The following is a 115,343-nucleotide window of genomic DNA, read 5'->3' as shown; positions in this document are numbered from 1 at the left end:
AGTGCCTGGGCTTGATACCCCAGCGATTAACCTCCCCGCGTCCGCCATTGCGGCTTATTCATTCAGGGGAGTTACACCGTGCTCACACTCACGTTCATTTATATCGCCAGCGGCCTCTGCGCCGTGGGGCTGTTCGCTTACTTGGGCTACGCCCTTATTCGCGCAGAAAAATTCTAGGGAGTTCGCCATGTACGACCTGATGTTTATTGGCCTTTCCCTGGTGTTTTTTGTTGCGACTGCCATGGCCATTGTCGCCATGGGCAAGATTTGAACGGAGCCACGACATGTTAAGCACGCTGCTGGAATTTGCGCTGGTCCTGGGGGTAATGACGGGACTCGCGGTACTGATGGGCAAATGGCTGACCCGGGTGTTCACCGGGGCTCACCATGCCTTGCCGGAACGTTATACCTATCGCCTGCTGGGCATTGACCCACGGGAAACCATGGGCTGGGCCCGCTACGGTTCGGCGCTGTTGTTGTCGAACGCGGCGATGATGCTGCTGGGTTATTTGGTCCTGCGCCTGCAGGCGGTGATGCCGATCAACCCGCTGGGGCTGGCCGCACAAACGCCGGACCTGGCGTTCAACACCACCGTTTCCTTTATTACCAACACCAACTGGCAGGCGTACTCGGGCGAGACCAGCCTGTCGAACTTCAGCCAGATGGCGGTCATCACCTTTCTGATGTGCGTCGGCGCCACCTCCGGGGTGGTCGCCGCGGCCGGCTTCATTCGCGGTTTGAGCCGCTCCAGCTCGGGCGATATCGGCAACTTTTGGGTCGACTTCACCCGCACGCTCTACCGCGTGATGCTGCCGCTGTGCGTGGGTATGGCGCTGGTGTATGTCTGGCAGGGCATGCCGCAGACCTTCGCCTCCCAGGCCCTGGTCACCACGCTCGAAGGCGCGCAGCAACAGTTGATTGTCGGCGCAGTGGCCAGCTTTGAATCGATCAAGCACATCGGCACCAACGGCGGCGGCTTCTTCAGCATGAACGCTGCGCACCCGTTCGAAAACCCGACGCCGCTGACCAACGCCCTGCACATCCTCAGCATGTTGCTGATCCCTTCGGCGTTGACCTACACCTTTGGCAGCATGCTGTTGCAACGTCGCCAGGGCTGGGTGTTTTTCGGCACCTTCCTGGTGATGTTCATCGGCTTCCTCACCCTGGTCTACGGCGCCGAGCAAAACGGCAACCCGCTGCTGACCCAGGCCGGCGCCAACCAGAGCCTGTCGCTGGAACAAAGCGGCGGCAACATGGAAGGCAAGGAACTGCGCTTCGGCATCGCCGACAGCAGCCTGTTCATCGCCACCACCACAGCGGCGACCACCGGCTCGGTCAACACCATGCACGACTCGTTGACCCCCATGGGCGGTTTCGTGCCCCTGGCGCAGATGATGCTCAACTGCGTGTTCGGCGGCGACGGCGTGGGCTTTATCAACCTGATCCAATACGCCCTGCTGACGGTGTTCCTGGTGGGCATGATGATCGGCCGCAGCCCCGAGTTCCTCGGCAAGAAAATCGAGGCGCGGGAGATGAAACTGGTGATGCTCTCGGTGCTCGCGCACCCCATCAGCATCCTCGGTTTCACCGCCCTCGCCGCCCTGTGGCCCGACACCATGGCCAGCCTGAACAACCTCGGCCCCCACGGTTTCAGCGAGGTGCTCTACGCCTATACCTCCGGTACCGCCAACAACGGCTCGGCCTTCGCCGGCTTGAACGCGAATACGCCGTTTTTCAACACCACCATCGGCCTGGCGATGTTGATCGGGCGCTTCTTCACCATGCTGCCGATGCTCGCCGTGGCCGGTTCCCTGGCAATGAAGAAAACCGTACCTGCCGGTGCCGGCACCATTCCCACCGCGACCCCGCTGTTCATGCTGCTGGTGGTGTTCGTGGTGCTGGTGGTCGGCGGCCTGACCTTTTTGCCAGCGCTCGCGCTCGGCCCGCTGGTGGAGCAACTGCAGTTGCTGTCCGGCCAGACGTACAACTGAGGACACGTGGATGACGACTCAATCGATATTCAAAGGGCTGTTGCGCCCGGTGCTGGTTTCGGCGGTGTTTTTCATGCTGTTGACGGGGTTCGCCTACCCGGCGCTCACCACCGTGACTGCACAACTGGTGTTCCCGTTCCAGGCCCGTGGCTCGCTGATTGAACGCGACGGCCTGGTCATGGGCTCGGCCCTGATCGGCCAGCACTTCACCCGGCCGGAGTACTTCCATGGCCGCCCGAGCATGACCCTCGGCGCCGACCCGCAAGACCCAAGCAAAAGCGTGTCGCAGCCGTACAACGCCGGTTCCAGCGGCGCCAGCAACCTGGGGCCGACCAGCCAGAAACTGCTGGACCAGGTGGCCGCACGCGTCCAGGCCTATCGCCAGGACAACGGCCTGGCCGCCGACGCCCAGGTGCCGGTGGACGCGGTCACCGCTTCCGCTTCAGGCCTCGACCCGCATATCTCGCTGGCCAATGCGCGACTGCAATTGCCACGGGTGGCGCGCCTGCGGCAAATCCCCGAAGCCGAGCTGCTGCAACTGGTCGACCAACACACCAGCGCGCGCACCTTCGGCCTGCTCGGCGAACCGCGGGTCAATGTGCTGCAACTCAACCTTGCGCTGGACGCCCGCCTGCCATCGCGTCAGCCCCCTATTGCGGCCAGTGAGTAAGAGATTTCCCTCATGAAGAATGCTCGTTTACCTCTGTTTGATCGCGCCATCGTGCTCACCGCGTGTGGGGATGCGCTGAAGAAACTGCTGCCCCAGGCGCAATGGAAAAACCCGGTGATGTTCGTGGTCTACCTGGGCAGCATCCTCACCACCCTGCTGTGGTTCCAGTCCCTGGGTGGCCAGGGTGAAGCGCCCAGCGGCTTTATCCTCAGCATCACCTTGTGGCTGTGGTTCACCGTGCTGTTCGCCAACTTCGCCGAGGCCCTGGCCGAAGGACGCAGCCGCGCCCAGGCCGCGAGCCTGCGCGGCATGAAACGCCAGACCCTGGCCAAGTTGCTGCAACAGCCCAAGCACGGCGCGGCGTGGCTGCCAACGGAAGCGACGCTGCTGCGCAAAGATCAGGTGGTGCTGATCGAAGCCGGCGACCTGGTGCCGCTGGACGGCATCGTGATTGAAGGCGTGGCGTCGGTGGACGAAAGCGCGATCACCGGCGAATCGGCGCCGGTGATTCGCGAGGCCGGTGGCGATTTTTCCTCGGTCACCGGCGGCACCCGCGTGCTGTCGGACTGGCTGGTGGTGCGCATCAGCGTCAACCCCGGCGAGTCGTTTCTGGACCGCATGATCTCGATGGTCGAATCGGCCAAGCGCCAGAAGACCCCGAACGAAGTGGCCCTGAACATCCTGCTGGTGGGCCTGACCCTGTTGTTCCTGCTGGTGATCGCCACCCTCAGTCCTTACTCGATCTTCGCCGTGGCCATGAGCGGCAGCGGCAGCGTGGTCAGCGCCACGGTGCTGGTGGCGTTGCTGGTGTGCCTGATCCCCACCACCATCGGCGGCCTGCTCTCGGCCATCGGCGTGGCGGGCATGAGCCGGATGATGTCGGCCAATGTCATCGCCACCTCCGGGCGGGCGGTCGAAGCGGCGGGCGACGTCGACGTATTGCTGCTGGACAAGACCGGCACCATCACCCTGGGCAACCGTCAGGCCAGCAGCTTTTTGCCGGCGCCAGGGATAAAAGAGGCCGAGTTGGCGGACGCCGCGCAACTGGCATCCCTGGCCGATGAAACCCCGGAAGGCCGCAGCATCGTGGTCCTGGCCAAACAGAAGTTCGACATCCGCGCGCGGGACATCAACCAGCTCGGCGCCAGCTTTGTCCACTTCACCGCGCAAACCCGCATGAGCGGCGTCGACCTGCCCGAAGGCCGGGCGATTCGCAAGGGCGCGGCGGACGCGATTCGCAGCCATATCGAGGCCTTGGGCGGCAGTTTTCCGACAGCCTTGCAAGCCAAGGTCGATGAAGTCGCGCGGCGCGGCAGCACGCCGCTGGTGGTCAGCGATGGCGCCAAGGCGCTGGGTGTGGTGGAACTCAAGGACGTGGTCAAGGGCGGCATCAAGGAGCGCTTCGCCGAACTGCGGCGCATGGGCATCAAGACCGTGATGATCACCGGCGACAACCGCCTGACCGCCGCCGCCATTGCGGTGGAGGCTGGCGTGGATGACTTCCTCGCCGAGGCCCGCCCGGAAGACAAGCTGCAATTGATCCGCGACTACCAGGCCCAGGGCAAGCTCGTGGCCATGACCGGCGACGGCACCAACGACGCACCGGCACTGGCCCAGGCTGACGTGGCGGTGGCGATGAACAGCGGCACCCAGGCCGCCAAAGAGGCCGGCAACATGGTCGACCTCGACAGCAACCCGACCAAGCTGATCGAAGTGGTCGAGGTCGGCAAACAGATGCTGATGACGCGCGGCGCCCTCACCACCTTCAGCGTGGCGAATGACGTGGCGAAGTACTTTGCAATCATCCCGGCGGCGTTTGTCGCGACCTATCCACAGCTCGGCGCATTGAACGTGATGCACCTGACCAGCCCCAACTCGGCGATTCTCAGTGCGGTGATTTTTAACGCACTGATCATTGTTGCGCTGATCCCCCTGGCTCTGCGCGGCGTGACTTACCGCTCGATCGGCGCGGCGGCGTTGCTCAACCGCAACCTGCTGATCTATGGCCTGGGCGGGGTGCTGGTGCCGTTCGCCGGGATCAAGCTCATCGACCTGTTGCTGACGGGGTTGGGCCTCGTATAGCGCCCCATCCACTGTAGGAGCGAGCTTGCTCGCGAAGGGCGTTAACGATAACGCGGGAAACCTGACACCCAACGGCACCCTCAGGTTTTTCGCGAGCAAGCTCGCTCCTACAGACAACTAGAGGAAGAATATGCCCGCCTTAAACGACGAACGCCCCGACCCCGACGCCCTGCTGGCGCGGGTACAACAAGAAGAACAGGCCGCCTTGCGCGGCAAATTGCGTATCTACTTCGGCTCCAACGCCGGGGTGGGCAAGACCTGCGCCATGCTCGCCGCGGCGCAACGCGAAGTCGCCCTGGGCCGCGACCTGCTGGCCGGGGTGGTGGAAAGCCATGGCCGCACAGAAACCGCCGAGCTGCTGCATGGCCTGGAACAACTGCCCCGCGCCGAACTGCAGCATCGCGAGTTCGCGCTCAGTGAATTCGACCTCGACGCCGCCCTGCGCCGCCACCCCGCCGTGGTGCTGGTGGATGAACTGGCCCACAGCAATGTGCCCGGCTCACGCCACCCCAAACGCTGGCAAGACGTGGAAGAACTGCTCAGCGCCGGCATCGATGTCTGGACCACCCTCAACGTCCAACACCTGGAAAGCCTGAATGACCTGGTCAGTGGGATCATCGGCATCCGCGTGCGGGAAACCGTGCCCGACCATGTGTTCGACAACGCCCACGAAGTGGTGGTGATCGACCTGCCGCCGGACGATCTGCTGCAACGCCTCAGGGACGGCAAGGTGTACCTGGGCCCGGCGGCTGCGCGTGCGTCGAAAAATTTTTTCCGCAAAGGCAACCTGCTGGCGCTGCGCGAACTGGCACTGCGGCGCACGGCCGACCGGGTCGACACGCAGATGCGCGTGTACCGCCGCGAACAATCGATCAAGACCCTGTGGCCGGCCCGCGAACGGCTGCTGGTCGGCGTGGCCGGTGACGCCGGCGATGAACGCCTGGTGCGTGAAGCGGCGCGCCTGGCGCAGAAACTGGAAGCGGACTGGATTGTCGTCCACGTCGCTTCGGCCAAAGGGCGCGGCGCCAAGCGCTACCTGAGCGCAATGAAAACCCTGGCCCTGGCCAGCGAGTTCGGCGCCGATACGGCCACACTGCCGGGCATGGACGTCGCCGAAGCCCTGGTTGCCTGCGCCCGCGAGCACAACGCCAATCGCCTGGTACTCGGCCATCATCCGCGCCGCAGGTGGCAGTTCTGGCATCAGTCGGTCAGCGACCGGATCAGCCGCCACCATCCGCAAATCGATCAGATCGTGATCGCCCACGGCCTGCTGCCGGGCAAGCCCGCCGTGCTCGAAAAACCCGCCGCGCGGCCCGGCATTCGACTGGCCTACGTCTGGGCCAGCCTCGCCTGTTTCGCCGCCAGCGCCGTCGCCGCCCTGCTGTTGCAGGTGTTCGACCTGGCCAACGTGGTCATGCTGTTTTTGCTCACGGTCGTGTTGGTGGCGCTGCGCTATGGACGCGGCCCCGGCGTGTGGGCCGCGATGCTCGCGGTGCTGTGTTTCGACTTCTTTTTCGTACAGCCGCGCTATTCATTCACCGTCAACGACACCCAGTATTTTTTCACCTTTGCGTTGATGCTCGGCATCGCCCTGATCACCGGCCAACTCACCGCGCGCCTGCGCCACGAAGCGCGCACCGCCGCCGCGCGCGAACGCCGCGCGACCTCCCTGGCGCGCCTGGCCCGCGACCTGTCGGCCGCGCTGACCGTGGAGCAAATCAGCGAAGTCGCGCTGCGCACCTTCAGCGGCGTGTTCGAAGCACGGGTCGGCCTGGCCCTGCCGGACGCCGCCGATGGCGTACACAGCGTCAGCGCGGGCGGGCTGCCGATCGACGACAGCATCGCCCAATGGACTTACGACCACGGCCACCCCGCCGGCCACGGCACCGACACCCTGTCGGCGGCCAAGGGCTGCTATTTGCCGCTCAAAGCGCCGATGCGCGTGCGCGGTGTGCTGGTGCTGGAACTGGCCCAGAGCGAACGTTTGAGCGATCCGCAGGAACGCCGCCTGCTGGAAGCCTGCATGAGCCAGTTGGCGATTGCCTTGGAGCGCGTGCATTTCGTTGAAGTGGCGCAAAGCACGTTGGTGCAGATGGAAGGCGAAAAAATGCGCAACACCCTGCTCGCAGCAATTTCCCACGACCTGCGCACACCGCTGACCACGCTGATCGGCGCCGCCGACACCGCCCTGCCCCACGCCCCGCCGGGGCCACTGACCGAACTGCTGCACGGCATTCACGAACAAGCCACGTCCATGCAGCGCCTGATCGAAAACCTGCTGGACATGGCACGCATGCAAGAGCGCGGCGTGCGCCTGAACCGCCAATGGCACTCGCTGGAAGAAATCGTCGGCAGCGCCCTGCGCCAATTGCGCGAGCCATTGGCGCAGCACCGCGTAAACACCACGCTCGACGCACACTTGCCGCTGGTGGAAGTCGACGCGCTGTTGATCGAGCGGGTGCTGGTCAACCTGCTGGACAACGCCGCCAAGTACACCCCGCCGGGCACGCTCATCAGCGTGGCCGCCAGCCAGGTCGGCGAGAGCATTGTGCTGGAGGTCAGCGACACCGGCCCCGGTAGCGCCCCGGCCAATCTGTTCGAACCCTTCACGCGCGGCCAGCAGGAATCGTCCGTCGCCGGCATCGGCCTGGGCCTGGCGCTGGCCAAACGCATCGTCGAGGCCCACGGCGGACGCATCGACGCCAACCCCGGCCGCGTGTGCGGCATGCATTTCATCATCACGCTACCGGCGGGCACCCCGCCGTCCATGGAACTCCTATGAGCACTGCACGCATTCTGATTGTTGAAGACGAGGCCAACATCCGCCGCTTTGTCGGCATTGCCCTGCAAGATGAAGGTTTTCAGGTGTTCGAGGCCGACAGCGTCAAACGTGCGCTGATCCACGCCGCCAGCCGTCAGCCGGACTTGGTGATCGTCGACCTCGGCTTGCCGGATGGCGATGGCAAACAGCTGATCAGCGAACTGCGCGGCTGGCTCGCGGTGCCGATCCTGGTGCTGTCGGCGCGTGACCGCGAAGAAGAAAAAGTCGCCGCCCTGGACGCGGGTGCCGATGACTACCTGACCAAGCCGTTCGGCGTGCCCGAGCTACTGGCACGCATCCGTGCCCAACTGCGTCGGCATGGGCAGACCGGCACCGTGGTGGCGACCAGCAAGGTGACGTTTGGCGAGATCGAGGTCGACCTGGCCACCCATGAAGTGTCGCGCTCGGGCCAGCCGGTACACCTGACGCCCATTGAATACCGCTTGCTCTGCGCGATGATTCGCGGTCAGAGCCGGGTACTGACTCACCGGCAACTACTGCTGGAAGTGTGGGGCCTGGATTACGTCGACCGCGCTCACTATCTACGTGTGCATATGGCGCATTTGCGGCAAAAACTGGAGGAGGACCCGGCGCAGCCGCAGTACTTCATTACCGAGTTGCAGGTGGGCTACCGGCTGGTGGGGTTGTGAACAGGCGTGCAGCGGCGAAGTCCAGGAACATCGCCGCCATTGCGTCTTGAGTTGGCAGCGATCCGAGGAAAATGGAAAAATGCCAGCATGAATATTCCAAGAAAGTGGCGTGAGCAATTCCCCTTCGCGCTCATCGAACCCCAAACCATTGGCGAGTCCGGCGCCGATGTCTTTCGCCTGCGCGGTGGTGAGCGCGGGGATTTGTTCCTGAAATCAGAGCCCATCGGGCCTTTGGAGGAACTAGCGGGCGAGATCGAGCGGCTGCGCTGGCTCCAGCAATGCTACGTGCCCGGGCCAACCGTGCTCGATGTGCTGAGCGAAAACCATCGGCGCTGGCTGCTGATGAGCGCCGTCCCGGGACGCGATCTGGCCAGCGCCGGCCACTTGTCTGCGCTTGAAGTCATTGCCATCGTGGCGAATGCACTGCGTACCCTGCACCAGATACCCGTTACACGATGCCCCTTCGACCACTCACTGGAACAACGCATAGCGGTCGCGAGCCAGCGTGTCCGAGCCGGCGAGGTGGATGAGACTGACTTCGACGATGAGCGCCTGGGTCGGACGGCCGCCGATGTGTTCGCCGAGTTGCTGTCGACGCGGCCCAGCACCCATGACTTGGTCGTGACCCACGGCGATGCGTGCCTGCCGAACTTCATGGCTGAAGGGAATCGTTTCAGTGGTTTTATCGATTGTGGTCGCCTGGGTGTCAGTGACCGCTACCAGGACCTTGCGCTGGCCGCGCGAAGCATCGCGCGTAATTGCGGGCCTGAGTGGGTGGCGCCTTTCTTTGACCAGTACGGCGTCAAGCCCGATGAACAGCGCATTGCGTTCTACTGCTTGCTGGACGAACTCTTCTAACCCGTGCAGGCCGTTGATGTACGCCTACTCCTCAACTGAAAATGTGCGCACCGCAGCGTCTTGATGCAATGCCCGAGCGTCTATCAGAACCTCACATCATCAGACTCAACCGTGCGCACGATGACCCGGTGTAATCGAAAAATCCGGACATGCAAGCAGACGTTCGGGGTGTTCAGGGCCTTTATTGAAAACTTGGATCACTTCATCATTCGTTTGGCGCCGGGGTTGGCGGGCCAATCGTGACTGGCTAGGATGTCGCGCTCAATAAAGCACTGTTTAATAAGGTGGTATTGGTGTGCTTATGGGGCATGATGGGCTGTTGTGCTTCGCCTGATATTCAACACCGATGAGTGCCTATCTTTTGTCAGTGATTCCCCTACTAATATGTGACGACTCCATCATGGCCCGTAAGCAGGTATTACGGGCGCTACCGGCGGACTGGCCGGTTTCGGTCACCGAGGCAGGGAACGGTCGCGAGGCTATGGATGCCATACGCCGGGGTTTGGGACAGGTGGTGCTGCTCGACCTGACCATGCCAGAGATGGATGGTTATCAGGTATTGAGCGCCTTACGCGCCGAAGGATTGAAGGCGCTAGTCATCGTGATCTCCGGTGACATTCAGGAAGAAGCGGTGCGCCGCGTGCTTGAGCTGGGCGCGCTGGCGTTCCTGAAAAAGCCTTTCGACGAAAGCGAACTGCGCCAGACACTCAGTCAGGTGGGGCTACTGACAGAACCCGGCCACCCTTCACCGGGGAATCATCGGGCAGCGAACACGGTCATCAGTTTTCACGATGTGTTCCGCGAAACGATCAACGTTGCCATCGGCCGGGCGGCCGCCCTGATAGCCAAGGTGTTGGGCGTCTTTGTGCAGTTGCCAGTACCGAACGTGAACATCCTCGAAGTCGGCGAGTTGCACATGGCGCTGACCGACGCCAGCAGTTGCAAGGAACTCACAGCCATTTGCCAGGGCTTTATCGGCAGTGGCATCGCTGGCGAAGCCCTGCTGATGTTTCACGACTCGGAAATCACCGACATAGCGCAATTGATGCAGCGCCAGAGCAGCGATTATTCAGACCTGGAAATGCTGCTAGACCTCTCCAGCGTTCTGATCGGTGCTTGCCTGAGCAGCATTGCCGAGCAAATCGATGTGGTGTTTTCTCAAGGTCACCCGCAGATCCTCGGCCAGCACGCGAGCATCGATGAGCTGATCCAGGTCAACCGCAAGCGCTGGAAAAAGACCCTGGCCGTGGAAATCAGCTACAGCCTGGAAGGGCATGACATTCGTTTCGACCTGCTGTTGCTGTTCACAGAAGACTCAATCGAACGATTGACCCACAAACTCGCCTACTTGACGAACTGAGCCATGAACGATTCTCTCGATCTGAACGAGTTTCACTGGTTGCTGGCGATCGTCCAGAACATCGACGTCGGTGTTGTGGTGCTCGACCGCAACTATTGCGTGCAGGTCTGGAACACCTTCATGGAGAACCGCTCCGGGTTGCAGCCCAAGGACGCCCAAAATCAGAATTTCTTGAGTCTGTTTCCCGAAATCGACCCGCAATGGTTCAGCCGCAAGGTGGAAAGCGTCGCTACCCTGGGCACACCCGCGTTCACTATCTGGGAGCAGCGCCCGTATCTGGTGCGGTTCAAGAACTACCAGCCGATCACCGGCCAGGAAGAGTTCATGTACCAGAACACCACATTTTTACCGCTGCGCTCCACCGACGGCAAAATCAAGCATATTTGCCTGGTGATCTATGACGTCACCGACGTCGCCACCAACCGGCATCAACTCCAGGCCGCCAATACGCAATTGCAGCAACTCTCGAGGACCGATCGGCTGACGGGCTTGTACAACCGCGGTCACTGGGAAGAAAGCCTGAAAGGTGCCTATGCGCGGCACCAGCGTTACGGCAATGCCACCAGCCTGGTGATGTTGGATATCGACCACTTCAAGCGGATCAACGACACCTATGGTCATCAGGCGGGCGACAAGGTCATCGAGGAAATCGCCAGGCTGATCCACGAGCATGTGCGCGAAACCGATATGGCTGGGCGTTATGGTGGCGAGGAGTTCGGCGTGGTGCTATCGGACACCGACAAGACCAACGGATGGGTGTTCGCCGAGCGTCTGCGTAAGGCAGTCGAAGGGCTGGAAGTGCTGCACAACGGCCAGAGCATCCGTTTCACCATCAGCCTGGGGGTGGCCGACCTGAGCCAGCCCTCGATCAACTACGCCGACCTGATCGCCTGGGCGGACCATGCGCTGTTTGCGTCGAAGAAGGCCGGGCGCAATCGGGTGTCGGTGTATGAGTAGCGTGATCGTAGTGCCTGGTTTTACGCCGGCTGCGCGGCTTTTCTGCATCGACTAGCCGACTTGAGGCTCGCGTCGGCGATAGGTGCCCAGGGAAATACGCAATTGCTTGTCCCGCCAATAGAAGATGGGATCGTCGAGCTGAATCCCAGACATAAAAAAAGCCCGCTCAATGAGCGGGCTTTCTGTGGTGACCTGGCGTTCAGCGTTCCAGGTGACCGAATATGGCGCAGCGGACGGGACTCGAACCCGCGACCCCCGGCGTGACAGGCCGGTATTCTAACCGACTGAACTACCGCTGCGCGTAACACATAAAGCGAATGGTGGGTGATGACGGGATCGAACCGCCGACCCTCTGCTTGTAAGGCAGATGCTCTCCCAGCTGAGCTAATCACCCTTCACTTTCGGTGTGGGCCGCATCATATACGAAAAATCTGCAATGTGTTGATTTAAATGCAATTTATTTTAAATATTTTCCAATGAGCGGCGCGCCCCGGTAAAAACGGGCTTCTGCTGGGCCAAACGCGGCGCTATTGCGTTTACCCGATGGCCCGTTATCAGGCCACCCCGCACCGGGTTTTCCAAAGCCCAGACCGCAAAAAGCCCGCTCAATCAGCGGGCTTCCCGTGGTGCCCCATCAGAAGTCGAAGAACACCGTTTCTTCTTCGCCTTGTATGCGGATATCGAAACGATAAGCCAACTTGCCATCAACCGTGCAACGCTTGGCGACCAGCGTCTCCCGACGTTGCGGCTGCTCGATCAGATTCAGCACCGGATCGACCGCATTGGCCTGGGCTTCGTCGTCGAAGTACACGCGGGTCTGCAAATGAATATTGATGCCCCGCGCGAACAGCGAAACATTGACGTGCGGCGCCATCCGCACACCCGCAGCGTTCTTCACGGTGCCCGGCTTGACGGTATGGACCTGCCACTCGCCAGTGTCCGTGGTCGCCGTGCGGCCAAAACTGTTGAAGGGCTTTTCCAGGTTGTAGTCGCTGTCGTAAACGCCTTCGTGGTCAGCCTGCCAGCATTCCAGGAACGCATCGCGGATCAGGTGACCGTTGCCGTCATAGACATGGCCCAGCAACAGGATGTGCTCCCCCGGCGCGCCGGGTTTGGCCATTTCGTTCCAGATTTCCTGCTCGCGGGGCGGGTTGCCCGCCGCCTCCAGCGCCAGGCCGATATGCACGTAGGGAACGGCGGTTTGCGACGGGGTTTCAGGCAGAAGTTCAACGGGCATGGGCGTGCCTCCTCAACGGTTTTCGAAGTGGGTCTTGCGCTGACCGCGCAGAACGATATCAAAGCGATAAGCCAGGCAATCCATGGGATTGGCCATGCTCATATCAAGCTTTGCGATCAGGCTCTGCACCGCATCCGGATTGGCGATCGACTTGACGATCGGGCACATCGGGATGAGTGGGTCACCTTCGAAATACAGCTGGGTGATCAATCGCGTGGCAATCGACGGGCCACTGATGGAGAAGTGAATATGCGCCGGGCGCCAGTCGTTGGGACCATTGCGCCACGGATACGGGCCGGGCTTGACCGTGCGGAAACTGTAGTTGCCATCGCGGTCGGTCAAGGCCCGGCCGACGCCGCCGAAGTTAGGGTCGATGGGCGCCAGATAGCTGTCTTTCTTGTGCCGATAGCGACCACCGGCATTGGCTTGCCACATTTCCACCAGGGTATGGGGAATCGGCTTGCCGTATTGGTCACAGATCCGACCGGCGACGATGATGCGCTCGCCGATGGGCAAGCCCCCGTGATCGAAGTTCAGCAGCAGATCGTTATCGTGCTGCCCCATCTTCAGGTGGGAAAAGTCCGGGCCGCTGGTTTCCGACTGGGATAGAGGGATGCTCACCAACGCCTGACGCGGGGAACGCAGGATTGAGGTTTTGTAGTCAGGCGTCAGGGCTTTGGGGTGCCAATTACGGTCACGAATGACGAAACGGCTGTTGTCCGCATCAGACATGTCGGTTTCCTTTTTTGTTATGGATAAAAATCAGCGGTTAACGCTGCCTAAACAGCAATCAACGACCTAGTCTCCCTTGATAAGACGCCATCCAAAACTGAAAAAACCGACCCTATCCATATCCGAATGGTTATGGATAACAACCCTCGCGATATTCCTCGCCCACCTCGCGCAACACCTCCACGCACCATTGAGCCGCCATGGACATCGTCAACGCAGGATTGCTGCACAGCCCCACAGAACCACCGGGTTCGCGAATACCCAACTCCAACTCAACCAGATCACCTCGACTCAGGTCCTGCCTGACCGCGTCAAAAGGCGCGACCCAGATCGCCTGACTGCACTGCACATAACGCCGACTCAAGATCAACGACAGGGTTTCCAGACGCTGGCGCGGTGGGCTGATGCTGTGCTGCACAAACAGGCTGTCGGCGAATTTGCGAATCGTCGTCCCCGCCAGCGGCAATACCAGCGGATAATTTTCGATGTGTTCATGCGCCTGTGGGTCAGCCAATAGCGGATGGCCGTTACGCACCACCAGGGTCATGGATTCGCTGTACAGATGTTCGAACATCAGCCCCAGGATCTGCGGGCTATCGGTCATGCGGCCGACCACCAGGTCCAGTTCCCCCACACGCAATTGCGACAACAGGTACGCGCTTGGCCCGGTCACCACGCTCACGACCAACGCCGGATGCCGGGCATGCAAACGACAGACGACCTCGGGCACCAGCAAACTTTCCACGGTGGACAGCACGCCGAGCCGCGCGGTGAAGGGCTCATGCTCGCCGGAACGCAGGCTATTCACCCCTTCGCGCAGCGCTTGTACGCTCGGCCCGGCATAACGCAGGAAAGCCACCCCGGCTTCAGTCAACGCCGCGCCACTTTTGCTGCGCACGAATAACGTGGCGGTCAGCAGGGTTTCGAGTTCTTTGAGGGTCTTGGACAGCGCCGGTTGGCTGATCGCCAATTTTTCCGAGGCGCGCGCCAGGCTGCCCTGGCGCGCCACTTCGAGAAAGCACACCAGATGGCGGAATTTGATTCGGGTGTCGATATTCAACGTATTTAGCCGCCTTCGAGGTGTCCGGTGCCGCGAAAGTGTACGCCCGATGTCCGGGCGACGCTGCCGATCAGCGCCGTTGCAATACGTGATGAGCCTTGTCGAGCGCCCTCTTCGCCCGGTCGAAAGCGCTAACGCCTTGCTCCAACAACTGTCGAGAGGGGGTCTCCAGGCTCAGCGGGATACCGGCGGGCAGCGCGCTCAACAGGCCGTCCAGGTCACAATCGCCGTCACCCGGGAAACGTCGTTCATTGCGCGCCTGACGCAGGATTTCATCCATATCGTCGGGGCGCGGTCCCGCTACGTCGCACAGCTGCGCGTAGCGGAAACGATGCGGCGCCTTGGCCGTGGCGGCGGCCAGTTCCGTGAGCGATGAGCCAGACCGATCGAAGTGGAACGCGTCAATCAGAACCCCACCGTTGGGACGTGCAGCGCTCTCGACAATGCGCCATGCCTGCGAAAGATCGCGTGCGTCTGTCCAAGGCATGAATTCCAGGTGCGGGTGGATGCCGAGCGGTGCCGCCATGTCGCACAGCGCCGCGAAGTTATCGCCCAGGCGGGCTTCGTCCGGGTCGTTGCCGGCGATCAACAATTCAGTCGCGCCAAACTCGGCACCGACTTCCAGAAGGCCAAGGAAATCCTGCACGCGGGTTTCCGGCTTCAATCGCAGGATCTCAATGTCCAGCACCTTGATCCCGGTGTCGCGCAGACGCTGGTGCGTTCGATGCCGCAACTCGGCATCTGCCATCAAGGGGAAGTGATGTTCTTGCGGCGTTGCCGGTTCCAGCCGCAAGCCGACATGGCTATATCCGGCGCGGGCAGCGACCTCGACCATGTCCGGAGGCGACAGCTCCAGCACGGTCAGGGCAGCCAGGGAAAATATCTGTTCGCTCATGGTCGACTCTCGTTCGCGAATTCCAAAAAAAGCGACGTGCTTCGGTCACGAAAAGTGACGACCTGAGCCGCTGTCTTTTTTAGTTAGAACTGAGTTCCAGTTTTAAATCAAGTGGAAAAAACACGCGTGGAGCAAAGCGATTTTCTCGGTTGGTTTGTGTTCGATAACCGCACAAAAGCCTGATTTTCCGATTGATCATTCTTCCTTAAAAACCGAACACTAAATAAGACTCCCCCCCGAAGCCCCCGTAATCCGGGACTTGCGCCCTGTCGGCGCAACCGGGCGAATTGACACTGCCGCTGGAACTGGAATAGTTTTCCAGAATCATCGAAAGCCAATTCCAGCGAAACGACGGGCGTCACAAAACCAATGAGGAGCCAGGTTATGCCAAGCGCAGCGAGTCACACCGAAAGCAGTTACGTAGGGCGCTTTGACCGTGGTCTGGCCATTCTGGAAATGCTGGCCAACAGCGGTGAAGGGATTCCCCTGACCGCGATTGCGGAACAGCTGCGCATCCCTCGAAGCGCAACCCATCGTCTGCTGAACACCTTGTGTGAAACCGGCTATGCACGCCAGGAGCAGGAACGTGGCACGTATGTGCTGACCTCCAAGTTGCAGGTCCTCGCCTTCACCCACCTGAGCGCCGACGGCACGGTTGATGCGGTGCAGCCGGTGCTCAATCGTCTGGCGGCAGACGTCGGTGAGCTGGTGCGGTTGTCCGTGGTGGACGAGGATCGCCTGACATGGGTTGCGCGTGCGCAAGGCGCACGTTCCGGGCTGCGTTATGACCCGGACATGGGCATGGCGGCCAAGCTCTCATGCTCCGCGAGCGGCTATGCGTGGTTGGCAAGCATGGATAACGAGCAGGCGTTGGCGCTGGTCGGTCGACAGGGCTTCGGTCTGGTCCAGGACTATGGTCCCTCTGCCCCGCAAACCGTTGAGGCATTGCTGCCAAGAATCGAATCGGCACGGACCCTCGGCTATGCGATGGCCATTCAGACATTTGCCGACTGGATGTCAGCCATCGCTGTCCCCCTGTTTCACCCAATCAGCCGCAAGGTGATTGGGGTGGTCAGTGTTGCGGGCCCGGTTTTCCGGCTTTCCGAAGCGCGGCTGCATCAAATCGCCCCGTCACTCATCGCTGCCGTAGCAGAAATCCAGCAGTTGATTCCGGGGTCTCCCGCCCTGATGAGTCCAGGGCTCACCGCAATTAATATCAGTCAAGGTGACTCAGTGTGAACACCCAGAACAACCCCAGGTCAAGACGTCTCGATTGTGATCTGTTAGTGATCGGCTCCGGCGCTTCCGGCCTTGCCGCCGCCGTGACCGCCGCGTCCCAGGGCCTTAAGGTCATCGTGGTGGAAAAGCATGCAACATTCGGCGGCGCGACAGCATGGTCGGGTGGATGGCTGTGGGTTCCCGGCAATCCATTGGCCAAGCGCGCGGGTATTGATGAAGATCCACAGCAACCGCGCACCTATTTGAAGAATGAACTGGGTTCACGCTACAACGCCGAACGGGTCGATGCTTTTCTGGACAATGCGCCACGGATGGTGGCGTTCTTTGAAGAAAACACCGCGTTAAAATGGGTCGATGGCAACGGCATCCCCGACATTCATGGGCATGTTCCCGGCGCCGCCGTTCAAGGCCATCAGGTGATCGCGGCGCCCTACGATGCGAGAAACATGGGGCGGTTGATCCGACGCATGCGCAAACCCATGAGAGAGACGTCTTTCCTCGGCATGCCGATCATGGCCGGGCCTGATCTGGCGGCCTTTTTGAGCATGACCCAATCGCTCAAATCCTTTATCCATGTCAGCAAGCGTTTTCTACGCCACCTGCGAGATCTGGCCCTCCACGGTCGGGCCATGCACTTGGTCAACGGCCAGGCGTTGGTCGCACGCCTGGCCAAATCGGCGGTCGATCGCGGTGTGACGCTGATCGAGTCCGCCCCCGCTCGCCAATTGATCCTGGATCAAGGCACGGTCTTGGGAGCTATTGTCGACACGCCAGACGGCACCACGCACATCTATGCCACCCGAGGCGTCGTGTTGGCAGCCGGTGGTTTCCCCAACGACATGCGTCGGCGCAAGGCGCTTTTCCCGCGCACGCCGACAGACAACGACCACCTGGCCTTGCCCCCTGTCGATTGTTCGGGCGATGGCATTTCACTGGGCGAATCTGCCGGTGGCGTGCTGGAGGTAGACGTTGCATCACCCGCCGCATGGGCCCCGGTTTCGTTGGTCCCGCACGCGGACGGCAGCACGGGGCATTTCCCCCACATCATCGACCGCGCCAAACCCGGCCTGATTGGCGTGCTGTCCACCGGCAAGCGCTTCGTCAACGAAGCCGACGGCTACTACGATTACACCGCTGCCATGATGACCGCGGCGCCTGAAGGCGAAGAAGTTGCGTCCTGGCTGATCTGCGATCACCGCTTCCAGCGCCGCTTCGGGCTGGGTCATTCGCGGCCGTTCCCGCTGCCGGTGGGGCCGTCGGTACGCAGTGGGTATTTACACCGCGCCGCATCCATCCACGCGCTGGCCGAAGCCTGCGGTATCGATCCGGCGGGGTTGTCTGAAACGGTACGCAACTTCAACGAGCACGCCCGCAACGGTCAGGACCCTGCGTTCGGTCGGGGCTCCACGCCTTACAACCGCAAACAAGGCGATCCCCTCATTACCGAAGGCAACCCCTGTGTGGCCCCGATCGAACACGGCCCGTTCTATGCCGTGAAGGTCCGCCCTGGCAGCTTCGGCACATTCGCGGGCCTCAAGACCAATGGCCATGCCCAGGTAGTGGACCGCAGTGGAGCCGCCATCACCGGGCTCTACGCAGTCGGCACCGACATGGCGAGCGTCATGGGCGGTTACTACCCTTCCGGTGGGATCAACCTCGGGCCGGCCATGACGTTCGGCTATATCGCCGGGCTTCATGCGGCCGCTGCGCAGCATTCAACCGATGCGAGTTCGAACGCCCAGGACGTCGCGTAACGCCGTTCAACTGAAGCCTGTGCTGACATTCAAAGTGTCATGATCGGCCGCAGCAGCGCCTGCCCTTCGTACAGCGGCGACAGATACCGCTCGCGCATGTCCTCAACCGTCATGCGCGACGCGTGAGTCGTCAGCGTCAGCGTTGCCTGCAATTGTCCTTCCCGATCCAGCAGCGGCACGCTCAGCACCCGCATGCCCACTTCATATTCCTGATCCACCATCACGTAACCACGCTCGCCCGCCAGGGCGATTTCGCGGCGGATCAGGGCTTCGTCGGTGAGCGTATAAGGCGTGATGGCTCGAGGCGGGTTGCGTTGGAAGTAAGCGCACAGCGCCTCTGGCGAAAAACTCGCCAACCACAGCCGTCCGCTGCCGGTGCAATACATCGGCACCCGTGAACCGGGACGAATCGACATCGAGGTGATGTGGCTATAGCGACTGCGCACCACATGCACAATGTCATCACCGTCGCGAACACCCACCGACACATGCTCCTGGGTGGTCCGCGCCACCTGTTCGACGATGGGCCGCAGCATGCGCGGCAGTATCGCGGAATCGACGTAAGCCTGGCCAATACGCAAGGCCTTCGCGGTCAGCCAGTAATGGCGGCCATCGGTCTGCGCAAAGTCGTCATGCACCAAGGTCAGCAAAAAACGCCGCGCGGCGCTTTGGGTCATATCGGCCATGCGCGCCACTTGCGGCACGCTCAGGCGCGGATGCTCCTGGGAAAACAACTGCAGCAGCGCCAGGCCTTTTTGCAGGCCGACGATCAAATCCCGCGGGTGGATGGTGGGTTTCTTCATCACTCGGATTCTTTATCGTGCATAGACTGCGATTATCGCACTGACACTGCGATTATCAACCTAATCCCTCACAAGCTCGATTGTTCGCTGCCTTCACCGCTTGCAGTATCAGCGGCACAACACAGCTAATAAGCGGGTACCTCCCATGATTCAGGGTTCGACTGAACTGGTCGCCATCGTCGGCTCACCTGTAGCCCAGGTGAAATCGCCGGAAAACTTCAATCGCTGGTTCGCCGACCACCAGCAGAACGTCGCCATGCTTGCCATCGACCTTGCACAGAGCGCCCTGGATGATTTCGTCCAGACCCTGCGCGGCTGGCAAAACCTACGCGGATGCGTGGTCACCGTTCCTTACAAGCAACTGCTGGCCAGCCGCCTGGACGGCGTCAGTGAACGCTCGGCGGCGCTGTGCTCGGTCAATGTGATCCGCCGCGAGACCGACGGTCGACTGGTGGGCGATATCGTCGACGGCGAAGGCTTTCTCAACGCTGCGCGCAAACACGGTTTCAACCCCAAGGACCAACAGGTTCTGGTGATCGGTACCGGCGGCGTCGGCAGCGCGATTGCGTATTCGTTGTGCCAGGCCGGGGTCAGCCATTTGGTCATCAGCGACATCAACGACGCGCGCGTCGAGGTGCTCGGCGACCTTCTACGCAGTGCCTTCCCGCAGATTGTGATCAACGCCAGCCCGGCGTCGCTTGAGCACTTCGACCTGGTCGTCAACGCCTCGCCCGTCGGCATGAGTGCAACCAATGACAACGGCCCGATGCCGTTGCCGACTGCGCTGATAGAAACTCTGAACGGCAAAACCCTGGTGGCGGATGTCGTGACATCGCCGGCGGTGACCCCGTTTCTCGCCATGGCCCGACGCCTCGGCTGCCCGATCCAGACCGGGCCGGAAATGGCGTTGGCGCAGTTGGGCAACCTCGGTCACTTCATGGGCGTGACGCCGCTGGAGATCTGACTCTCCGGGGGCGTCCTTAACAGGCGATAACAATAATGAACACGAAGACTTCCCTGCCCTCTGCCCATGCCGAGCTGACCTATGACGTGATTGTCCTGGGCAGCGGCGCGGCCGGATTCGCCGCAGCGGTGACTGCCAGTTGCCGCGGCCTCAAGGTGTTGTTGGTGGAAAAGACCGAGGCCTTCGGCGGTACGTCGGCGATTTCCGGTGGTGCGGTGTGGCTGCACGACACCGACCAGGCCCGGGCCGCCGGGCATTGCCTGCCCGCCGAACAGATGCGCCGTTATCTGAAAGAGGTGATCGGCAGCGGCTACAACCCGCCATTGATCGATGCCTTCATCGAACACGGCCGTGAAGCCCTGCGTTACCTGGAAACCCACAGCGAACTCAAGTACAGCCTGCGACCGTTGTCGCCCGACTATTACCCGGACTTGCCGGGTGGCACGCAAACAGGTCGCGCGCTGGAAATCGACGAGTACGACGGCCGCCACCTCGGTGAGCATTTCAAAGACCTCAAACGCCCACCGGACGGCATGCTGCTTTTCGGCGGCATGATGGTCAATCGTGTCGATATCCAGCACTTCCTCAGCTTCAAGCGTTCGCCCAAATCCCTCTGGCACTGCCTTAAACTGATAGGACGTTACGCCGTCGACCGCCTCAACCATCCACGCGGCACCCGCCTGACCGTGGGCAATGCCTTGATCGCGCGCCTGGCCACCACTGCGCTGGCCAAGGGTGTCGACCTGTGGCTGCAAGCAACCCCCGAGGCCTTGATCGTTGAACAGGGTTCGGTCAAGGGCGTGCAGATTTCCAGGCGCGGAACAACTCATTCCGTGTTCGCGCGTGGCGGTGTGGTGCTGGCCATGGGGGGTTTTGCCGCAAGCGCACACGCCGCCGAACAGCGGCCATCGACTGATTCGGAGCACTGGAGCATGTCGCCGCCGGCCAACGTCGGTGACGGGCAACGCCTGGCGGCCTCGGTCAACGCGGCAATCGGCGACAACCTGGCGGCGAATTTCTTCTGGGCCCCGGTTTCGGTGCTGCACAAGAGCGACGGCAGCGTGGAGCGCTTTCCGCATCTGGTCACCGACCGCGCCAAACCCGGCGTTATTGCGGTCAACCGGGTCGGGCGGCGCTTCGTTAATGAATCCAACTCCTATCACTGTTTCGTCGAAGCCATGTTCGCCAATGGCGGCGCCAATGCGCCCTGCTGGCTGATCTGTGACAGCGAAGCGATGAACAGCTACGGCATGGGCCTGGCGCGTCCGCGCCCCGTCGACAACAGCGCACTGATCGACGCCGGTTATCTGCTGCGTGCCGACAGCCTCGGCGAATTGGCGCTCATCGCCGGCCTGGAGGCGAACACGCTGGAGCAGACCGTGGCGCAGTACAACGCGGATGCCGATCAAGGCGTCGACCGCCAATTCGGCAAGGGCAGTACGGCCTACAACCGCTACATGGGTGACCCGCTGCATCAGCCCAATCCCTGCCTGAAAGCCCTGCGCAAGGCGCCCTTCTACGCCGTGTGTTTATTTACCGGCGACCTCGGTTCGGCACGCGGCCTGGTCACCAACGCCCAGGCCAACGTGCTGGATCGCAGCGGCGCACCGATCCCCGGCCTCTACGCGGCGGGCAACGAAATGAATTCAATCATGGACGGCACTTACCCCGGCCCCGGTATCACCCTCGGCCCAGGCATCACGTTCGGTTACCTCGCCGCCAGCGATATCGCTCAGCGGCTCGACCACAGCCGCGCACACCCATCCCACACTGGAGAACAGCATGTATTACGAACTGCGCACCTACACGATTAAACCCACCAAGCTCGGCGACTGGCTGGCCCTGTACAAAAGCGCCGCCTTAGCCGTGCAGCAAGAGCACTTGGGCAATCTGGTCGGCTTTTTCACCACCGAAATCGGTGAAGTCAATCAAGTGGTGCACATCTGGGGCTACGCCAGCCTTGACGAGCGCATGACCCGCCGCAACGCCATGGCGGCCGATCCCCGCTGGCAGGACTTCGCACGGCAGAACAAGGAACTGGACGCCGTGGTGACGCTGGAATCACGACTGCTGCGTCCGACCGATTTTTCGCCGCTCAAATAACCCCATCGCAGCGTTGCGCCGCTTCTGATCGGGAGCGGCCAACCTCATTTCTTTTCGCGGTAATGCCTATGCCCATCAACGCCCCCCTACTGTGTGATGTTCTGGTCGTCGGCTCCGGCGCCTCCGGCCTGGCAACGGCGGTGACCGCCGCGCACCTGAACCTCGACGTCATCGTGGTGGAGAAGGAGCCGCAGCTAGGCGGCACCAGCGCCTGGTCGGGCGGCTGGCTGTGGATTCCGCGCAACCCATTGGCCGTCGCCGACGGTATCGTTGAAGACCTGGAACAATCGCGGATTTACCTGCGCCATGAACTGCGCAGCGAAGTGCTCGACCCGCGCGTGGAGATGTTCCTCGCACAAGGCCCGCAGATGGTCGATTTTTTTCAACGCCACACCGAGGTGCAGTTTTTCTCCGGCAGTAAAATGCCTGATTTTCACGCCAGCGAAGGTTACGCAAAAGGCGGCCGTTCGGTCTGTGCGCAACCGTTCGACGGTCGTCGCCTCGGCCCTTGGATCAATAAACTCCGACGCCCGCTCGACGTGATCAGCCTGGCAGGAATGGGCATCGCCGGCGGTGCCGACCTCAATCATTTTCTCAACGCGCGCCAGTCGCCGTCCTCATTGCTCTACGCCGGCAAGCGCCTGTTACGCCATGCCCGCGACCTGCTGCTTCATGGCCGTGGTCTGCACCTGGTGAACGGCAACGCGCTGGTTGCCCGGCTGCTCAAAAGCGCGCTGGATCGCAAGGTGCGCCTGCTGACTGACACGCCCGTGCGCGAACTGCTGCGTGACGGCGAGCGCGTGCTCGGGGCTCGCGTCGAATCTGCCGGGCGCCTGATCGAGATCCGCGCTCGACGTGGCGTGGTGCTCGCTTGCGGTGGGTTCCCCCACGACCAGCAGCGCATCGCCCGCCTGTTCAAGCAGGCTCCCAACGGCACCGAACACTTGAGCGCAGCGCCCAAGGGCAATACCGGCGATGGCCTGCGACTGGGCGAGCGCGTCGGGGCCTGCGTGGCGTCCGACTTCGCCCATGCGGCCGCGTGGGCACCCGTGTCCCGGGTGCCGCGCGAAGACGGTGGTTTCAGCGGTTTTCCGCACCTGATGGAACGTGCCAAACCCGGCTTCATTGCCGTGCGCCAGGATGGCCGACGCTTCGTCAACGAAGCTGACTCCTACCACGACTACATGTGCGCACTGTTTAACGCCACGGGGCCAGCAGAAACGCCGATGTCCTGGCTGATCTGCGATCACCGCGCCCAACGTCGCTATGGCCTGGGCTGGTCCAAACCCTTTCCGTTTCCGACCGCAAAGTACGTGCGCGCGGGCTACCTGTTCAAGGCGCCGACGTTGATCGAACTGGCACACAAATGCGGCATCGATGCGCAACAGTTGGAAGTGACCGTCAGCGCCTTCAATCTGGGTGCGGAACAAGGTCACGACCCGCTCTTCCAGCGCGGTGAATCGCTGTACAACAGAGCACAGGGCGACGCTCTGCACGGGCCGAACCCGTCCCTCGGCAGCCTGCACAAAGGCCCCTTCTATGCGGTGAAGCTGGTGCCCGGCAGCCTCGGCACCTTCGCCGGCCTGAACACCGACGCCTATGCCCGCGCATTGGACGAACACGGCACGCCGATTCCGGGGCTGTTCGCTGTGGGCAATGATATGAACAGCATCATGAACGGCCATTACCCCAGCGGCGGCATCACACTCGGTCCCGGCATGACCTTCGGTTATATCGCCGCACGCGTTCTTGCCGGCCAGGCCGTAGACGGAAAGCCAGCCGGTCAACCGGACCCTGTCTAAAGGGGAACAGATCGCCGGGGTAGATGAACGCACGCGAAGTCATCGAGAAAAGTCATCGGGAGTCAGTCATGAGCGCCACGAGAAAAAAGACCATTGCTTCGCGCCTGGCCTCCAGCTACCCCGATGTCCAACACGCTTTGAACGCTGGCACCCCAAGCGAAAAAATGGAGGTGGCAACGCGTATCGTCTTATGGGCGGCCAGTGAAGCCGGCCTGGACAGGGCCGATATCCTCGTCGCGCTGTCAAAAAGAGACCCCACGCTATTCGACGAGCTTTGCGCCGACATGGAGGAGCAACAATTCAAACTGTTTGAGCGTGGAGACGAGACGCACCTAGTGTTTTTCAACAAGGCGCGGGTCTACAACGCAAGCGCTTGGTTAGCGCGTGAAGTTCCACATGAAGCGATATATGAGTCACTTTTCGCCACGGAAAAAATCTTGGTGATTGCTGATTTCTTCTAGATCCAATAAACGGCGATAAGCTGACCTTGAGATCGCCGAGCTGAATCCCAGGCAAAAAAAAGCCCGCTCAATGAGCGGGCTTTCTGTGGTGACCTGGCGTTCAGCGTTCCAGGTGACCGAATATGGCGCAGCGGACGGGACTCGAACCCGCGACCCCCGGCGTGACAGGCCGGTATTCTAACCGACTGAACTACCGCTGCGCGTAACACATGAAGCGAATGGTGGGTGATGACGGGATCGAACCGCCGACCCTCTGCTTGTAAGGCAGATGCTCTCCCAGCTGAGCTAATCACCCTTCGTTTCGGTGTGGCGCGCATTCTACGGAGCGACCCAAGGTCTGGCAAGCACTTTCTTAAATCTTTTTTTTCAGCCCTTCCAATGGCTTAGGCAGGGTTGGCCTCAGCCGCTATCAAGACAATAATGCCCCCCTTTGTATAAAGGAGAGACTCACCCCATGTGGTTCAAGAACCTGCTTATCTATCGCCTGACCCAAGATCTGCCTGTTGATGCCGAGGCGTTGGAAACTGCAATGGCCACCAAACTGGCGCGCCCTTGTGCAAGCCAGGAGTTGACCACTTACGGTTTCGTCGCGCCTTTCGGTAAAGGCGAAGACGCTCCCCTGGTTCACGTCAGCGGTGACTTCCTGCTGATCGCTGCGCGCAAGGAAGAACGCATCCTGCCGGGTAGCGTGGTGCGTGACGCACTGAAAGAGAAAGTCGAAGAGATCGAAGCCGAGCAAATGCGCAAGGTCTATAAAAAGGAGCGGGACCAGATCAAGGATGAAATCATCCAGGCCTTCCTGCCGCGCGCGTTTATCCGTCGCTCGTCGACCTTCGCCGCGATCGCGCCGAAACAGGGTCTGATCCTGGTCAACTCGGCCAGCCCGAAACGCGCCGAAGACCTGCTGTCGACCCTGCGTGAAGTGATCGGCACCCTGCCGGTGCGCCCACTCACCGTGAAAACCGCGCCAACCGCGATCATGACCGACTGGGTCACCACCCAGAAACCGGCCGATGACTTCTTCGTCCTCGACGAATGCGAACTGCGCGACACCCACGAAGACGGCGGCATCGTGCGCTGCAAGCGCCAGGACCTGACCGGCGAAGAAATCCAGTTGCACCTGACCACCGGCAAAGTGGTGACCCAACTGTCGCTGGCCTGGCAGGACAAGCTGTCCTTCATGCTCGACGACAAGATGACCGTCAAGCGCCTGAAGTTCGAAGACCTGCTGCAGGACCAGGCTGAACAGGACGGCGGCGACGAAGCGCTGGGCCAACTGGACGCCAGCTTTACCCTGATGATGCTGACCTTCGGCGAATTCCTGCCGGCGCTGATCGAAGCACTGGGCGGCGAAGAGACCCCACAGGGTATCTAAGCGCACTATCGCCTTACTGTAGGAGCGAGCTTGCTCGCGAAAAACCTGAGCGCGCCGCGTGCATTCAACATGCCCGCGTCATCGTTGACGATTTTCGCGAGCAAGCTCGCTCCTACAATGGTTTTTCCGTACACCTAATAATAAGGACCGCCCCATGCGCGCACTCGCCGCCTTGAGCCGCTTCGTCGGCAATACCTTCGCCTATTGGGTGTTGATCTTTGCCGTGCTGGCCTTCTTCGAACCCGGCTGGTTCATCGGCTTGAAAAGCGCCATCGTCCCGCTGCTGGGCCTGGTGATGTTCGGCATGGGGCTGACCCTCAAACTCGAAGACTTCGCCGAAGTCGCCCGCCATCCGTGGCGTGTGGCCCTGGGCGTGGTCGCGCACTTTGTAATCATGCCGGGCGTGGCCTGGTTGCTGTGCCAGGCCTTCAACCTGCCGCCCGAAATTGCCGTCGGGGTGATCCTGGTCGGCTGCTGCCCAAGCGGCACCTCGTCCAACGTGATGACCTGGCTGGCCCGTGGCGACCTGGCGCTGTCGGTGGCCATCGCCGCCGTCACCACCCTCCTCGCCCCGCTACTGACCCCGGCGCTGATCTGGCTGTTGGCTTCGGCCTGGCTGCCGGTGTCGTTCATGGAGTTGTTCTGGTCGATCCTGCAAGTGGTGCTGTTGCCGATCGTGCTCGGCGTCGTCGCACAACGCGTGCTCGGCGAGCGGGTCCGCCATGCGGTGGAGGTGCTGCCGCTGGTGTCGGTGGTCAGCATCGTGATCATCGTCGCCGCCGTGGTGGCCGCCAGCCAGGCGAAGATCGCCGAGTCGGGCCTGCTGATCATGGCCGTGGTGATGTTGCACAACAGCTTCGGTTACGTGCTGGGCTACTTCACCGGCCGCCTGTTCAAGCTGCCGTTGGCGCAACGCAAGTCGCTGGCGCTGGAAGTGGGCATGCAGAACTCCGGGCTGGGCGCGGCCTTGGCCAGCGCGCATTTTTCACCGCTGGCTGCGGTGCCGAGTGCGCTGTTCAGCGTCTGGCACAATATTTCCGGGGCGCTGCTGTCGACTTACTTCCGCCGCATGAGCGAAAAGCAAGACCGCCGCGCACTGGAGAACACCGCGAAAACTTGATCGACCGATCAATCTTCGGCACTCTACCGAGCGCCGCGGGGACGACCTCGCGACGCTATCGCGTACACATCAGGGGACGACCCCGCTTTTAGAGAGGGAGGTCATCATGTCCTGGATCATTCTGTTTTTCGCCGGGCTGTTTGAAGTCGGCTGGGCCGTCGGTTTGAAGTACACCGACGGTTTCAGCAAGCCACTGCCCACCGCCCTGACGATTGCCGCCATGGCCATCAGCCTCGGCCTGCTGGGGCTGGCCATGAAGGAATTGCCGCTGGGCACCGCCTACGCCATCTGGACCGGCGTGGGTGCAGTGGGCACGGTGATCGCCGGGATTATCCTGTTTGGGGAATCCATGGCGTTGTTCCGGCTGGCCAGTGTGGCGTTGATCATTTGCGGGCTTGTCGGGCTTAAGATCAGCGCTTAGGCCGCTACCGCCATCGGGGGCAAGCCCCCTCCCACATTTGACCGAGTTGTTCTGACGAGCGCGGTCTAGTGTGGGAGGGGGCTTGCCCCCGATGAGGCCGGTACCTCCAGCACAGAACTACCTGACTCCCCCACGCAGAACACCAACCACCGCCTGCAACTGCGCAGGTGTCGCCGCCTCTACCGCAACAGGCTCACCCGCCACCAACACCACCCGCGACCAGATCCGATGAAAGAAGCCCTTGTCAGGATCGCGGCTGAAAAAGCTCCCCCACAACCCCTGCAACGCCATCGGAATCACCGGCACCGGCGTCTCTTCCAGAATGCGCGTCACGCCGCCACGGAACTCGTTCATCTCGCCATCGGCGGTCAACTTGCCTTCCGGGAAGATGCACACCAACTCGCCGTCCTTCAGGTACTGCGCAATCCGTGTGAAGGCTTTTTCGTAGATCTGGATGTCTTCATTGCGCCCGGCAATCGGAATCGTCCCGGCGGTGCGAAAGATAAAGTTGAGTACCGGCAAGCGGTAGATTTTGTAGTACATGACAAAGCGAATCGGCCGACGCACCGCGCCAGCAATCAACAGCGCATCGACGAACGATACGTGGTTGCACACCAGCAAGGCCGCGCCTTCGTCCGGGATCAGCTCCAGGTTGCGATGCTCGACGCGGTACATGGAATGGCTGAGCAGCCAGATCATGAAACGCATGGTGAACTCGGGGACGATCTTGAAGATGTAGGCGTTGACCGCGACGTTGAGCAGCGACACCACCAGAAACAGTTCGGGGATCGACAGTTTGGCCACGCTCAGCAGCAGGATCGACACAATCGCCGAGACCACCATGAACAACGCGTTGAGAATATTGTTGGCGGCGATCACCCGCGCCCGTTCGTTCTCGGCGGTGCGCGACTGGATCAGCGCGTACAACGGCACGATATAGAAGCCGCCGAACACCCCCAGGCCCAGAATATCGAACAACACCCACCAGGCCTGGCCGTACCCGAGCACCGCCAGCCAGTCGTTGGCCTGCACGTTCTGCGGCATGCCGCCGGAATGCCACCACAGCAGCAGGCCAAACACCGTCAGGCCGAAGGAGCCGAACGGCACCAGGCCGATTTCCACCTTACGCCCGGAAAGTTTTTCGCAGAGCATCGAACCCAGCGCGATACCCACTGAGAACACCGTGAGGATCAGGGTCACCACGGTTTCGTCGCCGTACAACCATTCCTTGGCGTAGGCCGGGATCTGCGTCAGGTAGATCGCGCCGACAAACCAGAACCACGAGTTGCCGACGATCGAACGCGACACCGCCGGGGTCTGCCCCAGGCCCAGGCGCAGGGTGGCCCAGGACTGGCTGAAGATGTTCCAGTCCAGCCGCAGTTGCGGCGTAGACGCTGCGGCCCGCGGAATGCTGCGGCTGGCCAGGTAGCCCAACACCGCCACGCCGACAATCGCCACCGCCACCACGGGCGCGTAGTTGGTGGACGACATCATGATCCCCGCGCCGATGGTGCCAGCCAGGATCGCCAGGAACGTGCCCATTTCCACCAGACCGTTGCCGCCCACCAGCTCTTCCTCGTGCAGGGCTTGGGGCATGATCGAGTACTTCACCGGGCCGAACAGCGCCGAGTGGGTGCCCATGGCAAACAGCGCCAGCAGCATCAGTTCCAGATGATTGAACAAAAAGCCCGTGGCGCCGACGGCCATGATCATGATCTCGCCGACCTTGATCGCGCGGATCAACGCGTCCTTGTTGAATTTCTCGCCAAACTGCCCGGCCAGCGCCGAGAACAGGAAGAACGGCAGGATAAACAACAAGGCGCACAGATTGACCCAGATGGCGCGGTCGCCGTCGATGGTCAACTTGTAGAGAATCGCCAGGATCAGCGATTGCTTGAAGATGTTGTCGTTAAAGGCACCCAGCAATTGGGTAATGAAGAACGGCAGAAAGCGCCGCGTGCGCAGCAAGGTGAATTGTGAGGGGTGGCTCATCGTCCGTGTTCCTGCGTGGCCTGGTTTTTTTTCAGGCCACGACTTTACCTAATCCCGCTTACTTATTCGCTAATCCTGCAATACACGGTGAAACAAAAAGCTCACCTTTATAGGCGCCCTGCACCGTGCGTTTGGCGACGATCAGCCACATCAGCGCCAACGCCAGCACCAGCACACCGCCAAATACGCTGAAGAACCCCAGGTGCAACACGCTCGCCAGCTTCAACGTGGCCAGGGCGTAGACCCCCAGCGGAAAAGTGAAGCCCCACCAGCCCAGGTTGAACGGGATACCGGCGCGCAGGTAACGCAGGGTGATCAGCACCGCGATCAGCATCCACCACAAACCGAAGCCCCACAGGGTGATACCGGCTATCAGGCCCAGGCCGTTGGCGATTTCACCGACAGCGGGCAAGCCATTGGCGGTGAAGATCGCCGGCGCATCGCCGCCCAGCAGCAACATACCGAGGGCACCGGTGCCAATCGGGCCAAGCGCCAGCCAGCTCGACGCGGCCATGTTGGCGTGGGGCAGCTTATGCAGGGCCATGCGCAGCATCAGGATGGTCAGAATGCTGAACGCCACCGGCAGCGAAAATGCCCACAGCACGTAGCTGGTCGCCAGCATCACCAATTGCCCGTGAGCATCCGCCAGGTGCGGCGCCAACAGGCCACCGCTGGCGGCGGCGACTTCGGCGGCGACCACCGGCAACAGCCAGACGGCGGTCATCTGGTCGATACTGTGTTCCTGGCGCGTGAACATCATGAACGGGATCAGCACGCCGCAGGCGACTGCCATCGCCACGTCCAGCCACCACAGCGCTTCGGCCAGCGGCACCACGCCAGCGCCCCAGCGCGGCAGGCCGAACAACAGCAAACCGTTGAGCAGCGTGGCCAGGCCCATGGGAATGGTGCCGAAGAACATCGAGACCGTAGAGTGCCCGAAGATCCGCCGCGCCTCGTCGAAAAACATCACCCAGCGCGCCGCATACAAGGCGCTGAACAGGATGAACAGGCCGATGGTGAACAGCCACAATCCTTCGGCGATGGCGTACACACCCGGCAGTTTGACCGGCAGTTGCGCCAGGGCCAACGCCAGCACTCCGGTGCCCATGGTGGCGGCGAACCAGTTCGGGGTGAACTGGCGAATCACTTCCCGCGGTCGGGTCAGGTGGCTGAAGGGTTTGTAGTTCAGGGTGGTCGAGCAGGTCATGATGGCAATCCTCTTCCTCGCATGAGGTTGAGGCCATGGTAGAACCTGAGCGTATATCTATATAACGGGTAATATCTCTAACTGTTATCTATTTTACCAATATAGCATCAGGCGCTGCCCTTGCACCCGACGCGCAGCACGTCCTGGCGCAGCAACCCGGCCAGGGCGCCGAGGGTCAGCACGATCAGCACGGCGCCGTAGCCGTCCGTGGTAGCGATGAGGCCAAAACTGCGGATCAGATTGCCCGCCAGCAAAGACGGCAGGCAGAACGCCAGGTAGCTCAGCACATAAAATGCCGACATCAACCCCGCCCGCTCATGGGGTAAGGCCAGCGGCACCACGCTGCGCAAGGCCCCGAGGAAGCCCGCGCCAAAACCACTGCCGGCGATCAACGTCGCAATGAAAAACAGCGGCAGGCTGGCGCTGTGGACCGCCACGAGGATCAGCGCCACACCAACGGCCAGCAGGCTGGCGCCCAACCGCAGGACCTTATTGGCCGGGCGATTGCGCAGGCTGAAGATCATCAGCGCGCCGCTCAAGGTCAACACCGCGACCAAGCCGCCACCGATCAGGTTGGAAGTCGAGCCAGTCGCCGCCCGCACCAGCGACGGCGCCAGGGACAGATAGAAGCCGCCCATGGCCCACACCGCCACGTCCACCGGCAACGACAGCCATAACGCGCGGCGCGCTTGCGGCGGCACGTGCAGGGTCGGACGCAATGACGCCAGCGCGCCGGGGATGCGGCTGACGGTCTCCGGCAGGCGCCACACATACACGGCCTGCCCGAACATCAGCGCGAGCAGCGTCGAGTAGATCAACTGGGTGGGCAGCGGCGCGAATTCCACCAGCAGGCTGCTGCCCATCGCACCACAAGCCATGCCCAGCAAGGGCGCAACGCTATTGACCAGCGGCCCCTGCTGGCGGTCGGTGTCGAGCAAAGCCGCGCCCAACACCGCGGTGGCCATGCCGGTGGCGAACCCCTGCAGCGTCCGCGCAGCGATCAGCCAGGCCACGCCGCTCTCATTGATAAACAGCAACATCGCCAGCATATTCAGGACCAGCGCGGCAAAAATCACCGGCTTGCGCCCGAGGTGATCCGACAGCGAGCCCACGGTCAGCAGCGCCGCCAACAAGCTCAAGGCGTAAACCCCGAAGATCAATGTGAGCATGCCCGAGGAAAAATGCAGGCCTTCCTGGTAGAGGTGATACAACGGCGTCGGCGCACTGGACGCCGCCAGGAACGTCAGCAAGGTGATCGCCAGGAACACCAGGCTGGAACGATGAGAAGTGAGGCTGGACATGGGCACGCTCCGCTAAAGCTAATATTTTGCTTTTGCTGAGTGTGCTACTGGCCGACGCTTAAAGCAAATTCTTTGTGTTAAGGTCACACGCATGGCGATAAAAGAAGGCCTCCGCCCGGGGGGCCGTAGTGCCCGGGTACAAGAATCCGTCCATTCGGCGGTGCGCGAACTGCTGGAAGCCCACGAGCGTTCCAGCGTGACTGTGCCGATGATTGCGGCGCGTGCGGGTGTCACGCCTTCGACCATCTACCGCCGCTGGGGCGACCTCTCCGTACTGCTCGCCGATGTGGCCCTGGCGCGCATGCGCCCGGACAGCGAGCCGGCCAACACCGGCAGCCTGCGCGGTGACCTGCAGGCGTGGGCCGAGCAATACCTGGATGAGATGAGTTCGGCGCCGGGGCGCAACATGATGCGCGATGTGCAATCCAGCCAGACGCCAGGGTATTGCGTGAGCATCCTGAGCGGGCAGCTTCAAGCGATTGTCGAGCGCTACCCGAACACTACACCGCTGCCGAGCGTGGACCGCCTGGTCAACCTGCTGGCGGCGCCGACGGTGTTTCGCATTCTATTCTCCACCGCGCCGCTGGCGGTGGACGAGCTGCACGCACTGATCGAGTTGGCGCTGCAGGGGTAAACACTGCACTCAGAACCCAATGTGGGAGCGGGCTTGCTCGCGATTGCGCGAGGTCAGTCACTGTATCGCTGACTGATCCACTGCTATCGCGAGCAAGCGCGCTCCCACATTTTTTACCGCGTGCAATCCGATGTTACGTGCGCATCCCGCGCCCGCTCACCAGCAACCGTGCGCAACCGATGTACAACACCGCCGTGGCGACGATCATGAAGGTGATCGCCACGCTGATCCGGATATCCGACACCCCGAGGATGCCGTAGCGGAAGGCATTGACCATGTGCAGCACCGGGTTGGCCAGCGATACGGTCTGCCAGAACGGCGGCAGCAAGGTGATGGAGTAGAACACCCCGCCCAGGTAGGTCAGCGGCGTCAGCACGAAAGTCGGGATGATCGAGATGTCATCGAAGTTGCGCGCAAACACCGCGTTGATGAAGCCCAGCAACGAGAAGATCGTCGCCGTCAGCACCACCACCACCAGCGTGATGCCAAGGTGATGCACTTGCAGCTGGGTGAAGAACAGCGACAACAAGGTCACAATCACGCCGACCATCAAGCCACGCAGCACGCCGCCCAGGGTGTAGCCGATCAGAATGGTGTGCGGCGAGACCGGCGAGACCATCAGTTCTTCGATGGAGCGCTGGAACTTGCTACCGAAGAAACTCGAGACCACGTTGCCGTAGGAGTTGGTGATCACCGACATCATGATCAGGCCCGGCACGATGTACTCCATGTAGGTGAAACCGCCCATGCCACCGATCTGCCGGCCGATCAGGTTACCGAAGATCACGAAGTACAGGACCATGGTGATCGCCGGCGGCAGCAGGGTCTGCGGCCAGATCCGGGTAAAGCGTTTCACTTCGCGGTAGACGATGGTTTGCAGCGCGATGAGGTTGGGTTGCAGTTCAGAACTCATACCGCCACCTTCGCCAGGTTTTTTTCCACCAGGGACACGAACAACTCCTCAAGGCGATTGGTTTTGTTACGCAGGCTCAACACTTCGACGTTCTGTGTGGCCAACTGGCCGAACAGCGCGGTGATGCCCATGGCTTTATCCACCTGGACTTCCAGGGTGCGGCTGTCCACCAGGCGGCATGGATAGCCGAGCAGTTGCGGCGGCGCCGACCGTTCGTTCTTCAGGTCGAGCAGGAAGGTTTCCACATGCAACTGGCCCAGCAGGTTGCGCATGCTGGTGTTCTGGACAATGGTGCCGTGGTCGATGATGCCGATGTTGCGGCACAGCTGCTCAGCCTCTTCCAGGTAGTGGGTGGTGAGGATGATGGTGATGCCTTTCTGGTTCAGCTCGGTGAGGAAAGTCCACATCGAGCGACGCAGTTCGATATCCACCCCGGCGGTCGGCTCGTCGAGGATCAGCAGGCGCGGTTCGTGAACCAGCGCGCGGGCGATCATCAAGCGTCGCTTCATGCCGCCGGAGAGCGAACGCGAAGGCACGTCGCGCTTGTCCCATAGGCCCAGTTGGGTCAAGTACTGCTCGGCGCGTTCCTTGGCGATTTTCGACGGGATGCCGTAGTAGCCGGCCTGCGTCACGACGATGTCGAAGGTCTTTTCGAACTGGTTGAAGTTGAATTCCTGGGGCACCACACCGATGCAACGCTTGAGCGCCGCCGGGGATTTGTCCAGGTCATGCCCGAAGATATTCACCGTGCCGCTGGTCTTGTTGACCAGGGTCGAGAGAATGCCGATGGTCGTGGATTTGCCGGCGCCGTTGGGGCCGAGCAAGGCGAAGAAATCACCTTCGGCAACATCCAGATCGATACCACTCAGGGCCTGGAAACCGTTGCCGTAGGTTTTGGTTAGCTGCCGGATGGACAGAGCGGAACTCATATCGGAATACGCACCAAAGAAGGGAATAGAAACAATAGATGAGGCTACACCGCACGTCGTTCAACGGCGGCGCAAGACAAGCATGGTGCTTGCCCGCGCCGCACAAGTACAGTCACCTGTATTAATAGTCAGTATCAGGTCAACGCGGTCATCACCGTTTTGCGGTAAGCCGGCCGCTGTTGCAGGCGCTGGTACCAGGCCTCTAGGTGGGGCATCGCAGGCCGTTCGATGGGCATTTCAAACCAGGCGTAAATAAAGCTGCCCAAGGGGATATCGCCCATGCCGATGTCGTCGCCCGACAGGTAGGGCTGTGCGGCGAGCGCCTTCTCCACGGTGCCGAGCGCATCGATGCAGGCCTGGCGCCCGGCGTTGATGGCGTCCCAATTACGCTTTTCCGCCGGGGTGCGCACCATGCCCCAGAACACCGCCTTGAACGGCTCGGCGAGGGTCGAGGTGGTCCAGTCCATCCATTTTTCGGCGCTGGCCCGCGCCTTTACATCGCTCGGGTACCAGTTCGACGCCTGCTTGGCGCAGAGGTAACGCACGATGGTGTTGGATTCCCACAGCACGAAGTCGCCGTCTTCGATCATCGGCACCCGGCCATTGGGGTTCAATGCACGGTATTGCGGCGTGTCGACCACACCAAAAGCGCCGCCCGCATCGATGGCCTCATAGTCCAGGCCGAGTTCCTCGGCGCACCACAGGACTTTCCTGACGTTCGATGAATTTTTACGCCCCCAGATCTTCAGCATGACCGCGCCTTATTGTTGATGAACATGGCTTGATGAACGCAGCAGCATACGCCGGTTCACGGGCGGCTTAAATCGCTCTGCATGTCACCCAGCACGCTCGGCATCTGCTCGCCAAACAGGTGCGGGTAACATTTCTCCAGGTGGGCAAAGAAGAAATCTTCGGGCACATCCGCAAATTGCCCATGGTCCACCACGTACTCCATCGAGCGCTGGCCCTGGCGATTGAAGGCGTGGAACACACTGTCGTTGATCCCATCGAACGCCAGCGGCGGCACATCGAACAGTTCGCACAATTGCTGGTTGAACGCCGGCGTGGCTTTGACCCAGCGACCGTTCAGGTACAGCTCGGTATAACCGTGCATGGCGAACACATCGCTTTTGAGCAATGCGATCAGGCGTGGCGTCGACAGGTGATTGCGCACATCCGCCAAACCGATGCGCGCCGCAATGCCGCAGTGCCGCGCGCAGGCGGCGAGCAAGGTGGCCTTGGGCACGCAGTAGCTCTGGCCGGCAGCCAGGGCGAAGCTGGCGTTCAGGGTGTTGGGGTCGCGGCTGAAGGTGTAGGGGTTGTAGCGCACCGCCTCACGCACGGCGTAATAAAGACTGACTGCCTGGTCACCTGAATCCGCGCTGGAACCGCGATGTTTTTCGGCGAACTCCACCACCGCTGGGTGGTCACTATCGATGAAGCGGCTGGGATTCAGGTAGGTTTCCATGCGTTTGATCTCCGGGGGAAGCCTTAAGTCTAACGACAGGTCTGCCACAGAGATAACGACGATTCGGCCAAATGCCAGCGCCTGGTGATCGATGATCCCAAGGTGCTCCCAGTGCAACTCGCCACACCCTGATCACCGCGCTTTCTCGGATGCCGACTAAGCTCTTTGGTGGTTTCGCCCCTGGTTTCATGGAGGATTGAATATGTTGTTGTTGTGGATATTGGTTCTGGTGGTCGGCATTGCCTATTTGGCACACCGGCGCACCGCGCCCCTGCCCGCCCTGGGCGTGGTCGCCGTTTACCTGCTGGCGATGGGCGCCTGGAGCCACGCACCGGGTTGGCTGCTACTGATCTTCTGGGTGTTGATTGCGATCGTGGCCGCGCCCCTGCTGCTGCCCGACCTGCGCCGCCAATACTTCACCAAACCGCTGTTCAGTTGGTTTCAGAAGGTTTTGCCACCCATGTCCGAGACCGAGCGCGATGCCATCGACGCTGGCACCGTCTGGTGGGACGGCGAGCTGTTCAGCGGCCGCCCCGATTGGGACAAGTTGCTGGCGTACCCCAAGGTACGTTTGACCGAAGAAGAACAGGCGTTTATCGACGGTCCTACCGAAGAACTGTGCGCGATGGTCAGCGACTGGGAAATCGGCCAGGCCATGGACCTGCCGCCCGCAGCCTGGGAACACATCAAGACCCACGGTTTCTTCGCCCTGATCATTCCCAAGGAGTATGGCGGCAAGGGCTTCTCCGCCTATGCCCACTCCCAGGTGGCGATGAAACTCGCAACGCGCAGCGGTGACCTGGCGTCCACCGTGATGGTCCCCAACTCCCTCGGCCCGGCCGAGCTGCTGCTGCATTACGGCACCGATGCACAACGCAACCACTACCTGCCGCGCCTGGCCCGTGGCGACGATATTCCCTGCTTCGCCCTGACCGGCCCACTGGCCGGCTCCGACGCCGGCGCCATGCCCGACACCGGAGTGATCTGCAAAGGTGAATGGCAAGGTAAGGAAACCCTCGGCCTGCGCCTGAACTGGGAAAAACGCTACATCACCCTGGGCCCGGTCGCGACCCTGCTCGGCCTGGCGTTCAAGGCGCATGACCCGGACCACCTGCTGGGCGAAGAAGAAGACCTGGGCATCAGCCTCGCGCTGATCCCCACCGACACCCCCGGCGTCCACATCGGCCGTCGTCACCTGCCGCTGGGCGCCGCGTTCATGAACGGGCCCAACTCCGGCAAAGACGTGTTCATCCCCCTGGACTACCTGATCGGTGGCCAGGACATGCTCGGCAAGGGCTGGATGATGTTGATGAACTGCCTGTCGGTCGGCCGCTCGATTTCCCTACCGGCGGTCGGCACCGGCGCGGCCAAGTTCACCAGCCTGGTGACCGGCCAATACGCCCAGGTGCGTGAACAGTTCAACGTCCCGCTGGCGGCCTTCGAAGGTATTCAGGAAGCCCTCGCGCGCATCGGCGGCAACGCCTGGCTGATGGACAGCGCGCGCATGCTCACGGCCAACGCGGTGGACCTCGGTGAAAAACCCTCGGTGCTGTCGGCGATCCTCAAGTACCACCTGACCGAGCGCGGCCGCGAGTGCATCAGCCACGCCATGGATGTCCACGGCGGCAAGGGCATCATCATGGGCCCGAACAACTACCTGGGCCGAAGCTGGCAAGGCGCGCCGATCTTCATCACCGTGGAAGGCGCGAATATCCTCTCGCGCAACCTGATGATCTTTGGCCAGGGTGCGATCCGTTGCCACCCTTTTGTGCTCAAGGAAATGGCCCTGGCCGGTCGCGAAGACCACGACCAGGCGCTCAAGGAATTCGACAGCCTGCTCATGCAGCACATCGGTTTTGCCGTGAGCAACGCCGCCAGCACCCTGGTGCTTAACCTGGGTGTCGGCCACTTCGAAAAAGCCCCCGGCAACCGCTTGAGCCAGGCTTACTTTCGCGCATTGAACCGCCAGGCTGCCGCATTCGCCCTGCTCGCCGACCTGAGCATGATGCTGCTGGGCGGCGAGTTGAAACGCCGCGAACGCCTGTCGGCACGCCTGGGCGATGTGCTAAGCCATCTGTACCTGGCATCGGCGGCGCTCAAGCGTTATCACGACCTGGATTCGCCGGACCACCTGGAACCGCTGTTCACCTGGGCCATGGAAGAAAGCCTGGGAGAATCGGAACGCGCGCTGGATGAACTGCTCAGCAACTTCCCGAACAAGCTGCTCGGCTGCTTGCTGCGAGTCATCGTGTTTCCGTTCGGGCGTCGCCATACCGGGCCGTCCGATGCACTGGATGCCGAAGTGGCCGCCATTATGGGCCGCGCCAAAGGCGACCCAACCCTGGAAGAAATGCTCGCCGGCTGCTACCGCCCGCAAGCGGTGGAAGACCCGGTGGGCGCCCTGCAACATGCCTGCGACCTGCTCGGCGCCAGCCATCCGCTGCAGAAAAAACTGCACGCTGCCCTCAAAAGCGGCCAGGTCAAACCGGCTGCCGGCGAACATGCGATCGACGCTGCCCTGCACGCAGGCGTACTGCAACCGGCCGAAGCGCAAAGCCTGCGTGATGCCGAAGCGGCAAGGCGCAAGGTGATCGACGTGGATGATTTCAGCAAGGAAGAGCTGACCCAGGCCGCGGGTAAAGTCCGCTGATCCCACAGGCCATATAATTACGGGCGCTTGGGCTATATACTCTCGCGCCCGTTTTTGCTTTGAGGACTTATCTCGTGTCCAACGTCGTTGCCGATCATCTCGTCTTGCTCGACCACCTGCGCAGCATCCTGGTTGCCGTCGGCGAAGCCGAACAGGTGCCCGAGGAAAGCCACCTGCTGTTCCTGGAACGTTTCGATGAACTGCGCGCCCTGCTGCCGATCGATCCGATCGAGAGCCAGTACCTGGGCCAGGACATGATGAGCCAGGTCATCCTGCGCTACCCGCAAATTGCCCATCTGGTGCCACGCGACCTGCTGTGGTTCTTCGGCGGCGATTGCCTGCACTTCATGCCCGACGAAGAACTGGACCTGTACCAGGCTCTGGAAGAGCGGCGCTTTGAAGCCGAACAGAACGACGAACCGTTCGACTGGAACCAGGAAAAGCAGCTGCTGGCCATGCCGCAGGACCAGAGCAAGCACTGATCATTCAATGTGGGAGGGGGCTTGCCCCCGATGGCGGTGTGTCAGCCAATACATGCATGACTGATCCACCGCTATCGGGGGCAAGCCCCCTCCCACACTACCGAGAGCCAGTACCTGGGCCAGGACATGATGAGCCAGGTCATCCTGCCCGACGAAGAACTGGACCTGTACCAGGCCCTGGAAGAGCGGCGCTTTGAAGCCGAACAGAACGACGAACCGTTCGACTGGAACCAGGAAAAGCAACTGCTGGCCATGCCGCAGGACCAGAGCAAGCACTGATCATTCAATGTGGGAGGGGGCTTGCCCCCGATGGCGGTGTGTCAGCCAATACATGCATGACTGATCCACCGCTATCGGGGGCAAGCCCCCTCCCACACCAGCGTCGGCTCCGTGGCCATGCACGCCACCAGATAATCAATGAACACCCGCACCTTCGGCGGCAGGTACCGCGTCGGCGAATGCAGCAACCAGGCCTCGCCATGGTAGGACGCAATAAAATCCCACTCGGGCAACACCTGCACCAAACGCCCCTCATCCAACGCATGCCGCGCCGTGAAATACGGCAAGCTGCCAATCCCCACATGCTGCAACACCGCATCCAGGCGCACGCCGGTGTGGTTCGCCGCATAACGCCCACGCACGCCCACGGTGACCGCCTTGCCCGCCCGGCGAAACTTCCAGCGTGAGTCCCCCGGGGTTTCGCCCAGGTAGATGCAGCTGTGCGCGAGCAAGTCATGGGGGTGACTCGGCGTGCCGTGCTCGGCCAGGTACTGCGGCGTCGCACACACCACGTGTTCGATGGGCAGTAATTGCCGCCCCACCAGACCCGGCGGCGGGCTGTCGGTGATACGGATACTCAGGTCGACATTGTCATCGATCAGGTCCACCTGCCGATCCTCAAGGATCAGTTGCACATCGACCTTGGGATAGCGCCGCAGAAACTCCGGCATATGCGGATGCACCACGAACCGCCCCACCGCCTTGGGCACGCTGACCCGCACCAGGCCCTCGGCCTCGTGGGTGAACTGACCGCTGATTTCCATCACCGAACGCGCCGCGTTGACCATCTCCTGGCAACGCTTGAACACCTCTTCGCCGCCCTCGCTCAAACGCAGCTTGCGCGTGGTGCGTTGCAGCAGGCGCGTGGCCAACGCCTGTTCGAGACGCGAGATGCTGCGGCTCACCGCCGAAGGCGACACGCTCAATTGTCGCGCTGCCGCAGAAAAACTGCCGGCTTCCACCACTTTGACGAAAATCGCCATTTCACCCAGCAGCGGCAAAGGAAGATTGATGCTCATGACGCACAAGTCCATTGATAATTGAACGGATTATCACCCATCTGCGCACTATTTATACTGCCCGCAGAACCTTGATGCGGATGTAGACGATGACCGAGCGCCTGTTTTTCACCCACGACCACCTGACCGCCGAGCTTGAAGTGCTGAGCTGCACCGCCCACGAAGAGCAGTTTGCGGTCACGCTGCAGTCGACGATTTTCCACCCCCAGGGCGGCGGCCAGCCATTCGACACCGGCTGGCTGGGCGACAGCCGGGTGCTGCGGGTCACCCAAGAGGCGGAGCGCGTGGTGCATTACCTCGACCAGCCCGTAGAACCTGGCCCGATCAACGCACGGGTCGATGCCGAACGCCGGGCCTTGCACACCCGCCTGCATTCCGCCGGGCATCTGATCGGCAACGCTGGCGAGGCGTTGGGCTGGATGCCGATCAAGGCCCACCACTGGCCGGGCGAAGGCAAGATCACCTTTATCCGCGGTGAAAGCGCACACACGATGGACGCCGACGCGATTCAACAGCAGATCAACCAATGGATCGCCGCCGACTACCCGCGCCAGATGCGCCTGGAAGACGGCACCCGCGAAGTCGGCTTCGGCGAATTGCCCGCGTATGCCTGTGGTGGCACGCATGTGCAGGCGTTAGGCGAATTGGGCCAGGTGACGATCCTGGCCCTGTCGGAGAAAAAGGGCACGCTGTCGGTGCGCTACAGCCTGGATTAAACCGCGCTCGCCCCGGCGCGCCCCGGTTCCACCACGAACGACTTAAGCGTCGACACCGTGGCGGCCGGGTCACGCGGATCGGTAATCACGCGAAAGTGCGTGAGCATGCGCTGTGCATCCAACGCCACCGATACATACCCGCGCTGGCGGCTGTCGAAAAACTTCACATGGGGATTCTGCGGCAGCATCTGGGTGACGGCGTCATAAGGCGGCCCATCGGAGGTCACCGAGGTGCCGACGAATTCGGTGGCGAGCACGGGCGAGTCCGGGTTGTTGGCATCGGCATGCAAATCCGTGGCCCAGAATGAATGTATATCGCCGCCCCAAAACACCGGGTTCTTGACCTGATGGCGCGCGATGGACGCGAGCATCCGTGAACGGTTCGCCATGTAGCCATCCCAACCATCGGTCCAATGGCCCAGCGTGTGCTGGGTCAGGTCGCGCTGCAGCAGCGGTGCCACCAGCAAGTCCTGGGCGATCACGTTCCATTGCGCTTTCGACTGGGCAAACCCCTGGTCCAGCCAGGCCTCCTGCTGCCAACCGAGCAGGGTGCGAGCGGGGTCGCGCAAGTCGCTGCAGGTGTTGGCAGCGATGTGGCCCTGATGGCTGCCGTTGGCCTGAATGCACGGTTGCTCGGAGCGATACTGTCGACCGTCGAGCACATGGAAACGTGCCAGCCGGCCGTAGTCCAGGCGCCGGTAAACGCGCATGTCCGGTCCGTTGGGCAGGCTGCTCATGCGCAGCGGCATATGCTCGTAATAGGCCTGATACGCCGCCGCCCGCTGCTTGAGAAACTGCGCCACGGCAACCTTCGGGTCCTGGGACCAGCGACTGGCATAGTCGTTCTGCACCTCGTGATCGTCCCAGGTCGCCACGCTGGGCGCCGCCGCGTGCAAGGCCTGGAGATCCGGATCGGTCTTGTACAGCGCATAGCGGTTGCGATAATCGCTCAGGGTCAGCGCGTTGCCGCTGCCGTGGGAACGAATGACTTTTCCCGAGTCGGCCGCGTAGGAACTGTCGTAGATATAGTCACCGAGGAAAAACACCAGGTCCGGCTGCTCCGCCGCCAAGTGACGATAGGCACTGAAGTACCCGCGCTCCCAGTGGGAGCACGACACGAACCCCAAGCGCGCCGTCGCCATGGCATGCAGGGCCGGCGCGGTACGCGACTGCCCCACCGCGCTCTGCGCCCCCAGCCCTTCGAACTGATACCAATACGGCCTGCCGGCTTCCAGCCCCGCGACCTCCACATGCACGGAGTGGGCAAAGCGCTCGCTCGCCATCACCTCACCTTGCCTCACAATGCGCGTCATCGCCGCATCGCTGGCGACCCGCCAACGCACCGGCACCGCACGCGCCAACCCGCCGCGACCGTCCGCCGCATTGAACAACGGCGCCAGGCGCGTCCAGATCACAAAACCATCCGGCAACGGATCACCCGAGGCCACGCCCAAGGTGAACGGGTAATCGATCCCCGCACTGCGCGCAAACGGGCTGAGGATCGAAAAGGTCGTGGCCAGCGCCAGCCCGGCCAGTACCCGGCGCCGATCGTGGTCAACCGCGCGACTCACGCCCGGCGCTCCCAGTCATTGCGCCACGTAGCAGATCCCGGAAAGCCTTTTTCCAACGCCCGCAACAGCAAACGCGAAGTCAACAAATGCGGCAATGACTGACTCATACAAGACGGCTCTCGGTGTAAATTTTTCGAGAATGTACCCCCTGGGTTTCAGTTTCATTACTTCATGAAAGTGACTGGAAACCGATCTGTAAGACACGTCCTAGACACGTCAAAACGTAAATTAAAGTTAACCGTTCGGTCATTTTTCGTTGTTAGCGTGTCGCCCCTAATTCAATAACGGGGTAGCGGAATGAGAACCTGGGATGAACCGAAAAAACGTAAGGCACACATCGAACTGATCCCGATGATCGACGTGATGATGTTCCTCCTGGTGTTTTTCGTACTGGTGAGTCTGAACGTGATTCCGGCACTCGGCATGAAGACTCAACTGCCCAGCGCCAGCAGTTCACAGCAGCTCAAGCCGCAGAACAAATTCATCCTCACCCTGGGCCTGGAAGGCCAGTTGCAACTGGATGGCAAGGACCTCACGGTCGACGCTCTGGTACCGGCGCTGAAGGCGGCGGAAAAGCCGGATACCAAGTCGACGATCATCGTCAACAGCGACAAGGGCGTGGAGGTTTCGCGCCTGGTGGAGGTGATGGACACCCTGCGTCTGGGTGGCTTTACCTCCGTGTCCATCGCCACGCGTAAGTCCTGATCATGTACGTTCTGTTTCGTGCGCGTCGGCTGCTGGGCAGTGTCCCGGCCCTGATCGCCCTGGTGCTGATTGCACTGGGTATCCAGTCCCAGACGTTGAAGGTCGAGCCGGTGTACGACGAGTCGGCGGTCGAGTTGGCATTGGTCGAGCCGGAGCCCGAGGTGGTGCCGCCACCCGTGGTGGAACAAGAACCGCCACCGCCGGTGATCGAGGATGAAGAGGCCGAGCCGGCCCCGCCTCCACCACCGCCCAAGCCGTTGCCAAAACCTGAACCCACGCCCAAGCCCAAGCCAGTGCCCAAGCCCGTGGTCGCCAAACCCACGCCGACGCCGCCCCCGGTGGCGGCCAAACCCGCGCCCGCGGCGGTCGCCCAGGCTGCGCCGACTCCGGCCCCGCCCGCACCGCCCAAGGTCGACGGTCAGGCCCTGGAGGGCGGTTACCTCAAGGGTCTGCGTAATGAGTTGGACACTTACAAGCAATACCCCACCGGACGCCAGGCCTCCCTCGAACGCCCGAGTGGCGACGTGGTGGTCTGGCTGCTGGTGGACCGCCAGGGTCGGGTACTCGACTCCGGCGTGCAGACCCCGGCCTCGAGCATGTTGCTCAACCGGGCCGCCGCCAACAGCCTGCGGCGTATCAAGCAGGTCAAGCCGTTCCCCGAGCAAGCCTTCGGGGGGCGCAATGAGCAGCGCTTCACCGCCACCTTCAACTACAGCGTGCAATAAGCACCCGACACTAGGACGACACTGATGAGGTTCACACGGATTCATCTGGCACTCGTTGCCGCGAGCATGGGGCATGGCATGGTCATGGCCGACACCGGCGACAGCGACGTCGGCACCATCGGCGTACAGGGCAAGGCCACTGCCGGTGGCGGTTACATGGTGCAGGAAGAAAGCATCAAGGGGCGCTCCACGATAACCAAGGAAGCGCTGGATAAACAAACCGCCACCGGCAACGCCATCGACAAGCTCAAGTACACCCCGGGCCTGAACATCTCCAGCGAAGATGCCACCGGCCTGTCGGGCTTTCGCTTCACCATGCGCGGGCTTAACTCCGACCAGGTGGGGATGTCGGTGGACGGCATGCCGATCAACGACTCCGGCAACTACGCGCTGTACTCCAACCTGCTGGGCGACCCGGAAAACATCGACCAGATTTTCGTCACCCAAGGCTCGTCGGAGGCCGACGGCCCGCACATCGGCTCCAGCGGCGGCAACATCGGTATCGTGACCATTCGCCCCACCAAGGAAACCGGGGCCTTCGTCAAACAGACGGTCGGCAGCAACGCCACCCGCAAGACCTTTGCCCGGCTCAACACCGGCGAGGTCAACGGCCTGAGCAACTGGCTGTCGGCGTCCCATACCGAAGGGCAGATGTGGCGCGGCTCGGGGGCCGTGCGTGCGGACAAGGTCGAGTGGAACAGCTTCTTCGACGCTGGCAATGGCAACACCGCCAACCTGATCCTCAAGTACCACGAGCAGGACAACAACAGTTACAGCCAACTGACCAAATCGCAGTTCCAGCAGAACGGCCGCAAGTTCGACCCCTACCCCGCCACACCGACGGTCGGCAGCAACGGCAAGCTCAACAGCTACTATGCCCTCGCGCAGAACCCGTTCCAGACCTTTACCGGCGTGCTCAACACCCAGTTCAAACTGGCTGACAACCTGGCCCTGTCGGTGATCCCGTATTACTACTGGGGTAACGGCAGCGGCGTCGGCTCGTCGAGCTACGCGCTGAACCGCGGCTCGAACGCAGGCGGCGTCTTCGACCTGGGTAACTTGCCCACCGCCGCCCAATACAACGCCGACGGCTCCTCCACCACCGGCGTGTACTACCGCCCCTCCCGCACCCAGACCTGGCGCCCCGGCATTACCACCAAACTGAACTGGGACCTGGGCGATCACAGCCTGCAATTCGGCTACTGGTACGAGCGCGCGCGTCAAAGCCAGACCCAACCGTTCATCGCGCTCAAGAGCAACGGCAAGCCTACCGACACCTGGCCGGACGGCGACGCCGTGGTCGATGCCAACGGCAACACCGTGCAAGGCCGTGATCGTTTCACCGTCACCCCGGCGCAGAAAGTCTGGGCTCAGGACACCTGGTACATCAACCCGGACTGGACCCTGGTGGCCGGCCTGGCCTACATGAACGTCAAGCGCGACGGCACCAACAACGGCAGCCTCACCGAGCAGCCGGAAAAACGTCACCAGACCTACAACAAGCTGCTGCCCAACGCCGGCCTCAAGTACCAGCTCGACGAACGCGACCAGTTGTTCTACAGCCTGTCGCGCAACATGCGTATCCCGCAGAACTACGTGCTGTACGACAAGGGCGTGGACTCGATCAACTCCAAGCCGGAAACCAGCTGGAACCATGAGTTGGGCTGGCGCTTCACCGGCGACGACATGACCGTGGCCGCCACCTTGTTCTACATGCAGTTCAAGGATCGCCAGGTTTCGTCCAAGGACATCAACGGCGACTACGCCGACATCAACGCCGGATCGGTCAACAACAGCGGCCTGGAGCTGGAGTGGAGCGGCCTGTTGCCCCAGCACTTCAACTACTACACCTCCTACACCTATACCAAGGCCGAGCAGCAGGACGACTTGACCGTGTACAACGCGGGCAAAGCCATCCTGTTGCCCACCAGCGGCAAACAGTTCGCCAACGTGCCGAAAAACATGCTGGCCGCCAACATCGGGTATGACGACGGGCGCTTCTACGGCACCTTCGGCGGCAAATACACCAGCAAGCTCTACGGCGACCTGACGAACGACGAAGCCATCTCCGGCCGCACCGTGTTCAACGCCGGCGCCGGTATCTACCTGCCGGTGGACAAGAAAGTGGTGAAGGACGCAACCCTGCGCCTGAACGTCGACAACCTGTTCGACAAGAAGTACCTGGACGGCGTGTACACCACCAAGACCAACGCGGCCAGCTACAGCGGTTTCCGCGACGGCGACCCGGCCTACATCGTTGGCCTGGAACGCACCGTGACGGTGTCCCTGGAAGCCAATTTCTAACAGCGAGGTAATCGAACATGGACATGAACCTGCTCCACGACATCACCTTTTATGTGATGTATGCCGCGATGGCCATCGCCATCTTCATCACCATCGAGCGCGGTATTTACTTCGCCTATGTGCGCCGCCAGGCCCGCGCCTTGACCGAGGTGCTGGGCGCCCATATACACAGCGAGCGCGACCTGCCGGAAAGCCTGACCCGCCGCGACAGCCTGCCGCTGAACATGGTGACGCCGGTGCTGGTGCAGAAAGCCTCGCAAGGTTCACGCAAGGACCTGGATGATGTGATCGAAACCCAATACCTGACCACCCGCGCCCCGCTGGCCCGCAGCCTGTGGATCATCGAAACCATCACCACCGCCGCACCGTTGCTGGGCTTGCTCGGCACCATCCTCGGCATCATCGACACCTTCAAGGCGTTGGCCAGCGCGGGGGTGTCCGACCCTGGGCAGATTTCCGGCGGCATCGGTACGGCGTTGTTCGCGACGGGCCTGGGGATCGCCATCGCGCTGTTCTGCGTGGTGTTCCACAACTTCTTCCAGGACAGCCTGGAACGCATCAACGATCAGTTGAAGATCCTGCTGATTCGCGCCGCCACCGGTGCCCGCGTGCAGGGCGAAGTGCCGCACCTGGTGCCCACCTCGTTGCACAGCCGCACGGCATGACTGTCAGGGCGGGCGCGTGAGGCGCCCGCCCTGTCTTTTTCCCTGACGAGATGCCTATGTCCCTATCGATGAAATGCCGTATCGCCGGCCTCGCCGGCTTGCTGCTCAGTCCGCTGGCCCAGGCGGACTTTTCAATTCCGGGGTTTGAACTGGTGCACACCGTGCCGCTGGACACCGAACTGGCTAGCGCCGATTTGCGCCAGCCGGGCCCGGTGTGGATCGAGCTGTTCGACGGTGCCAAAAGCACGATCGATATCGGCCAGTTTTATGCCGCCGACCATCCAGGCTCGGTGCTGGAGCGGGTAATCGAGCGCCTGGAAGCCGCCGGTAAACGCGGCGTGAAAATTCGTTTCCTGCTGGAGGAAAAAGGCATTCGCTTATCAGAAGCGTCCACACTGGAACGCCTGCGTGCGATTCCCAATCTGACCTTGCGCGTGCTGCCCTACGGGCAACTGAGCGGCGGCATCATCCACGCCAAATACATGGTGGTGGATGGGCGGCAGGCGTTTGTCGGCAGCCAGAATTTCGACTGGCGCTCGCTGGAACATATCCACGAAACCGGACTGCGCATCACCGACGCCACGGTGGTCGGCCAGGTCCAGGCGATTTTCGATCAGGACTGGCAAGCCCAGGCGGCGCTGAGCGCACACAACCCGGTGCCGCTGCCGATGGCCGGCCAGGCGCCTGCGCGCAGCGGCAATTACCTGGTGGCCAGCCCGCAACGCTACAACCCGCCCGGGGTGGGCGACTCCCAACTCGAACTGCCGCGCCTGCTCGGCGAAGCCAAGCACGAAGTGCGCGTGCAACTGCTGGACTACGCGCCGCTGTCTTACGGCCCGGATAAAACCCGGCCCTACTATGCGGTGATCGACAACGCCGTGCGTGCCGCCGCCGCTCGCGGGGTGTCGGTCAAGCTGATGGTGTCCAACTGGAACACCGATGCGCTGGAACTGCCCTATTTGAAAAGCCTGGCGGTGCTGCCCAACGTGCAGATCAAGATCGTCACCCTGCCCCAGGCCAAACAAGGGTTTATCCCCTACGCACGGGTGATCCACAGCAAGACCCTGGAGATCGACGGGCAAGTGGCGTGGGTCGGCACCAGCAATTGGCTGGGCGGGTATCTGGATAATTCGCGCAACCTGGAGGTGGTCATGCGCAGCGAAGCGATGGCCAAGCGTATAGGGCAATTGCATGAGCAGTTGTGGGATGGGCCCTACGCCAAAGCACTGGACGTAACGGCCGATTACCCTGCGCCGCACCCTGGCCAACCTTGACCTGAACAGGATTCAACGCCCGCGCGCACAGAGATGTCCCCTCCGACGCGGGGGCGTTTGACTGAGAAATTTCCTACGCCAAGGTCTGCCATTCTCAGCCCGTGTGGTGGTAGTGTGTGGAAATATTTCTGACTTAATGATCAGAAATCTCCCACTCACTACCAGCAAAGGAATGCGTCCCGCCATGTACTTTCCACTCAAGCAATTGGCTGCCGCCAGCGTGTTCGCCGCGAGCCTCTCGACCTTCGTCAGCCCCGCTTTCGCCAACATCACCCCACAGCAGAGCACGGCGATTCTCAAGGGCTTCAGCGAAACCTCGGTGACTGACTTCCGCAGTTTCCTCGGCACCCTGGCCCAGGGCGAGCTGGGTAAAACCAGCGATGTCGGCCCGGCGATCAGCGACTTTCTCGGGCACAAAACCCTGAGCGCTGAGCAACAGAACGAAATCAATCGCCTGCTGGGCATTTATGCGCGGGTGAAATACGCCAAGGCCGCCACCGAGACTCTGCGCGAGCTGGTGGAAATTCCGACGTTCAACGTCGACGGCGTGCCGCAGTACAAAAACCCGCAATTCCTCAAGATCGCCGACAAGCTGCAGGGCCTGGCGAAAGACTTCAACTTGAACTTCCGTAACATCGACAACCGCGTGTACGAAATCTCCCTGGAAGGCAGCGGCGATGAAGTGGTGGGCATCCACGCGCATGCGGATGTGGTGCCGGTGACGCCGGAAAATTGGGTGTTGAAAGACGGCACCCGGCTCGATCCGTTCAAGGTCACGCTGATCGGCGACCGCATGTACGGCCGCGGGACTGAAGACGACAAAAATGGCATCGTGGTGGCGATGTACGCCATGAAGGTGATCAAGGAAGAGAAGCTGCCGCTGGCTCGCACGTTCAAGCTGCTGGTGGACACCACTGAGGAAACCTCCGGCGACGCGATCCCCTATTACTTCGAACGCAACCCGACGCCGCCGTACAACCTGGCGCTGGATGGCGGCTACCCGGTGGTCATTGCCGAAAAAGGCTACGGCACGGTCATGGCCACTTTCCCGCGCCGCAAAGGTGAAGGCAAAGGCGCGGAAATCATCGCCATGACCGGCGGCAAAGCGACCAACCAGATTCCCTCGGCGTCGGTCGCCACGTTGCTCAGCGACAAACCTGCCGAGTTGGCCGCCAGCCTGCAAGAGGCCGGTACGCAATACGCCCAGCGCAATGGCGCTGACTTCCAGGTGAGCGCCAAGGTGGTCGGCAAAGAAGTGCAGTTGACAGTCACCGGGGTCTCCGCGCACTCGTCCGAACCGGAATCCGGGGTGAACCCGGTCGCGCGCATGCTGGAGCTGATCCACAGCGTCGACGGCAAGATCGCCCTCAAGCACAACCACATCACCGACGCGGCGCGTTATGCCGCCGACAACTGGGGCCTGGATTACCTGGGCGGCAAATTGGGCGTGGGCTTCGCCGATGACTTCATGGGGCCGCTGACCACCTCGCTGACGTTCGTCGACCTGGACGACAAAACCTTCAAGCTGGCGGTGAACCTGCGCGTACCCAAGGGTAAATCGCCGGAGAAACTCAAAGCGCAAATTGCCGACAAGCTCAGCGCCTGGGACAAGAAAACCAAGGTCAACGTGAACTTCACCTACTCGGTCGCCGAACCGATGTACCGCAACCCGGAAGGTGAGTGGGTCAAGGCCTTGTTGGCGGTGTCCACGGAAAACCTGGGCATGAAACACGCGTTCGGCAGTTCGGCCGGCGCCACCTCCGTGCATGAACTGCCCAACGGCGTGCAGTTCGGCCTGGCACGCCCGGAAGTGAAGTACACCGGGCACACCGACAATGAGTTCAAGACCGTCGAGCAGTTCCTCCTCGACCTGCAGATCGTCACCGAAATGATGGGCCGAGTCGGTCAGCTACCGAAGCTCTGAGTGCAGCAGGAGCCCGCCGCAATGGCGGGCTTGTTTCAAGTGCAAACCCAGCCTAGACGCCGACGGCGGCCGCCTGCATGGAACCGGTTTCCTGCAGATTGATGTGCCAGCTCAAGGCCTTGCTCAACACATGCGGCGTATGCCCACCCTTGGCGCACGCGGCCTTGAAGTAGCTGCGCAACGCCTCGCGATAATCCGGGTGCACGCAGTGGCTGATGATCAACTCGGCCCGTTCTTTCGGCGCCAGACCACGCAGGTCCGCCAGCCCTTGTTCCGTCACCAGGATATCGACGTCATGCTCGGTGTGGTCGACATGGCTGACCATCGGCACCACGCGGGAAATCGCACCGTCCTTGGCGATCGACTTGGTCACGAAAATCGACAGCAGCGCGTTACGGGCGAAGTCTCCCGAGCCACCGATGCCATTCATGATCTGCGTACCACAGACGTGGGTGGAGTTGACGTTCCCGTACAGGTCGAATTCCAGCGCGGTGTTGATGGCAATCACGCCTAACCGTCGAATCACTTCCGGGTGATTGGAGATTTCCTGGGGGCGCAGCACCAGGCGGTCGGCGTATTTTTCCAGGTTGCCGAACACCCGCTCGCCACAGGGGCCGGACAGGGTGATCGAACAGCCGGAGGCAAACTTCAGCTTGCCCGCGTCGAGCAATTCAAAGGTCGAATCCTGCAACACCTCCGAGTACTGCACCAGGTCGGTGAACGGCGCATCGATCAGCCCGCACATGACGGCGTTGGCAATGGAGCCGACGCCGACTTGCAACGGCGCCAGGCTTCTGCCCAAGCGTTTGTGCTCCACTTCCTGCTCGAAAAACGCCACCAGATGGTCGGCAATCGCCTGGGTCTCATGATCGGGCGGCAGCATGGGAATCGCAGATTCCGGCGTATTGCACAGCACGATGGCGACGATCTTGGCAGGGTCAATCGCAATGGCCTGGGTGCCGATGCGATCATCCGGGCTGATGACCGGAATCGGCCCGCGGCCAGGGCGCCCGTGGGGCTGATAAATATCGTGCATCCCTTCAAAATAAGGGCTGCTGGCCAGGTTCAGCTCAACGATGACCTGCCGCGCCGTCTGGGCGAAACTGGCCGAATTGCCGACCGAAGACGTCGGCACGATATGCCCCTGTTCGGTGATCGCCACCGCTTCAATCACCGCGACATCCGGAGTCGGCAGGCTACCGTCGCGCAGTTGTTCGACCACTTCGCTCAGGTGCTGGTCGATAAACACCACGCGGCCTTCGTTGATCGCCTTGCGCAGCACCGGGTCGCCTTGAAACGGCATGCGCCGCGCCAGCAGCCCGGCCTCGGCCATCTGCCCGTCCAGGCCACGCCCGAGGCTCGCGCCGGTGATCAGGTTGATCTTGAGCGGACACTGCCGGGCGCGCTCGATGAGCGCCAGTGGCACGGCCTTGGCGTCCCCTGCGCCACCGAAACCACTCATGCCCACGGTCATGCCGTCTTGAATGAACGCGGCGGCCTGCGCCGCGCTCATGATTTTTTCGTGCAAGGAATCCAGGCGAATGCGCTGGTGATGCATGGGGTGAACCTCAAAAAAGTTAGGCACAAAAACCAACGCGGTGTCAGAACTGTTCTTCATCCAGCGCCATGATGCTCGCGCTCCCAGCGCTGATCGCCGCCAACAACGCATGTACCCGCGGCAACAATTGCTCCGCGTAGAAGCGTGCGCTGACGCCTTTGGTCTTGAGGAAGGCCGCATCGCCCGTGCCGGCTTGCAGCTGTGCGTGCGCCTGCACGGCAGAACGCGCCATGAGCCAGCCGCCCGACAGGTAGCCGAAGAGCATCAGGAAGTTGACGCTGACGCTGCCGGCCCAATCCGCATCGTGCTTGGCGTTGTCGAGTAACCGCGACAAGGCCTCGCGACCGGCGCCAAGCGCGGCGGCCAACGCCACTGCCTGATAGTCGAGGGCGTCGATGTGACGCAGTTGCTCGACGGTTTGATCCATTTCCTCGAGCAGGCTGTTGAGCAACGCGCCCTGGTTCAGCAGGGTCTTGCGCCCCACCAGGTCAAGCGCCTGAATGCCGGTGGTGCCTTCATAAATGGTCAGGATGCGCGCATCGCGATAATGCTGCGCCGCGCCGGTCTCTTCGATGAAGCCCATGCCGCCGTGGATTTGCACGCCGAGGGAGGTGACTTCCTGAGCCAGTTCGGTCAGCCAGCCTTTGACGATCGGGGTGAACACATCGACGCGCCCCTGGTGATGGCGCGCAAGTTCCGGCGTGGGCGCATGCGCGGCACGGTCGACTTCGGCGGCGGCCACCAGCGACAACGCGCGCATCGCTTCGATGGACGCTTTCATCTGCAACAGCATCCGGCGCACATCGGGAAAGCGAATGATCGAGAAACGGCTGCCGTCCTTGCGCGTGCCCTGCAGACGGTCTTTGGCGTATTGACGGGCCTGCTGGTAAGCGCGCTCGGCAATCGACAAGCCCTGCAAGCCAACACTCTGGCGGGCATGGTTCATCATGGTGAACATGCAGGTCAGGCCCATGTGCGGCTCGCCGAGCAGATACCCGACCGCCCCTTCGGGGTCGCCGAAATTCATCACGCAGGTCGGGCTGCCATGAATGCCCAATTTGTGTTCCAGGGAGATGCACTGGACGTTATTGCGCACGCCCGGCTGGCCTTGGGCATCGAGCAGGAACTTGGGCACCACGAACAGCGAAATGCCTTTGACGCCCGCCGGCGCATCCGGCAGGCGTGCCAGGACCAAATGCACGACGTTGTCGGTCATCTGGTGATCGCCCCAGGTGATGAAAATCTTCTGGCCAGTGATCAGATAGTGGTCGCCCTGGGGCACGGCGCGGCTCTTGATGGCCGCCAGATCGGAGCCGGCATCCGGCTCGGTCAGGTTCATCGTCCCGGTCCACTCGCCGCTCACCAGTTTTTCCAGGTAGGCGCCTTGCAGTTCGGCCGAGCCGTGATGGGCGATGGCTTCGATAGCGCCCTGGGTCAACATGGGGCACAAGGCGAATGCCATGTTGGCTGAGTGCCAGATCTCATTGACGGCCGTGCCGATCACGTTCGGCAGGTTCTGCCCGCCGTGTTGTTCCGCAGCGGTCAACGAGGGCCAGCCGCCTTCCTGGAATTGCCGATACGCCTCGGCAAACCCCGGTGCTTCTTGCACGCCCTGTTCCCCCAGGTGCGTACCTTGGGTATCACCGACCCGGTTGAGCGGCGCCAGCACGCCGGAGCCCAAGCGGCCTGCCTCGCTCAAGATGGCGCTGACCAGCTCGCTGTTGACATCCTGAAGCTGGGCGCTCACGCACAACTGCTCAAATCCGACCAACGCCTCCAGCACGAATTCGGTGTCGCGGTACGGATGGGCATAACCACTCATTGTTATTTTCCTCATTCACTCGTTAGACAGGCCGCTACACCCCTCGCCCACTCCCCCATGCAGGGCAATTAACCAAAACGGCCATTACCCAAAAAACCTGGGACGGTTGCAAGCAGGGACGGAGCCCGTAGCGCATAGCTCTATTCAGCTTCCTCCGATCCGGCCCTGGGTGGCAATTACCAAATCAGTCGAAAAACAGACATAAACGGACAGTCACTTTTGGCTAAACTAGCCTCCCCTGCTGCCGGACTGCTGAACGATGGGCATCGAGCGCTATTCCATTTCCATGTACTTCGCCCACATCCTGATGACGGCCGCACGCCGCCTCGCGCTGGACGAAGACGTCTTGCTCAAGGAAGCCGGCATCAGCCGCAAGCGCCTGGACAACCTGCACCTGCGCATCACCCCCGACCAGTTCAGTCGCTTGATGCAGGCCGTGTGGCGCTTGAGTGATGACGAGTTTTTCGGCGCGGGTTCACAGCGCTGTCCGAAGGGCTGCTTCGCGATAATGGCCAAGCAAGTGATCCACTCGCACAACCTGCATTCGGTGTATTACAAGCTCAGCCATTTCTACAACGTGATGAACGACTCCCTGCACCTGGAGCTGAAAGTCGTCGGTGATGAGGCCCTGTTTTCAATGGCTTTGAGTGACCCGAGCCTGGACGCCGGCTACCTGCTGAGGGGTTTTTTACTGTTGCTCTGGCATCGGTTCCCAAGCTGGTTGATTGGCCAGCGGATCACGCTCAAGCGGGTGACGTTCGATCATCCCGAGCCCGCCCATTCAGCGGAATACCGCTTGATGTTTCCATGCCCCGCGCACTTCGACCAACCCGAGACTTGCCTGGTGTTCGACGCCGCGATTCTCACCGCGCCGCTGGTGCAAACCGCAGAAACCCTGGCCTATCACCTGCAGCGAGCGCCGGTGGACTGGTTCACCCGTCCCGCCTATTACCCGGTTTACACGCGGCGGGTGCTGGACCACCTGGAGAACGTCGACGATCTCGCCAAGGCCACCATCCAGAGCGCCGCCAGCGAGCTGCACCTGACGGAAAGAACACTGCGGCGCAAGCTCTTGGCCGAAGGCAGCAAGTTTCAGAAACTCAAGGACGGGGTACGCCGCGACATGGCCATTCATTACTTGAGCCAGACGTCGATGTCGATCAATCAGACCTCGCAACAGCTGGGTTTCTCGGACCCGTCGGCGTTCACCCGGGCCTTTCGCCAATGGACCGGCGAGTTACCCAGGACTTACCGCGACGCGGCACTCAACCGCAAATGACTCAGGCGTCCAGGCGCGCAGGCCGAGACACTTTGCCCTGGACCCGCTCGCGATAACGCCCAGGGCTTTCGCCGGTCCACTTCTTGAACGCCCGATGGAACGCGCTGGGCTCCTGAAAACCGCATTGCGCGGCGATTTCACCGATGCTCGCCCGCGTCTGACAGAGCAGTTCCAGCGCCAGACTGCGGCGCACTTCATCCTTGATCTCCTGAAACGAGCAACCTTCGCGCTCCAGACGCCGGCGCAAAGTGCTGGGGCTCATGTGCAAGTCCACGGCCAAGTCCTCCAGCGCCGGCCACAAGCTGTAGTGGCTGCCACGCAGGCGTTGATAGACCTGGGTCGCCACGCCGTCCTGGTTGCGAAACCGGATCACCAGCCATTGCGGCGCGCTGCGCAGAAACACCTTGAGCGACGCCAGGTCCTGCACCACGGCCAGACGCAGGTAGCTGCTGGCGAATTCGATTTCGGTGCGGGCCGCGCCAAACGTCAGGTTGTAGCCCCACAGCAACTGATCGTCGCTGAGCGGCGCACGCGCATGGCGAAAGTCGGCGCGATCGATGGGCACGCGGCGTCCGCCCAGCCAGCACAGCAGGCTGATCATCAGCACCAGAAAGGTTTCCTCACCGTAACGCCGTGTGTCCTCATCGCCGCCGCCGACTTCCAGGCTGAGTACCGCACGCTTGCCATGCACGCTGAGGCGGCCGCGAAAGTCGCGCAGGAACAGGGCGAAACTGGCCAGGCACTGGGTGAGCGCCTTGCCCAGGTTCGGTTCCTGGATCAGGCCACGGCAGATCAGGGCGAAACTGCCCGGCGGCATGCCGTGGGAATCCAGGCGGAAGAACTCGTCGTTCAACTCACGAATCTGAATCAGCCATAACGCCGCAAACGCGCTGGCCGGCACCCGGGCCTCGGGCTGGGTCAGCAGCGCCGGCTCGATGCCCGCTTCGCACAGCACGGCGGCCAGCCGCTCGGGCTGATCGCGCAGCGCATGGATCATGACCTGCACGAAGTAGACGGCAACCGAATCCTTTTCCCGCGTGGGCATCATTCTGAGTTCCTGTAGCGGACACATGGTAATAAACGCCAATACAACTGACAGGTTTCGGCATAGGCCGCCCCATTGTCGGGCCATAGACTCTCGCCCAATGGACCGTATTGCAACGGCACCGCACATTTGAAGAGAGACTGACGATGAATCTGCAAAATATCGGCGTGATCGGCGCGGGCACCATGGGTAACGGCATCGCCCAGATCTGCGCGGTGGCCGGCATCAACGTGACCTTGCTGGATATCTCCGCCGGCGCCCTGGAAAAAGCCCTGGCCACCGTGAGCAAGAACCTCGATCGCCAAGTCAGCAAGGGCACCCTCAGCGAATCCCAGAAGCATACGGCCCTGGACAAGATCCGCACCAGCACCGACTACGCCAGCCTGGCAAATGCCCAATGGGTCATCGAGGCGGCCACGGAAAACCTCGAACTGAAACGGCGCGTGCTGCAACAGATCGCCGCTCACGTCGATGAGCAGTGCGTGATCGCATCCAATACGTCTTCGCTGTCCATCACCGAACTGGCGGCCGGCGTTAACGCCCCCGAGCGCTTTATCGGCCTGCATTTTTTCAACCCGGTGCCGGTGATGGGCCTGATCGAAGTGATTCGTGGCCTGCAGACCAGCGATAAGACCCACGCCCAGGCCATTAAGCTGGCACAGCACCTGGGCAAAACCGCGATCACCGCCGGCAACCGCCCAGGTTTTGTGGTCAACCGGATTCTGGTGCCGATGATCAACGAAGCGATCCTGGTGTTCCAGGAAGGCCTGGCCAGTGCCGAAGACATCGACGCCGGCATGTGCCTGGGTTGCAACCAGCCTATCGGCCCGCTGGCCCTGGCCGACCTGATCGGCCTGGACACCTTGCTGGCGATCCTCGAGGCGTTCTATGAGGGCTTCCAGGACAGCAAATACCGCAGCGCGTCGCTGCTCAAGGAAATGGTGGCCGCCGGTTACCTGGGGCGCAAGACCGGGCGCGGCTTCCATACCTATGGCTGAGTATCGCTCGCGCCTGTGCGAACACCGCAACAAGGCCCTGGAGTTGCTCGCCAGTAAAGGCTTCGGTCAAGTCGGCATGCGCGAGCTGGCCAGCAGCCTGGGGTTGACCCCGGGCTCGCTGTACCACCACTACCCCAGCAAACAGCACCTGCTGCTGGATTGGATCGAAGAGTTCTACGAAGAACTGCTGACCACCCTGGGGCGCGTCGAACAACGGCCGCGCTCACGCCAGGACAATCTGCAGCGGCTGATTCATGCCCACCTGAACTTGCATCAAGAGATGCCGTGGCATTTCCGCCTGGTGGAGCGTGATTGCGGCTGCCTCACGGAGGACCAGCAACTGCGGGTCCGGCAGTTGCGCGAACAATACGAGCAGCGCCTGCTGCAAATGCTCGGGCGACCGCGGCGGCTGAGTGCGCACGCCCTGCAAGCCGCCGGCCACGCCATCGCCACACTGCTGAACAATGCGCCGAGCTGGCTGGCCGGGCAGACGCTGGATGATGCAGAACGCACCGAGCTACTGGAAAACCTGCTGACCGGCGCCATCGAGCGCGTACTGGCAACACGGGCCAGCGAGCGGCCGAACCTGCAGATTGCCGTGGCCTGAGGCCGATCAGCGCAATTGCAGGGGGTCCACCAGGCCGGCGGCAATCGCCATGCCCACCAGCTCGGGCAAATGGCTGGCCGCCATGCGTTTCATGACCCGCGCGCGATACAGGTCGATGGTCTTGACGCTGACGCCCAACTGCTCGGCAATTTCCCGATTGGTATAACCCTGCACCAGCGGGAGTAGCACATCGCGCTCGCGTGGCGTGAGTTGCTGCAGCCGCGCCTGCACCCGCGCCGGTCCTTCACCGAGGCTCTGGCGATGATCGGCCTTGCTCAGGGCCTGCAGGACACTGTCGAGCAGCAACTGTTCGTTGTAGGGTTTTTCGATAAAGTCATGTGCCCCGGCCTTGAACGCACGGACCACAATCGGCACATCGGCGTGGCCGCTGACGAAAATCACCGGCAGGTGCAGGTCGCGGTTGCGCATGTGCTCCTGCACATTCAGGCCGCCCATCCCCGGCATGCGCACATCCAGCAGCACGCAGGCGTTGAGGCGGCTGTCGCAGGCGTCGAGAAACTCGCGACCACTGGTAAACGGCAGCGCCTTGAGGCCCACCGACTCCAGCAACCAGACGGTCGAATCGAGCATCCCCTGGTCGTCATCCACCACATACACCACCTGCTCCGTCACGCTCACCATCGCTTGATTCCTCTTCTTATTGTGGGGCACCGCTCTGGGCGAGTGCGGGCAGGCGGCAGCACATTTGCAGCCCGACCGGCATCGGCTCGGCCTGCAACTCGCCACCGAAGCCTTCGATGATGCTGCGGCTCATGGACAAGCCCAGGCCCAGGCCATTGGCCTTGCTGGTATAGAACGGGGTGAATATCTGCTCCAACTGCGCCGGCGAGACACCGGGACCCTGATCGCTCACGTCGATCTGCACCCACCCGTCACGCTGCGCCAGCGCACTCATGACGATGAGCGAAGGCTGGCCGGGATGGGCTTCGCGATTCGCATCGATGGCATTGCGCAGCAGGTTCAGCAGCACCTGCTCCAGCAGCACCCGGTCGGCGTAAATCAGCGGCAGATTATCCGGCAAGCGATCCTCGATCGTCACCTGGCAATCGCTGGCCTCCCAGGCACACAGGCGCACCGCTTCGCGGGCGACCTCGCCGGGGTTCAGCGCCTCCATGCGTCTGCGCCCCTTGCGCAGAAACGCGCGCAAGCGCTTGATCACTTGCGCGGCGTGGTTGGCATGCACCGAGATCCGCTCCAGGCCTTGAGCCACCCGCTCGGCCGCCGGCGAATCGCTGCCCATCGCGGCCAGATAACGCTGGCTGGCATTGGCGTAATTGACCACCGCCGCCAGCGGCTGATTCATTTCATGGGCGATACCCGACGCCAGTTCGCCCAGGGTCACCAGGCGCGCAGTGTGCGCCAGTTCGTCCTGGTGATGACGCTGCTGGGCCTCGCGCAGCTTGCGCTCGGTCAGGGTGGTTTCCTCGGCCTGGACCCTGGCGGTGATGTCGCGGGACACGCTGACCACCTCCACCACCGCGCCGGTGTAGGTCTCGCGGATCGCCCGGCAGGCGGTTTCGAACCACAGGTAATGGCCCTCGCGATGGCGGATGCGATAGGTCATGGTGTAATAACCGTCCTGCTCCAGGCCCTCCCGCGCGCGCCGCACCAACCCCGCCAAGCCCTGCCGATGGAACAGGCGTTGAGCCAGGGTCCCGCGCAATTCCCCCGGCCAGTAGCCCAGCAAGGCCCAGGAAGCCGGTGATGCATCGAGAAAACCGCCATCCGGGGTGTGCCGGGAAATCAGGTCGGTGGTGTTTTCGATGATCAGCCGATACAGGCGCCGGGCCTTGGTGGATTCGCGCTCGGCGACGATCTGCGCGCTGGCGTCCCGGCAACGCGCCAGCACGCGATTTTCGCCAGGGTCGGGAATAAACGTCCACACCAGAATGCGCTCGGCGAACTGCGCCTCGACGTTTTCGATCGCCCGCTGCTGCCCCAGGCACGCCTGCACCAGCGGCAAGCAATTGACCGGCAACAGGCTCACACAATCGGCCAGGGACAACTGCTCAAGCAACGCCAACAGCGCCGCGTTGAGCTCCAGCGGCCGAGCCTCGGCATCCAGCAGGAGACTCGGCTGCGGGTCATGCCCGAGCAGCGGCGAGCCGCTTGGTAAGCGCACGGAATTGCCGATCATCTTGAAACCTATACAGGGAGGGCGACGTCGAGGTCAGCGGAAGCGTTTAAGCAAGATATAGTACATATACTATACAACACAGGTAGTACTTCCATACATCCGCGCGGACAGTATATAAAAGCCGCCGGAGAAGTCATTGCGCTTTTCCCGCAGGGACCGGCGTGCCAACGATAAAGCCTCAAGGCCGGCACCGTCAGCTTAACTGCCGTTACCAGCGTCTCGAACAATAGAGCTAATAATCAGCCACCGGGTATCCGCACCATGTCAATTTTCGACCAAGGCCTCGAGCCGACCAGCGTTAATCACATTGCTCTTTCGCCTTTAAGCTTCATTGAACGCACTGCCAGCGTCTATCCCGATTACCCTGCCGTGATCCACGGATCGATACGCGCCACCTGGGCGCAAACCTACAGCCGTTGCCGGCGCCTGGCCTCGGCCCTGGCCGGTCGCGGGATCGGCAAAAACGACACCGTGGCCGTCATGCTGCCCAACATCCCGGCCATGCTCGAAGCGCATTTTGGCGTGCCGATGATTGGCGCCGTACTCAATGCCCTCAACGTGCGCCTGGATGCCGAGGCCATCGCCTTCATGCTCGCGCACGGCGAAGCCAAGGTACTGATTGCCGACCGTGAGTTCCACGATGTGGTGCATGCGGCCATCGGCATGCTTGACCATCCGCCCCTGGTCATCGATGTCGATGACCCGGAATACGGCGAAGGCCAGCCGGTCAGCGACCTGGACTACGAGGCGTTTCTCGCCGAGGGCGATCCGGACTTCGCCTGGCAGTGGCCTGAAGATGAATGGCAAGCCATCTCGCTGAACTACACCTCAGGCACGACCGGCAACCCCAAGGGCGTGGTCTACCACCACCGCGGGGCCTACCTGAATTCCCTGGGCAACCAAATGATCTGGGCGATCGGCAACCACCCCGTGTACCTGTGGACGCTGCCGATGTTCCACTGCAACGGCTGGTGCTACCCGTGGATCATCACGGCCCTGGCCGGGGTCCATGTGTTTCTGCGCCGCGTCGACCCACAGAAAATCCTCAACCTGATCCGCGAGCACCAGGTCACTCACTTGTGCGGTGCGCCGATTGTGCTCAACGCTCTGGTGAACATGCCCGACTCGGCCAAGGCCACCATCGACCACCCGGTGAACGCCATGGTCGCCGGCGCGGCGCCACCCGCCAAAGTCATCGGCGCCGTGGAAGAAATGGGCATCAAGGTGATCCACGTCTACGGCCTGACTGAAGTGTATGGCCCTGTGACCCTGTGCGCCTGGCACTCGGAATGGGATGCACTGCCCCTGGACGAACGCGCGCAGATCAAGGCGCGTCAGGGCGTGCGCTACCCGACCCTGGAAGGCGTGATGGTCGCCGACCCGAAAACCCTCGAGCCAACCCCTCATGATGGCCACACCATCGGTGAGATTTTCATGCGCGGCAATACGGTGATGAAGGGCTACCTGAAGAACCCAACGGCAACTGCTGAAGCGTTCGAAGGCGGCTGGTTCCACACCGGCGACCTGGCGGTGACCCATCCCGACGGCTATGTCGAAATCCGCGACCGGCTCAAGGACATCATCATCTCCGGCGGCGAGAACATCTCCACCATCGAACTTGAAGGTGTGCTGTACCGGCACCCGGCAATCCTGGAAGCCGCCGTCGTCGCCCGCCCCGACGAAAAATGGGGTGAAACGCCGTGCGCCTTCGTCACACTCAAGGCCGACCACCAGAACATCCGCGAAGCCGACATCATCAGCTTCTGCCGCGAACACCTGGCGGGCTTCAAGGTGCCACGCACGGTGGTGTTCACACAGCTGCCGAAGACTTCGACCGGTAAGATCCAGAAGTTTTTGCTGCGTGACATGGCGAAAGAGCTCTAGGCCATTTCCATCAAGCCCGAACGCTGCGCGCACACGCTCGTGTCCGATTGAACGGCATGGACGCTAGCTGACGGGATTGATGCAGCCAACCTTAAACAGATGCCCTCCTCTATGGAGGGCATTGTTTTTTGTTCAGGCGCGGTTGAGGTGTGTCGGATAGCCCGAAGCGCTCAAGCCACCCTCAGCAGATGCAATATTTGATTTATCGCAGAAACGAAAAAAGACGCCGAAGCGTCTTTTTTTCGCTGACCCCCAGGTCCAATGGACACTGCGAATCAAAAATTGGAGCGGGAAACGAGACTCGAACTCGCGACCCCGACCTTGGCAAGGTCGTGCTCTACCAACTGAGCTATTCCCGCAAATGGCGTCCCCTAGGGGACTCGAACCCCTGTTACCGCCGTGAAAGGGCGGTGTCCTAGGCCACTAGACGAAGGGGACACGCTACTGAAACACATGGTGTGTATTTCAGTGCCCAGAGGCCTTGTCCGAAGACTTGGTCCTGGTTTCACTCAATGCCGCCCGAAGGCAACACTGCTTAAAAATGGAGCGGGAAACGAGACTCGAACTCGCGACCCCGACCTTGGCAAGGTCGTGCTCTACCAACTGAGCTATTCCCGCATTGGCGTCCCCTAGGGGACTCGAACCCCTGTTACCGCCGTGAAAGGGCGGTGTCCTAGGCCACTAGACGAAGGGGACACACGTACAACATTCACTCCCTACCGCGTTTCGCTGTGTGCTTTACGCTGTAAGTGGCGCGCATTCTATGGATGGATTGAAAGGTCGTCAACCCCCAAGGATAAATTTATTTAAATCAATGACTTCGCCCCCGTTTTCCGGCCCGCGCTGGCATTCTGCATGTCCGTGCCTTGACGCCTATATTCTGGCGCCCGACAAGACGCTATAGTTCATCCAGCAACTGATGGCATTGTGCATCTACGCAGGGAATGCTTACGTATATAGAAGAAACTACCTGGGCAACTGGTCGAACAGTCCTATCCGACAGATGTCCCAGTCACTACACTCCACAGCAAACCCTATAAAGAGGTCACACCGGTGACACCACTCATGATCACCCTGCTGGTAATAGCCGGGATCGTAATACTGATCGCCATTGGCTACATGAACCACGCGGTGGAAAACAACAAACTGGAAAAGCAACGCGCCGTGATCGAGCTTAATGACCGGCTGCGTCGCTGTGGTGAGATCACCGAGACCTTCCCTGGCCAGTTGATGACCCCAGCGCTCAAGCTGCTGCTGACCCGCCTGGAGCTCAACGTCAACCAACGCTTGTTGCACCTCAACAAGACCAGCGCACCGCTCAAGGCGCGGATCGCCGAACTGAATGCGCTGGTGGCCCAAGGCGAATCGATCCCGATCAACAACCCGCCCGGCCCGATCCAGACCGAAGCCAAGGCCAAGGACGTGCGGTTCCTGCTGGAAGCCCTGCACGGCCAAGTCACCCGCGCCGCCCAGGACGGTTTCCTGCCGACCAATGAAGCCAAGCACTGGATCCGGGAAATTCGCCACATCCTGGTACTGCTGCACATCGAGTTCTTCAACAACCTCGGCCAGCATGCCTTGCAACAGAACCAGCCTGGCCAGGCGCGCCTGGCCTTCGAGCGCGGCGTGCAGTACCTGCGCAAGCAGCCCGAGCCCGCGCTCTACAGAGAGCAACTGCAATTGCTGGAGAGTCAATTGGTGCGCGCCAACTCTACGGTGCTGACCAACAGCAAGCCTGCGGAAGACGAAGTCAACGAACTGACCGAAGGCCTGAAAGTCGCCGAAACCGACGCCGAGTGGAAGAAAAAAGTCATCTACGACTGACCGCCCCTCCCCATGTGGCGAGCCCCCCTCGCCACATGCCATCTTTTAGTACCTATCCGCTGGCCGTCGACTCGCGTACAAAAGTGTCCCTCACTTCGTGAAGTTGGAGGCCTGTTATGCCTGTCGCCGTGATTGATGGACAACCGCTGCACTATGTTGACCAGGGCTGCGGCCCGGTCGTCCTGCTGGGTTCGAGTTACCTGTGGGACCGCGACATGTGGGCACCGCAGATCGAAGCGCTGTCGCACCAGTATCGCGTGATCGTCCCCGAGCTATGGGGCCATGGCGAGTCCGGGCCGCTGCCGACACACACGCGATCCCTGGACGACCTGGCGCGCCAGGCCCTGGCACTGCTCGACCAGTTGCACATTACCCGGGTCAACCTGGTGGGCTTGTCGGTCGGCGGCATGTGGGGCGCGCGCCTGGCCCTGCGGGCACCCGAGCGGGTCAACAGCCTGGTGCTGATGGACACCTACCTCGGCGCCGAGCCCGAGGCCACGCGCCAGCACTACTTCTCGCTGTTCAAGATGATTGAAGACGCCGGCGCTATCCCGGAGCCGCTGCTGGATAGGGTCGCGCCGATCTTTTTCCGCCCGGGCATCGACCGCGAATCGGCGCTGTACCAAAATTTCCGCAAGGTCTTGCAGGACTACCCCGCGGCGCGCCTGCTAGACAGCATCGTGCCCCTGGGCCGGCTGATCTTCAGCCGTGAAGATGTATTGGAGCAGTTGTCACGCCTGGACGCCGACACCACCCTGGTGCTGTGCGGCGAACAGGACACACCGCGCCCGCCCGCCGAGTCCGAGCAGATGGCCAGCCTGATCGGCTGCAGCCTGAGCCTGATTCCCGACGCCGGGCATATCTCCAGTCGCGAGAACCCGGACTTCGTCAATGAAGCGCTGCTGACCTTCCTCGCCAACCATGCCTGATTGCCCCCTGCCCTTTGATCGCGGCCTGCCAGCGGCGATCAAAGGCGGAAGTGCCCCACCATGCCCTTGAGTTCCGCGCCCAACTGCGCCAGTTCAATACTCGACGCGGCATTGCCTTGCATGCTCAACGCCGATTGATCGGCACTCGCCCGAATGCTGGTGACGCTGCGGTTGATCTCTTCGGCCACCGAGCTCTGCTGCTCGGCCGCCGCCGCAATCTGCTGATTCATCTGTTGGATCAATGACACCGCGACCGCAATGCTGCCCAGGGCGCTTTCGGTTTCCAGCGCATCACTGACGGCCAGCTTCACCAACTCGCCGCTCTGCTGGATCTGCTGCACCGACGATTGTGCCGCGCTGCGCAAGGTGCCGACCAGGCGTTCGATTTCCTCGGTCGATTGCTGGGTGCGCTTGGCCAGCGCCCGCACTTCATCGGCCACCACCGCAAAACCACGGCCTTGCTCACCGGCGCGCGCGGCCTCGATGGCCGCGTTGAGTGCCAGCAGGTTGGTCTGTTCGGCCACGCTTTTGATTACGCTCAACACGCTGCCGATGTTCTGGATTTCGACGCTGAGGCTTTCGATGCTGGCACTGGCGCGGGTACTGGAGGTGGCCAGCAATTCGATGCGCTGCAAACTCTGGCGCACCACCTGCTGGCCGCTGTCGACTTTGTCATCGGCGGTCTGCGCCGCTTGTGCAGCCTCTTCGGCGTTACGCGCCACATCGTGGACCGTGGCGGTCATCTGGTTCATCGCCGTGGCAACCTGTTCGGTTTCTTCCTTCTGGCTGCTGACCTCGATGTTGGTCTGCTCGGTGACGCTGGACAGCGAATGGGCCGAACTGGCCAATTGCTCGATACCCGCTTGCAGCCCGCTGACCATTTGGCTCAAACCGCTGCCCATCTGTTGCATCGCCTGCATCAACTGGCCGATTTCATCGCGGCGGCTGACTTCCATGCGCCCGCTCAAGTCGCCGGCCGCAATCTGCTGGGCCACCGCGATCACACGGCGCAGCGGTGCGACGATCAACCGGGTAATCACCCACGCGGCAATCAACCCCATCAACAGCGCCAGGGCCGACGAGCCGATGATCAGCAGCGCGCTTTCCTTCAGTTGTGCTTGCATCGACTGGTCTTCAGCGGCATACGCCTGGTCGACCTGACTGACCACTTGGTCGGCGCGATCATGCAATTGTTTGTAGACCACTTTTTCCTGGGCCAGCAGGCCGGTGTATTCGCCGAGTTTTTCGCTGAACGCGGCGATATGCCCGGCGACCTCATTGAGCACCGTCTGGTAACCGGAGTCCTTGACCGAAGTTTTCAATAGCTCGACCTGGGCCAGCGCCTGCTCGGCCTGTTCGATTTTGCCTTGTTCGGCGCTGTCATCCTCGCCTTTGCGGCTCTGATCAAGGCGCACATGGGCTTCGTTCATGGCTTGCAACATCAACCGTGAAACCTGGCTGACCTGCCCCGCCTGCTCGATAAACTCGGCGCCCTCCTTGCCCTGGCTTTCCTTTAGGCCATAGGCGCCATCGTCGGCCAGGCCGGCCTGCAACACATCGAGGTTATTGGCCACGCTGGACACCGACCAACTGGCCATTTCCAGCGCCAGGTCCTTGGTCTGGGTCAGTTCGACGAACTCATCGAACGCCTTGCGGTAAGCGGCCAAGGCCTGCTCGACCTCGGTCATCAGCGGCACGTTGGCCGCGGACCCGGCCTTGAGGCTGCCGGCCAGGGCAGCCAAGGCGTCGACACGCTCATGTAGGGCGTCGACGGACTTGGGGTCGGCGTGCAGCGCGTAGTCCTGCTCGATCAAACGCACCTTGAGCAGCCCGCTGTTGAGCGCAGACATGGTCTTGAGGCCCTCGAAACGCAGGCCAACGGTTTGCAGGGACCACACGCCGATCGCTGCCACCAACGCAGTCAACAGCAGCACCAGACTGAAGCCCAAACCCAGTTTTTTCGCCATACCGAGGTTGGCGAAACGTCGTTGCACGGCCGAAATCATGCGCTTGAATCCTCTTGCAATGGCGGATGCCATCAAGCCCGGTTTCCCAGCAGCGAGATTCGCAACCACGAGGCACTGAACACAAGTCGTTGGCGCCACAATAATGGCAAAAAGCTACACTCTCGTCGTTTTCAGAATGGTCGAGGTCGATCTGGCAGGCCCCGTAGCGCGGAACAACGCCAGGGCCCGCTGATCAGCAGCATAGGCCACATTGATGCGCTGCCACTCACTGTGTTCACCCGTAGGGCTGAACAGCGCCCCCGGTGACATCAGCACACCCAGTTGCCGTGCATACGCCTGCAACCGCGAACGGTCGCCCACGCAGGGCCGCGCCCAGACAAACATGCCCCCGGCGGGCACGGCGAACACCTGCCATTCCTCATCCTCCAATACCTGCAAGGTCGCGGCCATTTGCGTGTTCAGACGTTTGCGCAGGCGCTGCACCCATTTGCGATAGGTGCCGTTGGCCAGCAACGTGGCCATCACCGCTTCGGCAAAACGCGAGGTGCCGATGCCGGTGAGGGTCTTGAGGTGTACCAATTGCGCAATGATCGGCGAACTGGCGCTGAGGTAGCCGACGCGCAAGGCACTGCTGAGGGTCTTGGAGAAACTCGAGACATAGATCACCCGATCTTCATGGGGCAGCGCCGACAGTCGCGTGCAACTGGCGTGTTGCAGGTCGGCGTAGACATCTTCTTCGATAATCAGAAAGTCTTCACTGTGCGCCAGCTCCAGCAAACGTTCGGCCACTTTGCGGCACAGGCTGGTGCCGGTGGGGTTGTGATACAGGCTGCTGATAAACAGGCACTTGGGACGATGACGGCGCAGCAGAACTTCCAGCGCCGGGATGTCCGGGCCGCCCTGGGTGCGCGGTACTTCCAGCAGCGTGACGCCGTGGAAGGTCAACTGACGAAACAGGTTGCCATAACCAGGGGTTTCTACGACCACGGTGTCGCCGGCCTTGAGCAACGTGCGGATCAACAGGTCCTGAGCGTGGCTGGCGCCATGGGTGGTGAGGATGCGGTCGAGGCTGGTGACCACGTGAATCCGGGTCAGGCGCTTGAGCAATTGCTCGCGCAGCGCCGGCAGCCCCAGTGGCGTGCTGTAGTTGAACAGGCCCTCGGTATCGGTGCGGCTGACTTCGCGGATCGCGTAGCTGATGTCATCGCTTTCGCGCCAGGCGTCCGGCAACCAGCCGCAGCCCAATTTCAACTCGCCCACCGGGCTGTCGGTAAAAGCGCCCCACTCTCGCTCCGCGCCTTCATACCAGTGGCGTTCCTGAGTCACCGGCGGCTGCGCCACCATAAACCCAGAGCCCTGCTTCGAGGTCAGCAGGCCTTGGGCCTCCATGCGCTCGAATGCTTCGATCACGCTGGACTGGCTGAGCAGGTTGTCGAGGGCCAGTTGGCGGATGGACGGCAAGCGTGTGCCGGGGCTGACCCCGCTCTTGCGAATCCATTCCGCCACCGCGCTGACGATTTGCTGCACCACCGGTACAAGGGCTTGTCGATCGATCCCTAAATCCATGAGCCACTCACTTAACTATCTGTTATTCAACCCAAAACAGTTAAGCACAGAAGCCCGCCAAAACAGGCCGCCAACAGTTACTAAAGTATTGATTTTATTGACTTATTTACCTCCTGATACACATTGGATCACGGCGTTTTGCCAGCTATGGAAACGCCCCACAGCACCTCAAACTTTTTCGAGAGCGGTGCGGCTTGGAGTCCTAGATCGCGGTGGCGCCGCCGTCCACCGCCAGAGCCTGGCCGGTGGTGAAAGCCGCACCGTCGCTGCACAGGTACAACACGGCACTGGCGATTTCCTCGACCTTGCCAATGCGCCCAACCGGGTGCATGGCGGCGGCAAATTCGGCTTTGCGCGGGTCAGCTTCATAGGCACGACGGAACATGTCGGTATCGATCACTGCCGGGCATACCGCGTTGACGCGGATTTTCTTTTTCGCGTATTCGATGGCCGCCGATTTGGTCAAGCCGATCACAGCGTGTTTGGACGCGGCGTAGATGCTCATCTTTGGCGCGGCGCCCAGCCCCGCCACCGACGCGGTGTTGACGATCGCTCCGCCGCCCTGGGCCAGCAGCAACGGTAATTGGTATTTCATGCACAACCACACGCCCTTGACGTTGACGCCCATGATCGCGTCGAACTCATCGAGGGTGCCGTCCGCCAGCTTGCCTTTCTCGATCTCGATCCCGGCATTGTTAAAGGCGTAGTCCAGGCGGCCATATGCGGCAATGGTCTGCGCCATCAATTGCTGCACGTCAGCTTCCAGCGTGACGTCGCAGCGCACGAACCGCGCCTCGCCACCGGCCTCGCGGATCAGCGCAACAGTGCCTTCGCCGCCCGCCACGTCGAGGTCGGCAACCACTACCTTCAAGCCTTCGGCAGCAAACGCCAGCGCGGTGGCGCGGCCAATACCGGCGGCGGCGCCGGTGACCAGGGCGACCTGGCCGGAAAACGTCATGCTCATGGGGATGTCCTATGGGAGAAATAGCCGTGGCGCGAGTCTAGCCAACCCCGGGACGCGCGCGTCAGCACTATCAGAAGACCGGTTAGCGCTGCATGAATCACAATGATAAGACCGCCTGCGTCACTATCATCGAGGCCTATCGACGAGCATTCGCAGCCCTCGGCCGACCTTGCCCGCACGCCAGTATGGGTCTATCAATCAGGCTTCATTTCTCAAGAGTCCTTGCCATGACTGCCCAGACCAACCGCCAGTTCCTGCTCGCCAAACGCCCGGTCGGCGCGGCCACGCGGGAGACCTTCACCTACCAGGAAGTGCCGCTGGGCACCCCACAGGACGGCCAGGTACTGGTGCGCAACGAATACCTGTCCCTCGACCCGGCGATGCGCGGCTGGATGAATGAGGGCAAATCCTACATTCCGCCGGTCGGCATCGGCGAAGTGATGCGGGCGCTGGGCGTGGGCAAAGTGATCGCCTCGAACACCCCGAAATTCGCCGTCGGCGACTACGTGAACGGTGCCCTGGGGGTGCAGGACTACTTCCTCGGCGAGCCGCGTGGTTTCTACAAGGTCGACCCCACGCTTGCGCCCCTGCCGCGCTACCTGTCGGCGCTGGGCATGACCGGCATGACCGCCTATTTCGCGCTGCTCGACACCGGCGCACCGAAAGCCGGTGACACCGTGGTGATCTCCGGCGCAGCGGGGGCGGTGGGCAGCATTGCCGGACAGATCGCCAAGATCAAAGGCTGCCGCGTGGTGGGCATTGCCGGTGGCGCCGACAAGTGCAAGTTCCTGGTCGATGAACTGGGCTTCGACGCCGCCATCGATTACAAACACGACGACCTGCCCGCCGCACTCAAGCGCGAGTGCCCCAAGGGCGTGGATGTGTATTTCGATAACGTCGGCGGCGACATTCTCGACGCAGTGCTCAGCCGCCTGGCGTTGAAAGCCCGCGTGGTGATCTGCGGCGCGATCAGCCAGTACAACAACAAGGAAGCCGTAAAAGGCCCGGCCAACTACCTGTCATTGCTGGTCAATCGCGCACGCATGGAAGGCTTCGTGGTGATGGATCACGCGGCGAACTTTGCCGCCGCCGGGCAGGAAATGGCCGGCTGGATGGCGCAGGGCAAGCTCAAGAGCAAGGAAGACATTGTGGAAGGACTGGAGACGTTCCCGGAGACGCTGATGAAGCTGTTCAACGGGGAGAACTTCGGCAAGCTGGTGCTCAAAGTCAGCTGATACACAGCAGATGTCAATGTGGGAGGGGGCTTGCTCCCTCCCACATGGTTGATCGGTGATCGATCAGGCGATCTCGGCGACCACCGCCGCCAATGCCTTGGCCGGGTCCGCCGCCTGGCTGATCGGGCGACCGATCACCAGGTAGTCCGAGCCCGCGTCCAACGCCTGACGCGGCGTGAGGATACGGCGCTGGTCATCCTGGGCGCTGCCCGCCGGGCGAATCCCCGGGGTGACCAATTGCAGCGACGGGTGGGCGGTCTTGAGGGCCCGGGCTTCCAGCGCCGAACAGACCAGGCCGTCGAGGCCGGCTTTCTGCGCCAGGGCCGCCAGGCGCAGCACTTGCTCCTGCGGTTCGATATCCAGGCCGATCGCGGCCAGGTCCTCGCGCTCCATGCTGGTCAGCACGGTCACACCGATCAGCAAGGGTTTAGGGCCGCTGCGCTGTTCCAGCACTTCACGGCAGGCGGTCATCATGCGCAGGCCGCCGGAGCAGTGTACATTGACCATCCACACGCCCATCTCGGCGGCGGCCTTGACCGCCATCGCGGTGGTGTTGGGGATGTCGTGGAATTTCAGGTCGAGGAACACTTCGAAGCCTTTGTCACGCAGGGTGCCGACGATGTCAGCCGCGCAACTGGTGAACAGTTCCTTGCCGACCTTGACCCGGCACAGCTTCGGGTCCAACTGGTCAGCCAGCTTCAGTGCGGCGTCACGGGTGGGGTAATCCAGGGCGACGATGATAGGAGTCTGGCAGACGGACATTGGAATGGGCTCTCAGGCAAGTCGAAATCGGCGCGGATTGTAGCGCAAGCGACGCCGTTGCGGGATCCGATGATCGGTAAATACTGACCAAGCGCGCTCAAGCGGACATTTCGGGCATTTGTATCAAAACAGATACATTCACGACATGCCCCTAACACGCCCTGCCGCTAGCCTCGCCCGCACGACCCACCGACCAGCACTTCCAGCCATGTGGCTGGGCGCCTATGCTGACCGCCACCACCAGGCAGATGATCGCACTATGCATATCCCTTCCGTCCCGCTGAACGACGAGCCCAAAGGCGCAGTGAGCGCCGATGAAAAGCGCTGGAACACCCGCGCGCTGATTGTCGACGACGATGTGCCGATCCGCGAACTGCTGATCGACTACCTGGCACGCTTCAATATTCTCGCCACCGGCGTCACCGACGGCGCCGCGATGCGCGTGGCGATGCAAGCCGAAACCTTTGATGTGGTGGTGCTCGACCTGATGCTGCCGGGCGAAGACGGCCTGACGCTGTGCCGCTGGCTGCGCGCCGAGTCGGACATCCCGATCCTGATGCTCACCGCCCGCTGCGAGCCCACCGACCGCATCATCGGCCTGGAACTGGGCGCCGACGACTACATGTCCAAGCCGTTCGAGCCGCGTGAATTGGTGGCGCGCATCCAGACCATCCTGCGCCGGGTGCGCGATGACCGCACCGAGCAGCGCGCCAATATCCGCTTCGATAACTGGCGGCTCAACAGCGTGTTGCGCCAACTGGTGGCCGACGATGGCCTGGTGGTGCCGCTGTCCAACGCCGAGTTCCGCCTGCTGTGGGTGTTTATCGAGCGTCCGCGCCGGGTATTGAGCCGCGAACAGTTGCTGGATGCTGCCCGCGGTCGTTCCATCGAGGCCTTCGATCGCAGCATTGATCTGCTGGTCTCGCGCCTGCGCCAGAAGCTGGGCGATGATCCGAAAGCACCGCAGTTGATCAAGACCGTGCGCGGTGAAGGCTATCTGTTCGACGCACGGGATATCGGCTGATGCGCAACGCCTTCAACACGCTGTTCGGGCGGCTGTTCGGTGTGTTGCTGGTGGCGATTGTACTGGCCCATGCGCTGGCATTTTTCTGGTACGTCCACTACGGCCCGCCGCCTCCGCCGCCCCAGGAAACCTTCGTCGAGCAACCGGACGGTACGATGAAGCCCCTGCATATACGTCCTCGCCCGCGGTTTGGCGGACCAGTGGTGCCGCTAACGTTTCAGTTTTTCTCGCTGATCATCGCCGCCTGGTATGGCGCCAAACTGTTGAGCCGGCCGATCCAGCGCCTGAGTGAGGCCGCCGAGCGCTTGAGCCTGGACCTCGACAGCCCGCCCCTCGACGAATCCGGCCCCCGCGAAGCACGGCAGGCCGCGTCGACCTTCAACCTGATGCAAAAACGCATTCGCGAACAAGTCGGCCAGCGCGCGCGCATGCTCGGCGCGGTCTCCCATGACCTGCGCACCCCGCTGTCGCGCCTCAAGCTGCGCCTGGAGCAGATCGAAGACACCAAGCTGCAAGGCCAGATGCGCCAGGACCTGAACGACATGATCGGTATGCTCGACGCCACCTTGAGCTACCTGCACGAACAACGCACCAGCGAAAGCCGACACTGGCTGGATGTGCAGGCGCTGGTCGAGTCGATCAGTGAGAACGCCCAGGACCAAGGTGCGGATGTGCAATGTGCCGGTACCAGTGCGCCGTTGCAGGTACAACCGATGGCGTTGCGCTCGTGCCTCAATAACCTGATCGACAACGCCTTGCGCTACGCCGGCGCCGCCCGCGTGGAGCTGGAAGACGGCCGCGAGGCCCTGGTCGTCCGTGTGATCGACCACGGCCCCGGGATTGCCGCCGACAAGCGCGAGGCGGTATTCGAGCCGTTCTATCGGCTGGAAGGCTCGCGCAACCGCAACTCCGGCGGCGTGGGCCTGGGCATGACCATCGCCAAGGACGCGGTCGAGCGCCTGGGCGGGCGCTTGAGCCTGGAGGAAACCCCTGGCGGCGGGTTGACCGCGGTGATGTGGTTGCCCCGCGCCTGAAGGCCAATGCCAGTCAATGTGGGCGCGGGCTTGCTCGCCCCCACACCGGCCGTCGCCAATCAGCTACAGCGGCTTGTCTTCGCGGCGGCCCTGGGCCTGGGCCTGGGTCGCACTCCAATCCATCAGCAGGCTGTATGCCACTGCGAGCAAGGTCGGACCGATAAACAGGCCGATGAAACCAAATGCGATCAAGCCGCCGAACACCCCGAGCAGCACGATCACCAGCGGCAGGTTGCCGCCACGACTGATCAGGTACGGCTTGAGCACGTTGTCCACGCCGCTGATGATGAACGTGCCCCACACGCCGAGGAACACCGCGTGGCTGTAATCGCCCTTCCACGCCAGCCAGGCCGTGGCCGGAATCCACACCAGTGGCGGCCCCATGGGGATCAGGCTGAGCAGGAAAGTGACAATACCCAACACCAGCGCGCCCGGCACACCGGCGATCAGGAAGCCGATCAGCGCCAGTACGGCCTGGGCCGCCGCCGTACCAATCACGCCATTGACCACCCGTTGCACGGTGCCGGCCACCAGCTCGATGTAGTAACCGGCACGGTCGCCGATCAAGCGCTCCAGCAGGCGGTGTACGAACATCGCCAGGCGCGGCCCATCGCGGTAGAAAAAAAATACGAACACCAGGCTGAGGGTCAGTTCGAGGATGCCGCCGCCGATCTGCGCGCTGCGCGCCAGCAGCCAATTACCCACCTGCCCCAGGTACGGTTTGAGGCTGACCATCAGCGCCGCGCCCTGCTCGTCGATACTGCCCCACATCGCCACCAGCCGTTCTCCGACAAAGGGAATCGACCCCAACCAGGCCGGCGCCGCAGGCAAACCGTCGACCTGAATATCCTTGATCAACGCCACCGCATCACGCACATGGTCCGCGAGGTTGAACCCCAGCCATACCAGCGGCACCGCCACCAGCAGCATCCAGCCCAAGGTCAGAATGCCGGCGGCCAGGGATTCACGGCCGCCCAACCAGCGGGTCAGCAACACCATCAGCGGCCAACTGGCAAACGCCAGCACCGCGCCCCAGAACAGCGCCGACCAGAACGGCGCCATCACCCAGAAGCTGGCACCAAACAGCACCAGCAGCAGGATTTGCACCAGCAGGCGATCGTTATTGAGCATGGATTTTCTCTAGGATAAGGCTGTAGGCAGCTAGTTTAGGCGAACGGCGCGGGTCCGTTCGCCCTGTTACGGTCAGCGTATCAGATGCAGGTGCAGGCCTTTGGCTGGCTCAGTGCCGGTTTCCAGGCGTGCGGCCCGCACGCCCTTGTCAACCAGGGCCTGGCGCCACGCTTCGGCATGAGGGCCGGTCAAACTGACACGCAGGGTGGTGTCGAGGTTCAACCCGCGGGAAATCAGGGTCAACCAGGTGGCATCCGGGTCCGCGCCCAATGCCGGAAAGTCCAGCTCGCCGGTGCTTTTGAGTTCGCGCAACAGCGTGGCGGAGGTCGGCAGCAGCTCCCCGAGCGGTGCGCTGGCATCGATCTGTTCGACATGCAGGTAAGCCCGGCGATTGCCGCGGGTGATGCCGTACAACGCCACCAGGGAATTGTCCTGCGGGGCGGCCAGACGCAGCAGCAGGTATTCCTGCTGGCCATCGGCGCCGACCAGCTTGGCGTTACCGAACACTTCATTGGCCCACAGGCTGCTTTCACCGCAGTCGCGGGCCTGGCACCAGAACAACAGTTGCGCGCCCTGCTGCTGCAACGCTTCACGCGTGGCGGTGAACGCAGCGCTGGATGTGTGCTCGGCGGGCAGTTCATAGGTGATGGCAGTGGCCTGGCCGCGCGTGGTGGCCTGGGCCTCGTAGCGCAACTGGCCGCTGATCTTGCGGACCGCGCCCATGGGGTAAATGCGCTCTTTTGCTTCGGCGGGGCGGTAATCGACGATTTGCGCGTCGACCTGGCGGGCCACGGCAGGCAAGTCCTGGCTACCCGGCACGTCGGCGGCGAACACCAACGGGCTGAACACACACAGGCCCAGGACACGGATACAGCCTTTACGCACGCTCATCGGATAGTTGAGCCCTGGCCATCGGAGGTCGCAGCAGTTTCAAGATCGGTGTTGAGATCGTTCATGGTTGACTCCCTTTCAATCCGCCCAGCCTCGGCAGTTGACCGCGTCAAGTCAAGGCGCAGAGAAGAACCGATTGAAACAGTCTGCAACAAGGACCGCGCCAGCCTCGTCATTCAAGTGCAAATGATGGCCACCGGGCAGGGTCGTCACCGTAAAGGGTAGCTGGGAAAGCAACTCGGGATGCCTCGCCAGCATGCCGTCAGCGGCGACCACCAGCTGTGTAGGGCAACCTACGCGGCGCACGAAAGCCATGGCTTGTTCGTCGGTCAGACGCATCGGCGATGCCAGGGTCAAGCGGCTGTCCGTGCGCCAGGTGTAACCGCCCGGCACTGGCATCAAACCGCGCTGGGCCAGCAGTTCAGCGGCTTCGCGGCTGACGGCCACCAGCCCTTTCATCCGCGCTTCGACGGCGCGATCAAGGCTGCTGTAGACCGGCTTGCGCTTGCCCTGCAGGTTCATTTGCGCCTGCAACGCCATGCCCAGCCGCTCGGCGGCGTTCTCGCCGGTGGCGGTCGGCGGGATCACACCGTCGATCAAACCCAGGTGCGTCACCCGCTCCGGCAAGGCACCGGCCAATACCAGGGAGACGATGGCGCCGAGGGAGTGACCAAGTAATGCAAAACGTTTCCAGCCCAGTTGTTCAGCGACGTGCAGCACATCGTGGACGTAATCCCACAACGCATAACCGGCCCCCGTCGGACGATGCGCCGAATGCCCGTGGCCGGCCATGTCGAGGGCGACGATACGCATCCCCTGCAGTTTCGGCGCCAACCGCGCGAAGCTGTTGGCGTTATCCAGCCAGCCATGCAGGGCAATCACCGGCAGGCCGTCTTCGGGACCGAACAGATGCGCGGCCAATTCGATATGCGGCAAGCTCAGGCGCACTTCTTCGACCGGCGTACTCATGCGCAACTGCGCTCACGAGCTTCCCAGCGGGCGAACAGTTGCTTGAGCAAGGTCGCAGTGTCCTGGGGGCGTTCGAGGGGGAACATGTGCCCGCCGGGCATGGTGAGCATTTCCCCCATGGGCAGGCGACCGACGCCGCTGGCGTGGTGACGCATCACCACCCGGCTCTGGCGCCCGCGCACCACCGCCAGCGGCACTTTCAACTGGCGCACCTGGCCTGGACTGGTGTGGGGCACGCCCCGGTAGATGCTGATCTCAGTGGCCGGGTCGAAGCGCAGGCGCAGGCGATCGCCGACCTGATGCAGGCCATGTTGCAGGTAAGCGTCGAAGCATTCCGGATCGAAGCCGCGAAACAGGGTCTTGCCGGCGAAGTAACTGCGCGCGGCGTCCAGGTCGGCGAACTCTTCACGGCGGCCCAGGGTGCGCCCGGCCGGGGTGAGGCGGTCGATAAAACCAAAGCGCTTGGCGGCGCGGATCACCCAGCGGTCGGCCCGGGTCAGCACCGGCGAGTCGAGCATCACCACGCCGCGATACAACTGCGGGCAGCGCATGGCCGCGTGCAAATGCAATACGCCGCCGAGGGAATGGCCCACGCCCCACACCGGCTCGGGCTGCTGCTCCAGATGGTGGATCAGTTCGTCCACCAGGTTCTGCCAGTTGTCGTCCACCGGAAACCTGGGGTCGTGGCCGTGCTGCGGCAGGTGCGCGACTGCATATTCCGGGGCCAGGCCGGCAAACAACTTGCCGTAGGTGGCCGAAGGGAAGCCATTGGCGTGGGCAAAAAACACGTGCTGCGACATACCGGTTCCATCTATAAAAACAGACACTGATTGTCACCACGCCTGGCCGTTACAGCAATGACCGTAACCGCCAGGAATGATGACACTCACGCCACACCTATCGCGCCGGCGGGTTCTCGCCCAGGGGCACCACGGCCACGGTCAGGCGCGAGACGCAGCTGGACTTGCCATCATCATTGGTCAGGCGGATGTCCCACACCTGGGTGGTGCGGCCGATATGAATCGCCTTGGCCACCGCCGTCACCCGCCCGCTGCGCACCCCGCGCAAGTGGTTGGCGTTGACCTCCAGGCCGACGCAATAGAACTTGCTCGTATCGATGCACAGGTAGGCCGCCACTGAACCAACGCTTTCGGCCAGGACTACCGACGCGCCGCCGTGCAGCAGGCCGTAGGGCTGATGGGTACGGTGATCGACGACCATGCTGGCGGTCAGGGACTCGTCGTCGAAACTTTCGAAGCGAATATCCAGCAGCTCACCGATGGTGTTTTTCTGCTGGGCGTTGAGTTGCTCGATATCGGGTTGGGTGCGCCACAGGCTCATACCGTTGTCCTATTGGTTTTATGATGGCCCTAATCCTGCCACAGAATGACTTCGGTGCGCTCGCTCCACACCTGAAACTGCGGGCCGTAGGTCGATTCGATCACGTTGCGCTTGATCTTCAAGGTCGGCGTCAGAAAGCCGTTCTCCACCGCCCAACTGTCTTTCACCACCACCAATTGACGCAGTTGCTCATGCTTGTCCAGCGCCGCGTTGACCTGTTCCAGCCAGCGCTCAAGGCTACTGTGCAAAGCCTGGCGCACATCCGCCGGCCCCACCGCCGACAGCACACACAGGCCCATCGGCGCGGGCAGGCCGTCGCCGACCACACACACCTGTTCGATCCGCGCATGTTCGGCCAGGCGGTTTTCAATCGGCGCCGGGGCCACGTACTTGCCCTTGCTGGTCTTGAAGATTTCCTTGAGGCGACCGGTCAGGCGCAGCCGGCCCTCGGCGTCCTGCTCGCCCTTGTCGCCGGTGCGCAGGAAGCCGTCGGGGGTGAGGGTTTCGGCGGTTTTTTCCGGGTCCTTGAAGTAGCCGAGCATGGTCGCGCCACTGCGCACCTGCACTTCGCCCTGCGGGTCGATACGCACTTCAACGCCCGGACACGGCAGGCCGATCCAGCCGATCGTCTGCTGGCCGGGACGACACACATGGGAATAGCCGCAACTCTCGGTCATGCCATACACCTCCAGCACATCCAGCCCCAGACGCTGATACCAGCGCAGCAAGGCCTCAGGCACCGGCGCCGCGCCGGACAGCGCAATGCGTACCGCGTCCAGGCCCAGACCGGCGAGCACCTTGCGGCCCACGCGCTTGCCGATGAAAGGCAGCCGCAACAGGCGGTCCAGGCGTTTTGCCGAGATCTTGCTGTAGACGCCCATCTGGAATTTAGTCCAGATACGCGGCACCCCGAACAGCGCCGTCGGACGTGCCCGACGCAGGTCCGCCAGAAAAGTCTCGAGGCTTTCGGCGAAATACACGGTTTGCCCGGTATAGATCGCAGCCATCTCCACAAACATCCGCTCCGCCACATGGCACAAGGGCAGGTACGACAGCAGCCGGTCGTCCTCCCCCAGGCCGAACAATTCGGTGCCTCGCGTGGCGGCAAAGCCCAAGGCATCGAAGCTGTGCATCACGCCTTTGGGCAGACCGGTGGTGCCGGAGGTGTAGATGATGGTGGCCAGGTCCGAAGCGGCAGGTCGCGGCTCATCCTGGATCGGTGAATAGGCTTGCAGGTCAGCCCAACTGAAATCGAAGTCGCCCGCCGGGCACAGCGGCAGGCTGATGGTTGGCACGTCGGCTGGAACCCCGGGCGCCATGGCGGGCCAGTCATCGAGCTTGCCGATCAATACCAGCACCGCCTCGGAGTGCTTCAGCACATGGGCGACGGAATCGGCGGTGAGGTTGGGATAGAGCGGCACCGAGACATGCCCGGCCATCCAGATGGCCAGGTCGGCAATGATCCAGTGCGCGCAGTTTTTCGAGATCAGGGCAATGTGCGAACCCTGGGGCAGTTCCCTGGCGCGCAGCCAGTGGGCGGCGCAGCGGGCCTGGTGGCCGACCTCGCCCCAGGTCAGGGTCTGCACCTCGCCGCCGCCGACAGGCTGCACCAGGAAGGGTTTGCGCGGATGCCGCGCTTCACGTTCGAAGAAGACCTGCAACGGCAAACGAAAAGCGACGGGCATGGGACGCGCTCCTTTGTGATCCGATGATAGCCAACCAAGCACTTGCTCGGTTGACTATATAGCACACACAAAGCAGCGAAAGTGCCTACGGATGCTTCACGCCAACCAGGCTCATCAGCCCCGCCAACGGGAATTCCCCCTCCAACTCCGCCAGGCTGGCGGTGTACATCGGCGACGGCTGACGCTGATGGCCATGCTGCAAAAAGCTGATCAGGCTGCCGACCAGCGGCTGATGGCTGACCAGCAGCACATTGTCATCCGTGTCGAGTTTCTCCAGCACCTGCTGCGGGTTGCAGTCCGGCGTCAGCCAGGGCACGGTGCGGATGTCCGGCGCGAAGCCCAGCGCTTCACGCACCAGCTGCGCGGTCTGCTGTGCCCGTACATACGGGCTGGCAATGATCGCGCTGATGGGCTGGCCGATCAGGTGCGCCGCGCTGCGCAAGACTTCGGCCCGGCCCTGCTCGGTCAGCTTGCGCTCAGCATCGGTGCGGGCGTGCCCTTCGGCTTCGCCGTGGCGCAAAATCCACAGTTTCACAGTTTTGGCTCTTCATCACGTACCGGGTGCGGTGCTGGCGGCACGCTGTGGGCGGCTTCGCCTTCCGGCGCACGCGGCGTCGGCCAGTCGGCGAATGGCCAGGGCTTTTGCTCAGTGTGAAAGCTGCCGAAGCGGCCGATCTGCGCGAGAAACTGGCTGAGGCTGTCGCCAAAATTCATCAGGCCCAGGTTCGGCGCGCCGTAGACCAGCCGGTAAATCAGTTGCACCACCACCAGCGCACCGAGCAGGAACTGCGCCACTTGCCACACCAGGGCAAACACCAGCATCCACAGGATGCGAAGGACAATGGACTCGTACTTGGGGGCTGCTTTCGGATCGTTCATGACGCGTTCCTCAGTTGAAACCACTGGTGGAAATAAAGTCGACATCGGTTTTCGGCTCGGCGCGCATCAGCAATTCGATGACCTGGTTCAGGGTGCGCCCTTCAAACAGGATCGCATGCAGCCCGGCGACCAGCGGCATGTACACACCCGCTTCCTGGGACTTGGCTTTGAGCACCTTGAGGGTATTGACCCCCTCGGCCACTTCGCCCAGGCGCGTCACCGCGTCTTCCAGGCTCAAGCCCTGGCCGAGGGCAAAACCGACCTGATAGTTGCGGCTTTTCGGCGACGAGCAGGTGACGATCAGGTCGCCCACGCCCGCCAACCCCAGGAAGGTCATCGGGTTTGCACCCTGATTCACCGCAAAGCGGGTCATTTCTGCCAGGGCACGGGTGATCAGCATGCTCTTGGTGTTCTCGCCCATGCCCAACGCCACCGCCATGCCGGCAATGATCGCGTAGACGTTTTTCAGCGCACCGCCCAGCTCGACGCCGAAGCGATCGCCACTGGCGTACACGCGAAAGGTACGGCCATGCAGCACGGCCTGGACCCGCTCGCACAGGGCTTCGTCTTCACTGGCGATCACAGTGGCGGTCAGTGCATGTTCGGCCACTTCCCGCGCCAGATTCGGCCCGGACAGCACGCCGATGCGCGCCTGCGGGGCGATCTCTGCGAGGATTTCGCTCATCAGCTTAAAGGTGTGCGCCTCGATGCCCTTGGTCAAACTGACCAGCAGCTTGCCCGCCAGGCGTTCGGCGTGGGGCGCGAGCACCGAGCGCAAGGCACTGGAAGGCAGCGCGACGAAACACAGCTCGCAGGCCTCCAGGGTCGCCTGCAAGTCGGTGACCGGCTCGACCGCCGGATGAATCTTGATGCCTTTAAGGTAGCGCGGGTTTTCTCGATGGACGCGAATGGCCTCGGCCTGTTCGGGATCGCGCATCCACTGGCGCACCGGATGACCGTTCTCAGCCAGCAGGTTAGCCACGGCGGTACCAAAACTTCCGCCTCCCAGGACCGCAATAGGGCGCTGTTCAGTCATATGCAATCCGTTAATCCATACCAGTGGCGATGGCAGCATTATACGGAGCCCCCCGCTTGCGGCCAGCCCTCGTATCAATTCACATGCCTGTCGGAAAATGCCATACCGGCGCGGGGGAATTGCAAGGACAACGACTGGCAAATGGCCCAGCCTCGGTTAACATGGTCGGCTATTCGTAATTATCAAGGCCGTGTCGTGTATTTGGGCCCTACTCCCCGTTCATCTCTGTGGTTGATGTTGCTGTGCAGCGGTGCGGCGATCGCCGACGACCTGTTCCTCGACAACCAACCGCTGCCGCAGGTGCTGACCGCCACACGCCTCAAACAATCGGCCGCCGCCGTGCCCGGCAGCATGACCGTGATCGACAGCGAACTGATCAAGGCCAGCGGCGCACGCGACATCGCCGAGCTGCTGCGGCTGGTGCCGGGCATGATGGTCGGCTACACCAGCGGCAATCAGGCGGCAGTGAACTACCACGGCACCAATGCCAGTGATGCGCGACGCATGCAGGTTTTGATCGATGGCCGCTCGGTTTACCGTGCCGGCCTGGCCACGGTGGATTGGAGTGATATTCCAGTGGCCATGGAAGATATCGAGCGGATCGAAGTGTTTCGCGGGCCCAACACCGTCAGCTACGGCGCCAACGCGTTGATGGCGGTGGTGAATATCCTCACGCGGTCACCGGCTAACAGCCACGGTTCAAGGATAAAAGTGGTACGCGGCGAGCGCGGGATCAATGATTTTTATGCCAGCCAGGGCGTGGGCTGGGAAACCGGCGACCTGCGCCTGTCGCTGTCCGGGCAGCAGGATGATGGCTTTGACAACGACGCGGTGGGCGCCGACCGCCGTGACGGTCGGCGTCTCAACCGCTTCAGTCTGGCGGTGAGCCAGACGCTGAACGCGCAACAGAGCATCGACTGGCAACTGAATGCCAAGGAAGGGACCAATCAGCGTCCTTATACCTATGCGCCGGTATTCGCCGGGATTACCGAAGGCGGCAACAATTCCGACGTCGCCGCCAAGGACTATGCCGGTTCCCTGCGTTGGAATTTCGATTTCAATCCCGAACACAGTCTGTATATCCAGGGCTCGGCCCAACAATGGGACCGCCGGCAGATCTGGAAAGCCTGTGATGCCAAGGTGTCGTTCAGCCCGGAACTGACCCGACTGTGGCAGCTCAACCCCAATTACGCCGAGCGATTGGCCCGGCACATGGACACCTACAGCCAAGGTGTTGCGCCCCCCGGCAGTGCCGACGAACAAGCACTGGGCAACCAAGTGCTGGACCAATGGCGCAACGGCGCCAGCCAGAGCGTATGCGGCGACATCGACCAAAGCACCCGCGAAAGCCGCTACGACCTGGAGGTCCAGGACACCCTGAGCCTGTCCGACAGCTTGCGCCTGGTCAGCGGTATGAACTATCGCTATGACCGCGCCGACTCCGACACCTATTTCAACGGCACCCTGGATGACACCACCTGGCGCCTGTTCGGCCAGCTTGAATGGCGCGCCAGCGAGCATTGGTTGCTGCAGGGCGGCACCATGTACGAAGACACCCACCTGAGCGGCAACTCGCTGACGCCGCGGGTGGCGGTCAACTACCTGATCAACCCGCGCCACGGCCTGCGCGCGGTGTACTCCGAAGCGATCCGTTCGCCGGACATGTTCGAGAACAACGTCAACTGGAGCTACCGCGTCACCAACCTCAGCTCGCCGGCCTACGGACAAAATTCCGGGCAGTACTTCGTCGCGACACGCGGCCCGGGCAACCTCGATAAAGAGCTGATGAAATCCCGCGAATTGGGCTATAACGGCTTTTTTGCCGACATCGGTCTGAACATGGACGTGAAACTGTTCTACGACGAAATCACCGACATGATCAGCTCGCCGCTGCGCAACAATCAGTACATTGCCAGCAACGCCAACAGCTCGCGCTTTACCGGCGCGGAATCCCAATTCGACTGGCGCATGAGCAACGCCGATCGCCTGCGGCTGACCTATGCTTACGTCGACGCCAGCTCCACCAACCCGCTGGACAAGGCGCAAACCGCACGCAACAGCGGTTCGGCCGGCTGGTTGCGCGAATGGGGGCAAGGCTGGTCCAGCGCCTTGTTCTACTATGGCGACGACGCCCTTAACCGCTATCGCTTCGAACGGGTCGACCTGCGCGTCGCCAAGCGCATCGCCTTGGGCAAAGCCAACGTGGAGCTGGCCGGCATGTTGCAACAACGCCTGGATGACCAGCCCACCACCTGGGCCGACAACAACTACGACCATCGCCAAGTGCTCTACTTCAGCGCGGAGTTAGAGTTCTGACATGGGCGATCAGTCACGGACGACCCTCCTCTCTCTCCCCAGACGCTGGCAACGCGGCCTGCTGCTGCTGTGCCTGCTGCTGAGCGTACCGGCCTGGAGCGCCGATATCCTGCTGACCGCCGCCGAAGACGGCGCCGGGGTGCAGGCGTTCGTCCAGGCGCTTGCCCTGCAGCGCCCCGACGACCACGTGACCTTCACGCCGCTCACCGACCTACCCGGCCCAAGCCAATTACCCGCCGGTACGCGCCTGATCCTGCTGGACCTGCCCAGCCTGGACTGGCGCCTGCAGGATGCCCAAGGCCCGTCGACCCTGGTGTTGCGCATCAGCCGCCTGCAGGCACGCCAGCGCCTGGGCCAGGGCGTACCGGCCAAAATCAGCCTGCTGTGGAGTGACCCGCCGCTGGAGCGCCAACTGCGGCTGATCGCCACAATCCTGCCCCAGGCCAGGCGCATCGGCGTGCTCTACGGCGCCGACAGTGAGTTCCTGCTCCGCGAGTTGCGCCAGTACGCCGCGCCGATGGGCCTGGAGATCGTGCCCCAACGCTGGGACGACACTAACGACAGCCGCCCACTGCTGCATTTGTTCAGAAACAGCGATGTACTGCTCGGTCTTGACGACCCGCAGCTATACAACCCGAAAACCGCGAAGAACCTGCTGCTGAGCAGTTACGCCCGGCAACTGCCGCTGGTGGGGCCGAATGCCGGGTTCGTCAAGGCCGGCAGCCTGGCCAGCACCTACAGCGACCAGACCGACTGGCTGGCCGTGCTCGACCGCCTGCTCGACCACCCGCCCGCTGGCTGGCCGCGCACGTTGTACCCGGAACACTTCAAAGTCATGGGCAACCCGCAAGTCGCACGCTCACTGGGCATCGAACAGGTCGACGAAGCCAACGTCGCCGCCCGCCTGGCCGAAGGAGAAAAACGCCCATGACCTTGCGTCGTCGTTGGGACATCAACACCCGCACCCAGCTCATCACCCTGGGCCCGGCACTGTTACTGACGTTGCTGTTGATCAGCTTCTTCACCTTCGTGCGCATCCAGGACCTGCGCCAGGAACTGGACCACACCGGCCAACTGATCGCCAACCAATTGGCACCGGCCACCGAATATGGGGTGATCTCCGGCAACAACGACGTGCTCGACAGCCTGCTGCGCGCGACGCTGGCCACGCCCCATGTGCGTTTTCTGGAGATTCAGGACAGCGCCGAGAACATCCTGGTGTACGTCGAGCAACCCTCGGAAAATCACGACCGTTCGCTGTCGGTCAAAGTGTTCCAGGCACCGATCCGCCTGCAACATATCCAACTGGGCAATGATTTTTTCCAGGACAACCTCAACGAACCCAAGGCGCCGCGTGCCGACTACCTGGGCCGGGTGATCGTCGGCATGTCCAACGATGCCTTCAGCCAGCGCCAGCAGGAGATTCTGTTCAAGGCCGGCGTGCTCGCGCTGTTCGCCCTGCTGTTTACCTTCCTGCTCGCGCGGCGCCTGGCCGCCAGCCTGTCGCAGCCGATCAGCGCCATGGGCCATGCGGTCAAGGCGATCCAGCAAGGCGACTACAAGACCCCGCTGCCGATTGTCGATGACTCGGAGCTCGGCGACCTCTCGCGACACATCAACAACCTTGCCGAAGGCCTCAACCAGGCCAGCCGCGAACAGCAGCAGGCCATGGCCCAGTTGATCCAGACCCGCGAGGAAGCCGAGCGGGCGAACAACGCCAAGTCGGATTTCCTGGCGATGATGAGCCACGAGCTGCGCACGCCGATGAACGGTGTGCTGGGCATGCTGCAACTGCTGGAAACCACCGAGATGACCGAAGAGCAGACCGAATATGCGGCGCTGGCCTCCGAGTCCACGGAGCATTTGCTCAAGGTCATCAATGACATCCTCGACTTTTCGCGCATCGAACGCGCCGCTCTGGAGCTGGAGCACATTCCGTTCAACCTCGCGGACCTGATCAACAGCTGCGCCCAGGCCTTCCAGCACAGCGCCCAGCAGCGCGGGCTGAGCCTCGAATTGCCGATCCCGCAGGGCCTGGACACGTTGCGCGTGAAGGGCGACCCGACGCGTATCCGCCAGATTCTGGTGAACCTGATCGGCAACGCACTCAAGTTTACCGAGCACGGCAGCGTCAGCGTCGAGCCCCATTGGCAACCCCTCGACCATGAACTGGTGTGGTTCACCTGCACCGTGCGCGACAGCGGCATTGGCATTTCCGCCGAGCGCCTGGAACTGATGTTCGATGCCTTCCAGCAGGCCGACAGTTCCATTTCAAGACGTTACGGCGGCACCGGCCTGGGCCTGCCCATCGCCCGGACCCTGGCCGAACGCATGGGCGGCACCCTGCGCGCGCAGAGCGAAGAAGGCCGTGGTTCGGTGTTCACCCTGGAAATCCCGCTGGCCATCGACCAGCACAGCGTGCCGGCCATTGCCGCCAACGCCGAAGGCAAAGCCAGCGCGGGCAATGGCCGGCATGTGTTGCTGGTGGAAGACAACCCGGTCAACCGTACCGTGGTCGAAGCGATGCTGCGCAGCCTGGGTTTTGAAGTGAGCCTGGCCACCGACGGCGCCGAGGCTATCCGCAGCGCCGAGAGCCTGATTTTCACCGCGATCCTGATGGACTGCCGGTTACCGCTGATCGACGGCTACGAAGCCACCCGGCAGATTCGCCACCTGCCGGGCTGTGCCGACCTGCCGATCATCGCCCTCACCGCCAACGCCTTGCAGGGTGACCGCGAACTCTGCCTGGCCGCCGGAATGAACGATTACCTGGCCAAGCCGTTCAAACGCACGGATTTGCAGCAAATCCTGCAGCGCTGGGTGCAATAGCGCCACGCCATTAGCCAACTGCGACTGGCGTGAAAGACGAAAGTGCGGCAGTCTTAGGCACCCGAACGGACCGCTAAACAGGCCCGGTTTATAATTTCAGTGAACAAGTGTACATTCAGTGCCTTGACGCTGTGACTTTCACTACAACGCAATAGTCTATGTGTAGGCTGCCGATATGAGGCATGAACGCGTCGTCGGTACCGGGAAGATTTGCCCTACCCTGCCGCATGGGATTATTGAGGAGCTCGCATGACCAAACAAAACGCCTTTACTCGGGAAGACCTGCTGCGCTGCAGTCGCGGTGAGCTGTTCGGCCCAGGTAACGCGCAACTGCCCGCCCCGAACATGCTGATGGTGGATCGCATCACCCATATCAGCGAAGAGGGTGGCAAGTACGGCAAAGGTGAATTGGTCGCCGAGCTGGATATCACTCCGGACCTGTGGTTCTTTGCCTGCCATTTTGAAGGTGACCCTGTCATGCCGGGCTGCCTGGGCCTCGACGCCATGTGGCAACTGGTCGGCTTCTACCTCGGCTGGCAAGGCTTGCCGGGCCGCGGTCGCGCCCTGGGTTCGGGCGAAGTGAAGTTCTTTGGCCAGGTTCTGCCAAGCGCCAAGAAAGTCACCTACAACATTCAAATCAAGCGCGTCCTCAAGGGCAAGCTGAACCTGGCCATCGCCGACGGTTCGGTGACTGTCGACGGTCGCGAGATCTATACTGCCGAAGGCCTTCGGGTCGGCGTATTCACTTCCACTGAAAACTTTTAAGGGTTATCCGCATGCGCCGCGTCGTTATCACTGGTCTGGGCATCGTTTCTTGCCTGGGCAATGACAAAGAGACCGTCACCGCTAACCTGCGTGCAAGTCGCCCTGGCATCCGCTTCAACCCGGAATATGCCGAAATGGGTCTGCGTAGCCAGGTTTCCGGCTCCATCGACCTGCCCCTCGAAGAATTGATAGATCGCAAGATCTACCGCTTCGTCGGCCACGCTGCCGCCTACGCCTACTTGGCCATGAAGGACGCCATCGCCGATTCCGGCCTGAGCCACGATCAGGTCTCGAACGTGCGTACCGGCCTGATCGCCGGCTCCGGCGGCGCGTCCACCCTGAACCAGATGGAAGCGCTGGACATCCTGCGCGAGAAAGGCGTGAAGCGCGTTGGCCCGTACCGTGTCACGCGGACCATGGGCAGCACCGTTTCCGCCTGCCTGGCCACGCCGTTCCAGATCAAGGGCGTGAACTACTCGATCTCCTCCGCCTGCGCCACCAGCGCTCACTGCATCGGTAACGCGGTTGAGCAGATCCAGCTGGGCAAGCAGGACATCGTGTTCGCTGGCGGTGGTGAAGAAGAACATTGGAGCCAGTCGTTCCTGTTCGACGCCATGGGCGCCCTGTCCACCCAGTACAACGACACCCCGGAAAAGGCCTCCCGCGCCTACGACGCCAAGCGTGACGGTTTCGTCATCGCCGGCGGCGGCGGCATGGTGGTGGTCGAGGAGCTGGAACACGCTCTGGCCCGTGGCGCGAAGATCTACGCGGAAATCGTCGGCTACGGCGCCACTTCCGACGGCTACGACATGGTTGCGCCAAGCGGTGAAGGCGCCATCCGCTGCATGCAGATGGCCCTGTCCACCGTGGATACCCCGATCGACTACCTGAACACCCACGGCACCTCGACTCCGGTCGGCGACGCCAAGGAAATGGAAGGTGTGCGCGCGGTATTCGGCGACAAGGCACCCGCCATCAGCTCCACCAAGAGCCTGTCCGGTCACTCCCTGGGCGCCGCCGGCGTTCACGAAACGATCTACTGCCTGCTGATGATGGAAGGCAACTTCATGGCCGGCTCGGCCAATATCGAAGAGATCGACCCGGTCGTCGCCGATATGCCGATCCTGACCAAGACCGTTGAAAACGTAAAAGTCGACACCGTGATGAGCAACAGCTTCGGCTTCGGTGGCACTAACGCCACCCTGGTGCTGAAACGCTGGCAGGGCAAGTAAGCCCCGCAGCTTGATCAGATGAAAACGCCCCGACTGGTTCGGGGCGTTTTTTTTGGGCTTGATGACGGGAGTCATGCCCGCCGCGTCCTGGAAAAAATCCTGGAACACCTGAGTGCCAGCATGTTCTATAACTGCATGACTTTCTTCCTGCCACGCTTGAGAGGTTCGCCATGACCGTTACCGTCAACACCCTGAATGCCGACAACTTCCGCCACAGCCTCAACATCGATAACCACGAGCTGTTCACCGATCTGCCCAAAAGCCTGGGCGGTGACGACTCCGCCCCCTCGCCCCATGACTATTTCGACGCAGCCCTGGCGTCATGCAAGGCCCTGACCCTGAAGCTGTATGCGCAGAGAAAGGGCATCCCGCTGACCGGCGTAACCGTGGAAGTCACCCACGACGACAGCGAAGAGCAAAAGGGCAAGTACGTGCTCAACGTCAAGCTGACGCTCAAGGGCGTGCTCACCGATCAGCAACGCGACGAACTGCACCGCATCGCCGACCGCTGCCCGATACACAAGCTGATGACCACCGCCGAGGTGAGTATCGAAACGAAATTGTCGGAAGGCGCCTTCAGCCAATAGCGGCAACCTCCGGTCGAGCGGGTTATGCTCTGGGCTATCCAACCCGCTCCGACAGGGACGCACCATGACCACCCTCACCGTGATCCGCCCTCGCCTCGAAGATGTCGAAGGCCAGCCCATCCTGCGCCCGCTGCCATCGCGGGAATGTCGCAGCGTCGGGCCGTTCGTGTTTTTCGACCATATGCTGGCGACCCGCTATGCGCCGGGCAGCGGTATGAATATCCGCCAGCACCCGCATATCGGCCTGTCGACCCTCACCTACCTGTTTGAAGGCGCCTTGCAGCACAAGGACAGCCTCGGTTCGGACCAGTTGGTGGCGGCCGGCGACGTGAGCTGGATGACTGCCGGCAGCGCGATTGCCCATGTCGAACGCACGCCCGAAGCACTCAAGGCCAAGGGATTCAGCCTGCATGGGCTGCAAGTGTGGCTCGCCTCACCCAAGGACCACGAGACCGGGCCAGGGCACTACAGCCACCATCCGGCGGCTAGCTTGCCGGCCAGTGACAACCTGGGCGTGCAGATCCGCCTGATCGCGGGCAATGGCTTCTGCCTCAAATCACCGGTGCCGGTCCTATCGCCCACGCTGTATGCCGACGTGCAGATGCAGACGGCCACCACCCTGCTGATCCCAGACGAGCATGAGGAACGCGCGGTGTACGTGCTGGAGGGTGACGCGCAGTTGGACGGTGAGCCGCTTGAGGCACACAGCCTGGTGGTGTTGCCGAGCGGACAGGAGATGACTCTGTCTGCCGAGACCGATTGTCACCTGATGGTGTTCGGCGGCGCGCCGCTGGATGGGCCACGCCGGATCAACTGGAATTTTGTGGCGAGCGATCCGGCCGTGATCGAGCAGGCCAGGCAGCGTTGGGCGGCGGGGGATTGGCCGACGGTTCCCGGTGAAACCGAAAGAATTGAGTTGCCGGTGAGATAGCATTCGCGAACAAGCCCGCTTCCACATTCCACCGCATAACGCGGCTAAATGTGGGAGCGGGCTTGCTCGCGACGAGGCCAGGACAGACGCTAGAGACTTAGCCCTTGAACACTTCATCCAACAAGTTATGCATCGACTGGAACGCCCGCGCAGCGGTCTTCGCGTCGTACATCATCATGCCCGGCACATTGGCCTGCGGGTCGGTGAAGGAATGCACCGCACCGCCATAGCTCAGCAGTTGCCAATCCACACCGGCCGCGTTCATCTCATCTTCGAACGCCGGCAGTTGCGCTTTTGGCACCAGCGGGTCGGAAGCACCATGCAACACCAGCACGGAACCCTTGATGTTCTTCGCATCCGCCGGGTTTGGTGTGTCGAGGGTGCCGTGGAACGACACCGCAGCCTTCAACGGTGCGCCGGTGCGCGCCAGCTCCAGCGCACAGCAACCGCCGAAGCAGAAACCGAAGGTGGCCAACCTGGACGTATCCACCGCAGCTTCGCTCTGGCCTTGCAGTTGCGCTAACGCGGCCTGCATGCGCTTGTTCAGCAACGGGCGGTCATTCTTCAACGGCATCATCGCCGCACCGGCTTCATCGTTATTCGACGGGCGCACGGTTTGCCCGTACAGGTCGGCGATCAGCACCACGTAGCCTTGGCTGGCGACGCGCTTGGCAATCTCTTCGGCCCCCGCACTCACCCCCATCCAGTTCGGCGCCATCAGCAGTCCCGGCAGCGGGCCGGTTTGGCTGGCATCGAAGGCCAGGCGGCTTTCATAGGATTGGCCATTAATCTGATAGACCACGGAACGCACAGTGACTTGGCTCATCATTTACTCCAGTTGAGGGGCACAAATGAAAAAACCCGCCGAAGCGGGTTTTTCTACAGCGGGTTTAAACTGACAGTTCAACCAACAGCTTGTTCAGTCGGCGCACATAAGCGGCCGGGTCTTTCAAGCTGTCGCCAGCGGCCAGGGCCGCCTGATCGAAGAGGATGTGCGACAGGTCGCCAAAACGCTCTTCGCTCTGTTCGCCGTCGAGTTTCTCGATCAGCGGGTGAGCCGGGTTGAATTCGAAGATCGGCTTGGAATCCGGCACCTTCTGCCCGCTGGCTTCGAGGATCTGACGCATCTGCATGCCCAGGTCCTGCTCGCCGATGGCCAGGATCGCCGGAGAGTCGGTCAGACGGTGGGAAACCCGCACTTCGCTGACGGCATCGCCCAGGGAAGCCTTGATCCGCTCAACCAGGCCTTCCTTGGACTTGGCCACTTCTTCAGCGGCTTTTTTGTCTTCTTCGGAATCCAGGTTGCCCAGGTCCAGGTCACCACGCGCCACGTCGACAAAGGTCTTGCCGTCGAATTCGCTGAGGTAGCTCATCAGCCACTCATCGATACGGTCAGTCAGCAGCAGCACTTCGATGCCTTTCTTGCGGAAGACTTCCAGGTGCGGGCTGTTCTTGACCTGAGCGTAGGTTTCGCCAGTCAGGTAGTAGATCTTGTCCTGACCTTCCTTGGCGCGTGCCAGGTACTCGGCCAGGGACACCACCTGCTCGCCGTCTTCGCCCAGCGTGGACGCAAAGCGCAGCAGGCCGGCGATTTTTTCCTTGTTGGCGAAATCTTCCGCCGGGCCTTCTTTCATGACCTGGCCGAAGTTTTTCCAGAAACCTTTGTATTGCTCAGGCTCGTTCTTCGCCAGTTTTTCCAGCATGTCGAGAACGCGCTTGGTCAGCGCCGACTTCATGGAGTCGATGATCGGGTCTTTCTGCAGGATTTCCCGCGACACGTTCAGCGACAGGTCGTTGGAGTCGACCACGCCTTTGATAAAGCGCAGGTACAGCGGCAGGAACGATTCCGCCTGGTCCATCACGAACACGCGCTGCACGTAGAGCTTCAGACCCTTTGGCGCTTCGCGCTGGTACAGGTCGAACGGCGCGCGGGCCGGTACGTAGAGCAGCGAGCTGTATTCCAGCTTGCCTTCGACCTTGTTGTGGCTCCAGCTCAGCGGGTTTTCGTAGTCGTGCCCGATGTGCTTGTAGAACTCCTGGTATTCCTCGTCCTTGATCTCGGTACGCGGACGGGTCCACAGGGCACTGGCACGGTTGACGGTTTCCCACTCAACGGCTGGCGCTTCTTCGCCTTCGGCGGCTGCTTGCTCTTTCGGCAGCTCGATCGGCAGGGCGATGTGGTCGGAGTACTTCTTGATGATGTTGCGCAGGCGCCAGCCATCGGCGAATTCATCTTCAGCGGCCTTGAGGTGCAGCACGATGCGCGTACCACGATCAGCCTTTTCGACGGTGGCGATTTCAAACTCGCCCTCGCCTTTCGAAGACCAATGCACACCTTCACTGGCGGCGAGGCCTGCGCGGCGGCTGAACACTTCAACCTTGTCGGCGACGATGAAAGCCGAGTAGAAGCCCACACCAAACTGGCCGATCAGGTGCGAATCTTTCTTCTGGTCGCCCGAAAGGTGCTTCATGAAGTCGGCGGTGCCGGATTTGGCGATGGTCCCCAGGTGGGTGATCGCCTCTTCGCGGCTCATGCCGATACCGTTGTCTTCGAGGGTGACGGTCTTGGCGTCTTTGTCGAAGCTCACGCGGATTTTCAGTTCGGCGCCGCCTTCCAGCAACTCCGGCTTGGACAGGGCTTCGAAACGTAATTTGTCGACAGCGTCAGAGGCGTTCGAGATCAATTCGCGAAGGAAAATTTCCTTGTTGGAATACAGCGAATGGATCATGAGGTGCAGCAGTTGCTTCACCTCGGTCTGGAAGCCCAGGGTTTCCTTTTGAGTTTCCACACTCATGGTCATCAAACTCCAATTGGATGGCAGTGGCCGCGCCCTAGAGGGTTGGCGGCGGGTTGTCATCAAAGTTGGGGGCTAAGACCAGAATTTCAAGGGCGGGGCACTTCCTCGATCTTGAAATGCGCGCGAGCGGTGGCAATGGGTTCGGCCGCAGTGCTCTGCCAGGCGGTGATCGCCACATTTGCCACCCGTCGACCTTGGCGCCAGACCTGGCATTTGGCGTATGTGTCGCGAAACTGGCCGGCACGCAGGTAATCCAGAGAAAAGTCGATGATTTTCGGCAGGCCCGGAGCGCCGGTGAACACCAGCAGGTGCAACGCAGCGCAGAGCTCCATAAAGCCTGCAATCACGCCGCCGTGCAGCGCCGGCAATATCGGGTTACCAATGTTGTCCTTGTTCGCCGGCAGGCGGAACAGCAGCTCATCGCCTATCCGCGTGCATTCGATGCCGATCAGCTTGGCATAGGGGATCAGGTCGAGCAGCGCCTCATAGTTGCCGCACTGATGGGCCTGCTCCAGACGCGTCTTGAATGAATGAGTCATGCCTGCTCTCCCTTGATCGTGTTGCCCAACCCTTGTGCGCCCTTGAGGCGCTTGCCCATGCGCATGAACGTGCCCACCGCGTGAGCGACGGGTTGTTGCGGGTCGTCCTGGTAAGCGAAACCACGGGTAAAAATCACGTCGGTGGTCACGCGGTAACACTGGGCGAAGCCATACACCGGTTTGTGCGGTTCGGCGGGATGCATGTAGTCGATGCGCAGGTCCAGGGTCGGGCACACCTCGAACTCCGGCAACACACAGAGGGTGGCCATGCCGCAGGCGGTGTCCATCAATGAAGTCAACGCGCCACCATGGATGACGCCCGTCTGGGGGTCGCCAACGATCGTCGGGCCGTAGGGCAGGACCAGGGTGATCCCCTCCTCGCTGGCATGATGAACGGTAATGCCCAGCACCTGGCAATGGCGCAGAGCCGAAATAAAGCGTTTGGCACGCTCCAACAAGGAGTTTTCGGTCATTCGGTTCAGGCTCTTATGAGTGTGGGTCCGGCGGAGTATGGACCGTCGGGGAAAGTTCCTTGGAAAAATGCTTTATATATCTGCGGGATAAAAGGAACTAATGCTGGCCCCATATGCTCGAAAGGCCAGTAGATATCTTCACTAAGGAGAAACACCCATGCGCAAGACTTTAGCTATTTCCATGATGTTGGCCGCCGCCCTCGGTCTGGCTGCCTGCGATAAAAAATCCGAAGACAAAGCCCAAGATGCCGCCGCGCATTCCGAGCAAGCTCAGAAAGATATGGCGAACGCACAAGATAAAGTGAACGACGCTGCGAAAGAAAACGCCGATGCTGCCAAAGCTCAGGCCGAATCGAACAAAGCTGCAACACAAGAAGCAGCCCCTGCTACCCCAGCAACCGGTTCTTGATACCGGGGCTTGAAATAGCTTGGCTGCAAAAAGAAAGCCCGCTTAGATAGCGGGCTTTACTTTGCCTGATGTATTTAGCACTTGGGCGAGGCGCGATAAGTCGGACAAAACCCGCAGTGTTCTATACCAGCGGTTCTTTCGCCACGTCCGGCAGCGGCGTGTCGGTCTGCGTATACACCATCACTTGCAGTACGTCGGAATGAAACTCCCGGCGATACAGCACCAATACCACCCCGGCACTCATCAACATGAACAGCCAGGGGCTGACAAACCACGCCAGCATGGTCATGCCGAAGTAGTAAGCGCGCAGGCCAAAGTTGAACTGGTTGGCCGCCATCGAAATGACCCGCGCCGCCCGCAGGGCAAACGCCTTGCGCTCCTGCTCCGACACGTGCCGCTCGCCGATCATCGGCGCCGACCCCACCAGCACGGCCGCGAAGTTGTACTGGCGCATGCACCAGCTGAACGTGAAGAACGCGTAGACGAACGCCAGCGCCAGGCACAGCAACTTGATCTCCGACATGCCCTGGGACGCCTGCTGCACCATGGGGATGTCCGCCAACAACGACACGGCTCGCTCGGACGCCCCCAGCACCGTGAGAATGCCGGCAAGGATGATCAAGGTGCTCGAAGCGAAGAACGAGGCGTTACGCTCCAGGTTGCCGATCACGCTGGCGTCGGCGATGCGGTTGTCGCGTAGCAGCATGCGACGCATCCAGTCTTCGCGATACAGGTGCAGCACACTGGCCAGGCAGGCAGTGTCGCGGGCTTTCCAGGTCGCGTAACGGGTGTAGCCGCCCCAACAGATAACAAACCAGAGTGCGGCAAGCAGGTGGATCAGGTTGGCTTCGATAAACGGCATGCGGGTCCTTATACACAGCAGAGGGAAACTGTGGGAGCTGGCTGGAGCTTTTCGTTACCCCTTCGACGTTAGCCCACTGGAAAAGACACTGCCCGTCACGCAAAAAAAAGCCCCATATCGATTGATACGGGGCATTTCGGTACAGCCTGAAGCGTGCGTTACGCGATGGCTTCGCTGCGCTTGCCGAGCATACGGTCCACCACCACAGCAACCACCAGGATCATCACCGATGGCACCAGCCACGCCAGGCCCTGCTCGCTCAACGGCAGGTTGGCCAATTGCGACGGCATCCAACCCGCCAGGCCGGCGCCCTTGAGCGCATCGATGCAGCCAAAGATGAACGACACCAGCATCACCGGGCCAACGATGCGGCTCTGCTCCTGCCAAAAGTCTTTGCAGAAGCTCAAAGCCACCAGCACGATGCACGGCGGGTAGATCGCGGTGAGCACCGGGATCGAGAACGCGATCAGTTTGGTCAGGCCCAGGTTGGACACGAACAGCGAGAACAGCGCCAGGATCACCACCAGGGTCTTGTAGGACAGCGGCAGGATTCGGCTGAAGTACTCGGCACAGGCACAGGTCAGGCCGACGGCGGTGACCAGGCAGGCCAGGGAGATCAGCACAGCCAGGAAGCCGCTGCCCAGGGAGCCAAAGGTGTGTTGCACGTAGGCATGCAGAACAGCGGCGCCATTGGCGGCACCGGCAGCGACTTCATGGCTGCCCGCTCCAAGGCGGAACAGGCTGATGTACACCAGCGCCAAGCCGACGCCGGCGATCAACCCGGCAATGATCGCGTAACGGGTGATCAGCTTGGGCGATTCGACCCCACGGGAACGGATCGCGTTGACGATCACGATGCCGAACACCAGCGCGCCCAGGGTATCCATGGTCAGGTAACCATTGATAAAGCCTTGGGAGAACGGCGCAGACACATATTCCGGGGTCGCGACCCCCACTTCACCGGCCGGCAAGGCAAACGCGGCGATACCGAGGATGGACAGCGCGATAATTTTCAGCGGTGCCAGGAAACGGCCCACGGTGTCCAGCAAGCGGCCGGGGTACAGGGAGACGAAAAACACCACCAGAAAGTACACAGAGCTGTAGAGGAACAGGGCCAGCGGGCTTTCGCCGGTCAACGGCGCCAGGCCCACTTCAAAGGACACGGTCGCGGTACGCGGGGTGGCGAACAGCGGCCCTACCGCCAGATACGCCGCCGCCGCCAGCACGCCACCGGCGATCTTGCCGATCGGGCTGCTCAACGCGTCCATACCGCCGCCGACCTTGGCCAGGGCGATTACCGTGACCACCGGTAGCCCGACTGCAGTGATCAGGAAACCCAACGCCGCCATCCAGACATGGGGCCCGGACTGCAAACCAACGATAGGCGGGAAGATGATGTTGCCGGCGCCCACGAACAGGGCAAAGGTCATAAAGCCCAACGCCAGGATGTCCTGGCTTTTCAACACTTTCATTTGAGGAAATACCACACTACTGAATCGGAATTTAGAGAGGGCTTCCCTATGGATGAGGGAAATGCTGTCGGCCCTTATGGGCACCAACCGGTCTAGCGCGGCTTCCTTTTGGGATGCGGGCGCTTTAAAGAGGCGGCAAGGGTACAGAATTTGGCCGATAAACGCACTGTTGCAGGGCGGACTGTCCGATAAGCGACATTGGAATGTCGTGTTTTCATACTTAATGTGGCGATACAGACAAAAAATGTGGGAGGGAGCTTGCTCCCTCCCACATGGGACCAAGTACATTTCAATAAATGGGCCGCCCAGAATGCACAAAGGCCACCCGAAGGTGGCCTTTGCTGGTGAAGCGTCAGTTAAGCGCGAGGCTTACTTGACTGCCCAACCGGTCAGCTCGGCCAAGGCCTTGCCGATGTCTGCCAGCGAACGCACGGTTTTTACGCCTGCGTCTTGCAGTGCAGCGAATTTCTCGTCTGCAGTGCCTTTGCCGCCAGAGATGATTGCGCCAGCATGGCCCATGCGCTTGCCAGCAGGGGCAGTCACACCAGCGATGTAGGAAACAACCGGCTTGGTCACGTGTGCCTTGATGTAGGCAGCCGCTTCTTCTTCAGCCGAACCGCCGATCTCACCGATCATTACGATCGCTTCGGTCTTCGGGTCTTCCTGGAACAGCTTCAGGATGTCGATGAAGTTCGAACCTGGGATCGGGTCACCGCCGATGCCGACGCAAGTCGACTGACCGAAACCGGCGTCAGTAGTCTGCTTCACAGCTTCGTAGGTCAGGGTGCCGGAACGGGAAACGATACCGACTTTACCTGGCAAGTGAATGTGACCGGGCATGATGCCGATCTTGCATTCGCCTGGAGTGATCACGCCTGGGCAGTTAGGGCCGATCAGGACCACGCCCAGCTCGTCGCACTTGACCTTGGCGTCCAGCATATCCAGGGTAGGAATGCCTTCGGTGATGCACACGATCAGCTTGATGCCGCCGAATGCCGCTTCCAGGATCGAGTCCTTGCAGAAAGGAGCTGGAACATAGATCACGCTGGCGGTGGCGCCAGTGGCTGCTACAGCGTCTTTCACGGTGTTGAACACGGGCAGGCCCAGGTGCTCGGTGCCGCCTTTGCCCGGAGTTACACCACCCACCATCTTGGTGCCGTATTCGATGGCTTGCTGGGTGTGGAAACTACCTTGCGAACCGGTAATACCCTGGCAGATAACTTTGGTGTCTTTATTGATCAGGACGCTCATTATTTGCCCTCCGCAGCTTTGACAACTTGTTGAGCAGCGTCGGTCAGGCTGGTAGCCGCGATGATGTTCAAACCGCTTTCTGCCAGTACTTTAGCGCCCAGTTCAGCGTTGTTACCTTCAAGGCGAACAACCACCGGGATTTTCACGCCGACTTCTTTCACTGCACCGATGATGCCTTCGGCAATCATGTCGCAACGAACGATGCCGCCGAAGATGTTGACCAGTACTGCAGCGACGTTGGCGTCGGACAGGATGATCTTGAAGGCTTCGGTTACGCGTTCTTTGGTAGCACCACCGCCCACGTCGAGGAAGTTGGCTGGTTTGCCGCCATGCAGGTTGACGATGTCCATGGTACCCATGGCCAGGCCAGCACCGTTGACCATGCAGCCGATGTTGCCTTCCAGCGCTACGTAGTTCAGTTCGAACTTGGCAGCGTGCGCTTCGCGCGGATCGTCTTGCGACGGATCGTGGAAAGTCTTCAGCTTAGGCTGACGGTACATGGCGTTGGCGTCGATGTTGATCTTGGCGTCGAGGCAATGCAGATCGCCGTCAGCCTTGATCACCAGCGGGTTCACTTCCAGCAGGGCCAGATCGTGATCCTGGAACAGTTTGGCCAGACCTACGAAGATCTTGGCGAACTGGGCAACTTGCTTGCCTTCCAGACCCAACTGGAAAGCCAGCTCGCGACCCTGGAATGGCTGAGCGCCAACCAGTGGGTCGATAGTGGCTTTGAGAATTTTTTCTGGAGTGTCGTGAGCGATCTTCTCGATGTCCACGCCACCTTCGGTGGAAGCCATGAACACGATACGACGGCTCGAACGGTCAACGACAGCGCCCAGGTACAGCTCTTTAGCGATATCAGTGCACGATTCAACCAGGATCTTGGTGACTGGCTGGCCATTGGCATCAGTCTGGTAAGTCACCAGACGCTTGCCCAACCACTGTTGTGCGAAGGCCTTGGCGTCTTCTTTGCTGCGAACCAGCTTAACGCCGCCCGCTTTACCGCGACCACCTGCGTGAACCTGGGCTTTTACAACCCATTCGGTCCCGCCGATTTTATCGCAAGCTTCTGCTGCTGCTTCCGGGGTGTCTACTGCGTAGCCCTGGGATACTGGCAGGCCGTATTCAGCGAACAGCTGCTTACCCTGATACTCGTGAAGATTCATGCTTTTTACCGTCTTCGTTAGGTACTGCGCATTCGGCGCTGCGCTCATTATGAGTGCCGCGCCACCTGTGACTGCTGCTTACGCAACTTGCCGGACTTAAGCCCGGTCAAGCTGCGCAAGACTGCGTCCAGCGGACATTCCGCGGTGAGTCTTGCGCGCAAGGCTCACGACGGGCAGCCGCCGTGGTTTCTTATTATCTCGTTTTAGCGCTTCTTCTTGTTCGCGATGTGAATGGCATGACCATTCACTGCCAGCGCGGCTTCGTGCAATGCTTCGGACAGAGTCGGATGGGAGAAAACCATCATGCCAATGTCCTCGGCACTGGTGCCGAATTCCATACCGATTGCGCCCTGCTGGACCAGTTCTGCTGCGCCTGGGCCAATCACATGGACGCCCAATACGCGGTCAGTCTTGGCATCAGCGATGACTTTGACAAAACCACCGGTGTCGTTGGCTGCCATGGCACGGCCAGAAGCAGCAAACGGGAAGGTGCCGACGTTAACTTCAACGCCTTCAGCTTTCAACTGCTGTTCGTTCTTGCCGACCCATGCAATTTCCGGGTGGGTGTAGATAACCGATGGGATCAGGTCGTAGTTCATCTGGGTTTTGTGGCCCTTGATGCGCTCGACAACCATGATGCCTTCTTCGGAAGCCTTGTGCGCCAGCATCATGCCGCGAACCACGTCGCCAATGGCGTAGACGCCTGGAACGGTGGTAGCGCAGTGATCGTCAACGTGGATGAAACCACGCTCGTCGATGTTCACGCCGCTGTCGGAAGCCAGCAGGTCGGTGGTCACTGGACGGCGACCAACGGCGACGATCAGCTTGTCGAAAGTAATGGTTTGCTCGCCATCCTTGTCGGTGTAGGTCACGACAACTTCTTCGCCGTTAACCTTCGAGCCGGTCACACGAGCGCCCAGCTTGATGTCCAGACCTTGTTTGGTCAGGGTTTTCAGCGCTTCTTTGGACACTGCAGTGTCAGCAGCCAGCAGGAACGTATCCAGGGCTTCGAGAACAGTGACTTGGGAACCCAGACGGGACCAGACCGAACCCAGTTCCAGGCCGATCACGCCAGCGCCGATCACGCCCAGACGCTTAGGAACTGCCTGGAATTCCAGGGCGCCGGTCGAATCAACGATCACATTCTGGTCAACAGGTGCTGGTGGAATGTCGATTGGACGCGAACCTGGGGCCAGGATCACGTTTTCGGCTTCGATGATTTCTACCGAACCGTCCGGCTTGGTGATTTCAACTTTCTTGCCGGCCAGCAGTTTGCCGTGACCTTGCAGGGAAGTTACGCCGTTGGCCTTGAACAGGGTCGCAACGCCGGAGGTGAGGCCTTTAACGATGTTGGCTTTACGGCCGACCATCGCGGGTACGTCCATGGTCACGCCAGCGTGGTTGATGCCGTGGATGGCAAAACCGCTTTGCGCTTCGTGGAATTTCCAGGAGCTGTCCAGCAGCGCCTTGGAAGGAATGCAACCAACGTTCAGGCAAGTACCGCCCAGTGCCAGTTTGCCTTCCTTGTCGGTGTATTTTTCGATGCAAGCAGTCGAGAGGCCCAGTTGTGCGGCCTTGATGGCAGCAACATAGCCGCCAGGACCTGCACCAATCACTACAACGTCAAATTTCTGCGACATGAAAATAGTTCCTCTATTTAGCAGCAAGCTTTCAAGCCGCAAGCCCCAAGCCCGACTGCCGTTTCCGGCAGCCTGTCACTTGAGGCCGGCAGCTGCTTCTATCAGATATCCAGCAGCAGACGAGCTGGGTCTTCCAGCAGGTTCTTGATGGTCACCAGGAAAGTCACGGCTTCTTTACCATCGATCAGGCGGTGATCGTAAGACAGCGCCAGGTACATCATTGGGCGGATCACGACTTGGCCGTTGATAGCCATCGGACGCTGGATGATGTTGTGCATGCCCAGGATCGCGGCTTGCGGCGGGTTGACGATCGGGGTCGACATCATCGAACCGAAGGTACCACCGTTGGTGATGGTGAAGGTACCGCCGGTCATCTCGTCGATGGTCAGCTTGCCATCACGGGCTTTCTTGCCGAAGCCGGCGATGCCGCCTTCGATTTCAGCCAGGCTCATCAGCTCGGCGTTACGCAGAACCGGAACCACCAGGCCACGGTCGCTGGACACGGCAACGCCGACGTCTGCGTAGCCATGGTAAACGATGTCGCTACCGTCGATGGAAGCGTTGACTGCCGGGTAGCGTTTCAGCGCTTCGGTGGCCGCTTTCACGAAGAACGACATGAAGCCCAGGCGCACGCCGTTGTGGCTCTTCTCGAACAGATCCTTGTACTTCGAACGCAGGGCCATGACTTCGGTCATGTCGACTTCGTTGAAGGTGGTCAGCATCGCCATGTTCGACTGGGCTTCAACCAGACGCTTGGCCACGGTGGCACGCACGCGGGTCATCGGAACGCGCTTCTCCGTGCGGTCGCCAGCGGCGAACACAGGAGCAGCGGCAGCAGGCGCTGCAGCCTTGACAGGTGCAGCTGCTGGAGCGTTTTTCTTGGCTTCAACTGCAGCAACCACGTCTTCCTTGGTCACACGGCCATCTTTGCCGGTGCCTTTGATGGAAGCCAGGTTGATGCCGTTTTCTTCGGCCAGTTGACGAGCAGCCGGTGCGGCGATTGGATCTTCGCCACCAGCAGCCGGAGCAGCAGCAGCTGGAGCAGAAGCAGCAGCCGGTGCGGCGGCCGGAGCAGCAGCAGCGCTGCCCGCTTCGATCGAGCCCAGTACCTGGTTGGACAGGACGGTATCGCCTTCATTGGCAATGATCGCGCCCAGCACGCCGTCAGCTTCGGCCAACACTTCCAGAACGACTTTGTCGGTCTCGATGTCGACGATCAGTTCGTCACGCTTTACAGCCTCGCCTGGTTTCTTGTGCCAAGTGGCAATGGTGCCATCGGCAACCGATTCCGGGAATGTCGGGGCTTTGATTTCAATAGCCATTATCTGTGGGTCCTTAAAATTCGGTTTCAGTCAGCGCGAAGGCGTTAGACAGTGAAAGCATCTTGCAGGAGTTTTTCCTGCTGCTCAGCGTGCATCGATGCATAACCACATGCAGGCGCGGCAGAAGCATCGCGACCGGCGTACTCCAGGCCCAAGCCCTTGATGTGGTTACCAATGCTGCGACGCAGATGATGCTGGCTGCTGTACCACGCGCCCTGGTTCATCGGTTCTTCCTGACACCACACTACATGAGTGAGGTTGGTGTAAGGCGCGATGATCTCCATGAGGTCATCTTCCGGGAACGGGTAAAGCTGCTCGATACGCACGATGGCGATATCTTCGCGGCCTTCGGCACGGCGTTTTTCCAGCAGATCGTAATAGACCTTGCCGCTGCACAGGACCAGGCGAGTGACCTTGGCCGCATCCAGTGCATCGATTTCTGGAATCACGGTCTGGAACGAGCCTTCCGCCAGATCTTCCAGGGTCGAGATGGCCAATTTATGACGCAGCAGCGATTTCGGTGTCAGCACTACCAGCGGCTTGCGCAGCGGGCGAATGACCTGACGACGCAGCAAGTGGTAGATCTGGGCCGGGGTAGTCGGCACGCACACCTGGATGTTGTGCTCGGCGCACAGTTGCAGGTAACGCTCCAGACGGGCCGAGGAGTGCTCCGGACCCTGACCTTCATAACCGTGTGGCAGCAGCATGGTCAGACCGCACAGACGGCCCCACTTGTGCTCGCCGCTGGTGATGAACTGGTCGATAACCACCTGGGCACCGTTGGCGAAGTCGCCGAACTGGGCTTCCCAGATCACCAGCGCGTTAGGCGTGGTGGTCGAGTAACCGTATTCGAACGCCAGCACGGCTTCTTCGGACAGGAACGAATCGTACAGGTCGAAACGTGGCTGGCCTTCGTACAGGTGTTGCAACGGGATGTAGGTGCCCGCGTCTTTCTGGTTGTGCAGAACCGCGTGACGGTGCGAGAACGTACCACGGCCGATGTCCTGGCCGGTCATGCGGATCGGGTGACCTTCGAACGCCAGGGTCGCGTACGCCATGGTTTCAGCGTAACCCCAGTTGATCGGCAGGCCGCCGGCTTGCATTTTCTGACGGTCTTCGTAGATCTTCGCAACCTGGCGCTGTACGACGAAGCCATCCGGAATTTCCAGCAGCTTGGCAGACAGTTCCTGCAGGGTCTTCAGATCGAAAGACGTATCGTGACGTGCAGTCCAGGCGTGGCCCAGGTACGGACGCCAGTCGACGAACAGCTCTTTGTTCGGCTCTTTAACCAGGCTTTTTACAACATGCAAACCATTGTCCAGCGCGTTGCGGTATTCGTCGACTTTCGCCTGAACACGCACTTCGTCAACCACACCGGCCTTGGTCAGGCTTTCGGCGTACAGCTCACGGGTAGTGCGCTGCTTGGTGATCTGCTGGTACATCAACGGCTGGGTGCCGCTTGGTTCGTCCGCTTCGTTGTGACCGCGACGGCGGTAGCAAACCAGGTCGATCACCACGTCACGCTTGAACTGCATGCGGTAGTCGACAGCCAGTTGGGTCACGAACAGCACGGCTTCCGGATCATCACCATTCACATGGAGGATCGGTGCCTGGATCATCTTGGCAACGTCGGTGGCGTACTCGGTGGAACGCGCGTCCAACGGGTTGCTGATGGTGAAGCCCACTTGGTTGTTGATGACGATGTGAACGGTACCGCCAGTCTTGAAGCCGCGGGTCTGCGACATCTGGAAGGTTTCCAGAACCACGCCTTGACCGGCAAATGCCGCGTCGCCGTGGATGGAAATCGGCAGAACCTTCTCACCGGTGGTGTCGTTACGACGGTCCTGGCGAGCCCGCACCGAACCCTCGACCACTGGAGAAACAATTTCCAGGTGGGATGGGTTGAAGGCCATGGCCAGGTGAACTTCACCGCCGGTGGTCATCACGTTGGACGAGAAGCCCTGGTGGTATTTAACGTCACCGGAACCCAGCTCGACCTTTTTCTTGCCTTCGAACTCGTCGAACAAGTCGCGCGGGTTCTTGCCGAAGGTGTTGACCAGCACGTTGAGACGGCCACGGTGGGCCATGCCGATCACGATTTCCTTGGTGCCGTAGGAGCCGGAACGCTGGATCAGCTCATCGAGCATCGGAATCAGGCTTTCGCCGCCTTCCAGGCCGAAACGCTTGGTACCCGGGTATTTGGTGCCCAGGTATTTTTCCAGGCCTTCGGCTGCGGTCACGCGCTCCAGCAGGTGGCTGCGCACATCGGCGGACAGCACCGGACGGCCACGCACGCCTTCCAGGCGATGCTGGAACCAGTGACGCTGTTCGGAGTCGGTGATGTGCGTGAACTCAGCGCCAATGGTGCGGCAATATGTCTGCTGCAACGCTTCGTGAATTTCACGTAGGCTCGCTTCCTCTTTGCCGATGAACAGGTCGCCGGCACGGAAGATCGTATCAAGATCGGCATTGGTCAAGCCGTAATGATTGATCGACAGGTCTGCAGGTGCAGGACGCTTCCAGAGGCCCAGCGGATCGAGCTGGGCCGCCTGATGGCCGCGCATACGGTAGGCCTGGATCAGTCGCAGTACTTCAACTTGCTTCTTCTCGTGCTCACTGCTCACGCTCCCGGCTGAAACCGGTTGGGCGCGGCGCTGGTTCTTTGCCAGCAGCACGAACTGATCGCGAATTGTTGCGTGCGATACATCGGTGGCAGCGTTGCCGTCTGAAGACAACGTCTGAAATTTGGTGCGCCATTCTTCTGGCACAGCGTTAGGGTCGTGCAGGTAGAGCTCATAAAGCTCTTCCACATAGGCAGCGTTACCACCTGAAAGATAGCCGCTGTTCCACATGCGCTGCATCACGCTTTCTTGCATGCTTGGTCACCCTCGATTTGGGGACACCACCGGCGGCGACACCGAGTTTGCTTGCAAAAGGCCCAGTGCAGCGACCAAAACAAGCCACTTAGGATCACGCTGATAGTTCGGGTACCAACCCGAATGCCCCTGCTTGTCTCATTTCTTCAAAATAAGAGCCGCGGCTTTGTAAGTCGCTGCTCAAGTTAAGACTACGGCGCCGGTTGAAGCCTGCGCCGTAGCATTTACGGGCACAACGGTCCTGCTTTGCTACAACGTCTATTACACGCCGCTTTGCAGCAGCATGTTACGGATGTGACCAATGGCCTTAGTCGGGTTCAGGCCTTTGGGACATACGTTGACGCAGTTCATGATCCCGCGGCAGCGGAATACGCTGAACGGGTCATCCAGTGAAGCCAGGCGCTCGGACGTATGGGTGTCACGGCTGTCTGCCAGGAAGCGATACGCTTGCAGCAGAGCGGCTGGGCCCAGGAACTTGTCCGGGTTCCACCAGAAGGACGGGCAGGAAGTCGAGCAGCAAGCGCACAGGATGCACTCGTACAGACCGTCGAGCTTTTCGCGTTCTTCCGGGGACTGCAGACGCTCGATGGCCGGAGCCGGCGTGTCGTTCTGCAGGAATGGCTTAACTTTCTCGTATTGCTTGTAGAAGATGCTCATATCGACGACCAGGTCACGGATAACCGGCAAACCTGGCAGAGGACGAACGATCAGCTTGTTGCCTTTAACCACGGCGGACAGCGGCGTGATGCACGCCAGGCCGTTTTTGCCGTTGATGTTCATGCCGTCGGAACCGCAAACACCTTCACGGCAAGAGCGACGATAGGAGAAACCTTCGTCCTGCTCTTTGATCAGGGCCAGCACATCCAGCACCATCAAGTCTTTACCACCGGTATCGACCTGGAAATCCTGCATGAACGGCGCAGCGTCCCGATCAGGGTTGTAGCGATACACACTGACTTTCAACATGGCAGCCACCCTTAGTAAGTCCGAATTTTCGGTTCAAACATCGGAACCGTCTTCGGCGAGAAGTTAACGGCACGCTTGGTTACGCGCTTGTCACCCGGGAAGTACAGGGTGTGGCACAACCAGTTTTCGTCGTCGCGATCTTCAAAGTCTTCACGAGCGTGAGCACCACGGGATTCTTTACGAACCTCGGCGGCGATCGCAGTCGCTTCAGCCACTTCCAACAGGTTTTGCAGTTCAAGGGCTTCAATACGAGCGGTGTTGAACGCCTGGCTCTTATCGTTGATCTTGACGTTGGCGATGCGCGTGCGCAGGTCGGCCAACTGGGCGATACCCTTCTGCATGTATTCGCCGGTACGGAATACACCGAAGTAGTTCTGCATGCAGCTTTGCAGCTCGCGACGCAGGGTAGCCACGTCTTCGCCATCGGTACGCTCGTTCAGAGCGTTCAGACGGGCCAGGGCAGCTTCGATGTTGGCGTCAGTGGCGTCATCGTATTCGATGCCGTCGGTCAGCGCCTTCTCGAGGTGCAGGCCGGCAGCGCGGCCGAATACCACCAGGTCGAGCAGCGAGTTGCCGCCCAGACGGTTGGCGCCGTGTACCGATACGCAAGCCACTTCGCCTACTGCGAAGAGACCATGAATGATCTCGTCCACACCTTCGGCGTTCTGGGTGATCGCCTGACCATGAATGTTGGTCGGCACGCCGCCCATCATGTAGTGGCAAGTCGGAACAACCGGAACCGGAGCAACCACCGGGTCAACGTGAGCAAAGGTCTTGGACAGCTCGCAGATACCTGGCAAGCGGCTGTGCAGCACTTCCTCGCCGAGGTGATCGAGCTTCAGCATTACGTGGTCGCCATTCGGGCCACAGCCGTTGCCGGCGATGATTTCCTTGACCATGGAGCGGGCAACAACGTCACGACCAGCAAGGTCTTTCGCGTTCGGAGCATAACGCTCCATGAAACGCTCACCGTGCTTGTTGATCAGATAGCCACCTTCACCACGGCAACCTTCGGTGACGAGTACACCGGCACCGGCGATACCGGTTGGGTGGAACTGCCACATTTCAATGTCTTGCACCGGCACGCCAGCACGCAGCGCCATGCCAACGCCGTCACCGGTGTTGATCAGGGCGTTGGTGGTCGATGCGTAGATACGACCTGCACCGCCAGTCGCCAGAACAGTAGCCTTGGCGCGGATGTAGGTGGTTTCACCGGTTTCGATGCAGATAGCGATCACGCCGACGAATGCGCCGTCCTGGTTTTTCACCAGGTCAACCGCGTAGTACTCGTTCAGGAACGTGGTGCCAGCTTTCAGGTTGCCCTGATAAAGGGTGTGCAGCAGCGCGTGACCGGTACGGTCGGACGCAGCGCAGGTACGGGCAGCCTGGCCACCTTTACCGTAATCCTTCGACTGACCGCCGAATGGACGCTGGTAGATACGACCTTGCTCGGTACGCGAGAACGGCAGACCCATGTGGTCCAGCTCGAACACGGCGGCCGGGCCTTCCTGACACATGTATTCGATAGCGTCCTGGTCACCGATATAGTCGGAACCCTTGACGGTATCGTACATGTGCCAGCGCCAGTCATCGTTCGGGTCGGCGGAGGCGATGGCGCAGGTGATGCCACCCTGAGCCGATACGGTGTGGGAACGCGTCGGGAACACCTTGGTGATCACGGCAGTCTTGTGACCGCCCTGAGCCAGTTGCAGCGCTGCGCGCATGCCGGCGCCGCCGCCACCAATGATGATGGCGTCGAAGGAAATAGTTGGAATGTTAGCCATGGATCAGATACCCCAAAGAATCTGCACACCCCAGACGAAGTAAGCGAACATCATGACGCCGCATACTGCCTGGAAGAGAAACCGTACTGCTGTCGCAGACTTGCCCAGCGCCATTGGCGTCAGGTAGTCGGTCGAGATGGTCCACATGCCGACCCAGGCGTGAGCGCCCAGGGCTACAAGGGCCAGCAGACTGAAGATTCGCATCGCATTGTGGGAAAACAGGCCATGCCATTGTTCATAGCCGATGCCCGGATTTGCGACGAGGTATCCGATCAGGAAAATGAAATAAGCCGCGAGAACGACCGCAGACACACGCTGTGCCATCCAGTCATAGAGGCCCGAACGCGACAGATTCGTTACGCTGGTTACCATATCCAAACTCCTGCCAGAACGATCAGCGCCACGGAAATGGCGATGACGATTTTCGAGCCCAGGCGGCCGCCTTCCAGCGTCTCACCGATGCCCATATCCATGATCAAGTGGCGCACGCCGGCTACCAAGTGATACAGCAGAGCGGACAAGAGACCCCATGCTACGAACTTGGCCAGCGGACTGGTCAAGCATGCCTTCACCTCGGCATAACCTTCCTCGGAACCCAAGGATTTGCTCAATGCGTAAAGCATGAAGCCCAAGCCCAGGAAGAGGATGATGCCGGAAACACGGTGCAGGAACGACGTAACGCCGGTGATGGGGAGTTTGATGGTCCTTAGGTCTAGGTTTACAGGTCGTTGGCTATTCACGGCTTTTTTTCACACTGAAGAGCCCCTAACAATCAGGGCAAAGTTGTTGGGGAGTGTACTGGTCAGGTAACGCCACCCAGGGAGTGCGACCCCCAATGAAAGCAAGCCCAAAAGCCCTTGGCGGTCGGTGGCCGAGTATAGACAGTTAGGCTACTAATGACAACGCGCTGACCTCACGCTAATAGCGCATTGCGCTGGCGGAATAAAAGGCGTAAATGGCGGTAAATTTCGAGGAAAAAGTCCTGTGAAAGCCTTCTGGAGCAAGACTTTAGGCAAATTGACATCTGAATTTATCTCACTATAGTGGTCCGGGCCCTGCGTGGGGGGTCTGTCTGATGATTTGAAGCATAAATAGGAGGCCACATGGCTGACAAAAAAGCGCAGTTGATCATCGAGGGCGTAGCCCCCGTCGAGCTGCCCATTTTAACCGGCACCGTTGGTCCTGATGTTATCGACGTACGGGGCCTTACGGCCACGGGCCGTTTCACTTTCGACCCAGGCTTCATGTCGACCGCTTCATGCGAGTCGAAGATTACCTATATCGATGGCGACAATGGCATTTTGCTGCATCGGGGCTACCCGATCGAGCAACTGGCTGAAAAATCGGACTACCTGGAAACCTGCTATCTGCTACTAAATGGCGAGTTGCCAACCGCCGAGCAGAAAGCCGAGTTCGTCAGTACCGTAAAGAACCACACCATGGTTCACGAGCAGTTGAAGACTTTCTTCAACGGCTTCCGTCGCGACGCCCACCCAATGGCAGTCATGTGCGGCGTAGTCGGCGCCCTGTCGGCTTTCTATCACGACTCCCTCGACATCAATAACCCGCAGCATCGCGAAATTTCCGCGATCCGCCTGGTTGCCAAGATGCCGACCCTGGCCGCAATGGTTTACAAGTACTCCATGGGGCAACCTATGATGTACCCGCGCAACGACCTGACTTACGCGGAAAACTTCCTGCACATGATGTTCAACACCCCGTGCGAGATCAAACCGATCAGCCCGGTGCTCGCCAAGGCAATGGACCGGATCTTCATCCTCCATGCCGACCACGAGCAGAACGCCTCCACCTCTACCGTGCGCCTGGCCGGCTCTTCGGGTGCCAACCCGTTCGCCTGTATCGCCGCCGGTATCGCCGCACTGTGGGGCCCTGCCCACGGCGGTGCGAACGAAGCCGTATTGACCATGCTCGATGAAATCGGCGATGTCTCGAACATCGACAAATACATCGCCAAGGCCAAGGACAAGAACGATCCGTTCAAGTTGATGGGCTTCGGTCACCGGGTCTACAAGAACCGCGACCCGCGCGCCACCGTCATGAAGAAAACCTGCGACGAAGTGTTGAGGGAACTGGGCATCAAGAACGATCCGCAACTCGAACTGGCCATGCGCCTGGAAGAGATCGCCCTGACCGACCCGTACTTCATCGAACGCTCGCTGTACCCGAACGTCGACTTCTACTCGGGGATCATCCTCAAGGCGATCGGCATTCCAACCAGCATGTTCACCGTGATCTTCGCCCTGGCGCGGACCGTGGGCTGGATCTCCCACTGGAAAGAAATGCTCTCCAGCCCGTACAAGATTGGCCGCCCGCGCCAGCTGTACACCGGCTACGAGTCGCGTGACATTACCAAGTTGGAAGATCGCAAGTAAGCATCTGACTGACGCGTAATAAAAAAGCGGCCTCCTTCATGGAGGCCGTTTTTATTTGTGCAGGAACCGAGAAACTGTTTTGTCTGAAACGCCGCTATCGGGAGCAAGCCCCCTCCCACATTTGACCGAGTACCCACCTTGGAATGCAGCCAAATGTGGGAGGGAGCTTGCTCCCGATGGCAATGCCCAGGCAAAAAAATGCCCCAGCCTGTCGACCGGGGCTTTTCCTATTGAGCGACAACCTCCCACATTTGCCCGACAACCCACCTTGGAATGCAGCCAAATGTGGGAGGGAGCTTGCTCCCGATGACAATAGCCCGGCCAACACAACCCCCCAGCCAAAAAAATGCCCCGGTTTTTCGACCGGGGCATTTCCTATTGAGCTACAACCTTAGTGAGCAACCGCCCCACTCGCCCCCAGGCCAGTCTGCGAACGCACAAACTGCGGGAAGTACAGCGCCCGTTCCTTGACTGCCGCCGCCGACTTGTCGGTGATGGAGAAGAACCAGATACTGACGAACGCGATGATCATCGAGAACAGCGCAGGGTACTCATACGGGAAGATGGCTTTTTCGTGATGCAGGATCGACACCCAGATGGTCGGCCCCAGGACCATCAGGCCCACGGCACTGATCAAACCGAGCCAGCCACCAATCATTGCGCCACGGGTGGTGAGGTTCTTCCAATACATGGAAAGCAGCAACACCGGGAAGTTACAGCTAGCCGCGATGGAGAAGGCCAAGCCGACCATGAACGCAATGTTCTGGCTTTCAAACAGGATACCCAGACCGATTGCCAGCACCGCCAAAGCGATAGTGGTGATCTTCGAGACGCGAATCTCATCCTTGTCGTTGGCCTTGCCTTTCTTGATCACGCTGGCATACAGGTCGTGGGACACCGCCGAAGCACCGGCCAGGGTCAAGCCCGCAACCACCGCGAGGATGGTGGCAAACGCCACAGCCGAGATGAAGCCCAGGAAGATACTGCCACCCACCGCGTTGGCCAGGTGAACCGCTGCCATGTTGTTACCACCGAGCAAAGCGCCTGCAGCATCCTTGAACGCCGGGTTAGTGCTGACCAGCAGGATCGCACCAAAACCGATGATAAAGGTCAGGATGTAGAAGTAGCCGATGAAGCCAGTGGCGTACAACACGCTCTTGCGGGCTTCCTTGGCGTCGCTCACGGTGAAGAAGCGCATCAGAATGTGCGGCAGGCCGGCGGTACCGAACATCAGTGCCAAGCCCAGGGAGAACGCGGAGACCGGATCTTTCACCAGGCCGCCAGGGCTCATGATCGCCTCACCTTTAGGGTGAACCTTGATCGCCTCGGAGAACAGCGTGCTGAAGTCGAAGTTGACGTGCTTCATCACCATTACGGCCATGAACGTAGCACCAGACAGCAGCAATACTGCCTTGATGATCTGCACCCAGGTGGTCGCCAGCATGCCGCCGAACAGCACGTACATGCACATCAGGATACCCACCATGATCACCGCTATGTGGTAATCGAGGCCGAACAGCAGTTGGATCAGCTTGCCCGCGCCGACCATCTGCGCGATCAGGTAGAACGCTACCACCACCAGCGAACCACACGCCGACAGGCTGCGGATCTGGGTTTGCCCGAGGCGGTAGGACGCCACGTCGGCAAACGTGTATTTGCCCAGGTTACGCAAGCGCTCGGCGATCAGGAACAGAATGATCGGCCAGCCCACCAGGAAGCCAATCGAGTAGATCAGGCCGTCGTAGCCGGAGGTGTATACCAGTGCGGAAATACCCAGGAAGGACGCGGCAGACATATAGTCGCCGGCAATCGCCAGGCCGTTCTGAAAACCGGTGATCTTGCCGCCGGCCGCGTAATAGTCGGCCGCCGAATTGTTGCGCTTGGACGCCCAGTAGGTGATGCACAACGTCGCGCCTACAAAGACCACGAACATCAGGATCGCTGGAATATTCAGCGGTTGTTTTTGCACTTCACCCGTCAATGCCTCCGCCGCCCATACAGCAGGCGCGAAGACCGAAGCACCGAGTACAGCCAATAGACGACGGATCATTGCGCAGCCTCCTTGAGAATCGCATTGTTCAGGTCGTCGAATTCGCCGTTGGCGCGTCGCACGTAGATCGCAGTGAGGACAAAGGCCGAAAGAATCAGCCCGACACCGAGAGGGATTCCCCAGGTGATGGACGAAGTGGGGCTGATCTTAGCCCCCAGCAATTGTGGCCCGTAGGCGATCAACAGGATGAATCCGGAGTAAAGCCCTAGCATGATCGCCGAGAGAATCCAGGCGAACCTTTCCCTTTTTCTAACCAGCTCCTTGAAGCGCGGGCTGTTTTGAATCGAGAGGTAAATGCTGTCGTTCATTGTTTTTATCCTCGCAGCACAGCTTTGTTATTATTGAAACAATATCCACTGTATGCGACTGCGGGACACGTTCCAGACGACCTTAGTATTAGGAGGGAGTGTAGCGAGGGTTTGCGAGGGCGCAGAAACATTTGCGGGCGGCGAAAATAATGTGGGAGGGGGCTTGCCCCCGATTGCGGTGTGTCAGTCACTGATGATCTGACTGATCCATCGCTATCGGGGGCAAACCCCCTCCCACAAGGGGTTACATCAAAGGGGGGTTACTTGGCGAGCCACTCGGCAACCCGCTCAGGGTGCTTGGCGACCCAGTCTTTGGCGGCTGCATCAGGCTTGGCGCCTTCCTGAATGGCGAGCATGACTTCACCGATTTCGTCCTTGGAAGCCCATTGGAATTTCTTCAGGAACGCCACGACTTCCGGCGCTTTCGTCTCCAGGCCCTTGCTGCCGATGCTGTTGACGGTTTCAGCCGCGCCATAAATCCCTTTTGGATCGTCCAGGAAACGCAGTTTCCACTTGGCGAACATCCAGTGTGGCACCCACCCGGTGACCGCAATGGAGTCCTGCTTGTCTTCGGCACGGGTCAGTTCGGCGATCATCGCGGCGCCAGAACTGGCTTGCAGCTTGTACTCCAGGCCATAGGCCTTGATCGCTTCGTCGGTCTTGAGCATTACGCCTGAACCGGCGTCGATACCGACGATCTTGTTCTTGAAGGTCGTATCGGTCTTGAGGTCTTCGATGGACTTGGCCTTGACGTACTCCGGCACGATCAGGCCGATCTTCGCATCCTTGAAGTTGGGGCCATAGTCGACCACCTTGTCCTTGTTCTTGGCCCAGTATTCACCATGGGTCACGGGCAGCCAGGCAGAGAGCATGGCGTCGAGCTTGCCCGTGGCAACGCCTTGCCACATGATCCCGGTGGCGACCGCTTGCAGTTTGACGTCATAACCGAGCTTTGCCTTGATCACCTCTGCCGCCACATGGGTGGTGGCAACGCTGTCGGACCAACCGTCCACATAGCCGATGCTCAGGGTTTTGCTGTCGGCGCTGGCCAGTGTGGAACTCATCGCAACTACCAGAGTGGCAACTGCGCCCAAGAGTCGTCGCATCTTCATCGTACTTCCCCGAAAGTGCTGCGCCCGACGGATGTCGAGCGACGTCAACCTGTTGTTATGTGGTGCGCCGCGCCCCCTTCACGCGCATCTTTCCGGCCGCTACGACATCAGTGGAGTGCTGACACTTCGATCATCAACCTGCCGGGGCCTTTGTCCTGCTCTGTCAGCGACCTCAGGTAAGCAAGAAACGACATCACATCGCCAGCTAGCGCTTTTATGGGACACTCGCCGCATACCCCGCCCGAACTTTGCATGTCTAAATCATGCAGCCCCACTGGGACGCGACAAATCCGGGTAAGATGCGCGCCTTTGCTCCCCAGATAAGCCGACCATGCCCGCGACTGCCCGCTTCCCTGCCCTGCCCTATTTTTTCGCCTCGATCCTCGGCCTGCTCGCGCTGATCGGGTACTGGTACGGCCTCGGCCGGCCGGTGGTGTTGCCGGACGTGGCCAGCGCCAGCCACAAGCTGCAATGCGCCTCCTACACGCCCTTCGACAAGGACCAATCGCCGTTCGACCAGCCGTTCACGCTGCGTCCCGAGCGCATGGACGCCGACCTGGCCCTGCTGGCCACTCGCTTCGAATGCATCCGTACCTACTCCATGACCGGCCTGGAAGCCTTGCCGGACCTGGCGCGCAAGCACGGGCTGAAACTGATGATCGGCGCCTGGGTCAACGGCAACCCGCTCGACACCGAGAAAGAAGTGGATGCCTTGATCGCCTCGGCCAACGCCAACGCCGACGTGGTCACCTCGGTGATCGTCGGCAACGAAACCCTGCTGCGCAAGGAAGTCACGGCCGCACAGTTGGTGAAGCTGATCCATAAGGTCAAAAGCCAGATCAAGCAACCGGTCACGTATGCCGACGTCTGGGAGTTCTGGCTGCAACACCCGGAAATAGCCCCGGCGGTGGATTTCCTGACCATCCACTTGCTGCCCTACTGGGAAGACGATCCTTCCGGGATCGACCAGGCACTCAAGCATGTCGGCGATGTGCGCCAGACCTTCGGCAACAAATTTGCGCCCAAGGACGTACTGATCGGCGAGACCGGCTGGCCCAGCGAAGGCCGCCAGCGCGAAACTGCGGTGCCGAGCCGGGTCAATGAGGCCAAGTTCATGCGCGGCTTCGTGGCCATGGCCGAAGCCAATGGTTGGCACTACAACCTGATCGAAGCCTTTGATCAGCCGTGGAAGCGTGCCAGTGAAGGCGCTGTCGGGGGGTACTGGGGCTTGTTCGATGCCGACCGCCAGGACAAGGGCATCCTCGCCGGCCCAGTGACCAACGTGCCGTACTGGCCGCTGTGGCTGGGCGTGGGCGGAATCATCCTGTTGGGCACGCTGGCGCTCGGTGGGCGGGTGCGCAGCCTGCGCGCCGCCTGGCTGCTACCGCTGCTCGGGGCCGTCGCCGCCTGCTCCATCGGCACCTGGGCCGAACTGACCCGCGTAACTGCACGCTTCAATGATGAATGGGTGTGGGCGGGGCTGCTGGTCGCGTTGAACCTGTTGGTACTGGCACACGCAGCCCTGGCCTTGAGCGACCGCGAGGGTTGGCGCGAACGAGCATTCAACTGGCTGGAGCAGCGCGCAGGCGGGTTGGTGGCAATCGCCGGGTTCGCGGGTGCGGTCATGATGCTGGCGCTGGTGTTTGACCCACGTTATCGCAGCTTCCCAAGTGCGGCGCTGGTACTGCCCGCCTTGGTCTATCTGGTTCGCCCCGTGACCGGGCCACGTCGGGAAATCGCCCTGCTGACCTTTATCATCGGTGCCGGCATTGCGCCTCAGCTGTTCCGCGAAGGTCTGCTGAACCAGCAGGCGTGGGGTTGGGCGCTGGTCAGCGGGTTGATGGTTGTGGCTTTGTGGCGCTGCTTGCGGATGCGCAAGGCTTAAGAGCGCCATCGGGGTGCGACGATTCGACTTGCCCCCCGATTGGCCCTATCAGGCGCCCCGAGGCTTGCGGACCAACCGCAACCCCGCAATCACCACTGCAAACACCGCAAACGTGGTGTTGTACAACGCCAGCGCTGGCAACCCGAACACCAGCCCCAGCACCGCCAACCCCCACCCCGCGCGCCCCGGCACGAAAAACGCCAGCATCGACGTCATCAGCGCCGCCCAGCCCATCATTTTGAAGTGAATCATCAAACCGAGGTTCGAACGCACCTGGCATTCCCAGCGGCTGGCTTCATCCGCACAAATACCGACCCACCGGCCATCCTCCATAAAGCCGTAACGTGCGGCATAACTGGCGGCCAGCCATAACGGCAGGGCAATAAGCAGCAGGATCAGCGGCAAGCGGCGGGACATGGAGCACTCCGATTAGGCAAAAACGGCGCTCAGCTTAATCCCCCGGCGGCCGTTAGCAAGATGTGTACGCAGATAAGTGTCCATCATTGCGTCGCAAAGTGTATCTTCTGGCGACTATCACCCCGATTCCGACGTTTTTTTCCGATTTTTCGTGCCGAAGGCTGGCACTTCGGTGGCAACGCGGTGGTCATAGCCTGCGAACTTCATTCAGCACGTTTCCTCTTAGGGATTAAGTCATGCTCCGTTCCTTGCGCTGCGC

Annotated in this window: 100 protein-coding genes, 8 tRNA genes and 2 pseudogenes (1 of these 110 cut by a window edge); 50 read left to right on the top strand and 60 right to left on the bottom strand. The window is 61.2% G+C overall.

Going from position 1 to position 115,343, the window contains the following annotated elements:
- Window positions 1-78: 78 nt before the first annotated feature.
- The 9 genes from kdpF to U5A08_RS09910 all read left to right on the top strand — a co-directional run bounded on the left by kdpF (window position 79) and on the right by U5A08_RS09910 (window position 11,389).
- Window positions 79-177 carry a K(+)-transporting ATPase subunit F gene (kdpF, locus tag U5A08_RS09955; RefSeq protein ID WP_074851717.1) on the top strand — a complete coding sequence of 33 codons (99 nt, stop codon included), beginning with the start codon at window positions 79-81 and terminating at the stop codon, window positions 175-177.
- Window positions 178-284: 107 nt separating this feature from the next.
- Window positions 285-1,991 (top strand): potassium-transporting ATPase subunit KdpA, encoded by a 1,707-nt coding sequence (gene kdpA, locus U5A08_RS09950; RefSeq protein WP_321851375.1) that lies wholly within the window; start codon window positions 285-287, stop codon window positions 1,989-1,991.
- Between the two features lie 10 nt (window positions 1,992-2,001).
- Window positions 2,002-2,661: a K(+)-transporting ATPase subunit C gene (gene kdpC, locus U5A08_RS09945; RefSeq protein ID WP_247405546.1), complete on the top strand. Its 660-nt coding sequence runs from the start codon at window positions 2,002-2,004 to the stop codon at window positions 2,659-2,661.
- A gap of 12 nt (window positions 2,662-2,673) precedes the next feature.
- Window positions 2,674-4,743 carry a potassium-transporting ATPase subunit KdpB gene (gene kdpB / locus U5A08_RS09940; RefSeq protein ID WP_253394537.1) on the top strand — a complete coding sequence of 690 codons (2,070 nt, stop codon included), beginning with the start codon at window positions 2,674-2,676 and terminating at the stop codon, window positions 4,741-4,743.
- 130 nt (window positions 4,744-4,873) lie between these two features.
- Window positions 4,874-7,525, top strand: coding sequence for a DUF4118 domain-containing protein (locus tag U5A08_RS09930; RefSeq protein ID WP_321851374.1), 2,652 nt, complete (start codon window positions 4,874-4,876; stop codon window positions 7,523-7,525).
- Window positions 7,522-8,214 carry a response regulator gene (locus tag U5A08_RS09925; RefSeq protein WP_321851372.1) on the top strand — a complete coding sequence of 231 codons (693 nt, stop codon included), beginning with the start codon at window positions 7,522-7,524 and terminating at the stop codon, window positions 8,212-8,214. The genes U5A08_RS09930 and U5A08_RS09925 overlap by 4 nt, the downstream gene beginning before the upstream one ends.
- An 87-nt stretch (window positions 8,215-8,301) precedes the next feature.
- Window positions 8,302-9,072 (top strand): APH(3')-II family aminoglycoside O-phosphotransferase, encoded by a 771-nt coding sequence (locus U5A08_RS09920; RefSeq protein ID WP_321851370.1) that lies wholly within the window; start codon window positions 8,302-8,304, stop codon window positions 9,070-9,072.
- Window positions 9,073-9,418: 346 nt separating this feature from the next.
- The gene (locus U5A08_RS09915) at window positions 9,419-10,432 is read left to right on the top strand and encodes a response regulator (RefSeq protein ID WP_321851369.1); all 1,014 of its coding nucleotides are present in this window, start codon (window positions 9,419-9,421) and stop codon (window positions 10,430-10,432) included.
- 3 nt (window positions 10,433-10,435) lie between these two features.
- Window positions 10,436-11,389, top strand: a complete 954-nt coding sequence (locus tag U5A08_RS09910) for a sensor domain-containing diguanylate cyclase (RefSeq protein ID WP_321851367.1) — start codon at window positions 10,436-10,438, stop codon at window positions 11,387-11,389.
- 222 nt (window positions 11,390-11,611) lie between these two features.
- Here the strand turns inward: U5A08_RS09910 and U5A08_RS09905 are convergent.
- The 6 genes from U5A08_RS09905 to U5A08_RS09880 all read right to left on the bottom strand — a co-directional run bounded on the left by U5A08_RS09905 (window position 11,612) and on the right by U5A08_RS09880 (window position 15,313).
- Window positions 11,612-11,688, bottom strand: a tRNA-Asp gene (locus tag U5A08_RS09905).
- 19 nt (window positions 11,689-11,707) lie between these two features.
- Window positions 11,708-11,783, bottom strand: a tRNA-Val gene (locus tag U5A08_RS09900).
- 240 nt (window positions 11,784-12,023) lie between these two features.
- On the bottom strand, window positions 12,024-12,626 hold the full coding sequence (pcaG, locus tag U5A08_RS09895) for a protocatechuate 3,4-dioxygenase subunit alpha (protein ID WP_321851365.1): 603 nt from the start codon (window positions 12,624-12,626) through the stop codon (window positions 12,024-12,026).
- Between the two features lie 12 nt (window positions 12,627-12,638).
- Complete coding sequence (pcaH, locus tag U5A08_RS09890; RefSeq protein ID WP_321851363.1) at window positions 12,639-13,358, bottom strand: protocatechuate 3,4-dioxygenase subunit beta; 720 nt, start codon at window positions 13,356-13,358, stop codon at window positions 12,639-12,641.
- 130 nt (window positions 13,359-13,488) lie between these two features.
- The gene (gene pcaQ / locus U5A08_RS09885) at window positions 13,489-14,418 is read right to left on the bottom strand and encodes a pca operon transcription factor PcaQ (protein WP_253394526.1); all 930 of its coding nucleotides are present in this window, start codon (window positions 14,416-14,418) and stop codon (window positions 13,489-13,491) included.
- Window positions 14,419-14,488: 70 nt separating this feature from the next.
- Window positions 14,489-15,313, bottom strand: a complete 825-nt coding sequence (locus U5A08_RS09880) for a sugar phosphate isomerase/epimerase family protein (RefSeq protein WP_321851362.1) — start codon at window positions 15,311-15,313, stop codon at window positions 14,489-14,491.
- A 384-nt stretch (window positions 15,314-15,697) separates the two neighbouring features.
- On the opposite strand from U5A08_RS09880, the gene U5A08_RS09875 reads away from it, so the two are divergent.
- Complete coding sequence (locus U5A08_RS09875) at window positions 15,698-16,552, top strand: IclR family transcriptional regulator (RefSeq protein ID WP_079443209.1); 855 nt, start codon at window positions 15,698-15,700, stop codon at window positions 16,550-16,552.
- The gene (locus U5A08_RS09870) at window positions 16,549-18,306 is read left to right on the top strand and encodes an FAD-dependent oxidoreductase (RefSeq protein WP_321851361.1); all 1,758 of its coding nucleotides are present in this window, start codon (window positions 16,549-16,551) and stop codon (window positions 18,304-18,306) included. Before U5A08_RS09875 ends, U5A08_RS09870 begins: the two co-directional genes overlap by 4 nt.
- Before the next feature lie 29 nt (window positions 18,307-18,335).
- Here U5A08_RS09870 and U5A08_RS09865 read toward each other — a convergent pair whose 3' ends face one another.
- A complete protein-coding gene (locus tag U5A08_RS09865) occupies window positions 18,336-19,109 on the bottom strand; it encodes an IclR family transcriptional regulator domain-containing protein (RefSeq protein ID WP_169864044.1) in 774 nt (257 codons plus the stop codon).
- A gap of 145 nt (window positions 19,110-19,254) precedes the next feature.
- Here U5A08_RS09865 and U5A08_RS09860 point away from each other — a divergent pair, with 145 nt between their 5' ends.
- The 5 genes from U5A08_RS09860 (at window position 19,255) to U5A08_RS09840 (ending at window position 24,439) form a co-directional block, all read left to right on the top strand.
- Entirely contained in the window at window positions 19,255-20,073 is an 819-nt protein-coding gene (locus U5A08_RS09860; protein WP_321851357.1) for a shikimate dehydrogenase family protein, read from the top strand.
- A gap of 35 nt (window positions 20,074-20,108) precedes the next feature.
- Window positions 20,109-21,887 (top strand): FAD-dependent oxidoreductase, encoded by a 1,779-nt coding sequence (locus U5A08_RS09855; RefSeq protein WP_321851356.1) that lies wholly within the window; start codon window positions 20,109-20,111, stop codon window positions 21,885-21,887.
- The gene (locus tag U5A08_RS09850) at window positions 21,856-22,176 is read left to right on the top strand and encodes an NIPSNAP family protein (protein ID WP_079443204.1); all 321 of its coding nucleotides are present in this window, start codon (window positions 21,856-21,858) and stop codon (window positions 22,174-22,176) included. Before U5A08_RS09855 ends, U5A08_RS09850 begins: the two co-directional genes overlap by 32 nt.
- A gap of 68 nt (window positions 22,177-22,244) precedes the next feature.
- Window positions 22,245-23,978 carry an FAD-dependent oxidoreductase gene (locus U5A08_RS09845; protein ID WP_253394520.1) on the top strand — a complete coding sequence of 578 codons (1,734 nt, stop codon included), beginning with the start codon at window positions 22,245-22,247 and terminating at the stop codon, window positions 23,976-23,978.
- Between the two features lie 68 nt (window positions 23,979-24,046).
- Window positions 24,047-24,439, top strand: a complete 393-nt coding sequence (locus U5A08_RS09840) for a hypothetical protein (RefSeq protein WP_169864037.1) — start codon at window positions 24,047-24,049, stop codon at window positions 24,437-24,439.
- A gap of 123 nt (window positions 24,440-24,562) precedes the next feature.
- Here the strand turns inward: U5A08_RS09840 and U5A08_RS09835 are convergent.
- Window positions 24,563-24,639, bottom strand: a tRNA-Asp gene (locus U5A08_RS09835).
- Between the two features lie 19 nt (window positions 24,640-24,658).
- Window positions 24,659-24,734, bottom strand: a tRNA-Val gene (locus U5A08_RS09830).
- 159 nt (window positions 24,735-24,893) lie between these two features.
- Between U5A08_RS09830 and rdgC the strand changes: the two genes are divergently transcribed.
- The 3 genes from rdgC to sugE all read left to right on the top strand — a co-directional run bounded on the left by rdgC (window position 24,894) and on the right by sugE (window position 27,355).
- Window positions 24,894-25,814, top strand: a complete 921-nt coding sequence (gene rdgC / locus U5A08_RS09825) for a recombination-associated protein RdgC (protein WP_247405496.1) — start codon at window positions 24,894-24,896, stop codon at window positions 25,812-25,814.
- A gap of 154 nt (window positions 25,815-25,968) precedes the next feature.
- The gene (locus U5A08_RS09820; RefSeq protein WP_253394518.1) at window positions 25,969-26,934 is read left to right on the top strand and encodes a bile acid:sodium symporter family protein; all 966 of its coding nucleotides are present in this window, start codon (window positions 25,969-25,971) and stop codon (window positions 26,932-26,934) included.
- Between the two features lie 106 nt (window positions 26,935-27,040).
- Window positions 27,041-27,355 carry a quaternary ammonium compound efflux SMR transporter SugE gene (gene sugE, locus U5A08_RS09815; RefSeq protein ID WP_017136389.1) on the top strand — a complete coding sequence of 105 codons (315 nt, stop codon included), beginning with the start codon at window positions 27,041-27,043 and terminating at the stop codon, window positions 27,353-27,355.
- 117 nt (window positions 27,356-27,472) lie between these two features.
- Here sugE and U5A08_RS09810 read toward each other — a convergent pair whose 3' ends face one another.
- From U5A08_RS09810 to U5A08_RS09800, 3 genes are all read right to left on the bottom strand, one after another.
- Window positions 27,473-29,347, bottom strand: coding sequence for an MFS transporter (locus tag U5A08_RS09810; RefSeq protein WP_253394516.1), 1,875 nt, complete (start codon window positions 29,345-29,347; stop codon window positions 27,473-27,475).
- Window positions 29,348-29,405: 58 nt separating this feature from the next.
- On the bottom strand, window positions 29,406-30,554 hold the full coding sequence (locus tag U5A08_RS09805) for a TDT family transporter (protein WP_253394514.1): 1,149 nt from the start codon (window positions 30,552-30,554) through the stop codon (window positions 29,406-29,408).
- A gap of 107 nt (window positions 30,555-30,661) precedes the next feature.
- Complete coding sequence (locus tag U5A08_RS09800; RefSeq protein WP_253394512.1) at window positions 30,662-31,855, bottom strand: MFS transporter; 1,194 nt, start codon at window positions 31,853-31,855, stop codon at window positions 30,662-30,664.
- A 91-nt stretch (window positions 31,856-31,946) separates the two neighbouring features.
- Here U5A08_RS09800 and U5A08_RS09795 point away from each other — a divergent pair, with 91 nt between their 5' ends.
- The gene (locus tag U5A08_RS09795) at window positions 31,947-32,489 is read left to right on the top strand and encodes a TetR/AcrR family transcriptional regulator (RefSeq protein ID WP_321851349.1); all 543 of its coding nucleotides are present in this window, start codon (window positions 31,947-31,949) and stop codon (window positions 32,487-32,489) included.
- A 133-nt stretch (window positions 32,490-32,622) separates the two neighbouring features.
- Here the strand turns inward: U5A08_RS09795 and U5A08_RS09790 are convergent, their stop codons facing one another.
- The 4 genes from U5A08_RS09790 to U5A08_RS09775 all read right to left on the bottom strand — a co-directional run bounded on the left by U5A08_RS09790 (window position 32,623) and on the right by U5A08_RS09775 (window position 35,799).
- Window positions 32,623-33,402: an ABC transporter permease gene (locus tag U5A08_RS09790; protein ID WP_321851348.1), complete on the bottom strand. Its 780-nt coding sequence runs from the start codon at window positions 33,400-33,402 to the stop codon at window positions 32,623-32,625.
- Entirely contained in the window at window positions 33,399-34,331 is a 933-nt protein-coding gene (locus U5A08_RS09785; RefSeq protein ID WP_253394506.1) for an ABC transporter ATP-binding protein, read from the bottom strand. The genes U5A08_RS09790 and U5A08_RS09785 overlap by 4 nt, the downstream gene beginning before the upstream one ends.
- A gap of 134 nt (window positions 34,332-34,465) precedes the next feature.
- Entirely contained in the window at window positions 34,466-35,083 is a 618-nt protein-coding gene (locus tag U5A08_RS09780; protein ID WP_321851346.1) for a glutathione S-transferase family protein, read from the bottom strand.
- Window positions 35,084-35,139: 56 nt separating this feature from the next.
- Window positions 35,140-35,799, bottom strand: coding sequence for a transglutaminase-like domain-containing protein (locus U5A08_RS09775; protein WP_321851345.1), 660 nt, complete (start codon window positions 35,797-35,799; stop codon window positions 35,140-35,142).
- Window positions 35,800-36,001: 202 nt separating this feature from the next.
- On the opposite strand from U5A08_RS09775, the gene U5A08_RS09770 reads away from it, so the two are divergent.
- The 3 genes and pseudogenes from U5A08_RS09770 to U5A08_RS09760 all read left to right on the top strand — a co-directional run.
- On the top strand, window positions 36,002-38,449 hold the full coding sequence (locus U5A08_RS09770; RefSeq protein ID WP_321851344.1) for an acyl-CoA dehydrogenase: 2,448 nt from the start codon (window positions 36,002-36,004) through the stop codon (window positions 38,447-38,449).
- A gap of 74 nt (window positions 38,450-38,523) precedes the next feature.
- Window positions 38,524-38,931 (top strand): PA2817 family protein, encoded by a 408-nt coding sequence (locus U5A08_RS09765; RefSeq protein WP_017846829.1) that lies wholly within the window; start codon window positions 38,524-38,526, stop codon window positions 38,929-38,931.
- An 81-nt stretch (window positions 38,932-39,012) separates the two neighbouring features.
- Window positions 39,013-39,210 (top strand): annotated as a pseudogene (locus U5A08_RS09760) (PA2817 family protein); the annotation flags it as partial.
- A 71-nt stretch (window positions 39,211-39,281) separates the two neighbouring features.
- Here the strand turns inward: U5A08_RS09760 and U5A08_RS09755 are convergent.
- Window positions 39,282-40,229: a LysR family transcriptional regulator gene (locus U5A08_RS09755; RefSeq protein ID WP_321851341.1), complete on the bottom strand. Its 948-nt coding sequence runs from the start codon at window positions 40,227-40,229 to the stop codon at window positions 39,282-39,284.
- An 89-nt stretch (window positions 40,230-40,318) separates the two neighbouring features.
- Here U5A08_RS09755 and U5A08_RS09750 point away from each other — a divergent pair, with 89 nt between their 5' ends.
- A complete protein-coding gene (locus U5A08_RS09750) occupies window positions 40,319-40,945 on the top strand; it encodes an alanyl-tRNA editing protein (RefSeq protein WP_253394495.1) in 627 nt (208 codons plus the stop codon).
- Here the strand turns inward: U5A08_RS09750 and U5A08_RS09745 are convergent.
- Window positions 40,942-42,516, bottom strand: coding sequence for an alkaline phosphatase D family protein (locus tag U5A08_RS09745; RefSeq protein WP_321851340.1), 1,575 nt, complete (start codon window positions 42,514-42,516; stop codon window positions 40,942-40,944). The two genes, U5A08_RS09750 and U5A08_RS09745, sit on opposite strands and share 4 nt — an antisense overlap.
- 297 nt (window positions 42,517-42,813) lie before the next feature.
- Between U5A08_RS09745 and U5A08_RS09740 the strand changes: the two genes are divergently transcribed.
- From U5A08_RS09740 to U5A08_RS09715, 6 genes are all read left to right on the top strand, one after another.
- Window positions 42,814-43,221 carry an ExbD/TolR family protein gene (locus U5A08_RS09740; protein WP_005786670.1) on the top strand — a complete coding sequence of 136 codons (408 nt, stop codon included), beginning with the start codon at window positions 42,814-42,816 and terminating at the stop codon, window positions 43,219-43,221.
- Window positions 43,222-43,223: 2 nt separating this feature from the next.
- Window positions 43,224-43,946: an energy transducer TonB family protein gene (locus tag U5A08_RS09735; RefSeq protein ID WP_321851338.1), complete on the top strand. Its 723-nt coding sequence runs from the start codon at window positions 43,224-43,226 to the stop codon at window positions 43,944-43,946.
- A 24-nt stretch (window positions 43,947-43,970) separates the two neighbouring features.
- Window positions 43,971-46,250: a TonB-dependent receptor gene (locus U5A08_RS09730; protein ID WP_321851337.1), complete on the top strand. Its 2,280-nt coding sequence runs from the start codon at window positions 43,971-43,973 to the stop codon at window positions 46,248-46,250.
- 17 nt (window positions 46,251-46,267) lie between these two features.
- Window positions 46,268-46,915 carry a MotA/TolQ/ExbB proton channel family protein gene (locus U5A08_RS09725; protein WP_321851335.1) on the top strand — a complete coding sequence of 216 codons (648 nt, stop codon included), beginning with the start codon at window positions 46,268-46,270 and terminating at the stop codon, window positions 46,913-46,915.
- A 56-nt stretch (window positions 46,916-46,971) separates the two neighbouring features.
- Window positions 46,972-48,189 (top strand): phospholipase D-like domain-containing protein, encoded by a 1,218-nt coding sequence (locus U5A08_RS09720; protein WP_321851334.1) that lies wholly within the window; start codon window positions 46,972-46,974, stop codon window positions 48,187-48,189.
- A gap of 184 nt (window positions 48,190-48,373) precedes the next feature.
- On the top strand, window positions 48,374-50,113 hold the full coding sequence (locus U5A08_RS09715; protein ID WP_321851333.1) for a dipeptidase: 1,740 nt from the start codon (window positions 48,374-48,376) through the stop codon (window positions 50,111-50,113).
- Between the two features lie 52 nt (window positions 50,114-50,165).
- Here the strand turns inward: U5A08_RS09715 and U5A08_RS09710 are convergent, their stop codons facing one another.
- Both U5A08_RS09710 and U5A08_RS09705 read right to left on the bottom strand, forming a co-directional pair.
- The gene (locus U5A08_RS09710; RefSeq protein ID WP_321851332.1) at window positions 50,166-51,671 is read right to left on the bottom strand and encodes a succinyl-CoA:acetate CoA-transferase ScpC; all 1,506 of its coding nucleotides are present in this window, start codon (window positions 51,669-51,671) and stop codon (window positions 50,166-50,168) included.
- Window positions 51,672-51,714: 43 nt separating this feature from the next.
- Window positions 51,715-53,493 (bottom strand): acyl-CoA dehydrogenase family protein, encoded by a 1,779-nt coding sequence (locus U5A08_RS09705; RefSeq protein WP_321851330.1) that lies wholly within the window; start codon window positions 53,491-53,493, stop codon window positions 51,715-51,717.
- A 259-nt stretch (window positions 53,494-53,752) separates the two neighbouring features.
- Here U5A08_RS09705 and U5A08_RS09700 point away from each other — a divergent pair, with 259 nt between their 5' ends.
- The gene (locus tag U5A08_RS09700; protein ID WP_321851329.1) at window positions 53,753-54,772 is read left to right on the top strand and encodes an AraC family transcriptional regulator; all 1,020 of its coding nucleotides are present in this window, start codon (window positions 53,753-53,755) and stop codon (window positions 54,770-54,772) included.
- A gap of 1 nt (window position 54,773) precedes the next feature.
- Here U5A08_RS09700 and U5A08_RS09695 read toward each other — a convergent pair whose 3' ends face one another.
- Entirely contained in the window at window positions 54,774-55,820 is a 1,047-nt protein-coding gene (locus U5A08_RS09695) for an AraC family transcriptional regulator (protein ID WP_253394484.1), read from the bottom strand.
- Between the two features lie 143 nt (window positions 55,821-55,963).
- Here U5A08_RS09695 and U5A08_RS09690 point away from each other — a divergent pair, with 143 nt between their 5' ends.
- Together U5A08_RS09690 and U5A08_RS09685 are read left to right on the top strand one after the other, a co-directional pair.
- Window positions 55,964-56,815, top strand: a complete 852-nt coding sequence (locus U5A08_RS09690; protein WP_253394482.1) for a 3-hydroxybutyryl-CoA dehydrogenase — start codon at window positions 55,964-55,966, stop codon at window positions 56,813-56,815.
- Complete coding sequence (locus U5A08_RS09685) at window positions 56,808-57,422, top strand: TetR/AcrR family transcriptional regulator (RefSeq protein ID WP_253394479.1); 615 nt, start codon at window positions 56,808-56,810, stop codon at window positions 57,420-57,422. Before U5A08_RS09690 ends, U5A08_RS09685 begins: the two co-directional genes overlap by 8 nt.
- A gap of 6 nt (window positions 57,423-57,428) precedes the next feature.
- On the opposite strand, the gene U5A08_RS09680 is transcribed toward U5A08_RS09685, so the two are convergent.
- The gene (locus U5A08_RS09680; protein ID WP_321851326.1) at window positions 57,429-58,064 is read right to left on the bottom strand and encodes a response regulator transcription factor; all 636 of its coding nucleotides are present in this window, start codon (window positions 58,062-58,064) and stop codon (window positions 57,429-57,431) included.
- Between the two features lie 16 nt (window positions 58,065-58,080).
- Entirely contained in the window at window positions 58,081-59,580 is a 1,500-nt protein-coding gene (locus tag U5A08_RS09675; protein ID WP_321851325.1) for a PAS domain-containing sensor histidine kinase, read from the bottom strand.
- Window positions 59,581-59,841: 261 nt separating this feature from the next.
- Between U5A08_RS09675 and U5A08_RS09670 the strand changes: the two genes are divergently transcribed.
- Window positions 59,842-61,464, top strand: a complete 1,623-nt coding sequence (locus U5A08_RS09670; RefSeq protein ID WP_253394475.1) for an acyl-CoA synthetase — start codon at window positions 59,842-59,844, stop codon at window positions 61,462-61,464.
- 283 nt (window positions 61,465-61,747) lie between these two features.
- Here U5A08_RS09670 and U5A08_RS09665 read toward each other — a convergent pair.
- From U5A08_RS09665 to U5A08_RS09650, 4 genes are all read right to left on the bottom strand, one after another.
- Window positions 61,748-61,823, bottom strand: a tRNA-Gly gene (locus U5A08_RS09665).
- A 3-nt stretch (window positions 61,824-61,826) separates the two neighbouring features.
- Window positions 61,827-61,902 (bottom strand) — tRNA-Glu (locus U5A08_RS09660).
- Window positions 61,903-62,006: 104 nt separating this feature from the next.
- Window positions 62,007-62,082, bottom strand: a tRNA-Gly gene (locus U5A08_RS09655).
- 2 nt (window positions 62,083-62,084) lie between these two features.
- Window positions 62,085-62,160 (bottom strand) — tRNA-Glu (locus tag U5A08_RS09650).
- 357 nt (window positions 62,161-62,517) lie between these two features.
- Between U5A08_RS09650 and U5A08_RS09645 the strand changes: the two genes are divergently transcribed.
- Entirely contained in the window at window positions 62,518-63,288 is a 771-nt protein-coding gene (locus tag U5A08_RS09645) for a hypothetical protein (protein WP_247398767.1), read from the top strand.
- Between the two features lie 116 nt (window positions 63,289-63,404).
- Window positions 63,405-64,217, top strand: coding sequence for an alpha/beta fold hydrolase (locus U5A08_RS09640; protein ID WP_321851323.1), 813 nt, complete (start codon window positions 63,405-63,407; stop codon window positions 64,215-64,217).
- A 38-nt stretch (window positions 64,218-64,255) separates the two neighbouring features.
- Here U5A08_RS09640 and U5A08_RS29845 read toward each other — a convergent pair whose 3' ends face one another.
- The 4 genes and pseudogenes from U5A08_RS29845 to U5A08_RS09625 form a co-directional block, all read right to left on the bottom strand.
- Window positions 64,256-65,098 carry a methyl-accepting chemotaxis protein gene (locus U5A08_RS29845; protein ID WP_425262846.1) on the bottom strand — a complete coding sequence of 281 codons (843 nt, stop codon included), beginning with the start codon at window positions 65,096-65,098 and terminating at the stop codon, window positions 64,256-64,258.
- Between the two features lie 18 nt (window positions 65,099-65,116).
- A pseudogene (locus tag U5A08_RS29840) lies at window positions 65,117-65,278 on the bottom strand (HAMP domain-containing protein); the annotation flags it as partial.
- Window positions 65,279-66,337: 1,059 nt separating this feature from the next.
- Window positions 66,338-67,750, bottom strand: coding sequence for an aminotransferase-like domain-containing protein (locus tag U5A08_RS09630; RefSeq protein WP_321851321.1), 1,413 nt, complete (start codon window positions 67,748-67,750; stop codon window positions 66,338-66,340).
- A 202-nt stretch (window positions 67,751-67,952) separates the two neighbouring features.
- The gene (locus U5A08_RS09625) at window positions 67,953-68,714 is read right to left on the bottom strand and encodes an SDR family oxidoreductase (protein ID WP_321851319.1); all 762 of its coding nucleotides are present in this window, start codon (window positions 68,712-68,714) and stop codon (window positions 67,953-67,955) included.
- Between the two features lie 227 nt (window positions 68,715-68,941).
- On the opposite strand from U5A08_RS09625, the gene U5A08_RS09620 reads away from it, so the two are divergent.
- On the top strand, window positions 68,942-69,949 hold the full coding sequence (locus U5A08_RS09620) for an NADP-dependent oxidoreductase (RefSeq protein WP_253394464.1): 1,008 nt from the start codon (window positions 68,942-68,944) through the stop codon (window positions 69,947-69,949).
- Between the two features lie 63 nt (window positions 69,950-70,012).
- On the opposite strand, the gene pyrF is transcribed toward U5A08_RS09620, so the two are convergent.
- Entirely contained in the window at window positions 70,013-70,711 is a 699-nt protein-coding gene (gene pyrF, locus U5A08_RS09615; RefSeq protein ID WP_253394462.1) for an orotidine-5'-phosphate decarboxylase, read from the bottom strand.
- A gap of 259 nt (window positions 70,712-70,970) precedes the next feature.
- Here pyrF and U5A08_RS09610 point away from each other — a divergent pair, with 259 nt between their 5' ends.
- Window positions 70,971-71,735, top strand: a complete 765-nt coding sequence (locus tag U5A08_RS09610) for a response regulator (protein WP_253394460.1) — start codon at window positions 70,971-70,973, stop codon at window positions 71,733-71,735.
- A complete protein-coding gene (locus U5A08_RS09605) occupies window positions 71,735-72,769 on the top strand; it encodes a sensor histidine kinase (RefSeq protein WP_253394459.1) in 1,035 nt (344 codons plus the stop codon). The genes U5A08_RS09610 and U5A08_RS09605 overlap by 1 nt, the downstream gene beginning before the upstream one ends.
- 63 nt (window positions 72,770-72,832) lie before the next feature.
- On the opposite strand, the gene U5A08_RS09600 is transcribed toward U5A08_RS09605, so the two are convergent.
- From U5A08_RS09600 to U5A08_RS09560, 9 genes are all read right to left on the bottom strand, one after another.
- Complete coding sequence (locus U5A08_RS09600; RefSeq protein WP_253394458.1) at window positions 72,833-73,900, bottom strand: AI-2E family transporter; 1,068 nt, start codon at window positions 73,898-73,900, stop codon at window positions 72,833-72,835.
- Between the two features lie 72 nt (window positions 73,901-73,972).
- Window positions 73,973-74,791 (bottom strand): DUF4892 domain-containing protein, encoded by an 819-nt coding sequence (locus U5A08_RS09595; RefSeq protein ID WP_253394457.1) that lies wholly within the window; start codon window positions 74,789-74,791, stop codon window positions 73,973-73,975.
- 114 nt (window positions 74,792-74,905) lie between these two features.
- Window positions 74,906-75,760 carry an alpha/beta hydrolase gene (locus U5A08_RS09590; protein WP_253394456.1) on the bottom strand — a complete coding sequence of 285 codons (855 nt, stop codon included), beginning with the start codon at window positions 75,758-75,760 and terminating at the stop codon, window positions 74,906-74,908.
- The gene (locus U5A08_RS09585; protein WP_253394455.1) at window positions 75,757-76,560 is read right to left on the bottom strand and encodes an alpha/beta fold hydrolase; all 804 of its coding nucleotides are present in this window, start codon (window positions 76,558-76,560) and stop codon (window positions 75,757-75,759) included. The genes U5A08_RS09590 and U5A08_RS09585 overlap by 4 nt, the downstream gene beginning before the upstream one ends.
- A 97-nt stretch (window positions 76,561-76,657) precedes the next feature.
- Window positions 76,658-77,101 (bottom strand): hotdog fold thioesterase, encoded by a 444-nt coding sequence (locus tag U5A08_RS09580; protein ID WP_253394454.1) that lies wholly within the window; start codon window positions 77,099-77,101, stop codon window positions 76,658-76,660.
- Between the two features lie 29 nt (window positions 77,102-77,130).
- Entirely contained in the window at window positions 77,131-78,786 is a 1,656-nt protein-coding gene (locus U5A08_RS09575) for an AMP-binding protein (protein WP_321851313.1), read from the bottom strand.
- Between the two features lie 85 nt (window positions 78,787-78,871).
- The gene (sixA, locus tag U5A08_RS09570) at window positions 78,872-79,321 is read right to left on the bottom strand and encodes a phosphohistidine phosphatase SixA (protein ID WP_321851312.1); all 450 of its coding nucleotides are present in this window, start codon (window positions 79,319-79,321) and stop codon (window positions 78,872-78,874) included.
- Window positions 79,318-79,665, bottom strand: coding sequence for a DUF4389 domain-containing protein (locus tag U5A08_RS09565; RefSeq protein ID WP_017734316.1), 348 nt, complete (start codon window positions 79,663-79,665; stop codon window positions 79,318-79,320). The genes sixA and U5A08_RS09565 overlap by 4 nt, the downstream gene beginning before the upstream one ends.
- Before the next feature lie 10 nt (window positions 79,666-79,675).
- Window positions 79,676-80,701: an NAD(P)H-dependent glycerol-3-phosphate dehydrogenase gene (locus tag U5A08_RS09560; protein ID WP_247396483.1), complete on the bottom strand. Its 1,026-nt coding sequence runs from the start codon at window positions 80,699-80,701 to the stop codon at window positions 79,676-79,678.
- Between the two features lie 195 nt (window positions 80,702-80,896).
- Between U5A08_RS09560 and U5A08_RS09555 the strand changes: the two genes are divergently transcribed.
- The 7 genes from U5A08_RS09555 to U5A08_RS09525 all read left to right on the top strand — a co-directional run bounded on the left by U5A08_RS09555 (window position 80,897) and on the right by U5A08_RS09525 (window position 89,361).
- Entirely contained in the window at window positions 80,897-83,017 is a 2,121-nt protein-coding gene (locus tag U5A08_RS09555) for a TonB-dependent receptor plug domain-containing protein (protein WP_321851308.1), read from the top strand.
- A 1-nt stretch (window position 83,018) separates the two neighbouring features.
- Entirely contained in the window at window positions 83,019-83,948 is a 930-nt protein-coding gene (locus U5A08_RS09550) for an ABC transporter substrate-binding protein (protein ID WP_321851306.1), read from the top strand.
- A complete protein-coding gene (locus tag U5A08_RS09545) occupies window positions 83,945-85,846 on the top strand; it encodes an ATP-binding protein (protein WP_253394443.1) in 1,902 nt (633 codons plus the stop codon). Before U5A08_RS09550 ends, U5A08_RS09545 begins: the two co-directional genes overlap by 4 nt.
- 249 nt (window positions 85,847-86,095) lie before the next feature.
- Window positions 86,096-86,611, top strand: coding sequence for a 3-hydroxyacyl-[acyl-carrier-protein] dehydratase FabA (gene fabA / locus U5A08_RS09540; protein WP_247396474.1), 516 nt, complete (start codon window positions 86,096-86,098; stop codon window positions 86,609-86,611).
- An 11-nt stretch (window positions 86,612-86,622) separates the two neighbouring features.
- Entirely contained in the window at window positions 86,623-87,843 is a 1,221-nt protein-coding gene (gene fabB / locus U5A08_RS09535) for a beta-ketoacyl-ACP synthase I (RefSeq protein ID WP_253394442.1), read from the top strand.
- Between the two features lie 170 nt (window positions 87,844-88,013).
- Entirely contained in the window at window positions 88,014-88,430 is a 417-nt protein-coding gene (locus U5A08_RS09530; protein WP_321851305.1) for an OsmC family protein, read from the top strand.
- A 64-nt stretch (window positions 88,431-88,494) separates the two neighbouring features.
- Complete coding sequence (locus U5A08_RS09525; RefSeq protein ID WP_253394440.1) at window positions 88,495-89,361, top strand: pirin family protein; 867 nt, start codon at window positions 88,495-88,497, stop codon at window positions 89,359-89,361.
- A 97-nt stretch (window positions 89,362-89,458) separates the two neighbouring features.
- Here the strand turns inward: U5A08_RS09525 and U5A08_RS09520 are convergent, their stop codons facing one another.
- The 4 genes from U5A08_RS09520 to U5A08_RS09505 all read right to left on the bottom strand — a co-directional run bounded on the left by U5A08_RS09520 (window position 89,459) and on the right by U5A08_RS09505 (window position 93,171).
- Entirely contained in the window at window positions 89,459-90,187 is a 729-nt protein-coding gene (locus U5A08_RS09520; RefSeq protein ID WP_321851304.1) for a dienelactone hydrolase family protein, read from the bottom strand.
- A 64-nt stretch (window positions 90,188-90,251) separates the two neighbouring features.
- Window positions 90,252-92,156, bottom strand: coding sequence for a molecular chaperone HtpG (htpG, locus tag U5A08_RS09515; RefSeq protein WP_253394437.1), 1,905 nt, complete (start codon window positions 92,154-92,156; stop codon window positions 90,252-90,254).
- A gap of 89 nt (window positions 92,157-92,245) precedes the next feature.
- Entirely contained in the window at window positions 92,246-92,698 is a 453-nt protein-coding gene (locus U5A08_RS09510; RefSeq protein ID WP_247396466.1) for a PaaI family thioesterase, read from the bottom strand.
- Window positions 92,695-93,171, bottom strand: a complete 477-nt coding sequence (locus U5A08_RS09505; protein ID WP_321851303.1) for a PaaI family thioesterase — start codon at window positions 93,169-93,171, stop codon at window positions 92,695-92,697. The genes U5A08_RS09510 and U5A08_RS09505 overlap by 4 nt, the downstream gene beginning before the upstream one ends.
- A 157-nt stretch (window positions 93,172-93,328) precedes the next feature.
- On the opposite strand from U5A08_RS09505, the gene U5A08_RS09500 reads away from it, so the two are divergent.
- Window positions 93,329-93,580: a hypothetical protein gene (locus tag U5A08_RS09500; RefSeq protein ID WP_253394432.1), complete on the top strand. Its 252-nt coding sequence runs from the start codon at window positions 93,329-93,331 to the stop codon at window positions 93,578-93,580.
- Window positions 93,581-93,701: 121 nt separating this feature from the next.
- Here U5A08_RS09500 and U5A08_RS09495 read toward each other — a convergent pair whose 3' ends face one another.
- From U5A08_RS09495 to sdhC, 11 genes are all read right to left on the bottom strand, one after another.
- Window positions 93,702-94,442, bottom strand: a complete 741-nt coding sequence (locus U5A08_RS09495; protein WP_321851301.1) for a DUF599 domain-containing protein — start codon at window positions 94,440-94,442, stop codon at window positions 93,702-93,704.
- Between the two features lie 158 nt (window positions 94,443-94,600).
- Window positions 94,601-95,914, bottom strand: a complete 1,314-nt coding sequence (gene brnQ, locus U5A08_RS09490; RefSeq protein ID WP_253394428.1) for a branched-chain amino acid transport system II carrier protein — start codon at window positions 95,912-95,914, stop codon at window positions 94,601-94,603.
- A 369-nt stretch (window positions 95,915-96,283) separates the two neighbouring features.
- Window positions 96,284-97,165, bottom strand: a complete 882-nt coding sequence (gene sucD, locus U5A08_RS09485; protein WP_003172813.1) for a succinate--CoA ligase subunit alpha — start codon at window positions 97,163-97,165, stop codon at window positions 96,284-96,286.
- Window positions 97,165-98,331, bottom strand: coding sequence for an ADP-forming succinate--CoA ligase subunit beta (gene sucC, locus U5A08_RS09480; RefSeq protein WP_053255233.1), 1,167 nt, complete (start codon window positions 98,329-98,331; stop codon window positions 97,165-97,167). Before sucC ends, sucD begins: the two co-directional genes overlap by 1 nt.
- A 203-nt stretch (window positions 98,332-98,534) precedes the next feature.
- Entirely contained in the window at window positions 98,535-99,971 is a 1,437-nt protein-coding gene (gene lpdA, locus U5A08_RS09475; protein WP_253394425.1) for a dihydrolipoyl dehydrogenase, read from the bottom strand.
- 101 nt (window positions 99,972-100,072) lie between these two features.
- Window positions 100,073-101,293, bottom strand: a complete 1,221-nt coding sequence (gene odhB / locus U5A08_RS09470) for a 2-oxoglutarate dehydrogenase complex dihydrolipoyllysine-residue succinyltransferase (RefSeq protein ID WP_321851299.1) — start codon at window positions 101,291-101,293, stop codon at window positions 100,073-100,075.
- Window positions 101,294-101,337: 44 nt separating this feature from the next.
- Window positions 101,338-104,169: a 2-oxoglutarate dehydrogenase E1 component gene (locus U5A08_RS09465; protein WP_253394421.1), complete on the bottom strand. Its 2,832-nt coding sequence runs from the start codon at window positions 104,167-104,169 to the stop codon at window positions 101,338-101,340.
- Between the two features lie 261 nt (window positions 104,170-104,430).
- Window positions 104,431-105,135, bottom strand: coding sequence for a succinate dehydrogenase iron-sulfur subunit (locus U5A08_RS09460; protein ID WP_247396444.1), 705 nt, complete (start codon window positions 105,133-105,135; stop codon window positions 104,431-104,433).
- An 11-nt stretch (window positions 105,136-105,146) separates the two neighbouring features.
- The gene (gene sdhA, locus U5A08_RS09455) at window positions 105,147-106,919 is read right to left on the bottom strand and encodes a succinate dehydrogenase flavoprotein subunit (RefSeq protein ID WP_247396442.1); all 1,773 of its coding nucleotides are present in this window, start codon (window positions 106,917-106,919) and stop codon (window positions 105,147-105,149) included.
- Window positions 106,920-106,922: 3 nt separating this feature from the next.
- On the bottom strand, window positions 106,923-107,291 hold the full coding sequence (sdhD, locus tag U5A08_RS09450) for a succinate dehydrogenase, hydrophobic membrane anchor protein (RefSeq protein ID WP_247396440.1): 369 nt from the start codon (window positions 107,289-107,291) through the stop codon (window positions 106,923-106,925).
- Window positions 107,285-107,659: a succinate dehydrogenase, cytochrome b556 subunit gene (gene sdhC, locus U5A08_RS09445; protein WP_253394419.1), complete on the bottom strand. Its 375-nt coding sequence runs from the start codon at window positions 107,657-107,659 to the stop codon at window positions 107,285-107,287. The genes sdhD and sdhC overlap by 7 nt, the downstream gene beginning before the upstream one ends.
- A 363-nt stretch (window positions 107,660-108,022) precedes the next feature.
- Between sdhC and gltA the strand changes: the two genes are divergently transcribed.
- A complete protein-coding gene (gltA, locus tag U5A08_RS09440; RefSeq protein WP_253394417.1) occupies window positions 108,023-109,312 on the top strand; it encodes a citrate synthase in 1,290 nt (429 codons plus the stop codon).
- A gap of 391 nt (window positions 109,313-109,703) precedes the next feature.
- Here gltA and U5A08_RS09435 read toward each other — a convergent pair whose 3' ends face one another.
- The 3 genes from U5A08_RS09435 to U5A08_RS09425 all read right to left on the bottom strand — a co-directional run bounded on the left by U5A08_RS09435 (window position 109,704) and on the right by U5A08_RS09425 (window position 112,782).
- The gene (locus U5A08_RS09435) at window positions 109,704-111,362 is read right to left on the bottom strand and encodes a cation acetate symporter (protein WP_253394415.1); all 1,659 of its coding nucleotides are present in this window, start codon (window positions 111,360-111,362) and stop codon (window positions 109,704-109,706) included.
- Complete coding sequence (locus U5A08_RS09430; RefSeq protein WP_253394414.1) at window positions 111,359-111,670, bottom strand: DUF485 domain-containing protein; 312 nt, start codon at window positions 111,668-111,670, stop codon at window positions 111,359-111,361. Before U5A08_RS09430 ends, U5A08_RS09435 begins: the two co-directional genes overlap by 4 nt.
- A 260-nt stretch (window positions 111,671-111,930) precedes the next feature.
- Window positions 111,931-112,782, bottom strand: a complete 852-nt coding sequence (locus U5A08_RS09425) for a glycine betaine ABC transporter substrate-binding protein (protein ID WP_253394413.1) — start codon at window positions 112,780-112,782, stop codon at window positions 111,931-111,933.
- Window positions 112,783-113,113: 331 nt separating this feature from the next.
- Between U5A08_RS09425 and U5A08_RS09420 the strand changes: the two genes are divergently transcribed.
- Window positions 113,114-114,667 carry a glycoside hydrolase family 17 protein gene (locus tag U5A08_RS09420; protein ID WP_321851292.1) on the top strand — a complete coding sequence of 518 codons (1,554 nt, stop codon included), beginning with the start codon at window positions 113,114-113,116 and terminating at the stop codon, window positions 114,665-114,667.
- A gap of 48 nt (window positions 114,668-114,715) precedes the next feature.
- Here the strand turns inward: U5A08_RS09420 and U5A08_RS09415 are convergent, their stop codons facing one another.
- A complete protein-coding gene (locus tag U5A08_RS09415) occupies window positions 114,716-115,084 on the bottom strand; it encodes a hypothetical protein (protein WP_253394409.1) in 369 nt (122 codons plus the stop codon).
- A 236-nt stretch (window positions 115,085-115,320) separates the two neighbouring features.
- On the opposite strand from U5A08_RS09415, the gene U5A08_RS09410 reads away from it, so the two are divergent.
- On the top strand, window positions 115,321-115,343 hold the beginning of the coding sequence (locus U5A08_RS09410; protein ID WP_253394407.1) for a serine/threonine protein kinase. Its footprint extends 1,276 nt past the window's final position; 23 of the gene's 1,299 nt are visible here — the first part of the coding sequence; its start codon is at window positions 115,321-115,323; its stop codon lies beyond the right edge, outside the window.

The sequence above is a fragment of the Pseudomonas paraveronii genome (assembly GCF_963681955.1).
GTDB classification, from domain to species: Bacteria; Pseudomonadota; Gammaproteobacteria; order Pseudomonadales; family Pseudomonadaceae; genus Aquipseudomonas; species Aquipseudomonas paraveronii.
This window is presented reverse-complemented; position numbering and strand designations above follow the sequence as displayed.

Bases quoted from the DNA above. Each gene is read 5' to 3' on its own strand.
- kdpB (WP_253394537.1), top strand. From the start codon at position 2,674: ATGAAGAATGCTCGTTTACCTCTGTTTGATCGCGCCATCGTGCTCACC.
- U5A08_RS09915 (WP_321851369.1), top strand. From the start codon at position 9,419: ATGAGTGCCTATCTTTTGTCAGTGATTCCCCTACTAATATGTGACGAC.
- U5A08_RS09625 (WP_321851319.1), bottom strand. From the start codon at position 68,714: ATGAGCATGACGTTTTCCGGCCAGGTCGCCCTGGTCACCGGCGCCGCC.
- U5A08_RS09740 (WP_005786670.1), top strand. From the start codon at position 42,814: ATGAGAACCTGGGATGAACCGAAAAAACGTAAGGCACACATCGAACTG.
- U5A08_RS09525 (WP_253394440.1), top strand. From the start codon at position 88,495: ATGACCACCCTCACCGTGATCCGCCCTCGCCTCGAAGATGTCGAAGGC.
- U5A08_RS09590 (WP_253394456.1), bottom strand. From the start codon at position 75,760: ATGAGTACGCCGGTCGAAGAAGTGCGCCTGAGCTTGCCGCATATCGAA.
- U5A08_RS09460 (WP_247396444.1), bottom strand. From the start codon at position 105,135: ATGTTGAAAGTCAGTGTGTATCGCTACAACCCTGATCGGGACGCTGCG.
- U5A08_RS09845 (WP_253394520.1), top strand. From the start codon at position 22,245: ATGCCCATCAACGCCCCCCTACTGTGTGATGTTCTGGTCGTCGGCTCC.
- sucD (WP_003172813.1), bottom strand. From the start codon at position 97,165: ATGAGCGTCCTGATCAATAAAGACACCAAAGTTATCTGCCAGGGTATT.
- U5A08_RS09675 (WP_321851325.1), bottom strand. From the start codon at position 59,580: ATGATCGGCAATTCCGTGCGCTTACCAAGCGGCTCGCCGCTGCTCGGG.
- U5A08_RS09910 (WP_321851367.1), top strand. From the start codon at position 10,436: ATGAACGATTCTCTCGATCTGAACGAGTTTCACTGGTTGCTGGCGATC.
- U5A08_RS09510 (WP_247396466.1), bottom strand. From the start codon at position 92,698: ATGACTCATTCATTCAAGACGCGTCTGGAGCAGGCCCATCAGTGCGGC.
- U5A08_RS09860 (WP_321851357.1), top strand. From the start codon at position 19,255: ATGATTCAGGGTTCGACTGAACTGGTCGCCATCGTCGGCTCACCTGTA.
- U5A08_RS09795 (WP_321851349.1), top strand. From the start codon at position 31,947: ATGGCGATAAAAGAAGGCCTCCGCCCGGGGGGCCGTAGTGCCCGGGTA.
- U5A08_RS09685 (WP_253394479.1), top strand. From the start codon at position 56,808: ATGGCTGAGTATCGCTCGCGCCTGTGCGAACACCGCAACAAGGCCCTG.
- U5A08_RS09620 (WP_253394464.1), top strand. From the start codon at position 68,942: ATGACTGCCCAGACCAACCGCCAGTTCCTGCTCGCCAAACGCCCGGTC.
- U5A08_RS09710 (WP_321851332.1), bottom strand. From the start codon at position 51,671: ATGCATCACCAGCGCATTCGCCTGGATTCCTTGCACGAAAAAATCATG.
- U5A08_RS09790 (WP_321851348.1), bottom strand. From the start codon at position 33,402: ATGAGTTCTGAACTGCAACCCAACCTCATCGCGCTGCAAACCATCGTC.
- U5A08_RS09595 (WP_253394457.1), bottom strand. From the start codon at position 74,791: ATGAGCGTGCGTAAAGGCTGTATCCGTGTCCTGGGCCTGTGTGTGTTC.
- U5A08_RS09840 (WP_169864037.1), top strand. From the start codon at position 24,047: ATGAGCGCCACGAGAAAAAAGACCATTGCTTCGCGCCTGGCCTCCAGC.
- U5A08_RS09550 (WP_321851306.1), top strand. From the start codon at position 83,019: ATGGGCGATCAGTCACGGACGACCCTCCTCTCTCTCCCCAGACGCTGG.
- U5A08_RS09720 (WP_321851334.1), top strand. From the start codon at position 46,972: ATGTCCCTATCGATGAAATGCCGTATCGCCGGCCTCGCCGGCTTGCTG.
- U5A08_RS09420 (WP_321851292.1), top strand. From the start codon at position 113,114: ATGCCCGCGACTGCCCGCTTCCCTGCCCTGCCCTATTTTTTCGCCTCG.
- kdpC (WP_247405546.1), top strand. From the start codon at position 2,002: ATGACGACTCAATCGATATTCAAAGGGCTGTTGCGCCCGGTGCTGGTT.
- rdgC (WP_247405496.1), top strand. From the start codon at position 24,894: ATGTGGTTCAAGAACCTGCTTATCTATCGCCTGACCCAAGATCTGCCT.
- U5A08_RS09805 (WP_253394514.1), bottom strand. From the start codon at position 30,554: ATGACCTGCTCGACCACCCTGAACTACAAACCCTTCAGCCACCTGACC.
- U5A08_RS09610 (WP_253394460.1), top strand. From the start codon at position 70,971: ATGCATATCCCTTCCGTCCCGCTGAACGACGAGCCCAAAGGCGCAGTG.
- U5A08_RS09605 (WP_253394459.1), top strand. From the start codon at position 71,735: ATGCGCAACGCCTTCAACACGCTGTTCGGGCGGCTGTTCGGTGTGTTG.
- U5A08_RS09865 (WP_169864044.1), bottom strand. From the start codon at position 19,109: ATGAAGAAACCCACCATCCACCCGCGGGATTTGATCGTCGGCCTGCAA.
- U5A08_RS09875 (WP_079443209.1), top strand. From the start codon at position 15,698: ATGCCAAGCGCAGCGAGTCACACCGAAAGCAGTTACGTAGGGCGCTTT.
- U5A08_RS09670 (WP_253394475.1), top strand. From the start codon at position 59,842: ATGTCAATTTTCGACCAAGGCCTCGAGCCGACCAGCGTTAATCACATT.
- U5A08_RS09430 (WP_253394414.1), bottom strand. From the start codon at position 111,670: ATGAACGACAGCATTTACCTCTCGATTCAAAACAGCCCGCGCTTCAAG.
- U5A08_RS09780 (WP_321851346.1), bottom strand. From the start codon at position 35,083: ATGCTGAAGATCTGGGGGCGTAAAAATTCATCGAACGTCAGGAAAGTC.
- U5A08_RS09495 (WP_321851301.1), bottom strand. From the start codon at position 94,442: ATGCCGTTTATCGAAGCCAACCTGATCCACCTGCTTGCCGCACTCTGG.
- U5A08_RS09880 (WP_321851362.1), bottom strand. From the start codon at position 15,313: ATGAGCGAACAGATATTTTCCCTGGCTGCCCTGACCGTGCTGGAGCTG.
- U5A08_RS09820 (WP_253394518.1), top strand. From the start codon at position 25,969: ATGCGCGCACTCGCCGCCTTGAGCCGCTTCGTCGGCAATACCTTCGCC.
- U5A08_RS09700 (WP_321851329.1), top strand. From the start codon at position 53,753: ATGGGCATCGAGCGCTATTCCATTTCCATGTACTTCGCCCACATCCTG.
- U5A08_RS09695 (WP_253394484.1), bottom strand. From the start codon at position 55,820: ATGATGCCCACGCGGGAAAAGGATTCGGTTGCCGTCTACTTCGTGCAG.
- U5A08_RS09600 (WP_253394458.1), bottom strand. From the start codon at position 73,900: ATGCTCAATAACGATCGCCTGCTGGTGCAAATCCTGCTGCTGGTGCTG.
- U5A08_RS09800 (WP_253394512.1), bottom strand. From the start codon at position 31,855: ATGTCCAGCCTCACTTCTCATCGTTCCAGCCTGGTGTTCCTGGCGATC.
- U5A08_RS09565 (WP_017734316.1), bottom strand. From the start codon at position 79,665: ATGAACGATCCGAAAGCAGCCCCCAAGTACGAGTCCATTGTCCTTCGC.
- fabA (WP_247396474.1), top strand. From the start codon at position 86,096: ATGACCAAACAAAACGCCTTTACTCGGGAAGACCTGCTGCGCTGCAGT.
- U5A08_RS09640 (WP_321851323.1), top strand. From the start codon at position 63,405: ATGCCTGTCGCCGTGATTGATGGACAACCGCTGCACTATGTTGACCAG.
- U5A08_RS09690 (WP_253394482.1), top strand. From the start codon at position 55,964: ATGAATCTGCAAAATATCGGCGTGATCGGCGCGGGCACCATGGGTAAC.
- U5A08_RS29845 (WP_425262846.1), bottom strand. From the start codon at position 65,098: ATGGTCAGCGGGCTGCAAGCGGGTATCGAGCAATTGGCCAGTTCGGCC.
- pcaG (WP_321851365.1), bottom strand. From the start codon at position 12,626: ATGCCCGTTGAACTTCTGCCTGAAACCCCGTCGCAAACCGCCGTTCCC.
- U5A08_RS09750 (WP_253394495.1), top strand. From the start codon at position 40,319: ATGACCGAGCGCCTGTTTTTCACCCACGACCACCTGACCGCCGAGCTT.
- sdhA (WP_247396442.1), bottom strand. From the start codon at position 106,919: ATGGCTAACATTCCAACTATTTCCTTCGACGCCATCATCATTGGTGGC.
- htpG (WP_253394437.1), bottom strand. From the start codon at position 92,156: ATGAGTGTGGAAACTCAAAAGGAAACCCTGGGCTTCCAGACCGAGGTG.
- sucC (WP_053255233.1), bottom strand. From the start codon at position 98,331: ATGAATCTTCACGAGTATCAGGGTAAGCAGCTGTTCGCTGAATACGGC.
- kdpA (WP_321851375.1), top strand. From the start codon at position 285: ATGTTAAGCACGCTGCTGGAATTTGCGCTGGTCCTGGGGGTAATGACG.
- gltA (WP_253394417.1), top strand. From the start codon at position 108,023: ATGGCTGACAAAAAAGCGCAGTTGATCATCGAGGGCGTAGCCCCCGTC.
- U5A08_RS09855 (WP_321851356.1), top strand. From the start codon at position 20,109: ATGAACACGAAGACTTCCCTGCCCTCTGCCCATGCCGAGCTGACCTAT.
- U5A08_RS09500 (WP_253394432.1), top strand. From the start codon at position 93,329: ATGCGCAAGACTTTAGCTATTTCCATGATGTTGGCCGCCGCCCTCGGT.
- U5A08_RS09530 (WP_321851305.1), top strand. From the start codon at position 88,014: ATGACCGTTACCGTCAACACCCTGAATGCCGACAACTTCCGCCACAGC.
- U5A08_RS09775 (WP_321851345.1), bottom strand. From the start codon at position 35,799: ATGGAAACCTACCTGAATCCCAGCCGCTTCATCGATAGTGACCACCCA.
- fabB (WP_253394442.1), top strand. From the start codon at position 86,623: ATGCGCCGCGTCGTTATCACTGGTCTGGGCATCGTTTCTTGCCTGGGC.
- U5A08_RS09580 (WP_253394454.1), bottom strand. From the start codon at position 77,101: ATGAGCCTGTGGCGCACCCAACCCGATATCGAGCAACTCAACGCCCAG.
- U5A08_RS09725 (WP_321851335.1), top strand. From the start codon at position 46,268: ATGGACATGAACCTGCTCCACGACATCACCTTTTATGTGATGTATGCC.
- odhB (WP_321851299.1), bottom strand. From the start codon at position 101,293: ATGGCTATTGAAATCAAAGCCCCGACATTCCCGGAATCGGTTGCCGAT.
- U5A08_RS09465 (WP_253394421.1), bottom strand. From the start codon at position 104,169: ATGCAAGAAAGCGTGATGCAGCGCATGTGGAACAGCGGCTATCTTTCA.
- U5A08_RS09925 (WP_321851372.1), top strand. From the start codon at position 7,522: ATGAGCACTGCACGCATTCTGATTGTTGAAGACGAGGCCAACATCCGC.
- U5A08_RS09850 (WP_079443204.1), top strand. From the start codon at position 21,856: ATGTATTACGAACTGCGCACCTACACGATTAAACCCACCAAGCTCGGC.
- lpdA (WP_253394425.1), bottom strand. From the start codon at position 99,971: ATGTCGCAGAAATTTGACGTTGTAGTGATTGGTGCAGGTCCTGGCGGC.
- sugE (WP_017136389.1), top strand. From the start codon at position 27,041: ATGTCCTGGATCATTCTGTTTTTCGCCGGGCTGTTTGAAGTCGGCTGG.
- U5A08_RS09715 (WP_321851333.1), top strand. From the start codon at position 48,374: ATGTACTTTCCACTCAAGCAATTGGCTGCCGCCAGCGTGTTCGCCGCG.
- pyrF (WP_253394462.1), bottom strand. From the start codon at position 70,711: ATGTCCGTCTGCCAGACTCCTATCATCGTCGCCCTGGATTACCCCACC.
- brnQ (WP_253394428.1), bottom strand. From the start codon at position 95,914: ATGAAAGTGTTGAAAAGCCAGGACATCCTGGCGTTGGGCTTTATGACC.
- U5A08_RS09785 (WP_253394506.1), bottom strand. From the start codon at position 34,331: ATGAGTTCCGCTCTGTCCATCCGGCAGCTAACCAAAACCTACGGCAAC.
- U5A08_RS09425 (WP_253394413.1), bottom strand. From the start codon at position 112,782: ATGAAGATGCGACGACTCTTGGGCGCAGTTGCCACTCTGGTAGTTGCG.
- U5A08_RS09575 (WP_321851313.1), bottom strand. From the start codon at position 78,786: ATGCCCGTCGCTTTTCGTTTGCCGTTGCAGGTCTTCTTCGAACGTGAA.
- U5A08_RS09730 (WP_321851337.1), top strand. From the start codon at position 43,971: ATGAGGTTCACACGGATTCATCTGGCACTCGTTGCCGCGAGCATGGGG.
- U5A08_RS09630 (WP_321851321.1), bottom strand. From the start codon at position 67,750: ATGGATTTAGGGATCGATCGACAAGCCCTTGTACCGGTGGTGCAGCAA.
- U5A08_RS09415 (WP_253394409.1), bottom strand. From the start codon at position 115,084: ATGTCCCGCCGCTTGCCGCTGATCCTGCTGCTTATTGCCCTGCCGTTA.
- U5A08_RS09545 (WP_253394443.1), top strand. From the start codon at position 83,945: ATGACCTTGCGTCGTCGTTGGGACATCAACACCCGCACCCAGCTCATC.
- U5A08_RS09435 (WP_253394415.1), bottom strand. From the start codon at position 111,362: ATGATCCGTCGTCTATTGGCTGTACTCGGTGCTTCGGTCTTCGCGCCT.
- U5A08_RS09585 (WP_253394455.1), bottom strand. From the start codon at position 76,560: ATGTCGCAGCACGTGTTTTTTGCCCACGCCAATGGCTTCCCTTCGGCC.
- U5A08_RS09755 (WP_321851341.1), bottom strand. From the start codon at position 40,229: ATGAGCATCAATCTTCCTTTGCCGCTGCTGGGTGAAATGGCGATTTTC.
- sdhD (WP_247396440.1), bottom strand. From the start codon at position 107,291: ATGGTAACCAGCGTAACGAATCTGTCGCGTTCGGGCCTCTATGACTGG.
- U5A08_RS09560 (WP_247396483.1), bottom strand. From the start codon at position 80,701: ATGACTGAACAGCGCCCTATTGCGGTCCTGGGAGGCGGAAGTTTTGGT.
- pcaH (WP_321851363.1), bottom strand. From the start codon at position 13,358: ATGTCTGATGCGGACAACAGCCGTTTCGTCATTCGTGACCGTAATTGG.
- U5A08_RS09920 (WP_321851370.1), top strand. From the start codon at position 8,302: ATGAATATTCCAAGAAAGTGGCGTGAGCAATTCCCCTTCGCGCTCATC.
- U5A08_RS09680 (WP_321851326.1), bottom strand. From the start codon at position 58,064: ATGGTGAGCGTGACGGAGCAGGTGGTGTATGTGGTGGATGACGACCAG.
- U5A08_RS09505 (WP_321851303.1), bottom strand. From the start codon at position 93,171: ATGACCGAAAACTCCTTGTTGGAGCGTGCCAAACGCTTTATTTCGGCT.
- U5A08_RS09705 (WP_321851330.1), bottom strand. From the start codon at position 53,493: ATGAGTGGTTATGCCCATCCGTACCGCGACACCGAATTCGTGCTGGAG.
- U5A08_RS09520 (WP_321851304.1), bottom strand. From the start codon at position 90,187: ATGAGCCAAGTCACTGTGCGTTCCGTGGTCTATCAGATTAATGGCCAA.
- U5A08_RS09810 (WP_253394516.1), bottom strand. From the start codon at position 29,347: ATGAGCCACCCCTCACAATTCACCTTGCTGCGCACGCGGCGCTTTCTG.
- U5A08_RS09930 (WP_321851374.1), top strand. From the start codon at position 4,874: ATGCCCGCCTTAAACGACGAACGCCCCGACCCCGACGCCCTGCTGGCG.
- U5A08_RS09770 (WP_321851344.1), top strand. From the start codon at position 36,002: ATGTTGTTGTTGTGGATATTGGTTCTGGTGGTCGGCATTGCCTATTTG.
- U5A08_RS09735 (WP_321851338.1), top strand. From the start codon at position 43,224: ATGTACGTTCTGTTTCGTGCGCGTCGGCTGCTGGGCAGTGTCCCGGCC.